108 protein-coding genes, 13 tRNA genes, 9 rRNA genes, 1 pseudogene and 1 riboswitch (2 of these 132 cut by a window edge) are annotated in these 115343 nt (G+C 45.9%); of the genes and pseudogenes, 85 read left to right on the forward strand and 46 right to left on the reverse strand.

Annotated features, from left to right (window positions below; genetic code table 11):
• The 26 genes from rplD to rplQ all read left to right on the forward strand — a co-directional run.
• A protein-coding gene (rplD, locus tag GZK95_RS01325) for a 50S ribosomal protein L4 (RefSeq protein ID WP_075711280.1) crosses the window boundary here: on the forward strand, positions 1 to 543 show its 3' portion. The gene continues 60 nt to the left of window position 1, outside the view; 543 of the gene's 603 nt are visible here — the last part of the coding sequence; its start codon lies beyond the left edge, outside the window; the stop codon is at positions 541 to 543.
• Positions 540 to 842, forward strand: a complete 303-nt coding sequence (gene rplW, locus GZK95_RS01330; RefSeq protein WP_005597130.1) for a 50S ribosomal protein L23 — start codon at positions 540 to 542, stop codon at positions 840 to 842. Before rplD ends, rplW begins: the two co-directional genes overlap by 4 nt.
• 16 nt (positions 843 to 858) lie before the next feature.
• Positions 859 to 1683, forward strand: a complete 825-nt coding sequence (gene rplB / locus GZK95_RS01335) for a 50S ribosomal protein L2 (RefSeq protein ID WP_075711282.1) — start codon at positions 859 to 861, stop codon at positions 1681 to 1683.
• Between the two features lie 20 nt (positions 1684 to 1703).
• On the forward strand, positions 1704 to 1982 hold the full coding sequence (gene rpsS / locus GZK95_RS01340) for a 30S ribosomal protein S19 (RefSeq protein ID WP_011078827.1): 279 nt from the start codon (positions 1704 to 1706) through the stop codon (positions 1980 to 1982).
• A 10-nt stretch (positions 1983 to 1992) separates the two neighbouring features.
• Positions 1993 to 2325: a 50S ribosomal protein L22 gene (gene rplV / locus GZK95_RS01345; protein WP_075651046.1), complete on the forward strand. Its 333-nt coding sequence runs from the start codon at positions 1993 to 1995 to the stop codon at positions 2323 to 2325.
• 19 nt (positions 2326 to 2344) lie between these two features.
• Entirely contained in the window at positions 2345 to 3043 is a 699-nt protein-coding gene (gene rpsC / locus GZK95_RS01350; protein WP_075711284.1) for a 30S ribosomal protein S3, read from the forward strand.
• An 11-nt stretch (positions 3044 to 3054) separates the two neighbouring features.
• Positions 3055 to 3465, forward strand: coding sequence for a 50S ribosomal protein L16 (gene rplP / locus GZK95_RS01355; protein ID WP_005379577.1), 411 nt, complete (start codon positions 3055 to 3057; stop codon positions 3463 to 3465).
• Positions 3465 to 3656, forward strand: a complete 192-nt coding sequence (rpmC, locus tag GZK95_RS01360) for a 50S ribosomal protein L29 (protein ID WP_004410456.1) — start codon at positions 3465 to 3467, stop codon at positions 3654 to 3656. Before rplP ends, rpmC begins: the two co-directional genes overlap by 1 nt.
• Positions 3656 to 3910, forward strand: a complete 255-nt coding sequence (rpsQ, locus tag GZK95_RS01365; RefSeq protein ID WP_075651042.1) for a 30S ribosomal protein S17 — start codon at positions 3656 to 3658, stop codon at positions 3908 to 3910. Before rpmC ends, rpsQ begins: the two co-directional genes overlap by 1 nt.
• Positions 3911 to 4074: 164 nt before the next feature.
• On the forward strand, positions 4075 to 4446 hold the full coding sequence (gene rplN, locus GZK95_RS01370; RefSeq protein ID WP_004745883.1) for a 50S ribosomal protein L14: 372 nt from the start codon (positions 4075 to 4077) through the stop codon (positions 4444 to 4446).
• Positions 4447 to 4459: 13 nt separating this feature from the next.
• Complete coding sequence (gene rplX / locus GZK95_RS01375) at positions 4460 to 4777, forward strand: 50S ribosomal protein L24 (protein WP_075711286.1); 318 nt, start codon at positions 4460 to 4462, stop codon at positions 4775 to 4777.
• A gap of 24 nt (positions 4778 to 4801) precedes the next feature.
• Entirely contained in the window at positions 4802 to 5341 is a 540-nt protein-coding gene (rplE, locus tag GZK95_RS01380) for a 50S ribosomal protein L5 (protein ID WP_075711288.1), read from the forward strand.
• A 17-nt stretch (positions 5342 to 5358) separates the two neighbouring features.
• Positions 5359 to 5664, forward strand: coding sequence for a 30S ribosomal protein S14 (gene rpsN, locus GZK95_RS01385; protein ID WP_075651036.1), 306 nt, complete (start codon positions 5359 to 5361; stop codon positions 5662 to 5664).
• A 29-nt stretch (positions 5665 to 5693) separates the two neighbouring features.
• The gene (gene rpsH, locus GZK95_RS01390) at positions 5694 to 6086 is read left to right on the forward strand and encodes a 30S ribosomal protein S8 (RefSeq protein WP_075651034.1); all 393 of its coding nucleotides are present in this window, start codon (positions 5694 to 5696) and stop codon (positions 6084 to 6086) included.
• 10 nt (positions 6087 to 6096) lie between these two features.
• Positions 6097 to 6630, forward strand: a complete 534-nt coding sequence (rplF, locus tag GZK95_RS01395; protein ID WP_075711290.1) for a 50S ribosomal protein L6 — start codon at positions 6097 to 6099, stop codon at positions 6628 to 6630.
• A 9-nt stretch (positions 6631 to 6639) separates the two neighbouring features.
• Entirely contained in the window at positions 6640 to 6993 is a 354-nt protein-coding gene (gene rplR, locus GZK95_RS01400) for a 50S ribosomal protein L18 (protein WP_075651030.1), read from the forward strand.
• A gap of 14 nt (positions 6994 to 7007) precedes the next feature.
• Entirely contained in the window at positions 7008 to 7511 is a 504-nt protein-coding gene (gene rpsE, locus GZK95_RS01405; protein ID WP_075711292.1) for a 30S ribosomal protein S5, read from the forward strand.
• A 7-nt stretch (positions 7512 to 7518) separates the two neighbouring features.
• Positions 7519 to 7695, forward strand: a complete 177-nt coding sequence (rpmD, locus tag GZK95_RS01410) for a 50S ribosomal protein L30 (protein ID WP_000201159.1) — start codon at positions 7519 to 7521, stop codon at positions 7693 to 7695.
• A gap of 5 nt (positions 7696 to 7700) precedes the next feature.
• Entirely contained in the window at positions 7701 to 8135 is a 435-nt protein-coding gene (gene rplO, locus GZK95_RS01415) for a 50S ribosomal protein L15 (protein ID WP_075711294.1), read from the forward strand.
• Between the two features lie 20 nt (positions 8136 to 8155).
• Positions 8156 to 9490 carry a preprotein translocase subunit SecY gene (gene secY / locus GZK95_RS01420; RefSeq protein ID WP_075711296.1) on the forward strand — a complete coding sequence of 445 codons (1335 nt, stop codon included), beginning with the start codon at positions 8156 to 8158 and terminating at the stop codon, positions 9488 to 9490.
• Positions 9491 to 9529: 39 nt separating this feature from the next.
• Complete coding sequence (rpmJ, locus tag GZK95_RS01425; protein WP_000868186.1) at positions 9530 to 9643, forward strand: 50S ribosomal protein L36; 114 nt, start codon at positions 9530 to 9532, stop codon at positions 9641 to 9643.
• Positions 9644 to 9791: 148 nt separating this feature from the next.
• Positions 9792 to 10148: a 30S ribosomal protein S13 gene (gene rpsM, locus GZK95_RS01430; RefSeq protein ID WP_005597097.1), complete on the forward strand. Its 357-nt coding sequence runs from the start codon at positions 9792 to 9794 to the stop codon at positions 10146 to 10148.
• 18 nt (positions 10149 to 10166) lie between these two features.
• Positions 10167 to 10556, forward strand: coding sequence for a 30S ribosomal protein S11 (rpsK, locus tag GZK95_RS01435; protein ID WP_001118870.1), 390 nt, complete (start codon positions 10167 to 10169; stop codon positions 10554 to 10556).
• Between the two features lie 27 nt (positions 10557 to 10583).
• Complete coding sequence (rpsD, locus tag GZK95_RS01440) at positions 10584 to 11204, forward strand: 30S ribosomal protein S4 (protein ID WP_021708922.1); 621 nt, start codon at positions 10584 to 10586, stop codon at positions 11202 to 11204.
• Between the two features lie 24 nt (positions 11205 to 11228).
• A complete protein-coding gene (locus GZK95_RS01445; protein ID WP_075651020.1) occupies positions 11229 to 12221 on the forward strand; it encodes a DNA-directed RNA polymerase subunit alpha in 993 nt (330 codons plus the stop codon).
• A gap of 26 nt (positions 12222 to 12247) precedes the next feature.
• Positions 12248 to 12631 carry a 50S ribosomal protein L17 gene (gene rplQ / locus GZK95_RS01450; RefSeq protein ID WP_039430775.1) on the forward strand — a complete coding sequence of 128 codons (384 nt, stop codon included), beginning with the start codon at positions 12248 to 12250 and terminating at the stop codon, positions 12629 to 12631.
• 79 nt (positions 12632 to 12710) lie between these two features.
• Here the strand turns inward: rplQ and GZK95_RS01455 are convergent, their stop codons facing one another.
• Together GZK95_RS01455 and GZK95_RS01460 are read right to left on the reverse strand one after the other, a co-directional pair.
• Positions 12711 to 13193, reverse strand: coding sequence for a DUF2780 domain-containing protein (locus GZK95_RS01455; RefSeq protein WP_075716321.1), 483 nt, complete (start codon positions 13191 to 13193; stop codon positions 12711 to 12713).
• 95 nt (positions 13194 to 13288) lie between these two features.
• Complete coding sequence (locus GZK95_RS01460; protein ID WP_075716322.1) at positions 13289 to 13909, reverse strand: FKBP-type peptidyl-prolyl cis-trans isomerase; 621 nt, start codon at positions 13907 to 13909, stop codon at positions 13289 to 13291.
• Between the two features lie 310 nt (positions 13910 to 14219).
• Between GZK95_RS01460 and GZK95_RS01465 the strand changes: the two genes are divergently transcribed.
• Positions 14220 to 14780 (forward strand): LysM-like peptidoglycan-binding domain-containing protein, encoded by a 561-nt coding sequence (locus GZK95_RS01465; RefSeq protein ID WP_075711302.1) that lies wholly within the window; start codon positions 14220 to 14222, stop codon positions 14778 to 14780.
• 4 nt (positions 14781 to 14784) lie between these two features.
• Here GZK95_RS01465 and GZK95_RS01470 read toward each other — a convergent pair whose 3' ends face one another.
• From GZK95_RS01470 to cpdB, 4 genes are all read right to left on the reverse strand, one after another.
• On the reverse strand, positions 14785 to 15645 hold the full coding sequence (locus GZK95_RS01470; protein ID WP_075716337.1) for a DMT family transporter: 861 nt from the start codon (positions 15643 to 15645) through the stop codon (positions 14785 to 14787).
• The gene (locus tag GZK95_RS01475) at positions 15642 to 16100 is read right to left on the reverse strand and encodes a GNAT family N-acetyltransferase (protein ID WP_075716323.1); all 459 of its coding nucleotides are present in this window, start codon (positions 16098 to 16100) and stop codon (positions 15642 to 15644) included. The genes GZK95_RS01470 and GZK95_RS01475 overlap by 4 nt, the downstream gene beginning before the upstream one ends.
• A 78-nt stretch (positions 16101 to 16178) precedes the next feature.
• On the reverse strand, positions 16179 to 16742 hold the full coding sequence (locus tag GZK95_RS01480) for a Crp/Fnr family transcriptional regulator (protein ID WP_075716324.1): 564 nt from the start codon (positions 16740 to 16742) through the stop codon (positions 16179 to 16181).
• A gap of 127 nt (positions 16743 to 16869) precedes the next feature.
• The gene (gene cpdB / locus GZK95_RS01485; RefSeq protein WP_075716325.1) at positions 16870 to 18831 is read right to left on the reverse strand and encodes a 2',3'-cyclic-nucleotide 2'-phosphodiesterase; all 1962 of its coding nucleotides are present in this window, start codon (positions 18829 to 18831) and stop codon (positions 16870 to 16872) included.
• Between the two features lie 261 nt (positions 18832 to 19092).
• On the opposite strand from cpdB, the gene cobA reads away from it, so the two are divergent.
• From cobA to cysC, 5 genes and pseudogenes are all read left to right on the forward strand, one after another.
• On the forward strand, positions 19093 to 19974 hold the full coding sequence (cobA, locus tag GZK95_RS01490) for a uroporphyrinogen-III C-methyltransferase (RefSeq protein ID WP_075716326.1): 882 nt from the start codon (positions 19093 to 19095) through the stop codon (positions 19972 to 19974).
• Between the two features lie 48 nt (positions 19975 to 20022).
• Positions 20023 to 20934 (forward strand): annotated as a pseudogene (cysD, locus tag GZK95_RS01495) (sulfate adenylyltransferase subunit CysD); the annotation flags it as partial.
• Positions 20935 to 20952: 18 nt separating this feature from the next.
• Entirely contained in the window at positions 20953 to 22380 is a 1428-nt protein-coding gene (cysN, locus tag GZK95_RS01500) for a sulfate adenylyltransferase subunit CysN (RefSeq protein WP_075716327.1), read from the forward strand.
• A gap of 66 nt (positions 22381 to 22446) precedes the next feature.
• On the forward strand, positions 22447 to 24171 hold the full coding sequence (locus GZK95_RS01505) for an SLC13 family permease (protein WP_075716328.1): 1725 nt from the start codon (positions 22447 to 22449) through the stop codon (positions 24169 to 24171).
• An 11-nt stretch (positions 24172 to 24182) separates the two neighbouring features.
• Positions 24183 to 24800, forward strand: coding sequence for an adenylyl-sulfate kinase (cysC, locus tag GZK95_RS01510; protein WP_075716329.1), 618 nt, complete (start codon positions 24183 to 24185; stop codon positions 24798 to 24800).
• A gap of 341 nt (positions 24801 to 25141) precedes the next feature.
• Here the strand turns inward: cysC and GZK95_RS01515 are convergent, their stop codons facing one another.
• Positions 25142 to 25603 carry a chemotaxis protein CheX gene (locus tag GZK95_RS01515; protein ID WP_075651917.1) on the reverse strand — a complete coding sequence of 154 codons (462 nt, stop codon included), beginning with the start codon at positions 25601 to 25603 and terminating at the stop codon, positions 25142 to 25144.
• Positions 25604 to 25620: 17 nt separating this feature from the next.
• Positions 25621 to 26079 (reverse strand): zinc uptake transcriptional repressor Zur, encoded by a 459-nt coding sequence (gene zur / locus GZK95_RS01520; protein ID WP_075711320.1) that lies wholly within the window; start codon positions 26077 to 26079, stop codon positions 25621 to 25623.
• Between the two features lie 255 nt (positions 26080 to 26334).
• On the opposite strand from zur, the gene dusA reads away from it, so the two are divergent.
• The 20 genes from dusA (at position 26335) to GZK95_RS01620 (ending at position 50990) form a co-directional block, all read left to right on the forward strand.
• Positions 26335 to 27315: a tRNA dihydrouridine(20/20a) synthase DusA gene (gene dusA / locus GZK95_RS01525; RefSeq protein ID WP_075716330.1), complete on the forward strand. Its 981-nt coding sequence runs from the start codon at positions 26335 to 26337 to the stop codon at positions 27313 to 27315.
• A 159-nt stretch (positions 27316 to 27474) separates the two neighbouring features.
• Positions 27475 to 27684, forward strand: coding sequence for an envelope stress response protein PspG (gene pspG, locus GZK95_RS01530; protein ID WP_075716331.1), 210 nt, complete (start codon positions 27475 to 27477; stop codon positions 27682 to 27684).
• Positions 27685 to 27911: 227 nt separating this feature from the next.
• The gene (locus tag GZK95_RS01535) at positions 27912 to 28151 is read left to right on the forward strand and encodes a hypothetical protein (protein WP_075711326.1); all 240 of its coding nucleotides are present in this window, start codon (positions 27912 to 27914) and stop codon (positions 28149 to 28151) included.
• Positions 28152 to 28326: 175 nt separating this feature from the next.
• On the forward strand, positions 28327 to 30216 hold the full coding sequence (locus tag GZK95_RS01540; protein WP_404817637.1) for an assimilatory sulfite reductase (NADPH) flavoprotein subunit: 1890 nt from the start codon (positions 28327 to 28329) through the stop codon (positions 30214 to 30216).
• Complete coding sequence (gene cysI / locus GZK95_RS01545) at positions 30216 to 31940, forward strand: assimilatory sulfite reductase (NADPH) hemoprotein subunit (protein WP_075716333.1); 1725 nt, start codon at positions 30216 to 30218, stop codon at positions 31938 to 31940. Before GZK95_RS01540 ends, cysI begins: the two co-directional genes overlap by 1 nt.
• Positions 31933 to 32709 carry a phosphoadenylyl-sulfate reductase gene (locus tag GZK95_RS01550; RefSeq protein ID WP_075711332.1) on the forward strand — a complete coding sequence of 259 codons (777 nt, stop codon included), beginning with the start codon at positions 31933 to 31935 and terminating at the stop codon, positions 32707 to 32709. The genes cysI and GZK95_RS01550 overlap by 8 nt, the downstream gene beginning before the upstream one ends.
• Before the next feature lie 542 nt (positions 32710 to 33251).
• A 16S ribosomal RNA gene (locus tag GZK95_RS01555) occupies positions 33252 to 34803 on the forward strand.
• Positions 34804 to 35127: 324 nt separating this feature from the next.
• A 23S ribosomal RNA gene (locus GZK95_RS01560) occupies positions 35128 to 38016 on the forward strand.
• Positions 38017 to 38108: 92 nt separating this feature from the next.
• A 5S ribosomal RNA gene (rrf, locus tag GZK95_RS01565) occupies positions 38109 to 38224 on the forward strand.
• Positions 38225 to 38539: 315 nt separating this feature from the next.
• Positions 38540 to 40092: ribosomal RNA gene (locus GZK95_RS01570) — 16S ribosomal RNA — on the forward strand.
• Positions 40093 to 40153: 61 nt separating this feature from the next.
• A tRNA-Glu gene (locus GZK95_RS01575) sits at positions 40154 to 40229 on the forward strand.
• Between the two features lie 322 nt (positions 40230 to 40551).
• A 23S ribosomal RNA gene (locus GZK95_RS01580) occupies positions 40552 to 43440 on the forward strand.
• A gap of 93 nt (positions 43441 to 43533) precedes the next feature.
• Positions 43534 to 43649: ribosomal RNA gene (gene rrf, locus GZK95_RS01585) — 5S ribosomal RNA — on the forward strand.
• Between the two features lie 357 nt (positions 43650 to 44006).
• Positions 44007 to 45557: ribosomal RNA gene (locus GZK95_RS01590) — 16S ribosomal RNA — on the forward strand.
• Positions 45558 to 45621: 64 nt separating this feature from the next.
• Positions 45622 to 45698 (forward strand) — tRNA-Ile (locus GZK95_RS01595).
• A gap of 42 nt (positions 45699 to 45740) precedes the next feature.
• Positions 45741 to 45816 (forward strand) — tRNA-Ala (locus GZK95_RS01600).
• Between the two features lie 272 nt (positions 45817 to 46088).
• Positions 46089 to 48979: ribosomal RNA gene (locus GZK95_RS01605) — 23S ribosomal RNA — on the forward strand.
• 91 nt (positions 48980 to 49070) lie between these two features.
• Positions 49071 to 49187, forward strand: a 5S ribosomal RNA gene (gene rrf / locus GZK95_RS01610).
• The 16S, 23S and 5S rRNA genes sit together here with 4 tRNA genes alongside, the layout of an rRNA operon.
• Before the next feature lie 78 nt (positions 49188 to 49265).
• Positions 49266 to 49342, forward strand: a tRNA-Asp gene (locus GZK95_RS01615).
• A 952-nt stretch (positions 49343 to 50294) separates the two neighbouring features.
• Positions 50295 to 50990, forward strand: a complete 696-nt coding sequence (locus GZK95_RS01620; protein WP_075716216.1) for a DedA family protein — start codon at positions 50295 to 50297, stop codon at positions 50988 to 50990.
• A 98-nt stretch (positions 50991 to 51088) separates the two neighbouring features.
• On the opposite strand, the gene GZK95_RS01625 is transcribed toward GZK95_RS01620, so the two are convergent.
• Complete coding sequence (locus GZK95_RS01625) at positions 51089 to 52378, reverse strand: cation:proton antiporter (protein ID WP_075716215.1); 1290 nt, start codon at positions 52376 to 52378, stop codon at positions 51089 to 51091.
• A gap of 168 nt (positions 52379 to 52546) precedes the next feature.
• Between GZK95_RS01625 and metH the strand changes: the two genes are divergently transcribed.
• A complete protein-coding gene (metH, locus tag GZK95_RS01630) occupies positions 52547 to 56227 on the forward strand; it encodes a methionine synthase (protein ID WP_075716214.1) in 3681 nt (1226 codons plus the stop codon).
• A 57-nt stretch (positions 56228 to 56284) separates the two neighbouring features.
• Here metH and mgtE read toward each other — a convergent pair whose 3' ends face one another.
• From mgtE to GZK95_RS01690, 12 genes are all read right to left on the reverse strand, one after another.
• Positions 56285 to 57640: a magnesium transporter gene (mgtE, locus tag GZK95_RS01635; protein WP_075709728.1), complete on the reverse strand. Its 1356-nt coding sequence runs from the start codon at positions 57638 to 57640 to the stop codon at positions 56285 to 56287.
• A gap of 197 nt (positions 57641 to 57837) precedes the next feature.
• Entirely contained in the window at positions 57838 to 58116 is a 279-nt protein-coding gene (locus tag GZK95_RS01640) for an HPr family phosphocarrier protein (protein ID WP_075709729.1), read from the reverse strand.
• A 3-nt stretch (positions 58117 to 58119) separates the two neighbouring features.
• Positions 58120 to 58983 (reverse strand): RNase adapter RapZ, encoded by an 864-nt coding sequence (gene rapZ, locus GZK95_RS01645; protein ID WP_075709730.1) that lies wholly within the window; start codon positions 58981 to 58983, stop codon positions 58120 to 58122.
• Between the two features lie 8 nt (positions 58984 to 58991).
• Positions 58992 to 59438 carry a PTS IIA-like nitrogen regulatory protein PtsN gene (gene ptsN / locus GZK95_RS01650; RefSeq protein WP_075709731.1) on the reverse strand — a complete coding sequence of 149 codons (447 nt, stop codon included), beginning with the start codon at positions 59436 to 59438 and terminating at the stop codon, positions 58992 to 58994.
• A 3-nt stretch (positions 59439 to 59441) separates the two neighbouring features.
• Positions 59442 to 59729, reverse strand: a complete 288-nt coding sequence (gene hpf / locus GZK95_RS01655; RefSeq protein WP_075709732.1) for a ribosome hibernation promoting factor — start codon at positions 59727 to 59729, stop codon at positions 59442 to 59444.
• A gap of 23 nt (positions 59730 to 59752) precedes the next feature.
• On the reverse strand, positions 59753 to 61213 hold the full coding sequence (locus tag GZK95_RS01660) for an RNA polymerase factor sigma-54 (protein WP_075716213.1): 1461 nt from the start codon (positions 61211 to 61213) through the stop codon (positions 59753 to 59755).
• A 43-nt stretch (positions 61214 to 61256) separates the two neighbouring features.
• Complete coding sequence (gene lptB, locus GZK95_RS01665) at positions 61257 to 61982, reverse strand: LPS export ABC transporter ATP-binding protein (RefSeq protein WP_075709734.1); 726 nt, start codon at positions 61980 to 61982, stop codon at positions 61257 to 61259.
• A 2-nt stretch (positions 61983 to 61984) separates the two neighbouring features.
• The gene (lptA, locus tag GZK95_RS01670) at positions 61985 to 62482 is read right to left on the reverse strand and encodes a lipopolysaccharide transport periplasmic protein LptA (protein WP_075716212.1); all 498 of its coding nucleotides are present in this window, start codon (positions 62480 to 62482) and stop codon (positions 61985 to 61987) included.
• On the reverse strand, positions 62463 to 63026 hold the full coding sequence (gene lptC / locus GZK95_RS01675) for an LPS export ABC transporter periplasmic protein LptC (RefSeq protein ID WP_075709736.1): 564 nt from the start codon (positions 63024 to 63026) through the stop codon (positions 62463 to 62465). Before lptC ends, lptA begins: the two co-directional genes overlap by 20 nt.
• Positions 63023 to 63580 (reverse strand): 3-deoxy-manno-octulosonate-8-phosphatase KdsC, encoded by a 558-nt coding sequence (gene kdsC, locus GZK95_RS01680; protein WP_075709737.1) that lies wholly within the window; start codon positions 63578 to 63580, stop codon positions 63023 to 63025. The genes lptC and kdsC overlap by 4 nt, the downstream gene beginning before the upstream one ends.
• Positions 63580 to 64545, reverse strand: coding sequence for a KpsF/GutQ family sugar-phosphate isomerase (locus GZK95_RS01685; protein ID WP_075716211.1), 966 nt, complete (start codon positions 64543 to 64545; stop codon positions 63580 to 63582). The genes kdsC and GZK95_RS01685 overlap by 1 nt, the downstream gene beginning before the upstream one ends.
• A 19-nt stretch (positions 64546 to 64564) precedes the next feature.
• On the reverse strand, positions 64565 to 65530 hold the full coding sequence (locus tag GZK95_RS01690) for a calcium/sodium antiporter (RefSeq protein ID WP_075709739.1): 966 nt from the start codon (positions 65528 to 65530) through the stop codon (positions 64565 to 64567).
• A 234-nt stretch (positions 65531 to 65764) separates the two neighbouring features.
• Between GZK95_RS01690 and mlaF the strand changes: the two genes are divergently transcribed.
• From mlaF to GZK95_RS01735, 9 genes are all read left to right on the forward strand, one after another.
• Positions 65765 to 66562, forward strand: a complete 798-nt coding sequence (mlaF, locus tag GZK95_RS01695; protein WP_075716210.1) for a phospholipid ABC transporter ATP-binding protein MlaF — start codon at positions 65765 to 65767, stop codon at positions 66560 to 66562.
• Positions 66559 to 67350 (forward strand): lipid asymmetry maintenance ABC transporter permease subunit MlaE, encoded by a 792-nt coding sequence (gene mlaE, locus GZK95_RS01700; RefSeq protein WP_171972121.1) that lies wholly within the window; start codon positions 66559 to 66561, stop codon positions 67348 to 67350. The genes mlaF and mlaE overlap by 4 nt, the downstream gene beginning before the upstream one ends.
• 2 nt (positions 67351 to 67352) lie before the next feature.
• On the forward strand, positions 67353 to 67838 hold the full coding sequence (mlaD, locus tag GZK95_RS01705) for an outer membrane lipid asymmetry maintenance protein MlaD (RefSeq protein WP_075716209.1): 486 nt from the start codon (positions 67353 to 67355) through the stop codon (positions 67836 to 67838).
• A gap of 2 nt (positions 67839 to 67840) precedes the next feature.
• Positions 67841 to 68479, forward strand: a complete 639-nt coding sequence (gene mlaC / locus GZK95_RS01710; RefSeq protein ID WP_075716208.1) for a phospholipid-binding protein MlaC — start codon at positions 67841 to 67843, stop codon at positions 68477 to 68479.
• Positions 68476 to 68787 carry an STAS domain-containing protein gene (locus GZK95_RS01715; RefSeq protein ID WP_075716207.1) on the forward strand — a complete coding sequence of 104 codons (312 nt, stop codon included), beginning with the start codon at positions 68476 to 68478 and terminating at the stop codon, positions 68785 to 68787. Before mlaC ends, GZK95_RS01715 begins: the two co-directional genes overlap by 4 nt.
• A gap of 14 nt (positions 68788 to 68801) precedes the next feature.
• Complete coding sequence (gene ibaG, locus GZK95_RS01720) at positions 68802 to 69056, forward strand: BolA family iron metabolism protein IbaG (RefSeq protein ID WP_075709744.1); 255 nt, start codon at positions 68802 to 68804, stop codon at positions 69054 to 69056.
• A 9-nt stretch (positions 69057 to 69065) separates the two neighbouring features.
• Positions 69066 to 70325, forward strand: coding sequence for a UDP-N-acetylglucosamine 1-carboxyvinyltransferase (murA, locus tag GZK95_RS01725; protein ID WP_075709745.1), 1260 nt, complete (start codon positions 69066 to 69068; stop codon positions 70323 to 70325).
• A gap of 117 nt (positions 70326 to 70442) precedes the next feature.
• On the forward strand, positions 70443 to 71186 hold the full coding sequence (locus GZK95_RS01730) for a 1-acylglycerol-3-phosphate O-acyltransferase (RefSeq protein ID WP_075709746.1): 744 nt from the start codon (positions 70443 to 70445) through the stop codon (positions 71184 to 71186).
• Between the two features lie 131 nt (positions 71187 to 71317).
• On the forward strand, positions 71318 to 72370 hold the full coding sequence (locus GZK95_RS01735) for a serine hydrolase domain-containing protein (RefSeq protein WP_075716206.1): 1053 nt from the start codon (positions 71318 to 71320) through the stop codon (positions 72368 to 72370).
• A 52-nt stretch (positions 72371 to 72422) separates the two neighbouring features.
• On the opposite strand, the gene GZK95_RS01740 is transcribed toward GZK95_RS01735, so the two are convergent.
• The 13 genes from GZK95_RS01740 to mutY form a co-directional block, all read right to left on the reverse strand.
• Positions 72423 to 72498, reverse strand: a tRNA-Asn gene (locus GZK95_RS01740).
• 14 nt (positions 72499 to 72512) lie between these two features.
• Positions 72513 to 72588, reverse strand: a tRNA-Thr gene (locus tag GZK95_RS01745).
• 37 nt (positions 72589 to 72625) lie between these two features.
• Positions 72626 to 72701 (reverse strand) — tRNA-Asn (locus GZK95_RS01750).
• 15 nt (positions 72702 to 72716) lie between these two features.
• Positions 72717 to 72792: transfer RNA gene (locus tag GZK95_RS01755), tRNA-Thr, on the reverse strand.
• 53 nt (positions 72793 to 72845) lie between these two features.
• Positions 72846 to 72921 (reverse strand) — tRNA-Phe (locus GZK95_RS01760).
• Positions 72922 to 73142: 221 nt separating this feature from the next.
• Complete coding sequence (locus GZK95_RS01765; RefSeq protein ID WP_075716407.1) at positions 73143 to 74768, reverse strand: methyl-accepting chemotaxis protein; 1626 nt, start codon at positions 74766 to 74768, stop codon at positions 73143 to 73145.
• Positions 74769 to 75168: 400 nt separating this feature from the next.
• Positions 75169 to 75244: transfer RNA gene (locus GZK95_RS01770), tRNA-Asn, on the reverse strand.
• 42 nt (positions 75245 to 75286) lie between these two features.
• A tRNA-Phe gene (locus GZK95_RS01775) sits at positions 75287 to 75362 on the reverse strand.
• Positions 75363 to 75369: 7 nt separating this feature from the next.
• A tRNA-Thr gene (locus GZK95_RS01780) sits at positions 75370 to 75445 on the reverse strand.
• Between the two features lie 55 nt (positions 75446 to 75500).
• Positions 75501 to 75576, reverse strand: a tRNA-Phe gene (locus GZK95_RS01785).
• Positions 75577 to 75680: 104 nt separating this feature from the next.
• Positions 75681 to 76817 carry a membrane-bound lytic murein transglycosylase MltC gene (gene mltC, locus GZK95_RS01790; RefSeq protein ID WP_075709749.1) on the reverse strand — a complete coding sequence of 379 codons (1137 nt, stop codon included), beginning with the start codon at positions 76815 to 76817 and terminating at the stop codon, positions 75681 to 75683.
• Between the two features lie 77 nt (positions 76818 to 76894).
• Complete coding sequence (locus tag GZK95_RS01795) at positions 76895 to 77167, reverse strand: oxidative damage protection protein (RefSeq protein ID WP_075650903.1); 273 nt, start codon at positions 77165 to 77167, stop codon at positions 76895 to 76897.
• A gap of 17 nt (positions 77168 to 77184) precedes the next feature.
• Positions 77185 to 78237, reverse strand: coding sequence for an A/G-specific adenine glycosylase (mutY, locus tag GZK95_RS01800; RefSeq protein WP_075716406.1), 1053 nt, complete (start codon positions 78235 to 78237; stop codon positions 77185 to 77187).
• A gap of 225 nt (positions 78238 to 78462) precedes the next feature.
• On the opposite strand from mutY, the gene trmB reads away from it, so the two are divergent.
• A complete protein-coding gene (trmB, locus tag GZK95_RS01805) occupies positions 78463 to 79182 on the forward strand; it encodes a tRNA (guanosine(46)-N7)-methyltransferase TrmB (RefSeq protein WP_075709751.1) in 720 nt (239 codons plus the stop codon).
• A 200-nt stretch (positions 79183 to 79382) separates the two neighbouring features.
• The gene (gene glsB / locus GZK95_RS01810) at positions 79383 to 80303 is read left to right on the forward strand and encodes a glutaminase B (protein WP_075709752.1); all 921 of its coding nucleotides are present in this window, start codon (positions 79383 to 79385) and stop codon (positions 80301 to 80303) included.
• A 149-nt stretch (positions 80304 to 80452) separates the two neighbouring features.
• Here the strand turns inward: glsB and hemW are convergent, their stop codons facing one another.
• Genes hemW through GZK95_RS01845 form a run of 7 tightly spaced genes read right to left on the reverse strand, consistent with a single transcriptional unit; the run spans position 80453 to position 85149 of the window.
• Positions 80453 to 81628 (reverse strand): radical SAM family heme chaperone HemW, encoded by a 1176-nt coding sequence (gene hemW / locus GZK95_RS01815; protein WP_075716404.1) that lies wholly within the window; start codon positions 81626 to 81628, stop codon positions 80453 to 80455.
• 3 nt (positions 81629 to 81631) lie between these two features.
• Entirely contained in the window at positions 81632 to 82228 is a 597-nt protein-coding gene (locus GZK95_RS01820; RefSeq protein WP_075716403.1) for an XTP/dITP diphosphatase, read from the reverse strand.
• Positions 82229 to 82240: 12 nt separating this feature from the next.
• Positions 82241 to 82672, reverse strand: coding sequence for a DUF4426 domain-containing protein (locus GZK95_RS01825; RefSeq protein WP_075709755.1), 432 nt, complete (start codon positions 82670 to 82672; stop codon positions 82241 to 82243).
• Between the two features lie 33 nt (positions 82673 to 82705).
• Positions 82706 to 82996, reverse strand: a complete 291-nt coding sequence (gene yggU / locus GZK95_RS01830) for a DUF167 family protein YggU (protein WP_075709756.1) — start codon at positions 82994 to 82996, stop codon at positions 82706 to 82708.
• Positions 82996 to 83553: a YggT family protein gene (locus GZK95_RS01835; protein WP_075709757.1), complete on the reverse strand. Its 558-nt coding sequence runs from the start codon at positions 83551 to 83553 to the stop codon at positions 82996 to 82998. The genes yggU and GZK95_RS01835 overlap by 1 nt, the downstream gene beginning before the upstream one ends.
• Positions 83554 to 83594: 41 nt before the next feature.
• A complete protein-coding gene (gene proC, locus GZK95_RS01840) occupies positions 83595 to 84413 on the reverse strand; it encodes a pyrroline-5-carboxylate reductase (protein ID WP_075716402.1) in 819 nt (272 codons plus the stop codon).
• 22 nt (positions 84414 to 84435) lie between these two features.
• Entirely contained in the window at positions 84436 to 85149 is a 714-nt protein-coding gene (locus tag GZK95_RS01845; RefSeq protein WP_075716401.1) for a YggS family pyridoxal phosphate-dependent enzyme, read from the reverse strand.
• A gap of 24 nt (positions 85150 to 85173) precedes the next feature.
• Between GZK95_RS01845 and GZK95_RS01850 the strand changes: the two genes are divergently transcribed.
• Complete coding sequence (locus tag GZK95_RS01850) at positions 85174 to 86205, forward strand: type IV pilus twitching motility protein PilT (RefSeq protein ID WP_075709760.1); 1032 nt, start codon at positions 85174 to 85176, stop codon at positions 86203 to 86205.
• Positions 86206 to 86214: 9 nt separating this feature from the next.
• Entirely contained in the window at positions 86215 to 87321 is a 1107-nt protein-coding gene (locus GZK95_RS01855) for a PilT/PilU family type 4a pilus ATPase (RefSeq protein WP_075716400.1), read from the forward strand.
• An 87-nt stretch (positions 87322 to 87408) separates the two neighbouring features.
• On the opposite strand, the gene lysC is transcribed toward GZK95_RS01855, so the two are convergent.
• Positions 87409 to 88761 (reverse strand): lysine-sensitive aspartokinase 3, encoded by a 1353-nt coding sequence (gene lysC, locus GZK95_RS01860; RefSeq protein ID WP_075716399.1) that lies wholly within the window; start codon positions 88759 to 88761, stop codon positions 87409 to 87411.
• A gap of 127 nt (positions 88762 to 88888) precedes the next feature.
• Positions 88889 to 89067: riboswitch (Lysine riboswitch) on the reverse strand.
• A gap of 195 nt (positions 89068 to 89262) precedes the next feature.
• On the opposite strand from lysC, the gene GZK95_RS01865 reads away from it, so the two are divergent.
• On the forward strand, positions 89263 to 90384 hold the full coding sequence (locus GZK95_RS01865) for a pyridoxal-phosphate-dependent aminotransferase family protein (protein WP_075716398.1): 1122 nt from the start codon (positions 89263 to 89265) through the stop codon (positions 90382 to 90384).
• Between the two features lie 56 nt (positions 90385 to 90440).
• On the opposite strand, the gene GZK95_RS01870 is transcribed toward GZK95_RS01865, so the two are convergent.
• From GZK95_RS01870 to GZK95_RS01885, 4 genes are all read right to left on the reverse strand, one after another.
• Entirely contained in the window at positions 90441 to 92237 is a 1797-nt protein-coding gene (locus tag GZK95_RS01870; protein ID WP_075713987.1) for a PglL family O-oligosaccharyltransferase, read from the reverse strand.
• Between the two features lie 123 nt (positions 92238 to 92360).
• The gene (gene uvrA / locus GZK95_RS01875; protein WP_075713985.1) at positions 92361 to 95183 is read right to left on the reverse strand and encodes an excinuclease ABC subunit UvrA; all 2823 of its coding nucleotides are present in this window, start codon (positions 95181 to 95183) and stop codon (positions 92361 to 92363) included.
• A gap of 116 nt (positions 95184 to 95299) precedes the next feature.
• Positions 95300 to 96172 carry a UTP--glucose-1-phosphate uridylyltransferase GalU gene (gene galU / locus GZK95_RS01880; RefSeq protein ID WP_075713983.1) on the reverse strand — a complete coding sequence of 291 codons (873 nt, stop codon included), beginning with the start codon at positions 96170 to 96172 and terminating at the stop codon, positions 95300 to 95302.
• 118 nt (positions 96173 to 96290) lie between these two features.
• On the reverse strand, positions 96291 to 96938 hold the full coding sequence (locus tag GZK95_RS01885; protein ID WP_075709767.1) for a LuxR C-terminal-related transcriptional regulator: 648 nt from the start codon (positions 96936 to 96938) through the stop codon (positions 96291 to 96293).
• 291 nt (positions 96939 to 97229) lie between these two features.
• Here GZK95_RS01885 and GZK95_RS01890 point away from each other — a divergent pair, with 291 nt between their 5' ends.
• The 18 genes from GZK95_RS01890 to GZK95_RS01975 form a co-directional block, all read left to right on the forward strand.
• Complete coding sequence (locus GZK95_RS01890; protein ID WP_075709768.1) at positions 97230 to 97763, forward strand: single-stranded DNA-binding protein; 534 nt, start codon at positions 97230 to 97232, stop codon at positions 97761 to 97763.
• A gap of 190 nt (positions 97764 to 97953) precedes the next feature.
• Positions 97954 to 99957, forward strand: a complete 2004-nt coding sequence (csrD, locus tag GZK95_RS01895; protein WP_075713981.1) for an RNase E specificity factor CsrD — start codon at positions 97954 to 97956, stop codon at positions 99955 to 99957.
• Positions 99958 to 99963: 6 nt separating this feature from the next.
• Positions 99964 to 101406, forward strand: a complete 1443-nt coding sequence (locus tag GZK95_RS01900; RefSeq protein WP_075713979.1) for a type IV pilus biogenesis protein PilM — start codon at positions 99964 to 99966, stop codon at positions 101404 to 101406.
• Complete coding sequence (gspM, locus tag GZK95_RS01905; protein ID WP_075713977.1) at positions 101406 to 102056, forward strand: type II secretion system protein GspM; 651 nt, start codon at positions 101406 to 101408, stop codon at positions 102054 to 102056. The genes GZK95_RS01900 and gspM overlap by 1 nt, the downstream gene beginning before the upstream one ends.
• Positions 102049 to 102372: an MSHA biogenesis protein MshK gene (locus GZK95_RS01910; RefSeq protein WP_404817695.1), complete on the forward strand. Its 324-nt coding sequence runs from the start codon at positions 102049 to 102051 to the stop codon at positions 102370 to 102372. Before gspM ends, GZK95_RS01910 begins: the two co-directional genes overlap by 8 nt.
• Before the next feature lie 15 nt (positions 102373 to 102387).
• Positions 102388 to 104049 carry a pilus (MSHA type) biogenesis protein MshL gene (gene mshL / locus GZK95_RS01915; RefSeq protein WP_075713975.1) on the forward strand — a complete coding sequence of 554 codons (1662 nt, stop codon included), beginning with the start codon at positions 102388 to 102390 and terminating at the stop codon, positions 104047 to 104049.
• A 6-nt stretch (positions 104050 to 104055) separates the two neighbouring features.
• Positions 104056 to 104901, forward strand: a complete 846-nt coding sequence (locus GZK95_RS01920; RefSeq protein WP_075713973.1) for an ExeA family protein — start codon at positions 104056 to 104058, stop codon at positions 104899 to 104901.
• Positions 104898 to 106022, forward strand: a complete 1125-nt coding sequence (locus GZK95_RS01925) for a tetratricopeptide repeat protein (RefSeq protein WP_075713971.1) — start codon at positions 104898 to 104900, stop codon at positions 106020 to 106022. Before GZK95_RS01920 ends, GZK95_RS01925 begins: the two co-directional genes overlap by 4 nt.
• A complete protein-coding gene (locus tag GZK95_RS01930) occupies positions 106012 to 107736 on the forward strand; it encodes a GspE/PulE family protein (RefSeq protein ID WP_075709775.1) in 1725 nt (574 codons plus the stop codon). Before GZK95_RS01925 ends, GZK95_RS01930 begins: the two co-directional genes overlap by 11 nt.
• 8 nt (positions 107737 to 107744) lie before the next feature.
• Positions 107745 to 108965, forward strand: coding sequence for a type II secretion system F family protein (locus GZK95_RS01935; RefSeq protein WP_075709776.1), 1221 nt, complete (start codon positions 107745 to 107747; stop codon positions 108963 to 108965).
• 1 nt (position 108966) lies between these two features.
• Positions 108967 to 109428 (forward strand): MSHA biogenesis protein MshF, encoded by a 462-nt coding sequence (locus GZK95_RS01940; RefSeq protein ID WP_075713969.1) that lies wholly within the window; start codon positions 108967 to 108969, stop codon positions 109426 to 109428.
• A 74-nt stretch (positions 109429 to 109502) separates the two neighbouring features.
• A complete protein-coding gene (locus GZK95_RS01945) occupies positions 109503 to 110081 on the forward strand; it encodes a prepilin-type N-terminal cleavage/methylation domain-containing protein (RefSeq protein WP_075709778.1) in 579 nt (192 codons plus the stop codon).
• Between the two features lie 33 nt (positions 110082 to 110114).
• Positions 110115 to 110585, forward strand: coding sequence for a type II secretion system protein (locus tag GZK95_RS01950; RefSeq protein ID WP_075713967.1), 471 nt, complete (start codon positions 110115 to 110117; stop codon positions 110583 to 110585).
• Between the two features lie 123 nt (positions 110586 to 110708).
• Complete coding sequence (locus GZK95_RS01955) at positions 110709 to 111167, forward strand: prepilin-type N-terminal cleavage/methylation domain-containing protein (RefSeq protein WP_075713965.1); 459 nt, start codon at positions 110709 to 110711, stop codon at positions 111165 to 111167.
• Positions 111167 to 111694 carry a type IV pilus modification PilV family protein gene (locus GZK95_RS01960; protein WP_075713963.1) on the forward strand — a complete coding sequence of 176 codons (528 nt, stop codon included), beginning with the start codon at positions 111167 to 111169 and terminating at the stop codon, positions 111692 to 111694. The genes GZK95_RS01955 and GZK95_RS01960 overlap by 1 nt, the downstream gene beginning before the upstream one ends.
• Positions 111694 to 112443, forward strand: coding sequence for a PilW family protein (locus tag GZK95_RS01965; protein WP_075713961.1), 750 nt, complete (start codon positions 111694 to 111696; stop codon positions 112441 to 112443). Before GZK95_RS01960 ends, GZK95_RS01965 begins: the two co-directional genes overlap by 1 nt.
• Complete coding sequence (locus GZK95_RS01970; RefSeq protein ID WP_075713959.1) at positions 112433 to 112882, forward strand: MSHA biogenesis protein MshP; 450 nt, start codon at positions 112433 to 112435, stop codon at positions 112880 to 112882. Before GZK95_RS01965 ends, GZK95_RS01970 begins: the two co-directional genes overlap by 11 nt.
• Positions 112882 to 115343, forward strand: the 5' portion of a protein-coding gene (locus GZK95_RS01975) for a DUF6701 domain-containing protein (protein WP_075713957.1). Its footprint extends 1027 nt past the window's final position; 2462 of the gene's 3489 nt are visible here — the first part of the coding sequence; its start codon is at positions 112882 to 112884; its stop codon lies beyond the right edge, outside the window. The genes GZK95_RS01970 and GZK95_RS01975 overlap by 1 nt, the downstream gene beginning before the upstream one ends.

The following is a 115343-nucleotide window of genomic DNA, read 5'->3' on the forward strand; positions in this document are numbered from 1 at the left end:
GAGTTTAACGAAGCTCTTGTACACCAAGTAGTTGTTGCGTTTGCAGCAGGTGCTCGTCAAGGTACACGCGCTCAAAAAACACGTTCAGAAGTTTCTGGCGGTGGCGCTAAGCCATGGCGTCAAAAAGGTACTGGCCGTGCACGTGCTGGTACAATCCGTAGCCCAATCTGGCGTACAGGTGGTGTTACTTTTGCTGCGAAACCACAAGATCACAGCCAAAAAGTAAACAAAAAAATGTACCGTGGTGCTATGAAGAGCATTCTTTCTGAGCTAGTTCGTCAAGAGCGTCTAATCGTTGTTGATAACTTCTCTGTAGAAGCGCCAAAAACTAAAGAGCTAGTTGCTAAGCTTAAAGAGCTTGAGCTAAACGATGTACTAATCGTAACTGGCGAAGTAGACGAGAACCTATTCTTAGCTGCTCGTAACCTATACAAAGTTGATGCACGTGATGCAGCTGGTATCGATCCAGTTTCTCTAATCGCATTCGACAAGGTTCTGATGACTGCTGAGGCAGTTAAGCAAGTTGAGGAGATGCTAGCATGATCACTGAAGAGCGTATCCTAAAAGTTCTACGTGCACCGCACATCTCTGAAAAAGCAACTATGGCTGCAGAGAAAGCGAACACTATCGTTTTCAAAGTAGCTAAAGATGCAACTAAGAAAGAGATCAAAGCAGCTGTAGAAAAGCTATTTGAAGTTGAAGTTAAGTCTGTAAATACTCTTATCACTAAGGGTAAGACCAAACGTCAAGGTCTACGCCAAGGTCGCCGCAGCGACGTTAAGAAAGCGTACGTTACTTTGAACGAAGGTCAAGATCTTGACTTTGTTGGCGGCGCGGAATAACAGGAGTAGTTGAGAAATGGCTATTGTTAAATGTAAGCCGACTTCCCCTGGTCGTCGTCACGTTGTTAAAGTTGTTAACGCTGACCTACACAAGGGTAAGCCTTACGCACCACTTCTAGAGAAAAACTCTAAGAATGGCGGTCGTAACAACAACGGTCGTATTACAGTACGTCACATCGGTGGTGGTCACAAGCAGCACTACCGTCTGATTGACTTTAAACGTACTAAAGACGGTATCCCAGCGAAAGTTGAGCGTCTAGAATACGATCCAAACCGTAGCGCTAACATCGCTCTAGTTCTGTACGCAGACGGTGAGCGTCGTTACATCCTAGCACCTAAAGGTCTAAAAGCTGGTGATGCAATCCAGTCTGGTGTTGATGCACCAATCAAAGCTGGTAACGCACTTCCAATGCGTAACATCCCAGTAGGTTCAACTGTACACAACGTTGAACTTAAACCTGGTAAAGGTGGTCAGCTAGCTCGTTCGGCTGGTGCATATGCTCAAATCGTTGCTCGCGACGGTTCATATGTAACTATCCGTCTACGTTCTGGCGAAATGCGCAAAGTATTGTCTGAAGGCCGTGCAACAATCGGTGAAGTAGGCAACTCTGAGCACATGCTACGTGAATTAGGCAAAGCTGGTGCTAAGCGCTGGCGTGGTGTTCGTCCAACCGTTCGCGGTGTGGTAATGAACCCAGTTGATCACCCACACGGTGGTGGTGAAGGTCGTACATCAGGCGGTCGTCACCCAGTATCACCATGGGGTATGCCAACTAAAGGCTTTAAGACTCGTAAGAACAAACGCACTGACAAGTACATTGTACGTCGTCGTAACAAGTAATCTATAAAAGAGGAATCGCCATGCCACGTTCTCTCAAGAAAGGTCCATTTATCGACCTACACTTGCTGAAGAAGGTAGAGAAAGCGGTGGAAAGCGGAGACAAAAAGCCACTTAAGACTTGGTCCCGTCGCTCAATGATCATCCCTACGATGATCGGTTTGACCATCGCTGTCCATAATGGTCGTCAGCACGTACCAGTATTCGTAACCGAAGAAATGATCGGTCACAAACTGGGTGAATTCGCACCAACTCGTACTTACCGCGGTCACGCTGCGGATAAGAAAGCTAAGAAGCGTTAAGGAGTAAATGATGGAAGCTATTGCTAAACATAACTTTGCTCGCATTTCGCCTCAGAAAGCTCGCTTAGTTGCAGATCAAATTCGTGGTAAAAACGTTGACCAAGCACTAGAAATCTTGACTTTCAGCAACAAAAAAGCTGCTGAACTAATCAAGAAAGTTCTTGAATCAGCTATCGCGAATGCGGAGCACAACGAAGGTGCAGATATCGACGATCTAAATGTCGCTAAAATCTTCGTAGATGAAGGCCCTATCATGAAGCGTATTATGCCTCGTGCTAAAGGTCGTGCGGATCGTATCTTGAAGCGTTCAAGCCACATCACTGTTGTTGTAGCAGATCGCTAAGAGACTAGGAGAGTAAGCAATGGGTCAAAAAGTACATCCAAATGGTATTCGTCTTGGCATCGTTAAGCCTTGGAATGCTACATGGTTTGCTAATACCAAAGATTTCGCTGACAACCTAGACGGCGACTTCAAGGTACGTCAGTTCCTTACAAGTGAACTGAAAAAAGCATCACTTTCACGTATCGTTATCGAGCGTCCTGCTAAGAGCATCCGTGTGACTATTCACACTGCTCGCCCAGGTGTAGTTATCGGTAAGAAAGGTGAAGACGTAGAAAAACTACGTGCAGCTGTAGCGAAAATCGCAGGTGTACCAGCGCAAATTAACATCGCTGAAGTACGTAAGCCTGAGCTTGACGCTCAACTTGTTGGTGATAGCATCGCGTCTCAGCTAGAGCGTCGTGTTATGTTCCGTCGTGCTATGAAGCGCGCGGTACAAAACGCTATGCGTCTAGGCGCTAAAGGCATCAAAGTGGAAGTAAGCGGTCGTCTAGGCGGCGCTGAAATTGCACGTTCTGAGTGGTACCGTGAAGGTCGTGTGCCTCTACACACTCTACGTGCTGACATTGATTACGCAACTTCTTCGGCTCACACTCAATACGGTGTGATCGGCATTAAAGTTTGGATCTTCAAAGGTGAGATTCTAGGCGGTATGCCAGCAGCTAACGCTGTAGAGCCTAAGGCTGACAAGCCTAAGAAGCAGCGCAAAGGCCGTAAGTAAGGAGTCGACAGATGCTACAACCTAAACGTACTAAGTTCCGTAAGGTTCAGACTGGTCGTAACCGTGGTCTAGCTAAAGGTACTGATGTAAGCTTCGGCGAATTCGGTCTTAAAGCTGTTGGCCGTGGTCGTCTAACTGCTCGTCAAATCGAAGCGGCACGTCGTGCAATGACACGTCACGTTAAGCGTCAAGGTAAAATCTGGATCCGTGTGTTCCCAGACAAACCAATCACAGAAAAACCACTTGAAGTTCGTCAAGGTAAGGGTAAAGGTAACGTTGAGTACTGGGTAGCCCAAATCCAACCTGGTAAGGTTATGTACGAAATGGGTGGTGTACCTGAAGAATTGGCGCGTGAAGCGTTCCGCCTAGCGGCTCGTAAACTGCCATTCAAAACTACATTTGTAACTAAGCAGGTGATGTGATGAAAGCACAAGATCTACGCGAAAAGAGCGTTGAAGAGCTTAACGCTGAGCTATTGAATTTGCTACGCGAACAGTTCAACCTGCGCATGCAGGCTGCTACTGGTCAACTACAGCAAACTCATACTCTGAAAGCTGTACGCCGTGATATCGCACGTGTGAAAACTGTTTTGACTGAGAAGGCAGGCGCATAATGAGCGAAGTAAAACGTACTCAACAAGGTCGTGTAGTTAGCGACAAGATGGACAAGTCTATCGTAGTTGCTATCGAACGTTTCGTGAAACACCCGATCTACGGTAAATTCGTAAAACGTACGACTAAAGTTCACGCACATGACGAGAACAACGAGTGTGGCCTAGGCGACACAGTTGAAATCGCTGAGTGTCGTCCACTGTCTAAGACTAAGTCTTGGACTTTGGTAAAAGTTCTAGAAAAAGCGAAAGGCTAATCCTTAGCTAATTCTATGAAATTAAACGGCTCCAAAATTATTTTGGGGCCGTTTATTTTTTGACTACCCAATCACAAAAAAGGGTGGTACAATTCGCGTCCCTTTTAAAGAGGCAGCCCGACCCGTGATGGGTCTAGTTATTAATATTTAGCGGAGCACTAACAATGATCCAAATGCAAAGTACACTTGACGCAGCTGATAACTCAGGCGCGCGCAAGGTAATGTGTATTAAGGTCCTGGGTGGCTCACACCGCCGTTATGCACATATCGGTGACGTCATCAAAGTTACTGTTAAGGAAGCAATTCCTCGCGGTAAAGTTAAGAAAGGTGATGTTCTGAAGGCGGTTGTCGTGCGCACTCGCAAAGGCGTTCGTCGTCCAGACGGTTCTGTCATTCGCTTCGACCGTAATGCTTGCGTATTGTTGAACGACAACACTGAGCAACCAATCGGTACACGTATCTTTGGCCCTGTGACACGTGAGCTTCGTGGCGATAAGTTCATGAAGATCGTTTCACTGGCTCCAGAAGTTCTGTAAGGAGCGCTAAGAGATGGCAGCTAAAATCCGTCGTAACGACGAAGTAATCGTTCTTGCTGGTAAAGACCAAGGCAAGAAAGGTAAAGTAACTAAGGTTCTGGCAACTGGTAAAGTTATCGTAGAAGGTATCAATCTAGTTAAGAAACACCAAAAACCTGTTCCTGCACTAGGTATCCAAGGCGGTATCGTAGAGCAAGAAGCAGCTATTGATGTATCTAACGTTGCAATCTTCAACGCAGCTACTGGTAAGGCAGACCGCATCGGTTTCCGTATCGAAGACGGTAAGAAAGTTCGTTTCTTTAAGTCTAACGGCGAAACTGTTTCTAACTAATAGAAAGTAATTTGGAGTTCTACTATGGCGAAACTGCATGATTACTACAAGTCGTCTGTAGTCGCTGAACTGACCAAAGAGTTCAGCTACACAAGCGTCATGCAAGTCCCTAGAATCGAAAAGATCACCCTTAACATGGGTGTGGGTGAAGCAATCAACGATAAGAAACTGCTAGAAAACGCAGCTGCTGATATGGCAACGATCTCTGGTCAAAAGCCACTTATCACTAAAGCTCGTAAATCTGTTGCAGGTTTCAAAATCCGTGAAGGCTACCCAATCGGTTGTAAAGTAACCTTGCGTGGCGAACGTATGTGGGATTTTCTTGAGCGTTTGATTAACATCGCTCTACCACGTGTACGTGACTTCCGTGGTGTTAGCGCTAAGTCTTTTGACGGACGCGGTAACTACAGCATGGGCGTTCGCGAGCAAATCATCTTCCCGGAAATCGACTTTGATAAAGTTGATCGTGTCCGCGGTCTTGATATCACTATCACGACGTCTGCTGGTTCCGATGAGGAAGGCCGTGCTCTGCTGGCTGCCTTTAACTTCCCATTCCGTAAGTAAGGTGAAGGGTTACTGTTATGGCTAAAAATTCAATGAAAGCACGTGAAGCAAAACGTGCGAAGCTAGTAGCTAAGTTCGCTGAAAAGCGTGCTGCGCTTAAAGCTATCATTAGCGATGTAAACGCATCTGAAGAAGATCGTTGGAACGCAGTTCTTAAACTGCAAGCTCTTCCACGCGATTCAAGTGCATCACGTCAGCGCAACCGTTGCAACCAAACTGGTCGCCCACACGGTTACCTACGTAAGTTCGGTCTAAGCCGTATCAAAGTTCGCGAAGCTTGCATGAAAGGCGAGATTCCTGGACTTCGTAAGGCTAGCTGGTAATTGCCACTTAATCATTTGGAGTAAATCATATGAGCATGCAAGATCCGATTTCGGATATGCTGACCCGCGTTCGTAACGGTCAGGCAGCAAACAAAGTTGCTGTAAAAATGCCTTCTTCAAAGCTTAAAGTTGCAATTGCTGCACTACTAAAAGCTGAAGGTTACATCGTTGACTTCGCTGTTGAAGGCGAAGCAAAACCTGAGCTAGAAGTTACTCTTAAGTACTTCCAAGCGAAACCAGTAATCGAGCAACTTAAGCGTGTTTCTCGTCCAGGTCTACGTGTTTACAAGAAGAAAGATCAACTTCCTTCTGTAATGGGTGGCCTAGGTGTTGCTATCGTTTCTACTTCCAAGGGTCTTATGTCAGACCGCGCTGCTCGTAAAGCAGGTCTTGGTGGTGAAATCATCTGTTACGTTGCGTAAGGAGTAGACTATGTCTCGTGTTGCTAAAGCACCTGTCGCTATTCCAGCTGGCGTAGAGGTGAAACTAAACGGCCAAGAAATCACTATCAAAGGCGCTAAGGGCGAGCTATCTCGTGTACTTAACGACGCAGTAGTGATCGCTCAGGAAGAAAACAACCTTACATTCGGTCCTAAAGAAGGTGTTGTAAACGCATGGGCTCAAGCAGGTACTGCTCGCGCTCTAGTTAACAACATGGTTATCGGTGTGACTGAAGGCTTTACGAAGAAGCTAGTTCTTAAAGGTGTTGGTTACCGTGCTGCTATCAAAGGCAACGCTGTAGGTCTAACACTAGGCTTCTCTCACCCAGTTGAGCACGAGTTGCCAGCGGGTGTAACAGCTGAGTGTCCAAGCCAAACTGAAATCGTACTAACTGGTTGCGACAAGCAAGTAGTTGGTCAAGTTGCGGCTGACATTCGTTCTTACCGTCAACCTGAGCCTTACAAAGGTAAAGGTGTTCGTTACGCAGATGAAAATGTGCGTACTAAAGAAGCTAAGAAGAAGTAAGGTAACACTATGGATAAGAAAGCATCTCGCATCCGTCGTGCTACACGTGCACGTCGTAAGATTGCAGAACTGGGTGCAACTCGCCTAGTAGTACACCGTACTCCTCGTCACGTGTACGCACAGGTGATTGCGGCTAACGGCTCTGAAGTTATCGCTGCAGCATCTACTGTAGAAAAAGCGATCCGTGAGCAAGTGAAATACACTGGTAACATCGATGCAGCTAAAGCAGTAGGTAAAGCTGTTGCTGAGCGCGCTCTTGAAAAAGGCGTATCTGCAGTTGCATTCGATCGTTCTGGTTTCCAATACCACGGTCGAGTAGCGGCGCTAGCAGAATCTGCTCGCGAAGCTGGTCTGAAATTCTAAGGTAGGGTTGGAAGATGGCTAAAGAACAACAAGTTCAAGCGAATGATTTGCAAGAAAAGCTAATCGCAGTTAACCGCGTTTCTAAAACGGTTAAAGGCGGTCGAATCATGAGCTTTACTGCACTAACTGTAGTTGGTGACGGTAACGGTCGTGTAGGTTTCGGTTACGGCAAAGCTCGTGAAGTACCTGCAGCGATCCAAAAAGCAATGGAAAAAGCGCGTCGTAACATGATTACTGTTGCGCTAAACGAAGGCACTCTTCACCACCCAGTGAAAGGTCGCCACTCGGGCTCTAAAGTTTACATGCAGCCTGCTGCAGAAGGTACTGGTGTTATCGCAGGTGGTGCGATGCGTGCAGTACTAGAAGTTGCTGGCGTACATAACGTACTATCTAAAGCATACGGTTCTACGAACCCTATCAACATCGTTCGTGCTACGATCGATGCACTAGGTAGCGTTAAGTCACCAGAAATGGTTGCTGCTAAACGTGGTCTAACTGTTGAATCTATTTCGGAGTAAGAACACCATGGCAACTATTAAAGTAACTCAAACTAAAAGCTCAATTGGTCGCCTGCCAAAGCACAAAGCTACTTTGCGCGGTCTAGGCCTTCGTAAAATCAACCACACAGTAGAACTTGAAGATACTCCGTGCGTGCGCGGCATGATCAACAAGGTTTACTACATGGTTAAAGTTGAGGAGTAATCAGAATGCGTTTGAATACTCTTGCACCAGCTACTGGTTCTAAGCACGCTCCTAAGCGTGTGGGCCGTGGTATTGGTTCTGGCCTAGGTAAAACTGGTGGCCGTGGCCATAAAGGTCAAAAGTCACGCTCTGGCGGTAAAGTACGTCCAGGTTTTGAAGGCGGTCAGATGCCTCTAAAACAACGTCTACCTAAATTCGGTTTCACTTCTCGTAAGAGCCTAGTGTCTGCTGAAGTTCGTCTAGCTGAGCTAGCGAAAGTTGAAGGTGACGTAGTAGATCTAAACAGCCTGAAAGCTGCTAACGTAATCACTAAGAACATCGAATTTGTTAAAGTTGTTCTTTCTGGTGAAATCAGCAAGTCAGTGACTGTTAAAGGTCTACGTGTGACTAAAGGCGCTAAAGCTGCTATCGAAGCTGCAGGCGGTAAAGTAGAAGAATAATCTTCGAAGGAAAGGTACAGATGGCTAAAAAACCAGGACAAGATTTTAGTAGTGCGAAGAATGGATTGGCGGAGTTAAAATCGCGCCTATTGTTTGTATTAGGTGCACTTTTAGTATTCCGTGCAGGTTCTTTCGTGCCAATCCCTGGTATTGACGCAGCTGTACTTGCCGATTTGTTCGATCAGCAAAAAGGTACCATCGTTGAAATGTTTAACATGTTCTCCGGTGGTGCTCTTGAGCGTGCATCTATATTAGCGTTGGGCATCATGCCGTATATTTCGGCGTCAATTGTTGTCCAACTGCTAACTGTAGTTCATCCAGCGTTAGCTGAACTCAAAAAAGAGGGTGAAGCAGGCCGTCGTAAGATCAGCCAATATACACGCTACGGCACGCTTGTACTTGCAACATTCCAAGCTATTGGTATTGCAACTGGCCTACCAAACATGGTCGACAATCTGGTTGTTATCAACCAAACCATGTTTACGCTAATTGCTACCGTAAGTTTAGTAACCGGCACCATGTTCCTAATGTGGTTAGGTGAACAAATTACAGAGCGTGGAATCGGTAACGGTATTTCGCTACTGATTTTTGCAGGTATTGTTGCTGGATTGCCTTCAGCAATCGGTCAAACAATCGAGCAAGCGCGTCAAGGTGAACTGCATGTACTTCTTCTGCTGTTGATTGGTGTACTTGCTTTTGCAGTTATCTACTTTGTTGTTTTCATGGAGCGTGGTCAACGTCGTATCGTTGTTAACTACGCGAAGCGTCAACAAGGTCGTAAAGTATTTGCTGCGCAAAGCACTCACTTGCCACTTAAAATTAATATGGCAGGTGTTATTCCAGCAATCTTCGCATCGAGCATTATCCTGTTCCCAGGAACACTGGCACAGTGGTTTGGTCAGAACGGTGAGAGCAGCGCGTTCGGTTGGTTAACTGACGTGTCTTTGGCTCTTAGCCCAGGTCAACCTCTGTATGTAATGCTTTATGCAGCAGCTATTATCTTCTTCTGTTTCTTCTATACCGCGTTGGTGTTTAACCCGCGTGAAACAGCAGATAACTTGAAGAAGTCTGGTGCATTCGTACCCGGTATCCGCCCAGGCGAGCAGACTGCCAAATACATTGATAAAGTAATGACCCGTTTAACCTTAGCTGGTGCGATGTACATTACCTTTATCTGTCTGATCCCAGAGTTCATGATGGTCGCGTGGAACGTACGTTTCTACTTCGGCGGTACTTCACTACTCATCGTAGTGGTAGTAATTATGGACTTTATGGCACAGGTACAGACTCATCTGATGTCTCAACAGTATGATTCTGTGTTGAAGAAAGCGAATCTGAAAGGCTATGGCCGTTAATACGGCGGTAGTGTCAGATTTCATTTACGGAGTTTAGCAATGAAAGTTCGTGCTTCCGTTAAAAAAATCTGCCGTAACTGTAAAGTTATCAAGCGTAACGGTGTCGTTCGCGTGATTTGCAGTGAGCCAAAGCACAAGCAGCGCCAAGGCTAATCAGCAGAAATTTTTACTTGAAATGTAAGGTAGTGTCGAGTATATTCCTCGGCCTACCTTTTGCGTGCAAAAGAAGTAGTACTCCGCAGCGTATCCGAGACGGGCTTTGCTGCGGCTAATTCTTTTAAGAAACACTATGGAGTGAATAATGGCCCGTATAGCAGGCATTAACATTCCTGATCAAAAACACGCTGTGATTGCACTTACGTCAATCTACGGCATCGGTAAGACTCGCTCAAAAGCTATCCTAGCTGAAGTGGGTATTGCTGAAGATGTTAAGATCAGTGAACTATCTGATGAACAGATCGATCAACTGCGTGATGGTGTAGCTAAGTACACTGTAGAAGGTGATCTACGTCGTGAAGTATCTATGAACATCAAGCGTCTTATGGACCTTGGCTGTTACCGTGGTCTTCGTCATCGTCGCAGTCTACCACTACGTGGACAGCGTACTAAAACCAACGCTCGCACCCGTAAGGGTCCGCGTAAGCCGATCAAGAAATAATCGGGAAGGTAGAGTACAATGGCTAAACAACCAACTCGCGCGCGTAAACGCGTTCGCAAACAAGTTGCAGACGGTGTTGCGCACATCCATGCTTCTTTCAACAACACAATCGTTACCATTACTGACCGTCAAGGCAACGCTCTAGCTTGGGCTACTGCAGGTGGTTCAGGTTTCCGTGGTTCTCGTAAGTCTACTCCGTTCGCTGCACAGGTTGCTGCTGAACGTTGTGCTGAAATGGCTAAAGAGTACGGTCTTAAGAACTTGGAAGTTATGGTTAAGGGTCCTGGTCCAGGTCGTGAATCTACTGTTCGCGCACTGAACGCAGCTGGTTTCCGCATCACAAACATCGTTGATGCTACACCAATCCCTCATAACGGTTGTCGTCCACCTAAGAAACGTCGCGTATAACGTTTCTAGGACTATTGGAGAAGAATCATGGCAAGATATTTGGGTCCTAAGCTGAAGCTTAGCCGTCGTGAAGGCACTGACTTATTCCTTAAGTCTGGTGTTCGCGCGATCGATACCAAGTGTAAAATTGATAACGCACCAGGTGTACACGGCGCTCGTCGCGGTCGTCTATCTGAGTATGGCGTTCAGCTTCGTGAGAAGCAAAAAGTTCGTCGTATGTACGGCGTTCTAGAAAAACAATTCCGTAACTACTACAAAGAAGCTGCGCGCCTTAAAGGCAACACAGGTGAAAACCTGCTTCAACTTCTTGAAGGTCGTCTTGATAACGTAGTTTACCGTATGGGCTTTGGTGCAACTCGCGCTGAATCTCGTCAGCTAGTAAGCCACAAAGCTATCCTAGTTAACGGTAAAGTTGTAAACGTTCCTTCTTTCAAAGTAGCGGCAAACGACGTTGTTTCTATCCGTGAGAAAGCTAAACAGCAATCTCGCATTAAAGCGGCTCTAGAAGTTGCTGAACAACGCGAAAAACCAACTTGGATTGAAGTAGATGGCGGTAAGATGGAAGGTACATTCAAGCGTATGCCTGAGCGTTCTGATCTATCAGCTGACATCAACGAACAATTGATCGTCGAGCTTTACTCTAAGTAAGGTTTAAATTAAAGAGAGGACACAATGCAGGGTTCTGTAACAGAATTTCTTAAGCCACGTCTTGTTGACATCGAACAAATCAGCACGACACACGCAAAAGTAACTCTTGAGCCGTTAGAGCGTGGTTTTGGCCATACTCTGGGTAATGCACTTCGCCGTATTCTACTATCTTCTATGCCAGGTTGTGCTGTAACAGAAGTAGAGATTGAAGGCGTTCTACACGAATACAGCACGAAAGAAGGCGTTCAAGAAGATATTCTTGAAATCCTGCTTAACCTTAAGGGTCTTGCTGTACGCGTTGCCGAAGGCAAAGATGAAGTGTTTATTACGCTTAACAAATCAGGCTCGGGCCCTGTGGTTGCAGGTGACATCACCCATGATGGTGATGTAGAGATCGTTAACCCAGAACACGTTATTTGTCACCTAACGGATGACAACGCTGAAATCGCTATGCGTATTAAAGTTGAACGTGGTCGCGGTTATGTTCCTGCTTCTGCTCGTATCCATACTGAAGAAGATGAGCGCCCAATTGGTCGCCTACTGGTTGATGCAACATACAGTCCAGTAGACAAGATTGCTTACTCTGTTGACGCGGCTCGTGTAGAGCAACGTACTGACCTAGACAAGCTTGTAATCGATATGGAAACGAACGGTACTCTTGATCCTGAGGAAGCAATCCGTCGCGCAGCTACTATCCTAGCTGAGCAACTAGATGCGTTCGTAGATCTACGTGATGTACGTGTACCTGAGGAGAAGGAAGAGAAGCCTGAATTCGATCCGATCCTACTGCGTCCTGTAGACGATCTTGAACTAACAGTTCGCTCTGCTAACTGTCTGAAAGCAGAAGCGATTCACTACATCGGTGATCTTGTACAGCGCACTGAGGTTGAGCTACTTAAAACGCCTAACCTTGGTAAAAAATCTCTTACTGAGATTAAAGACGTACTTGCATCACGTGGTCTGTCTCTGGGCATGCGCCTAGAAAACTGGCCACCAGCGTCTATCGCTGAAGATTAATCGATACTAGTTAGAAGGATTAGGTCATGCGCCATCGTAAGAGTGGTCGTCAACTCAACCGCAACAGCTCACATCGTAAAGCGATGTTTAGCAACATGGCTAGCTCTCTAGTACGTCATGAAGTTATCAAGACTACATTGCCAAAAGCAAAAGAGCTACGTCGCGTAGTTGAGCCTTTGATTACACTAGCTAAGACTGACAGCGTTGCTAACCGTCGTCTTGCATTTGCACGTACTCGTGATAACGAAGTAGTTGCAAAACTATTCAACGAACTAGGTCCACGTTTTGCTGCTCGTCAGGGCGGTTACACTCGTATCCTAAAAGCTGGCTTCCGTGCTGGTGATAAAGCTCCAATGGCTTACATTGAGCTTGTAGATCGCCCAGCTGCTGAAGAAACTGCTGCTGAGTAATCAGGTTCGAAAGAACGGAAAAGCCGAGCATTAGCTCGGCTTTTTTGCGTCTGGAGTATATCGATTTGACTGTTAGTTGCTAACTATTTGGCAGCCAAATATTACTCAACGAACTCAGCAATCCCTCACTCGCTCCTCCGTCCCCTAAATATTGCAATATTAGCGGTGCAAACTGGCTGATCATCGATGGGTCAAGACCCACTTGGTTAAAGGCACTTTTCACAGCATCGAGGTTTTCAATGCCACCCAACAAATCTTGTGCGCCACTAAGTTGAGACATGCCTGGAATCATCGAGGTTAATTCATTGCTGTACTCGGTCGGTAGTTGATTTCCAGCGAGGGAAAGCAGTGCGCCCGCACCTGCTGTCGCTTGCTCCCCTGATATCGGTAGTTGATCACTGAGTAAGGCGGTTAGTGGTGAACTGCTTGCCGTAGAGCTCATGCTGTCACTGACCATATCGGTTAAGCCTTTAGTGAGTTGGCTATCTTTGCCTAGATCACCAAATGCTAAGGCAGAACTACTAGTGAGCATAATGAGTGAGCAAATAAGTGTTTTTTTCAAGACACGTTTCCTTCTGTATTTTTGTTGTTCTTATAGAATAGCGAAAAAAAAGCGGCGCATCTGCGCCGCTTTGTAATAATTCACTAGAGAATCAATTATAGGATGTCTAGTAGCTCAACTTCGAATACAAGAGCCGCGAATGGAGGGATCGCTGCGCCTGCGCCGCGCTCACCGTATGCTAGGTCTTGTGGGATGTATAGTTTCCACTTAGAACCAACAGGCATTAGTTGAAGAGCTTCAACCCAACCTTTAATTACGCCAGTTACTGGGAACTCAGCTGGTTGACCGCGAGATACAGAGCTGTCGAAAACAGTACCGTCAGTGAGTTCACCGTGGTAGTGAACACGTACTTGCTTGTCTGAAGTTGGGATTTCACCGTTACCTTCAGTGATGATTTCATATTGAAGACCAGACTCAAGAACAGTCACTTCTGGGCGAAGTGCATTGTCTTTTAGGAATGCTTCACCGTCAGCTGCCGCTGCTTTTGCAGCTTCTTGACGTGCTTCTTCAGCGCGACGTTGCATTTCTTGCAGCGCGTTGTTGATTTCATCGATTTCGATTGCTGGCATGTCACCAGTTAGTGCTGTTGCGATACCCGCAGCGATTGCGTCAACATTTAGACCTTCAAGACCAGCACCAGCAAGTTGCTGACCCATCTGTAGACCAATACCGTAGCTTGCTTTTTGCTCTACAGTTTCAAATTTAACTTCAGACATGGTGTCTCTCTTTTATGGGTGTATAAAGGGTTAAAGGATACCAGCATTAGCTAGAGGATGAAACGCTCGCCCATAGGCGAAGTGGTGACAATATGCAGGAGTAAGAGTCTAATCACTTTTGTTAATGATTTGAGCAATAAATCTTGCTTAGAGTTCGAGCGGTTCTTTGATTGACCAGCATCGTTTAAACGATTTTTCTGTCTAAAGTGTGAGATTTGACAGGAGCATTACTTTCAGAGACGGAATTTCCTATACTCGGTGACGCTAGGTTTTTATACTTACTACCAGAGAATTTTGGAGACGGGTTGCAATGAATCGCCGTAAGAAAAAAACACAACAAGTCGATTACATTCAATTGGCCAAGGATAAGGTTTCTGCCATTGATTGGATGAAAGCAAAGCAAGGGTTACAAAGCCGATGGGCGCAACTCCCTAAATTGCATCAACGTGCACTGATGGTTTTAGTGCCAGTTGTTTTGCTGTTGATGTTGATCCCGTTGCCGCAAAGCGAGCCAAACACTGAACAGGTTGAACCTCAGCGAGTGGCGATTTCTGTCAACACGCAGAGCTTAAGCGAACAAGGTGAGCCGAAGACACAGCCACTGCAATCAGACCAATGGCAAGAGTACACGGTCAAATCTGGCGATACACTTGCTCAAGTTTTCCGTGCTAATGATTTACCGATGGCGGATTTAAATGCGCTGGTTAAGGTAGAAGGGAGCGACAAGCCACTGAGCCATATTAAAGCGGGACAGTTAGTTAGGTTTAAAATTAAGACTGACGGGACTCTTGATATGCTGCAATTGGAGAAGTCATCGAAGTCGGTGATGTTCTTCCGTTTGTCTGATGGTGGGTTTGCTCAAAGTAAGTAGTCGCTTACGATGAGGTTGTTCGTCGCTGCTTGAGCTCTTTATAAGGAAGCAGCGGCAAGATAATCAGTAAGATCCCTAGCGTCGTGAATCGGTCAGGTATTTCGTTAAATCCCCATACTCCTATCAACACCACAAACACCAGTCCAGAGTATTCCGCTAGAGCGATTTGTCCTGCTGGTGCTTTTCTATAGGCGAGCACTGCTAAGCCGTTATAACTCAATATTAATGCCGCACTCACGGCAACTAATAATATTTGCGCGCTGTTAATCGGTTGCCAATATAGCGCTGCCAATAAGCCAGCTAAAGGTACTGTCATCACCGATGTCCAAAACAGTGTGGTGACAACAGTTTGCTCCGCGGGTAATTTGCGCGCCAGAATATTAAAGGTAGCCAAGGTGGTTGCCGTACCAAGTGCAAACCAAGCTGCCCAATGGAACTGTGATGGGCGCAGAACCATTAAAACACCAATAAATCCAATTGAAGTTGCCAGTACCTTGCTCATTGGCGGCGCTTCTCGCAATATCCATACCGAGAGTGGCAACATGATCAGCGGCGCGGCATAGAAAACCGCATTCGCAGTGGCTAAAGGTAAGTGAGTGATTGCTACCATCATGCAACCACTGCCTATCATGATCAGTAATGCGCGTATGCCAATCAATCCAGGAGCCGTAAGTGTCCGTTTATCGCTAGGCTGGCGCAGCCAAAAAGGCAGGATAATCAGAACCGAAAGTAGTTGGCGTAGAAATACGTATTGGAAAGAATGGATCTCCCCATTGAGGAGCTTAACTGCCACATCTGACAATGAGGCGGCTAGATTACCAATAACAAGCAGCAGAACCGCTAAACTCGCCGCCGACCATCTCACTGCTTGCACTCACGTTGCATGTCTATATGAGGAATACCGTCTTCTAGGTACATGGTTGAAGTTTGTTTAAAGCCATGTTGTTGGTAAAAGGCGAGTAGGTGTTGTTGCGCGCCAATTTCAATTTTCTCATCTGGCCAAAGTCGTTCGCACTCCGTGATGGCTTGGTCGAGCAGTTGATGACCCAATCCGTTTCCCCGTGCCGTTGCTAATGTCGCAACTCGCCCAATACTGACCGAGGGATAGCTAACGCCCTTGGGGAGCAAACGCGAACAAGCAACCAGTTGGTCATTTTGATACCCAAGTAAGTGATATACGCCATCAAGCGTATCTTTGTCATCTAGCTCGGGATAAGGGCAAGTTTGCTCAACGACAAAAACGTCGACGCGCAGTTTCAATAGTTGGTATAGCTCGTGATTAGTCAACTGAGCAAAAGGGACTAACATCCAATTTATCATGGTGGAGTATCATTATTAGTAAATCAAACCGCTGACAATTAACTTAGCAATTTTCGTATAAGTCAGCATTAACATTTGTTATTCAGCTGCGCGATTTTTAATTCTGCTTAAGCTTACTGGAGTAATACCTAAGTAGGCGGCAATTTGGTAGTCACTTAGCCTTTGTTCCAGATCGGCAAAGTTTTCACAGAACAGTTGGTAACGTTGCTCGGCACTGTAGAGCAGCATAAAGCGTTCCTTGTTTTCTTTATGCATGAGTTGGGTCTCAACCAGTTTTAGGTAGATAGGATGATTGTCACTTCGCCATTGCTTAAGCGTGTCAATTGGTAAACACATCAGCTCACATGGTGTTAAAGTTTCAAGTAGGAATGCAGAGGGTTGTTGCTTAATTAGGCTTTCAAAGCCAATGATCCAATCGAGCTCCCAGTAGAATTCTTTGCTGAACTCTTTGCCTTGCGCAGTTAAGTAACTGGCGTGGCATAGCCCATTGAGAACAAAATAGAAACTCTCCGCTTGCACACCTTGTTGGATAAGAATGTGGCGAGTCGGCAGCTCTAGTGGCTTGGCAAGTGAAGTGAGTTGAGTTACTTCAACATCGGAAAAGCCCTGTTCGATAAGATGGTGACGAAACTTAGCCTGCATGTGTTCTCCAAAAATAAAAAAGCCGCTATACATTGATAGCGGCTTGATATTAACACCTATGTCCTCGCAACTTGAAATTTGCTCACTGAAACGTCACGTCACTCAGGCATAGAATCAGGGCAAGATATTATTTTTGCAGTTCGATTTGGTAAATCGCAAAGCCGATATCATCAGTCGCCACTTGTTTCATTGGGTACTGACCTTTCTCTTTAACGAACTTCGCTGCTTTGTCACTTGGTGACGTTTCAAAACGAACATCCAAAGCTTTGTCTGCTTTAATTGGAGCAAACGTCCAGTTGTTGTCTGCACTTGGTGTTACTTCACCTTTCTCTTTACTTACGCGAGAGATGTAAGAAGCCACGACCGAGCGGTTTTCATCTGGAGAATCGAATGCCACATGGTCGCTACCCGTACCAGGGAACTTGTTGCTGTATGCACGGTAGTTATTGGTTGCCACGATAAACTCTTGTTTCATATCGATAGGCTTACCTTGGTAAGTCAGATTTTGAATACGAGTAGAGTCAGGGTTAACCAGCTTACAGTCACCGTCATACTTCGCTGGTTGAGTAATATCAACTTGGTAGTTTACGCCATCGATAACGTCAAAGTTGTAAGTACGGAAACCATCCCAGTTAATCAGTGATTGTGGTGCAGTGCTAGTCACGTCGATTTGGTTAAATTGACCAGCGGCACATTCAAGCCACTCTTTCACTTCGTTACCTGTCATTTTCAGTGCAACAAGTGTGTTCGGGTACAAGTAAAGGTCCGCTGCGTTACGGAAAGTTAGCTGACCAGATTCCACTTCAGTAAAGCCAGAAGGGTCATCTTTACGACCACCCGCTTTAAACGGCGCTGCTGCAGATAGCACAGGGATATCTGCTAGGTCTGGGTCACCTTGAATAAAGCGCTCAACGTAATCTTTTTGCGCAAGGTTAACGATCTGTACCGTTGGGTCATCTTGCACTAGAGCGAGGAAGCTGTACATCACATCGTTTGATTGACCGATAGGTTGGTTTACAAACTCGCGAGTACCTTTGTGATCGGCTTCTAGCGCTTTGACAATCCCTTTATCTGCTTCAACCAACGCTTTTTTGTTTACTTTGTCGTAAATTGGGCGTGCTTCAGTCTTACCTGATGTCACTTCCCACTTACCATCGTTTTGCTCAAGGACAAGGTCGATAACCCCAACGTGATCGCCCCAGCGACCAGGCATCACAGCAGCAACACCATTGATAGTGCCGTTTTGGTTGTCTACACCAGGTAGGTTATCAAACCCTTTTCCTGGGAATACTGCGTGTGAGTGACCAAATGCAATTGCATCGATTCCTTCAACTTCTGATAGGTAGTAAGTTGAGTTTTCTGCGCCAACTTTGTGTGGATCCATTGATACACCAGAGTGTGGGATCGCCACAATCACGTCAGCACCTTCCGCTTTCATTTGCGGAACAAGTTTTTCTGCCGTCTCTTTGATGTCTTTTGCGAACACTTTACCTTCTAGGTTTTTCTTATCCCAAACCATGATTTGTGGTGGTACAAAACCGATGTAACCCACTTTGATCTGGTGTTCTGCGCCATCAGCGTCAGTAAAGGTATGTGTTTTGATAATGTATGGTTTGAAGTAATGTTCGCCAGTTTTTTGATCGAACACGTTCGCACTGATGTATGGGAAATCAGCGTCGTTCAACGTTTCGGCGAGAAACTCTAAACCGTAGTTGAATTCGTGGTTACCAATGTTACCCACATCATAGTTCAGTTGGTTCATTGCTTTGTAAACCGGGTGAACTTCGCCCACTTCAATGCCTTTATCCGCCATGTAGTCACCCATTGGGCTACCTTGGATTAAGTCACCGTTATCAACTAATACGCTGTTCTCGACTTCAGCACGAGCTTGTTTCACGAGAGTAGCGGTGCGAGTTAAACCAATCTTTTGCGACGGACTGTCTTTGTAGTAGTCGTAATCCATCACGTTAGTGTGGATATCGGTGGTTTCGATGATACGTAGTTTAATCGTATCAGCCATTGCAGGGCCTGCCATGGTAAGCATGCCGCCTAGTACAGCGAGGGTTAAGGGTTTCACTGCCACTTTCATGTTATTTAGCTCCGATAGCGTTAATTTTAACGAGCGTAATGTAGCAAAATGCTATGCAACAATAATTTGGACGCATGTCAAATTGTGATATTGCTCTGTTACTAATTACTGTATTGCTTATGTATTCGCATATTTGCTGAATCTTTGTGCAACATTTGCTAGTGCCCTTAGCAGTTATTGGTATAAAAAATGAAATTTTAGAATTTCAGGTAATATGCCTAGAAGGCCATAATGGATTCATTCACATGGAAGGAATCCCAAATGGCGAGCAAGGACACGGTTTCTCAGTTTCCACTGAAACACCTACACAACAAACATCATGATACACATCGCCCTAGTTTAATGACCAAAAGTCAACTGCACGCAGGTGAGGTTGCTTTAGTTGGTGCAGGACCAGGAGACGCAGAGCTGCTCACGGTTAAAGCGTTAAGTTTTATCCAGCAAGCGGATGTCGTGCTCTATGACTATCTTGTCTCTGATGACATTTTAGCTCTTATTCCTAATCACACCATTCTGGTTTGTGTTGGCAAGCGCGCCGGACATCACAGTGTGCCGCAAGAAAAAACCAATCAATTGCTGGTCGATTTTGCCAAGCAAGGTCACAAAGTCGTGCGGATTAAGGGCGGCGATCCGTTTGTCTTTGGTCGCGGAGGTGAGGAGTTAGAAGTGTTGGCAGAGGCAGGTGTGCGCTTTCAAGTGATTCCTGGCATTACTGCTGCTGCAGGCGCGACAGCTTATGCGGGGATTCCATTGACTCACCGAGATTACGCCCAAACGGCGATGTTTATTACCGGCCATTTAAAAGCGGAAAGCGACGATATGGACTGGTCTACGCTGGCGCGTGGTAATCAAACCCTAGTTATCTATATGGGGTTGATGAAGTCAGATTATATCCAGCAGCAATTGGTTAGCCATGGGCGTAATGCCTCAACACCGATCGCGATTATTGAACGCGGTACTCAAAGTTGTCAGAAAGTATTTAAAGGCCAGCTCTCGGAGCTGGCGACGTTAGCGCAAGATGCCCAATCACCATCACTTATTGTGATCGGTGAAGTGGTGGCGCTGGCGGAGAAATTACAGTGGTTTAATCAAGATGATGTCACCACGTTAGAGAAAAAAGTCACGCAACGTCACTACGCATAAAGATTAAAGACTAGCTGAAATGCTCGTTAGAGCCGCAAAGGAAGCACCAACATGGACCAAGAACGTTTAACTCACCTTAAACAGTTAGAAGCCGAGAGCATTCACATTATTCGTGAAGTCGCGGCAGAGTTTGATAACCCGGTGATGATGTACTCAATCGGGAAAGACTCGTCGGTAATGTTGCATTTAGCAAGGAAAGCATTTTACCCAGGCAAAATCCCTTTCCCACTGTTACATGTTGATACCGACTGGAAATTTAAACAGATGATCGAGTTCCGCGATAAGACTGCGGAAAAATACGGATTTGAGCTTTTGGTTCATAAGAACCCAGAAGGTCTCGCAATGGGATGTAGTCCATTTGTCCATGGTTCGTCTAAGCACACCGATATCATGAAGACTCAGGGGCTAAAACAGGCGCTGGATAAATACGGTTTTGATGCTGCATTTGGTGGTGCGCGTCGAGATGAAGAAAAATCGAGAGCCAAAGAGCGCGTTTACTCATTCCGTGACAAAAACCATACGTGGGATCCGAAAAACCAGCGTCCTGAGTTATGGAAAACCTATAACGGTCAGATCAACAAAGGGGAAAGTATTCGTGTCTTCCCGCTATCAAACTGGACTGAGCTCGATATCTGGCAATACATCTACCTAGAAAACATCGAAATTGTACCGCTTTACCTTGCTGCTAAGCGTCCGGTGGTTGAGCGTGATGGCATGCTGATCATGGTCGATGATGATCGAATGGAGCTTCAGGCAGGTGAAGTGATTGAAGAGAAAAGCGTTCGGTTTAGAACCTTGGGTTGTTATCCATTGACTGGAGCAATTGAGTCAGAGGCGAATACGCTCACAGGGATTATCGAAGAGATGTTGGTGGCGACCTCAAGTGAGCGTCAAGGTAGAGCGATCGATCACGATCAGTCTGGATCGATGGAGCTGAAAAAGCGCCAAGGCTACTTCTAAGGATTGAGGACAAACAAGATGAACAGTGCAGTAGAAGCTCAACTCGCGGAGTTAGGGATCGAAGGATACCTAAAACAACACCAATACAAGTCATTACTTAGATTTCTGACATGTGGCTCAGTCGATGATGGCAAGAGTACGTTGATCGGCCGTTTGCTCCATGACTCAAAACAGATTTATGAAGATCAATTGGCCGCGGTGCATTCAGATAGCCAACGTGTTGGTACGACCGGAGAGCGCCCAGATTTAGCGTTGCTAGTGGATGGCCTGCAGGCTGAACGAGAGCAGGGGATCACCATTGATGTGGCGTATCGTTACTTCTCAACGCAGAAGCGTAAATTTATTATTGCCGATACACCAGGGCATGAGCAGTACACGCGCAATATGGCGACAGGGGCATCAACTTGTGATCTCGCAGTGATCTTAATTGATGCGCGCAAAGGCGTGTTGGATCAAACTCGTCGCCATTCATTTATCTCTAACTTGCTTGGTCTTAAGCATTTTGTGGTTGCGGTAAATAAGATGGATCTGGTGGACTATTCACAAGATCGTTTTGAACAAATCCGCGATGAGTACCTAGAGTTCTCAAAAAATCTTCATGGTGAAATTGATATCCAAATTATTCCCTTGTCCGCTCTTGAAGGCGATAACGTGGTTGAATCAAGTTCGAAAATGAGTTGGTTTGAAGGCAAACCGTTATTGGACATTCTTGAAAGCATCGATGTGGATCAAGAGAAAGAGGTCGGTGAGTTCCGTTTTCCTATTCAATACGTGAGTCGTCCTAATCTCGATTTTCGTGGTTTTGCTGGCACCATCGCCTCTGGCAGCGTGAATGTGGGTGATGAAGTATTGGTACTGCCTTCAGGTAAGGTTTCGAGAGTTGCACGTATCGTAACTTTTGATGGCGACCTAAACACGGCTCATTCGGGGCAAGCTGTCACACTGACCCTAGAAGATGAAATCGATATCAGTCGTGGTGATCTATTAGTACTTAAACAAGCAGACGTAGTTTCGAGTAACCATTTGCTGGCTGATGTGGTGTGGATGACGGAGCAGCCGCTGCAACCGGGTCGTGAATACGACATCAAGCTCGCCGGTAAAAAGACAGTAGGGCGCGTTGAGGCGATTCGTCATCAATACGACATCAACAATCTCTCTACCCATAGTGCAGCAGAGTTGCCATTGAACGGCATTGGTCTGTGTGAGTGGAGTCTAACCGAGTCGGTGGCTTTGGATAGCTATACCGAGTGCCAAGATACGGGGGGCTTTGTGGTGATTGACCGTCTGACTAATGTGACGGTTGGGGCTGGCCTAGTGCGTGAAAGCTTGAGCCAAATTGAGCAAAAAGCGGGTGACTTTTCTGCCTTTGAAGTGGAACTCAATGCGTTGGTTCGCAAGCATTTCCCACATTGGGGAGCCAAGGATCTTTCACAATTGTTAAAGTAGTTTGAATGCTACATGTTAGCGCTGCACTAAGAGTGGCGCTTGAGTTGGATAAAGTAAGGACGCGGTATGTGGCAACAAGGATTTGTGTTGGCTATCTTGCTTGGCATTGTGACATGCCTTGTCGCCACCCGTATTAAGCCGAGTTATATTTTTGCGGGGGCTGCGTTGATCGCGTTTCTCGCTGGGATGATCGAACTTAATGAAGTCGCGACCAACTTTACCAACTCTTCATTATTGACTTTAGTGCTGCTTATTCTCGCCTCGTGCGCACTGGAGAAGACATTACTGATTAGTTGGGTTAGTCGCAGCCTATCAACGGGACGTTTAGGTTCAGTAGTGGCGAAAATGGGCGTATCAACAGCGTTTCTATCTTCATTTACCAATAATACCGCCGTGGTCGTCTCTTTGATTGGTGCGATAAAACGCAATCAACAACATGCTCCATCTAAGCTTTTGATTCCATTGTCTTATGCTGCGATTTTAGGTGGCACTCTAACCTTGATCGGCACCTCAACCAACTTGATCATTAATAGTTTTGTTGAAGATGCAGGCCTTCCCAGTTTAGGTTTTTTTACTCCGACAATGATCGGTCTATCTGTGCTATTTGGCGGCTTATTGATCTTGATACCACTGAGCTACCTGTTACCTAACTACGATGATCAATCTCAAGATGAGTTGCCCTATTTTCTCGAAGCTCGCGTTGAGCCAGGATCGCCATTGGTTGGGCGAAGTGTAACGCAAAACAAACTAAGGGCATTGCGCAAATTGTTTTTGGCAGAAGTGATCCGTGAAGGGAAAACCATGCCATCGGTTGATCCACACTTCGTTCTTAAAGCGAATGACCGTTTGCTTTTTTGTGGCGATATCGAAAGTGTTGCGACGCTGCAAGAAATTCAAGGCTTAACGCTATTTGGTCAACATCATCTTAATGGACAAAGCTTTGTTGAAGTGGTGGTGAGTTCTTCAGCAAGCTTTTGCAATAAAACCCTTAAAACTAGCCACTTTCGTGACCGATTTGATGCGGTAGTAGTGGCGATTCGCCGAGGTCATGAGCGCTTAGAAGGTGGGCTCGGTAATATCACATTGAATGCTGGTGATACCTTAGTACTTGTCCCCGGAAAACGGTTTGAAGCAGAGCGTCGTGCGCATCGAAAAGAGTTTGTCTTGGTTAATGACCTCGATTCCAGTGCGCGTCTCGACTTGCAAAAATCCACCACGGTATTACTCGGTTTTAGTGCTGTTATTGCATTGGCATTGCTGGAGTGGGTACCGTTAATTAAAGGCTTAGCTGTTTTTCTTTTGGCTGCTCTATTTCTTGGCATTGTGCAGTTAGGTGAACTGCGTCGTCGTTTTCCGATTGATATTGTCGTGATAGTAGGCTCTGCGCTCTCTATTGCGCAGTTAATGCTCTCATCGGGTTTATCGGTCAAGCTTGGCCAGATGTTTATCGAAACCTTTAATGGTTGGGGAGTGTTTGGGGCAATAGTGGCGACTTACTTACTTACACTGATTTTGACCGAGTTAGTGACTAACAATGCCGCTGCAGCACTGGCGTTTCCGATTGGCTACAGTATGGCAATTGGCTATGGCGTCGATCCCATGCCTTTTGTTATGGCAGTACTTTTTGGTGCTAGCGCTAGTTTTATCTCTCCTTATGGCTACCAAACGAACTTATTGGTTTATAGCGTAGGCAATTACAAATTAACTGATTACGTGAGGGTTGGGATTCCAATTTCTATTGTGTACTCAGTGCTGGTATTGGCATTGATCCCAATCTTTTTCCCGTATTAAAGGACTAACCTATGACAACAGAAACTAACGTTAAAGATGAAAATATAGTTTGGCATCAGCATACGGTAGACAAAAATTTCCGCGCCAATCTAAAGCATCAGAAACCAGTTGTGCTTTGGTTTACCGGTTTGTCTGGAGCTGGGAAGTCGACGGTTGCTGGTGCACTTGAGAACCAACTCGCGGAGTTGGGCTATCATACCTACCTCCTAGACGGTGATAATGTTCGTCATGGTTTATGCAGTGATTTGGGGTTCTCGGAGCAAGATCGCCGTGAAAATATTCGTCGTATTGGTGAGTTAGCTAAGTTGATGGCAGATGCTGGCTTAATTGTGCTTTCTGCTTTTATTTCTCCTCATCGGGTTGAGCGACAACTTGTGCGCGAACTCCTTCCAGATGGTGAGTTTCTGGAAGTGTTCGTAAATACTTCACTGGATGTGTGCGAGCAGCGCGACCCCAAAGGCTTATATAAGAAAGCGCGTGCGGGAGAAATTGCCAATTTCACCGGCATTGATTCTGAATATGAAGCGCCCTTGGCGGCAGAAATTGATTTGCCTGCTGGCGAGTTGCCGATCGAAGCGTTGGTCGAGCTATGTGTGCAAGAGCTAAAGCAGCGCGCAATTATTCGCTAGTGAACTTAGCCTGAGATTAAGTCGCGGATAACAGCATGAGTTGCTTTTGAGCTACCATGATCTCAAAGCTTATGTATCTGCAGAATACGCGCATTTGGTTACCCATGATCCAATTGCTTGTAACCGTGATGTGCCTTAGCTAGTCAACTGTAAGAGTTATTGGGTTATGATGATCTTAGAGCTTGTTGAGGTTGTGTTTAGTGAAAGGTTACCGATAGGTCAAGAGCTCGTTTAACTATCTTTTACAGGTTTTGGTTACCCATGTGCTAAAAGCTCTCACCAGGGGTAAAAATGGAAAAAGCTTCCCGAGGGAAGCTTTTTGAATATGGGTAGGTCAACGGCTACTCGAAGCAAATTTCGATAAAAGCGTTACCCCATTGAGAGGTAAATGGCATGATGATGATTGCACCTTCACACTTATGACGTATGGTATGACCTTTACCAGACACAACGACAGGCGTCGCCATATCAAAGTCGAAGCCACTTTCCGCTAAAATGCGTTTAGCACCACCAGTCACCATATTGGTAATCTCACCAACCATATCGGTCACTTCGTCATTTAAGCCGTTAGGGCGCTCGCCTAGCATATTTTGCATAATTTCTAGTGCTAAGCTTTCATCAAAAGTAATCGACATAGAACCGCGAGTTTGCGGACCAACCATCCCGATTAGACCTGACACATCACCACGTGCGATTTCATCTTTCTTTACACGAGGCTTTTGCGGCTTCAGTTCTAGTGAAGCCATCGTTTTCAGGACGTTCATCAATGAAGCCAAAAACGGGTTTACAAATTCAGCGCGCATATTCTTCTTCTATATCTTTATTCTTTAATATCAGCGAGGCATGACTGACAAACACCATGTGACTCAATCACGTGATTGGTGATCTTAAAGCCATGCTTTTCTGCATTACTAGCCAATAAGGCTACCAAACTATCATCCTGCAGTTCAATAACGTTACTACATTTGTCGCAGATTAGAAGATGCGAGTAATGTTTATGTGCGTTACACGAGCAACATTGAATAAAACTGTTCGTTGACTCGACTCGATGGATAAAACCTTGTTCCAATAAAAAGTCTAGAGCACGATAGACTGTTGGTGGCTTTGCCTGAGGTTCACTGAGCTTAAGTTGCTCTAGCAATTCGTAAGCGCTAGATGCCTTTGGGCTAGCACAGATTAATTGAAAAACCTGCTTTCGTTGCGGCGTTAACCTAACGCCTCTTGCCGCACAAATGTCTTCGATTTGTTTGAGTAGCTTGTGGTCCAAATTTTCCACCATAACGATTGGACTTTTCAATAATATACCACTCAATTATGAGCAGTGGGCATTATTCGAGTCATTATGATAAGACCTACGAGACTTTACTCAAGTATCGAGGTGAATCAGTTTGCCGTACTTTAGATCTATCTAACTTATCAAAATATCTAAGAAAACGATACTATTGAAGATAAATTGGCACCTAACTTGGGAAGAGATTACAATATTCGCCCTATTTTTGGCTTTAACCTACTTCATTAGACTGGAATCAGACTTATGACTCACTCGTGCAAGTTCTCTATCGCTCCAATGTTGGATTGGACCGACCGTCACTGTCGATACTTTCATCGCTTACTTTCTAGCGAGACTCAACTGTATACAGAAATGGTGACTACCGGCGCCATTATCCATGGTAAAGGCGATTTCCTTGCATACAACGAGGAAGAGCATCCATTGGTACTGCAATTGGGTGGTTCTAATCCTGCGGACCTTGCGACTTGCGCCAAGTTAGCGGCAGAGCGCGGTTATGATGAAATTAACCTAAACGTTGGCTGCCCATCAGATCGTGTGCAAAACGGTCGTTTCGGTGCTTGCCTGATGGCAGAACCATTGCTGGTGGCTGAATGTGTTGCGGCGATGAAAGAAGTGGTGGATATTCCAGTTAACGTAAAGACGCGCATTGGTATTGATGATCAAGACTCGTATGAGTTTTTGACCGACTTTGTTTCAACGGTTTCTGAAAAAGGCGGCTGTGAGCAGTTTACTATTCACGCGCGTAAAGCTTGGTTGTCTGGTTTGAGCCCGAAAGAGAACCGTGAAATTCCACCATTGGATTACCCTCGAGCTTATCAACTCAAGAAAGATTTCTCTCATTTGGTGATTGCCGTAAACGGTGGAGTAAAAACCCTTGAAGAGACCAAAGAACACCTATTGCATTTAGATGGTGTAATGGTGGGGCGTGAAGCGTATCAAAACCCTTACATTCTAGCGGAAGTCGATCAGCAGATTTTTGGTTTAGATAAACCCGTGAAGAAGCGTACTCAGGTTGTCGAGGAAATGTACCCGTACATTGAAGCGCAATTATCGAAAGGGGTTTACTTAGGTCACATCACTCGTCATATGTTGGGATTGTTCCAAAATATGCCGGGAGCACGTCAATGGCGCCGCCATATTAGTGAAAACGCACATAAGCCAGGCTCTGGTATTGAAGTTGTTGAAGCGGCGCTGGCAAAAATCCCTAAAGAGCTAAATGTGTAAAATTTACCAACCATAGTGGTAAAAAATACCTACTTAGTGATGATTAAAAGCTCTCATTTTGAGGGCTTTTTTGTTAATTCAATAAAATCAATAAGATGGATCGTGTCGCAAACTTGGCATACTTCCTGCGATATCTCAGAGAAAGAAAGGAGAAACGTTATGTTTGAGATTATCTTTGTTCTGATTTTTATTGCGACGTTATTGGTGACGGGTGTCACTATGTTAACAGTATTTGCCGCGGCGGGTTTTGCATTAGCGATTATGGTACTGCTTGGTATGGTCGGCGCAGTGATTAAAATATTGCCATGGTTGATTGTCATCGCGATTGGTATTTGGTTCTTCAAAAACCATGTGCATACATCGAGATAATCATTGTGCAAATCTAAAAGCCTAATGGACTGCAGTGCTGAGCGATAGCGTGGCTGGGTCGTAACTTGATAACGATATGAAGTTGCTGAGCACGATCATTTTTTAAACGTCATTATGTAATGGCGTTTTTTTATACCTTTTTACGATAAAGCTTAAGTTTTTATTAGCAGTTTTCTCCTGATGAACCATGCTTAAAGAGACAAGGATCGTTATGTAGAGAAATAATTATGACCATCAACGAACTGCGCGCGCTATACAGAGAAAATCAGTTAGTCGAGGCCATCATTGAACCCTCTGCCGAGGAAGGGTTATGGGTTGTTGAGTTTCGTCACGCTCAAGGTGGTTTCCTTCTCCTGACTGATGCTCATGGCGAAGAGTGTCATTATGGCAATCTCGATGTGGCTTCCAAATCCGCCATGGCAGTCGGATTTAATCAAGTGCGCATTGAAGATCAGCGGCCTCTTTAACGTACATATTGGTAACGCACTACGTTGCCAAAAACGTCCGATCTATTGATAAACCGATGGCGGTAAAGTGCGATTATCTTGCTGCCTTCAGCCCCGCGTTACTCCCAAAAGTTATAAAACATTCACTTCTATTCTTTCTTGTTATTAAAAAGAGTGGTTAATCTATCACCACGCAATGAACAGGGATGTCGAGACCATGTCTTTAAATAAGAAAGAGTCTTCAGCCAATGGAGAGCTCTCGCAAGCAAATACACCAGAACTACCATCAATCGCTAGCCCTCTTAATGATCAACAATTAGGTCAGTTACAGCAAACGGTATCAAGTTTGTCTTCTCAGCAACTGGCATGGGTGAGTGGTTACTTCTGGGGTTTAGCCCAAAATCAACCTGCAGCCGCCGCAGCGCCGATTAGTCAAGCCGCGGCTTCAGTCGCAGCCAAACCGGCGGGTAAGTTAACCATTATCTTTGCTTCGCAAACAGGTAACGCCAAAGGTGTCGCCGAAGAGCTAGAGCAAGAAGCGAAAGCTCAAGGTATTGCCGTTGAGCTATTTGATGCTAGTGACTACAAAGGTAAGAACCTAGCCAAAGAGACTCACGTTATCGTAGTTGCTTCTACCAATGGTGAAGGTGAGGCGCCGGATAATGCCATCGAACTGCATGAGTTTTTGCAATCAAAGAAAGCGCCAAAGCTACCAAACTTAAAATACGGTGTTATTGGTCTGGGTGATTCTAGTTACGAGTTTTTCTGTCAAACCGGTAAAGATTTTGATGCTTACTTAGCAAAGTTGGGTGCGACATCTTTTATTGATCGTATTGATTGTGATGTCGATTACGAAGCGCCAGCTAAAGAGTGGCGCGAGAAAGCACTCGATACTGTCAAAGATGATCTCTCATCAGGCGCTGAAGCGGAAGTCGTACAATTGCCTGTAGGGCAAGCTGCGGCTGGCCACTCGCAATACAACAAGCAAAATCCCTATACCGCGACACTATTAACCAGTCAGAAAATTACTGGGCGAGATTCAGGTAAGGATGTCCGCCATATTGAAATTGATCTCGATGGCTCAGGCATTACTTATCAACCAGGTGATGCTTTGGGTGTCTGGTACCAAAATAGCTCTGAGCTTGCTAATGCTATTTTGGCCAAAGCCGGTCTGTCTGGAGTAGAAAGCGTTGATGTAGACGGAGAAAGCCTTTCGATTCACAGCGCTCTGGTGGCGAAATATGAAATCACTGCAGCCAATCCACAGTTAGTCACCAAATTTGCTGAATTGTCAGGCAGTAAAAAACTGCAAAAGCTGGTGGAAGATAAAGACAAACTGCGCGAGTACGCGGGCAATACTCAAGTTATCGACGTACTGGCTGAGAAGAAAACCAAATTGAGTGCACAAGAACTGGTTGGCTTGCTCCGCCGGTTGACGCCTCGTCTTTACTCTATAGCCTCAGCCCAATCTGAAGTGGAAGACGAAGTTCATCTTACTGTTGGGGTGGTTGAGTACCAACAAGGTGAAGATACCCGCTTTGGTGGCGCATCAAGTTACCTCTCTCACCGTTTAGAAGAGGGAGGAGAAGTTAAGGTGTTTATTGAAAACAACAATAACTTCAAACTTCCTCAAGATGACAACACGCCAGTGATCATGATTGGTCCAGGTACGGGGATTGCGCCATTCCGCAGTTTTATTCAAGAGCGTGATAATCGAGATGCTGAAGGAAAGAACTGGTTATTCTTTGGCGATCGTACCTTTACTCAAGATTTCCTCTACCAGGTGGAGTGGCAAAAATACCTTAAGTCAGGTTTGCTGACGCAACTCGATGTTGCCTTTAGTCGAGACCAGCAAGAGAAAGTGTATGTTCAACATCGCCTGTTAGAAAACGGTGCCCAAGTGTGGCAGTGGATTGAAGACGGTGCCTATCTATATGTCTGTGGTGATGCAACTCGCATGGCGAAAGATGTCCACGAGGCATTGGTTTCTATCGCGCAAGAGCACGGCAAACTAAGTAAAGAACAAGCAGAAGAGTTTATTAATAATCTGCGTAAGGAAAAACGTTACCAAAGGGATGTGTACTAATGAGCAAAGAACAACAACAAGTACTTGGTGAAGTATTAGGTCCTTATGCTGACAATGAACGCTTAAAGCGCGAAAGTAATTTTCTTCGCGGCACCATAGAGCAAGACCTGCAAGATCGTATTACGGGTGGCTTTACCGCGGATAATTTCCAACTGATCCGTTTTCACGGTATGTATCAGCAAGATGACCGCGACATTCGTAATGAGCGTGCAAAACAGAAACTCGAACCTTTGCACAATGTGATGCTACGTGCACGTATGCCGGGTGGCATCATTACGCCAAAGCAGTGGTTAGCCATCGATAAGTTTGCCAGTGAACATTCACTGTATGGCAGTATTCGTTTAACCACTCGTCAGACGTTTCAGTTCCATGGTGTCTTAAAGCCCAATATTAAGCTGATGCACCAAACGCTAAATAGTATTGGTATTGATTCCATCGCTACCGCAGGTGATGTGAATCGTAATGTGCTTTGTACCACCAACCCTGTGGAATCTGAACTTCATCAAGAAGCGTACGAATGGGCGAAAAAGATCAGTGAACATCTGCTACCTAAAACCAAAGCTTATGCTGAGATTTGGTTAGATGGTGAGAAAGTAGAAACGACCGAAGATGATGAGCCTATTCTTGGTAAGCACTATTTACCACGTAAGTTCAAAACCACAGTAGTCATTCCCCCACAAAATGATGTGGATGTGCATGCCAATGACCTGAACTTTGTTGCCATTGCTGAAAACGGCAAGCTAGTTGGCTTTAATGTGCTGGTGGGTGGTGGTCTTGCAATGACGCATGGTGATACGTCGACGTATGCACGTCGTGCAGATGACTTTGGTTATGTCCCACTAGATAAGACATTAGATGTTGCCGCCGCTGTTGTCACGACGCAGCGAGATTGGGGGAACCGCTCAAATCGTAAAAACGCCAAAACCAAATATACGCTTGACCGCGTCGGTATTGATGTATTCAAAGCCGAAGTAGAGAAGCGCGCTGACGTCAAGTTTGCGTCCAGCCGACCTTATGAGTTTACCGAGCGAGGAGATCGCATCGGTTGGGTAGAAGGCATCGATGGTAAGCATCACCTTGCTCTGTTCATCGAAAATGGTCGTTTGCTAGATTTTCCGGGTAAGCCACTTAAAACGGGGATGGCTGAAATTGCCAAGATCCACAAAGGTGACTTCCGAATGACAGCAAACCAAAACTTAATCGTCGCAGGCGTTTCTAAATCCAATAAAGCTAAGATAGAGAAAATTGCGCGAGAGCATGGGCTGATGGATGATTCGGTGAGTGAGCAGCGCAAAAACTCAATGGCGTGTGTGGCGTTCCCAACTTGCCCGTTGGCGATGGCGGAAGCAGAACGTTTCCTCCCACAGTTCGTAACCGACGTAGAAGGCATTCTTGATAAACATGGTTTAGAGAAAGAAGACAATATCATCTTACGTGTTACCGGCTGCCCTAATGGGTGCGGTCGAGCAATGTTGGCTGAAATTGGTCTAGTGGGTAAAGCTCCAGGACGTTACAACCTGCATCTTGGTGGTAATAAAGGCGGGACTCGTATTCCTAAGATGTATAAAGAGAACATTACCGATAAACAGATCCTAGAAGAAATCGATCTGCTGGTGGGGCGTTGGGCGAAAGAGCGTAATAAAGATGAGTGCTTTGGTGATTTCGTCATTCGCGCCGGGATAGTTGCGGAAGTCATCGTATCAAAGAGGGATTTGCATGCTTGATTCAATCACTACACCGCTTAATTTAAAGCAACTACTTGCCCTAACCAAAACCGAGCAGATACTTCAGCTGGGGGTTATCAATGCGGAACTAGAGAAAATGACGGCTCAGCAGCGAGTGAGTTGGGCGGTGGAAAATCTCGCTGGTGAGTTTGCGGTCTCTTCAAGCTTTGGTGTTCAAGCTGCAGTGATGTTGCACTTAGTCACGCAAGCTAAACCTGATATTCCAGTGATATTGACGGATACTGGTTACCTGTTTCCTGAGACTTACCAGTTTATTGAACAACTGACTCAGCAACTTGGTTTGAACCTGAAAGTTTATCGCGCACAGCAAAGTCCAGTATGGCAAGAAGCGGTGCACGGTAAATTGTGGGAACTGGGTGTTGAAGGTATCGAGAAATACAACAAGCTAAATAAAGTAGAGCCAATGCGTCGTGCTTTAGATGAACTTCAGGTGGGAACCTGGTTCTCTGGTTTGCGTCGTGAACAATCTCAGTCACGAGCTAACTTACCGATTCTTTCGATTCAAAATGGTGTATTTAAGTTTTTACCGGTTATCGACTGGAGTAATAAAGATGTGCACTACTACTTAGAAGAGCATGGTCTGCCTTATCATCCTTTAAGAGAAGAGGGATACCTTTCTGTCGGTGATACGCATACAACAAGAAAGTGGGAACCAGGGATGAAAGAAGAAGATACTCGATTCTTTGGTTTGAAACGTGAATGTGGGCTTCATGAGGATGATGGAGAAGAGCACGGTTCAGGAATTTAGTTTGATGAGTAACGAAAAGGCTGCGTAATGCAGCCTTTTTTATGCTTAAAAAATCACAGTATGTGGATAACTTTGTGGATGAGTTGTTGGCTTGTTTGGGGTAAAAATGAATAAATAAAGCTTTGAATAAAAAAACGGCATGTAAGCGTTATTTTTGTAATTTTTGCAAAATAACGCTTGCCAATGTGATGGCGATCTCTATAATGCCCCCCTGTCGACGAGGCAAGGCTCCATAAGGGTTTAGCGCTAATCGGCAAGGTCAAAAAGAAAGACGAAATAAATTGAAAAAGTGTTTGACACAACAAATTATCTCGTTAGAATGGCCGCCTCTTCCAAGTGATGTGAGTCACAAAGAAGAGTTGCTCTTTAAAAATAAGAACCTATCAATCTGTGTGGGCACTCGTTGATGATAATCCAAATTAGAAGCTTAGGCTTCAAATTAGATTTCAATGAAACGAAGTGACCATTGCTAGAAATAGCAGCACAGTCAATTCAAACATTACTATGTAATGTTCAGTATTCATTGAGTCGAACAAAATCTTAAATTGAAGAGTTTGATCATGGCTCAGATTGAACGCTGGCGGCAGGCCTAACACATGCAAGTCGAGCGGCAGCGACATAAACAATCCTTCGGGTGCGTCTATGGGCGGCGAGCGGCGGACGGGTGAGTAATGCCTAGGAAATTGCCCTGATGTGGGGGATAACCATTGGAAACGATGGCTAATACCGCATAATGCCTACGGGCCAAAGAGGGGGACCTTCGGGCCTCTCGCGTCAGGATATGCCTAGGTGGGATTAGCTAGTTGGTGAGGTAAGGGCTCACCAAGGCGACGATCCCTAGCTGGTCTGAGAGGATGATCAGCCACACTGGAACTGAGACACGGTCCAGACTCCTACGGGAGGCAGCAGTGGGGAATATTGCACAATGGGCGCAAGCCTGATGCAGCCATGCCGCGTGTATGAAGAAGGCCTTCGGGTTGTAAAGTACTTTCAGTCGTGAGGAAGGTTCATACGTTAATAGCGTATGGATTTGACGTTAGCGACAGAAGAAGCACCGGCTAACTCCGTGCCAGCAGCCGCGGTAATACGGAGGGTGCGAGCGTTAATCGGAATTACTGGGCGTAAAGCGCATGCAGGTGGTTAGTTAAGTCAGATGTGAAAGCCCGGGGCTCAACCTCGGAATTGCATTTGAAACTGGCTGACTAGAGTACTGTAGAGGGGGGTAGAATTTCAGGTGTAGCGGTGAAATGCGTAGAGATCTGAAGGAATACCGGTGGCGAAGGCGGCCCCCGGACAGATACTGACACTCAGATGCGAAAGCGTGGGGAGCAAACAGGATTAGATACCCCGGTAGTCCACGCCGTAAACGATGTCTACTTGGAGGTTGTGGCCTTGAGCCGTGGCTTTCGGAGCTAACGCGTTAAGTAGACCGCCCGGGGAGTACGGTCGCAAGATTAAAACTCAAATGAATTGACGGGGGCCCGCACAAGCGGTGGAGCATGTGGTTTAATTCGATGCAACGCGAAGAACCTTACCTACTCTTGACATCCATAGAACTTAGCAGAGATGCTTTGGTGCCTTCGGGAACTATGAGACAGGTGCTGCATGGCTGTCGTCAGCTCGTGTTGTGAAATGTTGGGTTAAGTCCCGCAACGAGCGCAACCCTTATCCTTGTTTGCCAGCGAGTAATGTCGGGAACTCCAGGGAGACTGCCGGTGATAAACCGGAGGAAGGTGGGGACGACGTCAAGTCATCATGGCCCTTACGAGTAGGGCTACACACGTGCTACAATGGCGTATACAGAGGGCAGCCAACTTGCGAAAGTGAGCGAATCCCAAAAAGTACGTCGTAGTCCGGATTGGAGTCTGCAACTCGACTCCATGAAGTCGGAATCGCTAGTAATCGTGGATCAGAATGCCACGGTGAATACGTTCCCGGGCCTTGTACACACCGCCCGTCACACCATGGGAGTGGGCTGCAAAAGAAGTGGGTAGTTTAACCTTCGGGAGGACGCTCACCACTTTGTGGTTCATGACTGGGGTGAAGTCGTAACAAGGTAGCGCTAGGGGAACCTGGCGCTGGATCACCTCCTTATACGATGATTATCGTGATGAGTGTCCACACAGATTGATAGTTCACAAGCGTAAGCTTGTAGCTAACATAGCTCTTTAACAATTTGGAAAGCTGACAAAACAACAATTTATTGTTGTTTGTAAAGTTCTCAAAGTATTCATTTATGAATACACAAAAACACATTCAAGTGTTCTTGGGTTTTGCGAAAGCAAAACATATTTGAGTCCGGCAAAATCGAGTCTGCATCATGTATAAAAATTGCAGACAACTTTGGTGATTTGACCGTTTGTTTTCACTTTTTAAAGTGAAAGTAAATTGGCAACTCGAAACTCCTTCGGGTTGTATGGTTAAGTGACTAAGCGTACACGGTGGATGCCTTGGCAGTCAGAGGCGATGAAGGACGTATTAACTTGCGATAAGCCCAGATTAGGCAGTAAAAGCCACTTGAGTCTGGGATTTCCGAATGGGGAAACCCACTTACATAAGTAAGTATCGTTATGTGAATACATAGCATAACGAGGCGAACCGGGGAACTGAAACATCTAAGTACCCCGAGGAAAAGAAATCAACCGAGATTCCGAAAGTAGCGGCGAGCGAAATTGGACTAGCCCTTAAGCTTTACACGCGTTAGACGAACCGGTCTGGAAAGTCCGACGATACAGGGTGATAGTCCCGTAGTTGACGATGTGTGTTCAGTGAAATCGAGTAGGGCGGGACACGTGTTATCCTGTCTGAATATGGGGGACCATCCTCCAAGGCTAAATACTACTGACTGACCGATAGTGAACCAGTACCGTGAGGGAAAGGCGAAAAGAACCCCTGTGAGGGGAGTGAAATAGAACCTGAAACCGTGTACGTACAAGCAGTAGGAGCAGGCTTTGTCCTGTGACTGCGTACCTTTTGTATAATGGGTCAGCGACTTATATTCAGTGGCAAGGTTAACCATCTAGGGGAGCCGTAGGGAAACCGAGTCTTAACTGGGCGTTCAGTCTCTGGATATAGACCCGAAACCAGGTGATCTAGCCATGGGCAGGTTGAAGGTTGAGTAACATCAACTGGAGGACCGAACCGACTAATGTTGAAAAATTAGCGGATGACTTGTGGCTAGGGGTGAAAGGCCAATCAAACCCGGAGATAGCTGGTTCTCCCCGAAAGCTATTTAGGTAGCGCCTCGGACGAATACTACTGGGGGTAGAGCACTGTTAAGGCTAGGGGTCATCCCGACTTACCAACCCTTTGCAAACTCCGAATACCAGTAAGTACTATCCGGGAGACACACGGCGGGTGCTAACGTCCGTCGTGGAGAGGGAAACAACCCAGACCGCCAGCTAAGGTCCCAAATTATAGCTAAGTGGGAAACGATGTGGGAAGGCTTAGACAGCTAGGATGTTGGCTTAGAAGCAGCCATCATTTAAAGAAAGCGTAATAGCTCACTAGTCGAGTCGGCCTGCGCGGAAGATGTAACGGGGCTAAGCTATAAACCGAAGCTGCGGCAATAACTTTTAGTTATTGGGTAGGGGAGCGTTCTGTAAGCCGTTGAAGGTGTGTTGTAAAGCATGCTGGAGGTATCAGAAGTGCGAATGCTGACATGAGTAACGATAAAGGGGGTGAAAAACCTCCTCGCCGGAAGACCAAGGGTTCCTGTCCAACGTTAATCGGGGCAGGGTAAGTCGACCCCTAAGGCGAGGCCGAAAGGCGTAGTCGATGGGAAACGGGTTAATATTCCCGTACTTCTTACAATTGCGATGGGGGGACGGAGAAGGCTAGGTGGGCCCGGCGACGGTTGTCCGGTTCAAGTGCGTAGGCTTAAGAGTTAGGTAAATCCGGCTCTTTTTTAAGGCTGAGACACGATGTCGAGCTACTACGGTAGTGAAGTCATTGATGCCATGCTTCCGGGAAAAGCCTCTAAGCTTCAGATTGTAAGGAATCGTACCCCAAACCGACACAGGTGGTCGGGTAGAGAATACCAAGGCGCTTGAGAGAACTCGGGTGAAGGAACTAGGCAAAATGGTACCGTAACTTCGGGAGAAGGTACGCTCTTGACGGTGAAGTCCCTTGCGGATGGAGCTATTGAGAGTCGCAGATACCAGGTGGCTGCAACTGTTTATTAAAAACACAGCACTGTGCAAAATCGTAAGATGACGTATACGGTGTGACGCCTGCCCGGTGCCGGAAGGTTAATTGATGGGGTTAGACTTAGGTCGAAGCTCTTGATCGAAGCCCCGGTAAACGGCGGCCGTAACTATAACGGTCCTAAGGTAGCGAAATTCCTTGTCGGGTAAGTTCCGACCTGCACGAATGGCGTAATGATGGCCACGCTGTCTCCACCCGAGACTCAGTGAAATTGAAATCGCTGTGAAGATGCAGTGTACCCGCGGCTAGACGGAAAGACCCCGTGAACCTTTACTACAGCTTGGCACTGAACATTGACCCTACATGTGTAGGATAGGTGGGAGGCTTTGAAGCACGTACGCCAGTATGTGTGGAGCCGTCCTTGAAATACCACCCTTGTAGTGTTGATGTTCTAACGTCGACCCCTAATCGGGGTTACGGACAGTGCCCGGTGGGTAGTTTGACTGGGGCGGTCTCCTCCCAAAGAGTAACGGAGGAGCACGAAGGTGGGCTAAACACGGTTGGACATCGTGTGGTTAGTGCAATGGCATAAGCCCGCTTAACTGCGAGAATGACAATTCGAGCAGGTACGAAAGTAGGTCATAGTGATCCGGTGGTTCTGTATGGAAGGGCCATCGCTCAACGGATAAAAGGTACTCCGGGGATAACAGGCTGATACCGCCCAAGAGTTCATATCGACGGCGGTGTTTGGCACCTCGATGTCGGCTCATCACATCCTCGGGGCTGAAGTCGGTCCCAAGGGTATGGCTGTTCGCCATTTAAAGTGGTACGCGAGCTGGGTTTAGAACGTCGTGAGACAGTTCGGTCCCTATCTGCCGTGGGCGTTGGAGAATTGAAAGGGGCTGCTCCTAGTACGAGAGGACCGGAGTGGACGAACCTCTGGTGTTCGGGTTGTGTCGCCAGACGCATTGCCCGGTAGCTAAGTTCGGAATCGATAACCGCTGAAAGCATCTAAGCGGGAAGCGAGCCTTGAGATGAGTTCTCCCTGATACTTTAAGTATCCTAAAGGGTTGTCGGAGACTACGACGTTGATAGGTCAGGTGTGTAAGTGCTGTGAGGCATTGAGCTAACTGATACTAATTGCCCGTGAGGCTTAACCATACAACACCCAAGGGGTTTTGATGGACTCAAAGAAAGAACAAAACTTGATTGTGTAGAGAACACAAAACAGCTTTCCGAATTAAAGAATTTTGCTTGGCGACCATAGCGATTTGGACCCACCTGATTCCATGCCGAACTCAGAAGTGAAACGAATTAGCGCCGATGGTAGTGTGGGGCTTCCCCATGTGAGAGTAGGACATCGTCAGGCTTTAATTTCGACTTTGTTTACTTAGTAAACAAGTCACCATAGAATTTTAAGTTTTCTTAGAATTTTATGTTGACTTTCAAAGTAGGAAGCGTATTATACGCACCTCGCTGAGACGCTAACGCGTTGAAAGACAAAGCTCTTTAACAATATAAACCTATCAATCTGTGTGGGCACTCGTTGATGATAATCCAAATTAGAAGCTTAGGCTTCAAATTAGATTTCAATGAAACGAAGTGACCATTGCTAGAAATAGCAGCACAGTCAATTCAAACATTACTATGTAATGTTCAGTATTCATTGAGTCGACAAAATCTTAAATTGAAGAGTTTGATCATGGCTCAGATTGAACGCTGGCGGCAGGCCTAACACATGCAAGTCGAGCGGCAGCGACATAAACAATCCTTCGGGTGCGTCTATGGGCGGCGAGCGGCGGACGGGTGAGTAATGCCTAGGAAATTGCCCTGATGTGGGGGATAACCATTGGAAACGATGGCTAATACCGCATAATGCCTACGGGCCAAAGAGGGGGACCTTCGGGCCTCTCGCGTCAGGATATGCCTAGGTGGGATTAGCTAGTTGGTGAGGTAAGGGCTCACCAAGGCGACGATCCCTAGCTGGTCTGAGAGGATGATCAGCCACACTGGAACTGAGACACGGTCCAGACTCCTACGGGAGGCAGCAGTGGGGAATATTGCACAATGGGCGCAAGCCTGATGCAGCCATGCCGCGTGTATGAAGAAGGCCTTCGGGTTGTAAAGTACTTTCAGTCGTGAGGAAGGTTCATGCGTTAATAGCGTATGGATTTGACGTTAGCGACAGAAGAAGCACCGGCTAACTCCGTGCCAGCAGCCGCGGTAATACGGAGGGTGCGAGCGTTAATCGGAATTACTGGGCGTAAAGCGCATGCAGGTGGTTAGTTAAGTCAGATGTGAAAGCCCGGGGCTCAACCTCGGAATTGCATTTGAAACTGGCTGACTAGAGTACTGTAGAGGGGGGGGTAGAATTTCAGGTGTAGCGGTGAAATGCGTAGAGATCTGAAGGAATACCGGTGGCGAAGGCGGCCCCCCGACAGATACTGACACTCAGATGCGAAAGCGTGGGGAGCAAACAGGATTAGATACCCCGGTAGTCCACGCCGTAAACGATGTCTACTTGGAGGTTGTGGCCTTGAGCCGTGGCTTTCGGAGCTAACGCGTTAAGTAGACCGCCCGGGGAGTACGGTCGCAAGATTAAAACTCAAATGAATTGACGGGGGCCCGCACAAGCGGTGGAGCATGTGGTTTAATTCGATGCAACGCGAAGAACCTTACCTACTCTTGACATCCATAGAACTTAGCAGAGATGCTTTGGTGCCTTCGGGAACTATGAGACAGGTGCTGCATGGCTGTCGTCAGCTCGTGTTGTGAAATGTTGGGTTAAGTCCCGCAACGAGCGCAACCCTTATCCTTGTTTGCCAGCGAGTAATGTCGGGAACTCGGGGAGACTGCCGGTGATAAACCGGAGGAAGGTGGGGACGACGTCAAGTCATCATGGCCCTTACGAGTAGGGCTACACACGTGCTACAATGGCGTATACAGAGGGCAGCCAACTTGCGAAAGTGAGCGAATCCCAAAAAGTACGTCGTAGTCCGGATTGGAGTCTGCAACTCGACTCCATGAAGTCGGAATCGCTAGTAATCGTGGATCAGAATGCCACGGTGAATACGTTCCCGGGCCTTGTACACACCGCCCGTCACACCATGGGAGTGGGCTGCAAAAGAAGTGGGTAGTTTAACCTTCGGGAGGACGCTCACCACTTTGTGGTTCATGACTGGGGTGAAGTCGTAACAAGGTAGCGCTAGGGGAACCTGGCGCTGGATCACCTCCTTATACGATGATTATTGCGATGAGTGTTCACACAGATTGATATGTTTATTTAGAGTTTCTTAGTGTCCCGTTCGTCTAGAGGCCTAGGACACCGCCCTTTCACGGCGGTAACAGGGGTTCGACTCCCCTACGGGATACCATCTTTAAGGGTTTTTCCTTAAGAATCTTTAAAAATGGTTTCTTTCTTTAAGTAGAAAGTAAAATCTAGCTCTTTAACAATTTGGAAAGCTGACAAAACAACAATTTATTGTTGTTTGTAAAGTTCTCAAAGTATTCATTTATGAATACACAAAAACACATTCAAGTGTTCTTGGGTTTTGCGAAAGCAAAACATATTTGAGTCCGGCAAAATCGAGTCTGCATCATGTATAAAAATTGCAGACAACTTTGGTGATTTGACCGTTTGTTTTCACTTTTTAAAGTGAAAGTAAATTGGCAACTCGAAACTCCTTCGGGTTGTATGGTTAAGTGACTAAGCGTACACGGTGGATGCCTTGGCAGTCAGAGGCGATGAAGGACGTATTAACTTGCGATAAGCCCAGATTAGGCAGTAAAAGCCACTTGAGTCTGGGATTTCCGAATGGGGAAACCCACTTACATAAGTAAGTATCGCTACGTGAATACATAGCGTAGCGAGGCGAACCGGGGGAACTGAAACATCTAAGTACCCCGAGGAAAAGAAATCAACCGAGATTCCGAAAGTAGCGGCGAGCGAAATTGGACTAGCCCTTAAGCTTTACACGCGTTAGACGAACGGTCTGGAAAGTCCGACGATACAGGGTGATAGTCCCGTAGTTGACGATGTGTGTTCAGTGAAATCGAGTAGGGCGGGACACGTGTTATCCTGTCTGAATATGGGGGGACCATCCTCCAAGGCTAAATACTACTGACTGACCGATAGTGAACCAGTACCGTGAGGGAAAGGCGAAAAGAACCCCTGTGAGGGGAGTGAAATAGAACCTGAAACCGTGTACGTACAAGCAGTAGGAGCAGGCTTTGTCCTGTGACTGCGTACCTTTTGTATAATGGGTCAGCGACTTATATTCAGTGGCAAGGTTAACCATCTAGGGGAGCCGTAGGGAAACCGAGTCTTAACTGGGCGTTCAGTCTCTGGATATAGACCCGAAACCAGGTGATCTAGCCATGGGCAGGTTGAAGGTTGAGTAACATCAACTGGAGGACCGAACCGACTAATGTTGAAAAATTAGCGGATGACTTGTGGCTAGGGGTGAAAGGCCAATCAAACCTGGAGATAGCTGGTTCTCCCCGAAAGCTATTTAGGTAGCGCCTCGGACGAATACTACTGGGGGTAGAGCACTGTTAAGGCTAGGGGTCATCCCGACTTACCAACCCTTTGCAAACTCCGAATACCAGTAAGTACTATCCGGGAGACACACGGCGGGTGCTAACGTCCGTCGTGGAGAGGGAAACAACCCAGACCGCCAGCTAAGGTCCCAAATTATAGCTAAGTGGGAAACGATGTGGGAAGGCTTAGACAGCTAGGATGTTGGCTTAGAAGCAGCCATCATTTAAAGAAAGCGTAATAGCTCACTAGTCGAGTCGGCCTGCGCGGAAGATGTAACGGGGCTAAGCTATAAACCGAAGCTGCGGCAATAACTTTTAGTTATTGGGTAGGGGAGCGTTCTGTAAGCCGTTGAAGGTGTGTTGTAAAGCATGCTGGAGGTATCAGAAGTGCGAATGCTGACATGAGTAACGATAAAGGGGGTGAAAAACCTCCTCGCCGGAAGACCAAGGGTTCCTGTCCAACGTTAATCGGGGCAGGGTAAGTCGACCCCTAAGGCGAGGCCGAAAGGCGTAGTCGATGGGAAACGGGTTAATATTCCCGTACTTCTTACAATTGCGATGGGGGGACGGAGAAGGCTAGGTGGGCCTGGCGACGGTTGTCCGGTTCAAGTGCGTAGGCTTAAGAGTTAGGTAAATCCGGCTCTTTTTAAGGCTGAGACACGATGTCGAGCTACTACGGTAGTGAAGTCATTGATGCCATGCTTCCAGGAAAAGCCTCTAAGCTTCAGATTGTAAGGAATCGTACCCCAAACCGACACAGGTGGTCGGGTAGAGAATACCAAGGCGCTTGAGAGAACTCGGGTGAAGGAACTAGGCAAAATGGTACCGTAACTTCGGGAGAAGGTACGCTCTTGACGGTGAAGTCCCTTGCGGATGGAGCTATTGAGAGTCGCAGATACCAGGTGGCTGCAACTGTTTATTAAAAACACAGCACTGTGCAAAATCGTAAGATGACGTATACGGTGTGACGCCTGCCCGGTGCCGGAAGGTTAATTGATGGGGTTAGACTTAGGTCGAAGCTCTTGATCGAAGCCCCGGTAAACGGCGGCCGTAACTATAACGGTCCTAAGGTAGCGAAATTCCTTGTCGGGTAAGTTCCGACCTGCACGAATGGCGTAATGATGGCCACGCTGTCTCCACCCGAGACTCAGTGAAATTGAAATCGCTGTGAAGATGCAGTGTACCCGCGGCTAGACGGAAAGACCCCGTGAACCTTTACTACAGCTTGGCACTGAACATTGACCCTACATGTGTAGGATAGGTGGGAGGCTTTGAAGCACGTACGCCAGTATGTGTGGAGCCGTCCTTGAAATACCACCCTTGTAGTGTTGATGTTCTAACGTCGACCCCTAATCGGGGTTACGGACAGTGCCCGGTGGGTAGTTTGACTGGGGCGGTCTCCTCCCAAAGAGTAACGGAGGAGCACGAAGGTGGGCTAAACACGGTTGGACATCGTGTGGTTAGTGCAATGGCATAAGCCCGCTTAACTGCGAGAATGACAATTCGAGCAGGTACGAAAGTAGGTCATAGTGATCCGGTGGTTCTGTATGGAAGGGCCATCGCTCAACGGATAAAAGGTACTCCGGGGATAACAGGCTGATACCGCCCAAGAGTTCATATCGACGGCGGTGTTTGGCACCTCGATGTCGGCTCATCACATCCTGGGGGCTGAAGTCGGTCCCAAGGGTATGGCTGTTCGCCATTTAAAGTGGTACGCGAGCTGGGTTTAGAACGTCGTGAGACAGTTCGGTCCCTATCTGCCGTGGGCGTTGGAGAATTGAAAGGGGCTGCTCCTAGTACGAGAGGACCGGAGTGGACGAACCTCTGGTGTTCGGGTTGTGTCGCCAGACGCATTGCCCGGTAGCTAAGTTCGGAATCGATAACCGCTGAAAGCATCTAAGCGGGAAGCGAGCCTTGAGATGAGTTCTCCCTGATACTTTAAGTATCCTAAAGGGTTGTCGGAGACTACGACGTTGATAGGTCAGGTGTGTAAGTGCTGTGAGGCATTGAGCTAACTGATACTAATTGCCCGTGAGGCTTAACCATACAACACCCAAGGGGTTTTGATGGACTCAAAGAAAGAACAAAACTTGATTGTGTAGAGAACACAAAAACAGCTTTCCGAATTAAAGAATTTTGCTTGGCGACCATAGCAATTTGGACCCACCTGATTCCATGCCGAACTCAGAAGTGAAACGAATTAGCGCCGATGGTAGTGTGGGGCTTCCCCATGTGAGAGTAGGACATCGCCAGGCTTTAATTTCGACTTTGTTTACTTAGTAAACAAGTCACCATAAAGTTTTAAGCCTTTTTGCTTTTAGATTTTTTTAAAATCTGAAAATGAAGAAAAAGTTTAGAATTTTATGTTGACTTTCAAAGTGGGAAGCGTATTATACGCACCTCGCTGAGACGCTAACGCGTTGAAAGCAAAGCTCTTTAACAATATAAACCTATCAATCTGTGTGAGGCACTCGTTGATGATAATCCAAATTAGAAGCTTAGGCTTCAAATTAGATTTCAATGAAACGAAGTGACCATTGCTAGAAATAGCAGCACAGTCAATTCAAACATTACTATGTAATGTTCAGTATTCATTGAGTCAACAAAATCTTAAATTGAAGAGTTTGATCATGGCTCAGATTGAACGCTGGCGGCAGGCCTAACACATGCAAGTCGAGCGGCAGCGACATAAACAATCCTTCGGGTGCGTTTATGGGCGGCGAGCGGCGGACGGGTGAGTAATGCCTAGGAAATTGCCCTGATGTGGGGGATAACCATTGGAAACGATGGCTAATACCGCATGATGCCTACGGGCCAAAGAGGGGGACCTTCGGGCCTCTCGCGTCAGGATATGCCTAGGTGGGATTAGCTAGTTGGTGAGGTAAGGGCTCACCAAGGCGACGATCCCTAGCTGGTCTGAGAGGATGATCAGCCACACTGGAACTGAGACACGGTCCAGACTCCTACGGGAGGCAGCAGTGGGGAATATTGCACAATGGGCGCAAGCCTGATGCAGCCATGCCGCGTGTATGAAGAAGGCCTTCGGGTTGTAAAGTACTTTCAGTCGTGAGGAAGGTTCATGCGTTAATAGCGTATGGATTTGACGTTAGCGACAGAAGAAGCACCGGCTAACTCCGTGCCAGCAGCCGCGGTAATACGGAGGGTGCGAGCGTTAATCGGAATTACTGGGCGTAAAGCGCATGCAGGTGGTTAGTTAAGTCAGATGTGAAAGCCCGGGGCTCAACCTCGGAATTGCATTTGAAACTGGCTGACTAGAGTACTGTAGAGGGGGGTAGAATTTCAGGTGTAGCGGTGAAATGCGTAGAGATCTGAAGGAATACCGGTGGCGAAGGCGGCCCCCGGACAGATACTGACACTCAGATGCGAAAGCGTGGGGAGCAAACAGGATTAGATACCCCGGTAGTCCACGCCGTAAACGATGTCTACTTGGAGGTTGTGGCCTTGAGCCGTGGCTTTCGGAGCTAACGCGTTAAGTAGACCGCCCGGGGAGTACGGTCGCAAGATTAAAACTCAAATGAATTGACGGGGGCCCGCACAAGCGGTGGAGCATGTGGTTTAATTCGATGCAACGCGAAGAACCTTACCTACTCTTGACATCCATAGAACTTAGCAGAGATGCTTTGGTGCCTTCGGGAACTATGAGACAGGTGCTGCATGGCTGTCGTCAGCTCGTGTTGTGAAATGTTGGGTTAAGTCCCGCAACGAGCGCAACCCTTATCCTTGTTTGCCAGCGAGTAATGTCGGGAACTCCAGGGAGACTGCCGGTGATAAACCGGAGGAAGGTGGGGACGACGTCAAGTCATCATGGCCCTTACGAGTAGGGCTACACACGTGCTACAATGGCGTATACAGAGGGCAGCCAACTTGCGAAAGTGAGCGAATCCCAAAAAGTACGTCGTAGTCCGGATTGAGTCTGCAACTCGACTCCATGAAGTCGGAATCGCTAGTAATCGTGGATCAGAATGCCACGGTGAATACGTTCCCGGGCCTTGTACACACCGCCCGTCACACCATGGGAGTGGGCTGCAAAAGAAGTGGGTAGTTTAACCTTCGGGAGGACGCTCACCACTTTGTGGTTCATGACTGGGGTGAAGTCGTAACAAGGTAGCGCTAGGGGAACCTGGCGCTGGATCACCTCCTTATACGATGATTATTGCGATGAGTGTTCACACAGATTGATACGGTTTGTAATTAAGAGACGATACTGGGTCTGTAGCTCAGGTGGTTAGAGCGTTCGCCTGATAAGCGAGAGGTCGGTGGTTCGAGTCCACTCAGACCCACCAATTCCCATCCCAAGGAATTGGCACACAGTATCAACACCTGATGGGGCTATAGCTCAGCTGGGAGAGCGCCTGCCTTGCACGCAGGAGGTCTGCGGTTCGATCCCGCATAGCTCCACCATCTCTAAGCGCATTTGATTAAGTGTTCTTAAAAATGGTTTCTTTCTTTAAGTAGAAAGTGAAATCTAGCTCTTTAACAATTTGGAAAGCTGACAAAACAACAATTTATTGTTGTTTGTAAAGTTCTCAAAGTATTCATTTATGAATACAACTAAAAACACATTCAAGTGTTCTTGGAATTTGAGTCCGGCAAAATCGAGTCTGCATCATGTATAAAAATTGCAGACAACTTTGGTGATTTGAACATCAACTCGAAACTCCTTCGGGTTGTATGGTTAAGTGACTAAGCGTACACGGTGGATGCCTTGGCAGTCAGAGGCGATGAAGGACGTATTAACTTGCGATAAGCCCAGATTAGGCAGTAAAAGCCACTTGAGTCTGGGATTTCCGAATGGGGAAACCCACTTACATAAGTAAGTATCGTTATGTGAATACATAGCATAACGAGGCGAACCGGGGGAACTGAAACATCTAAGTACCCCGAGGAAAAGAAATCAACCGAGATTCCGAAAGTAGCGGCGAGCGAAATTGGACTAGCCCTTAAGCTTTACACACGTTAGACGAACGGTCTGGAAAGTCCGACGATACAGGGTGATAGTCCCGTAGTTGACGATGTGTGTTCAGTGAAATCGAGTAGGGCGGGACACGTGTTATCCTGTCTGAATATGGGGGGACCATCCTCCAAGGCTAAATACTACTGACTGACCGATAGTGAACCAGTACCGTGAGGGAAAGGCGAAAAGAACCCCTGTGAGGGGAGTGAAATAGAACCTGAAACCGTGTACGTACAAGCAGTAGGAGCAGGCATTGTCCTGTGACTGCGTACCTTTTGTATAATGGGTCAGCGACTTATATTCAGTGGCAAGGTTAACCATCTAGGGGAGCCGTAGGGAAACCGAGTCTTAACTGGGCGTTCAGTCTCTGGATATAGACCCGAAACCAGGTGATCTAGCCATGGGCAGGTTGAAGGTTGAGTAACATCAACTGGAGGACCGAACCGACTAATGTTGAAAAATTAGCGGATGACTTGTGGCTAGGGGTGAAAGGCCAATCAAACCTGGAGATAGCTGGTTCTCCCCGAAAGCTATTTAGGTAGCGCCTCGGACGAATACTACTGGGGGTAGAGCACTGTTAAGGCTAGGGGGTCATCCCGACTTACCAACCCTTTGCAAACTCCGAATACCAGTAAGTACTATCCGGGAGACACACGGCGGGTGCTAACGTCCGTCGTGGAGAGGGAAACAACCCAGACCGCCAGCTAAGGTCCCAAATTATAGCTAAGTGGGAAACGATGTGGGAAGGCTTAGACAGCTAGGATGTTGGCTTAGAAGCAGCCATCATTTAAAGAAAGCGTAATAGCTCACTAGTCGAGTCGGCCTGCGCGGAAGATGTAACGGGGCTAAGCTATAAACCGAAGCTGCGGCAATAACTTTTAGTTATTGGGTAGGGGAGCGTTCTGTAAGCCGTTGAAGGTGTGTTGTAAAGCATGCTGGAGGTATCAGAAGTGCGAATGCTGACATGAGTAACGATAAAGGGGGTGAAAAACCTCCTCGCCGGAAGACCAAGGGTTCCTGTCCAACGTTAATCGGGGCAGGGTAAGTCGACCCCTAAGGCGAGGCCGAAAGGCGTAGTCGATGGGAAACGGGTTAATATTCCCGTACTTCTTACAATTGCGATGGGGGACGGAGAAGGCTAGGTGGGCCTGGCGACGGTTGTCCGTGTTCAAGTGCGTAGGCTTAAGAGTTAGGTAAATCCGGCTCTTTTTAAGGCTGAGACACGACGTCGAGCTACTACGGTAGTGAAGTCATTGATGCCATGCTTCCGTGAAAAGCCTCTAAGCTTCAGATTGTAAGGAATCGTACCCCAAACCGACACAGGTGGTCGGGTAGAGAATACCAAGGCGCTTGAGAGAACTCGGGTGAAGGAACTAGGCAAAATGGTACCGTAACTTCGGGAGAAGGTACGCTCTTGACGGTGAAGTCCCTCGCGGATGGAGCTATTGAGAGTCGCAGATACCAGGTGGCTGCAACTGTTTATTCAAAAACACAGCACTGTGCAAAATCGTAAGATGACGTATACGGTGTGACGCCTGCCCGGTGCCGGAAGGTTAATTGATGGGGTTAGACTTAGGTCGAAGCTCTTGATCGAAGCCCCGGTAAACGGCGGCCGTAACTATAACGGTCCTAAGGTAGCGAAATTCCTTGTCGGGTAAGTTCCGACCTGCACGAATGGCGTAATGATGGCCACGCTGTCTCCACCCGAGACTCAGTGAAATTGAAATCGCTGTGAAGATGCAGTGTACCCGCGGCTAGACGGAAAGACCCCGTGAACCTTTACTACAGCTTGGCACTGAACATTGACCCTACATGTGTAGGATAGGTGGGAGGCTTTGAAGCACGTACGCCAGTATGTGTGGAGCCGTCCTTGAAATACCACCCTTGTAGTGTTGATGTTCTAACGTCGACCCCTGATCGGGGTTACGGACAGTGCCTGGTGGGTAGTTTGACTGGGGCGGTCTCCTCCCAAAGAGTAACGGAGGAGCACGAAGGTGGGCTAAACACGGTTGGACATCGTGTGGTTAGTGCAATGGCATAAGCCCGCTTAACTGCGAGAATGACAATTCGAGCAGGTACGAAAGTAGGTCATAGTGATCCGGTGGTTCTGTATGGAAGGGCCATCGCTCAACGGATAAAAGGTACTCCGGGGATAACAGGCTGATACCGCCCAAGAGTTCATATCGACGGCGGTGTTTGGCACCTCGATGTCGGCTCATCACATCCTCGGGGCTGAAGTCGGTCCCAAGGGTATGGCTGTTCGCCATTTAAAGTGGTACGCGAGCTGGGTTTAGAACGTCGTGAGACAGTTCGGTCCCTATCTGCCGTGGGCGTTGGAGAATTGAAAGGGGCTGCTCCTAGTACGAGAGGACCGGAGTGGACGAACCTCTGGTGTTCGGGTTGTGTCGCCAGACGCATTGCCCGGTAGCTAAGTTCGGAATCGATAACCGCTGAAAGCATCTAAGCGGGAAGCGAGCCTTGAGATGAGTTCTCCCTGATACTTTAAGTATCCTAAAGGGTTGTCGGAGACTACGACGTTGATAGGTCAGGTGTGTAAGTGCTGTGAGGCATTGAGCTAACTGATACTAATTGCCCGTGAGGCTTAACCATACAACACCCAAGGGGTTTTGATGGACTCAAAGAAAGAACAAAACTTGATTGTGTAGAGAACACAAACCAGCTTTCCGAATTAAAGAATTTGCTTGGCGACCATAGCGATTTGGACCCACCTGATTTCCATGCCGAACTCAGAAGTGAAACGAATTAGCGCCGATGGTAGTGTGGGGCTTCCCCATGTGAGAGTAGGACATCGCCAGGCTTTTAATTTTCTTTTCACTTTTTAAAAAAGTGAAGACAAAAAGTATGGACACTTGCTTGATAGCGAGTAAGCCACTGCGGAGTGGTAGTTCAGTTGGTTAGAATACCGGCCTGTCACGCCGGGGGTCGCGGGTTCGAGTCCCGTCCACTCCGCCACTTATTTAACCCGATGCGAAAGCGTCGGGTTTTTTAATATCTAAAGAAAAGTTCCTTTTGTAAAGGAATCGAGTCCCGCTCGTGTGCGAGTCCAATTGACCGCAAGCCCGGACTAGGCGTCCCCGCCACTCCGCCACTTATTAGAAAGCCTAGTCTTACGACTAGGCTTTTGTCGTTTCTGACGAAATAAAAAATCAATGAGGTATCTCACTTCGAGAATACGCTGTATTTGAAATGCGGCACCTTTTTACATCTTTGCTGCTTCACTTTAGAGAAGACAAAGTGAGTGGTTATTGGCACTTTAGTCTACCCCCAATGTATTTTCTCTCTTCCATTTTCCAATTGTTTTCGACACGCCCAATTTAAACAGAGGCTTGATATTTCTCTCTATTTATTCGAACCTTTCTGATGTAATCGTTTCGATTAATTATGTCTATTGAACTTATTTGCTCGCAGCGCTAAAACCCCCTTAGGAATTTATGTTTAGCTCTAATAGTGTTAAACGACTTGGAGTGGAGAATCGCTTTGCGATTTATAGGAATGCTATCGACAATATCTTTTGTTCTGTTACTTACAATGGTAACGGATGAGGGGCTATTGGCGCCAAATCTGGCATCCTACAATCAACCACTTCAACTCAAAGATGCTACAAGCATCCATACACTGGATTTAGTTATTGAGCGGCATAATAGTCCACTACATACCCTGATGAGTCGTTACTTATCAAAACCATCAGAACGACAAAGTCAGAGCAACACTTACCTTCCAGTCAATGACTCCATTTATGCCTTCAAACATGTCTTTCTCTCTACTTATCACCGCTATCTTGACGGTGAAAGTGCTTTAAGAGTGAAGAGACATCATGAGTCTAATCTGATTTATCGGTTTATCCATACACGACATACAGCCTCAGAATTTTCACCTAATTCTATTTTTTAATGAGGTTTATAAGATGTTGGATTCAATTATTGATGTTTTGATGGCGCTTTGGCATCAAGACTTTACTACGTTAATGACCCCCGGCAGTGCCGCTATGGTCTACTTTGTTGTTGGTGCACTGATTTTCTTGGAAAGCGGCTTTATTCCCGCAGCCCCTTTTCCTTGTGATAGTGTCGTCGTTCTTTCTGGTACTTTAGCGGCGGTTGGTGTACTTGACCCTATATTGGTACTTATATTGATTGCGAGTTGTGCTGCGATTGGCAGTTGGGCGGCATATGTTCAGGGGCGTTGGTTAAATCGACTACCTAAAGTACAAGGCTGGGTGAACGCTGTTCCACAGAAGCGCTTACAACAGGTTGACGTCCTATTGGGCAAGCATGGGTTAGTCGCGTTGTTTTGTGCTCGTTTTGTCCCTGTCGTACGTTCTCTTCTACCCTTAATGATGGGAATGAGAGCGAACAAAGTGAACAAGTTTCATTACTTTGCTTGGTTGAGCGCGATTCTTTGGACTTTGCTGCTGTGCTCGTTAGGTATGTTATTGCCGATGCTACCAGAAAACATCAGTAAGGTTGTGACAATGGGCTTGATGGCTGCGCCAGTGATCACCTTGGCGACCGCAATCCTTGGTTTTATCACTGTCCGTGTGAGAAAGGCAATACAGGAGCAGAATGCTGCCAAAGTAAAAGCAGCTGGCAAGATAAAACACTAATGAGCAAACACAGCTTTGGGTTTACCATGTTCTAATTGCTTATATACCTCGATACTAAGTAAAAGGCAGCCGTTGGCTGCCTTTATTGATTACATTCGCTAATCTACGGGAGGGGTTTCTTTTTCTACTTGTTTCGCTTTCTCAATCATGGGTGTAATCGTCGAACCTTGAACTAAGATTGAAAATACAACGACTGAATAGGTCATAACCAGAATGATCTCTTTCACATCAATAAGCTTGTCGGGAATCACCCAAATCCCTGTGGGAATTGACAATGCCATTGCAAGCGCCAAGCCACCACGTAATCCTCCCCAAGTCAGGATCCTTACAGACCAAGGGTTGTAAGCTCGGTAACGTTTAAAGCCGATGTATGATATGAAGACACTGAGGTAGCGTCCAGAGAGAACCAGTGGAATAGCAAATGCCATCAGAATAAAGTCTTCTTTGTGGAACTCAAACAGCAGCATCGACATACCGATTAATAAAAACAGTAAGCCATTGAGAAACTCATCAACCAATTCCCAAAAATGGTCTAAGTGATCTTCACTCTCTTTCGAAAAGCCGATATAGCGTGTCCAGTTGCCAATCATGATACCTGAGACCACCATCGCAAGCGGGCCTGAGACATGAAGTACTTCAGCAAACGCATAGCCAGCAGTTGGAATACCGATCGTTAACAGTAGCTCCATTGAGTGGTCATCAGTGGCACTGATTAAATAATGGAAAATCAGACCTAGCGCGAAACCATAAACAATCCCACCTACAGCTTCTTGTAAGAATAGCATGCTCACACTGCCTACGGTTGGCGCTTCACTACCAAACGCAATGGTGTAAATAGTGACAAAGATAACGAGGCCAAAACCATCATTGAATAGCGACTCACCTTCAATTTGCGTTGAGATGCGTTTGGGGGCATTGAGTTTTTTTACGATAGCCAAAACGGCGATTGGGTCGGTGGGAGAGATAAGTGCACCGAAAAGAAGGCAGTATACGAGTTCGAAGTGAATGCCCACAATTTGGCAGAAACCATAAAGAACGAAACCAATAAAGAAGGTTGAAAAGAGCGTTGCACCAAGAGCAAGAATGGTGATTTCCCACTTTTGATCTTCTAAGTTGGATAGCTTAATACCTAGTCCACCGGCGAAGAGTAGAAATCCGAGGATACCTTTAAGTAAGAAATCTTCAAAATTTATACTAGCGATGGTACTGGATGCAATTTCAGTAAGTTCAAACCAATCATTTTGACCCGCGACTAAGATGAGCAACGACAGCATCATCGAGCCGGCTGTAATTGCGATAGTAGTCTGCATCTTACCTATTTTGCTGTTTATAAAGGCAATAAGCATTGCCGCTGCAGATAAAAAGCAAAGAGTATAGTAAACCGACATAATGGGACTCTTATGTAACAATTTGTAAATGGGGATTCTGTGCTCAAGTCTGACAAATGGCAAACACTATTTAGTCTAGTCAATGTTAAGAATTTGTCTTTTAGACGTCTAGACTCCTGTTCTCTCTGTGATAGGATGGGAAGATAATAAAAGGAATGAGGTTGTATTGTGGGAAGCAAGTTAAGACAACGGATCGTCGCTCAACTGAAGCAACGTATTATGCTGATCGATGGTGGCATGGGCACCATGATTCAAGATTACAAACTGGAAGAGCAAGATTACCGAGGTGAGCGTTTTGCCGATTGGCACTGCGATCTCAAGGGCAATAATGATCTGTTAGTTTTAACCCAGCCCAAACTGATCAAAGATATTCATACTGCGTATCTTGAAGCGGGCGCAGATATTCTGGAAACCAACACCTTTAACGCGACCACTATCGCGATGGCTGACTACGAAATGGAAAGCTTAAGTGAAGAAATTAACTTCGCTGCGGCTAAGTTGGCACGTGAAGCTGCGGATGAGTGGACGGTGAAGACCCCAGAAAAGCCTCGTTATGTAGCTGGGGTATTAGGTCCAACGAACCGAACGTGTTCTATCTCGCCTGATGTTAACGATCCGAGTTATCGTAATGTCTCCTTTGATGAGTTGGTAGAAGCTTACTCAGAGTCCACTCGAGCGCTTATTAAAGGTGGATCCGACCTTATTTTGATTGAAACTATCTTTGATACTCTAAATGCCAAAGCGTGTGCTTTTGCGGTTGATAGCGTATTTGAAGAACTGGGCGTTGAGCTTCCAGTCATGATTTCGGGGACGATAACAGATGCATCAGGTCGTACTCTATCAGGACAAACGACAGAAGCGTTCTACAACTCCCTACGTCACGTTAAACCTATTTCTTTTGGTCTTAACTGTGCCCTTGGCCCTGATGAGCTGCGTCCATATGTTGATGAGCTCTCACGTATCTCTGAAACGTTTGTTTCGACTCACCCTAACGCCGGCCTACCCAATGCATTTGGTGAATATGATCTCTCTCCTGAAGATATGGCTGAGCATGTTAAAGAATGGGCACAAAGTGGCTTCTTAAACTTAATTGGTGGTTGTTGTGGCACCACACCTGAGCATATTCGCCATATGGCAATGGCAGTAGAAGGTGTTACACCACGCGCTTTGCCGGATCTTCCTGTCGCTTGTCGTTTGTCGGGGCTTGAGCCACTCACCATTGAGAAAGAGACATTGTTTATCAACGTTGGTGAGCGTACAAACGTAACGGGTTCTGCTCGCTTTAAACGCCTGATCAAAGAAGAACTTTATGACGAAGCGTTAGATGTTGCTCGTCAGCAAGTAGAAAACGGCGCGCAGATCATCGATATCAATATGGATGAAGGCATGTTAGATGCTGAAGCCTGTATGATTCGTTTCCTTAATTTGTGTGCGTCAGAACCTGAAATTTCCAAAGTGCCAATCATGGTCGACTCTTCCAAATGGGAAGTGATTGTTGCAGGCCTGAAGTGTATTCAAGGAAAAGGGGTTGTGAACTCGATTTCTCTTAAAGAAGGCAAAGAGAAATTTGTTGAGCAGGCAAAAATCATTCGTCGTTTTGGTGCCGCTGTGGTTGTTATGGCATTCGATGAAGTTGGGCAGGCTGAAACACGCGCGCGTAAGTTAGAAATTTGTACTAATGCTTATCGTATTTTGGTTGATGAAGTGGGCTTCCCTCCTGAAGACATTATTTTTGACCCGAATATTTTTGCTGTCGCGACAGGGATTGAAGAACACAACAACTACGCGGTCGACTTTATTGAAGCCGTCGCTGACATTAAACGGGATCTTCCATATGCAATGATTTCGGGTGGTGTGTCTAACGTTTCGTTCTCTTTCCGTGGCAACAACTATGTGCGTGAAGCCATTCATGCCGTATTTCTATATCACTGTTTTAAAAACGGTATGGATATGGGGATTGTTAATGCAGGTCAGCTTGAAATCTACGATAACGTACCAGACAAACTTCGTGAAGCCGTCGAAGATGTTGTCCTTAACCGTCGTGATGATGGTACTGAGCGTTTGCTTGATATTGCTGCTGAATATGCAGGTAAAGGTGTCGGCAAAGAAGAGGATGCGTCTGCGCTTGAGTGGCGTACGTGGCCTGTAGAGAAGCGTTTAGAACATGCTCTGGTTAAAGGTATTACAGAGTATATCGTCGCGGATACCGAAGAAGCACGAGTTAACGCCAGCAAACCGCTAGAAGTGATTGAAGGCCCTCTAATGGATGGCATGAACGTAGTTGGTGACTTGTTTGGTGAAGGTAAGATGTTCTTGCCGCAGGTGGTCAAGTCTGCGCGAGTCATGAAACAGGCCGTTGCGCATTTAGAACCATATATCAATGCATCAAAACAAGCAGGCTCTTCAAACGGTAAAATCCTACTCGCTACTGTTAAGGGTGACGTTCATGATATCGGCAAGAATATTGTTGGTGTTGTTCTACAGTGTAATAACTATGAGATCATCGATCTTGGTGTGATGGTGCCGTGCGAGCAGATCCTTAAGGTCGCCAAAGAAGAGAATGTCGATATCATTGGTTTGTCGGGGCTGATTACCCCTTCACTTGATGAAATGGTGCATGTCGCCAAAGAGATGGAGCGTTTGGATTTTGATTTGCCACTGCTGATTGGCGGGGCAACTACCTCAAAAGCGCATACCGCTGTGAAGATTGAGCAAAACTACAAACACCCAGTAGTCTATGTAAATAACGCCTCTCGCGCAGTTGGTGTGTGTACATCACTACTCTCTGATGAGTTGCGCCCACCGTTTGTCGAGAAGTTGAATGAAGATTATGTGCGAGTGCGCGATCAACATAATCGTAAGAAGCCACGCACAAAGCCGATTACACTAGAACAAGCAAGAGCCAATAAAGTTGCTATTGATTGGGAAAATTACACCCCTCCAGTGCCTTTGCTGTCGGGAATACACGTTTTCACTTACTTTGATGTAGCTACATTACGTAACTATATCGATTGGACACCATTCTTTATGACATGGTCTTTGGTGGGTAAGTATCCGACTATTTTACAGCATGAGGAAGTCGGAGAAGAGGCTCAGCGCTTGTTCAAAGATGCCAATGACTGGTTGGATAAAATCGAGCGAGAAGGCTTGTTAGAAGCTCGTGGAATGTGTGGATTGTTCCCTGCCGCTAGTGTTGGTGATGATATTGAAGTTTACACCGACGAGTCACGAACAGAAGTGGCGAAAGTGCTGCATAACTTGCGTCAGCAAACTGAAAAGCCTAAAGGTTTTAACTACTGCCTTTCTGACTACATTGCGCCCAAAGAGTCCGGAAAACTTGATTGGATTGGTGGGTTTGCTGTGACTGGTGGTGTCGGTGAGCGTGAGCTTGCAGATCAGTTTAAAGCACAAGGTGATGATTATAATGCAATCATGATCCAGGCTGTTGCAGATCGACTCGCGGAAGCCTTTGCAGAATATCTTCATGAGAGAGTGCGCAAAGAGATTTGGGGTTACAGTCCTGATGAGGATCTGTCCAATGATGGGCTGATCCGCGAAAAGTACCAAGGAATCCGTCCAGCTCCAGGGTATCCAGCTTGTCCAGAACATACGGAAAAAGGCTCGTTATGGGAGCTGCTTCAAGTTGAAGAGGCTATTGGTATGTCGCTGACAACCAGTTATGCAATGTGGCCTGGTGCATCCGTTTCGGGCTGGTATTTCTCGCACCCTGATTCGCGTTATTTTGCCATTGCTCAGATCCAGCAAGATCAAGCTCAGAGTTACGCTGACCGAAAAGGTTGGGACATGTTAGAAGCAGAGAAGTGGCTTGGTCCAAATCTTAATGCCTAGTCGGCAGTAAAACAAAAAAGCGCTGTAAACACAGCGCTTTTTTGACCTGTTGCAGGGCTAGATAAGTATTGTCGCTAAGCCCAAGAACACGGAGAGACCGACGACATCTGTCACGGTTGTTAGCGCCATCCCGCCAGCAAGCGCTGGGTCAATATTCATCTTCTTCAAGATGATTGGAATGGTTACCCCTGCAATACCCGCGACTAATAAGTTAGTCATCATTGCCGCAGAAATAATACCACCGAGCATCCAGTTGCCTTTCCAAGCGACGACAATACCACCGATGATTAATGCCCACATAACGCCATTGAGAAAGCCGATAGCGGCTTCTTTCATTAATAGTTCTCGTTTGTTTGAATCACCGATATGACCGAGTGCAAGGCCACGAATAACCAGCGCAACGGTTTGGTTGCCAGCAACCCCACCCATTGACGGAACGATGGTCATTAGTACTGCAATGGCGGCCATTTGGTCTAAAGTGGCTTCGAACATGTTTGAGACCGAGGCTGCTGCTAGTGCTGCAAGTACATTGGCACCAAGCCAAACACTACGTTTCCGTGCTGATTTTACGACCGGAGCAAAGGTATCTTCGTCATCATTTAGACCTGCCATACTCATCATTGAGTGCTCAGCATCTTCACGGATAACATCTACCACGTCATCGATGGTGATACGACCAACCAGTTGCTGGTTTTCATCAATAACCGGCGCCGAAACCCAGTTACGACGTTCAAACAGGCTAGCTACATCTGAATCACTCATGGTGACTTCAATCGCGTCGTCTGCATCTTCCATGACTTCCGCTACTCTCACATCTGGTTGAGTGGTGAGAACCGCAGTCAGAGAAAGTTCACCGATAAGACGGTTTTCTTCATCGATAACGTAAAGGGCATCCGTTGCTTCAGGTAGTTCGCCGCGCATGCGCAAATAACGCAAGACAACGTCAATATCAACGTCACCACGAATCGTGATAACGTCGGTATTCATTAAGCCGCCGGCAGTATCTTCTGGATAAGAAAGCGCGGTTTCAACCCGTTGACGCTCCTCTTCATCCATTTGTGAAAGGACTTCACGCGAGACATCGTCGGGTAGGCTTCGCAGGACGTAGGCGACATCGTCGGTGTCCATGCCTTCAGTCGCTTCCGCCAGCATTTCAGGTGCCATACGAGACACCAGATCATCTTTTACATCCTCGCTAAGTTCGTCGAGGATTTCACCGTAATCTTCCGGATCGGTAAGTTGCCAAAGGACTTCACGGCTTTTACGCGGTGATGCTTCTAATAAATGAGCGATGTCTTCAGGTTCCATGTCCTGCAGTTGGCGGCGGACATGGACAAAACGACCATTTTCAAGAGCTTCAGTAACTTCTTGGAGGGCTTGGTGAGCTTGATCGAATTCTATTTGCTCTGCCATTCGTTCCCCCTGACTCTATATGCTTACAATGTTCTGAATAGTAACTTAATTTTATAACTTGTTTAATAAGATCGTGTTAATAAAAACAATTCTAGTGGTGAATTATTGCATTATAGCTTGATGGTCAGTGCAATCTTGTCTTTTGCGGGGAAAATGAGCCGTGCTTGCCGGCTTCATCTTAGCTCAATTGAAAGAGATTATTCTTCTTCATCGAACTTGTGTTCGATCAGTTGACACACCGCTTCGAGCGCGCGGCTAGCATCATCACCCTCAGCTAAGATAGTGATGTGCTCTCCTTGAGCTGACTCGAGCATTAACAGCCCCATCACACTATCTGCTGTTGCCGTTTTTCCTTCATGGCTTTGAACAGTGACGATGGCATCAAATGATTGGGCTAGCTCAACCAATTTGATTGCGGCACGGGCATGCAGCCCCAAACGGTTTTGGATTAAGACAGTTTTGCTCTCTAGGGGCATTGGCTAACCTTTTGAATTTTTCTCAAGTGAAGTATGACGTATCTGTACTTGATGCCCTAAGTCGGCAAAGTACTGACCAATTTGCTGGGTAAGATAGACTGAGCGGTGTTTGCCACCAGTACAACCGATCGCCACGGTGAGGTAGCTGCGGTTGTTTTTCTCTAATAATGGCAACCAGTGCTCAATAAATTTTTGTACTTGCAGCTTAAGCTCAATAACCTCTTGGTGGCTCTCTAAAAAGGCTCGAATAGGTGCATCTAAACCAGTGAGTGGGCGCAAATCCGGTTCCCAGTGTGGGTTAGGTAAGAAGCGCACATCAAAGACATAATCTGCATCACTAGGAATGCCGTATTTAAAGCCAAATGATTGAAAAACCATCACGAGGTCTTTTCGTTCACGGCCTTCAACTCGCTGACGAACGCTTTCACTTAACTCGTGTAAGGATTGGTTGCTGCTATCAATAATAAGATCGGCATGTTCTTTGAGCGGAGAGAGGATCTCCTTCTCTTTTTCGATCGCTTGCTCAAGAGAGGTATTTTCTAGACTTAAAGATAGCGGGTGGATACGGCGAGTTTCGCTATAGCGTTTTAGTAGAGTCTCTTTATTTGCGTCGAGGAAAAGTACACTCACGTCGCTCTCTTGCTTGAGCTTGGTTAATACATCTTCAACCAAAGAGGGCTCTTCTGGTAGGTTGCGAATATCAATGCTTACCGCAACGTTTTGTTTGCTATGTTGGATGGATTGGATAAAAACATCCAACATATTGACGGGAAGGTTGTCGACACAATAGTAGCCCAAATCTTCCAGCACACGTAGCGCAACACTTTTGCCAGCTCCAGACTGACCACTCACAACAATTAAGCGCATACCGATGTTTACCTGTTGATCATGATATCGTACAGCTCTTGATCCGATTGTGCTTTACGTAGCTGCTTTAGGATCTGTTTGTCATTCAGACGTTCAGCCATACAAGACAAGGTTTTGAGGTGCTCTTTACATTGTGCGTCTGGCACCAGTAGAGCGAAGAGGAGGTCAACCGGACGGTTATCGATAGCGTCAAACTCAATCGGGCTTTCACATTGCATGAGTACTGCGACCGCTTTGTCACTGGATTGCATACGAGCATGGGGAATGGCTATTCCATTTCCTATGCCAGTACTGCCCATTTTCTCGCGGCTGAGCATGCACTCAAAAAGTTCGGTAGGGTTTTGGCCTGTTTGCTCCGCGACGATTTCACTGATCATCTCTAGAGCACGTTTCTTACTTGTGCATTGGACTGCACTTTTGGTGCAGTCCAATGTTAGGATTTCGCTAAGTTGCATAAGTTAATGACTATTTAATTTTTCTTTGTGCTTATTCAGCTGTCTAACCAGTTTATCGGTTAGAGAGTCGATAGCGGCGTACATGTTTTCATCGTCCGCAGATGCATGTATTTCAGCTTGGTTTACGTGAAGGGTGGCTTCTGCGATTTGACGAAGTTTTTCAACTTTTAGCACCACATGGACACTGTTGATGTGCTCAAAAAAACGCTCAAGCTTTTGAAACTTTTCGTTTACGTAGTCTTGCATTGAATCGGTAAGATCAACGTGGTGGCCATTAATATTGATTTGCATAGACTTTCCTTCTCGGTTGCTGCCTACAATAGGCGTTTACGCTGACTTGAAGGGGCAATGCCCAATGATTCGCGGTACTTTGCTATTGTTCGTCTAGCTACCTGAATCCCTTGGTCAGCGAGTAAGGCTGCAATTTTGCTGTCACTAAGTGGTTTAGCGGTATTCTCCGCAGCCACTAGTTTTTTTATCAATGCGCGAATTGCAGTCGATGAACATTCTCCGCCATTATCCGTACTTACATGGCTAGAGAAGAAGTACTTCAATTCAAATATGCCACGCGGGGTGTGCATATATTTTTGTGTCGTAACCCTCGAAATAGTTGATTCATGCATATCTACGTCAAGAGCAACATCATTGAGTACCATCGGCTTCATAGCTTCTTCGCCATACTCAAAGAAATCTCTCTGATGTTCAACAATACACTTGGCAACTTTGAGCAGGGTCTCGTTTCTGCTCTCTAAGCTTTTTATTAACCACTTTGCCTCTTGCAAATTGGTTCGAATGTATTGGCTATCTGCACTGTTGCCTTTCCCCATCGCGGCGTAGTGTTGGTTTACTTTCAAACGCGGTATGGAGTCAGGGTTGATTGTAACAACCCACTTACCGTGATCTTTGAAGACAGACACATCAGGAACAACGTATTCGGCATGTTCGGTCGAGATCCGGCTACCCGGGCGAGGGTCCAGTTGCTGAATGAGTTTTAGAACTTCACGTAACTCCGCTTCTTTAAGCTTAGTTTCTTTAATGATCAGTTTGTAATCTCGATTGCCTAATTGATCGATATGTTCAGTAAGGATCAACTTGGCCTCATTAAGCCAAGGTGTATCTTCAGGGTAGGTAGCAAGTTGCAACAATAAACAGTCTTGCAAGTTGATTGATGCCATCCCTAAAGGGTCAAACTGCTGAATACGCTTACGAACCGCTTCGATCTCATCCAGCTCAATCTCTTCGTCATTAAAACTATCCAAGATATCCTGAAGGGAGATGGTCAGGTAGCCGTAGTCATCAATAGCGTCAATCAGTGCTAAGGCGATGGTTCTATCAACCTCACTAAATGGGGTGAGGTCGAGTTGCCAAATTAAATAGTCATGCAGGGATTCAGTGGTTTCCCCCTGATAGACTGGCATATCGTCATCAAGAGCAATACCAGTACTGCCAGTATTCGCGCTGTAGACATCGTCCCAAGTCGTGTCGATTTCGAGTTCTGAACTGATTTCTGATTTTTCAATGAGTTCGGAACTATCAGGAAGCTCAATCTCTGTCGCTTCCTGTGCGGTCTCTTTTTCCTCAGTTACATTTTTCTCTTCGCTGGTGGCCAGTTCGTCGTTCCCTTCTTCAACTTCCAGTAATGGGTTGGAATCCAACGCATCTTGGATCTCTTGTTGAAGGTCGAGTGTAGACAGCTGCAGTAAGCGAATCGCTTGCTGCAGTTGTGGCGTCATCGCCAACTGTTGTCCTAGCTTGAGTTGTAATGAGGGTTTCATGCAGTAATTAATGCCTTATAAAGTTCTACAGACTTTTTATTAATCATAGTCGGAATTGTTCACCGAGATAAACTTGCTTAACTTGTTCGTTGTTAAGTACGTCTTCTGGTGTACCTTCTGCAATTAGATGTCCTTGGCTTACGATGTAGGCTTTTTCACATACATCAAGAGTCTCTCGAACGTTATGGTCGGTAATCAATACACCTAAGCCACGATCACGGAGATGTTCAATGATCTTTTTAATATCGATAACCGAAATAGGGTCAACACCAGCGAATGGCTCATCCAGCAAGATAAACTGTGGATTGGCAGCCAAGGCGCGTGCGATCTCAACGCGCCGACGCTCGCCCCCTGATAGTGCCATACCTGCGCTTTCGCGTATGTGCTGAATGTGGAATTCCTCTAATAAATCTTCCAATTTATCTTGGCGCTCTTCACGAGTGAGCTCTTCACGAGTTTCGAGCACGGCCATAATATTGTCTTGCACAGAGAGTTTACGGAAGATGGAGGCTTCTTGCGGTAGGTAACCGATACCCATACGCGAGCGGCTATGCATTGGCAGAATACTAATATCTTGCCCGTCAATGCTGATACTGCCTTCATCGCGAGCCACTAGACCAACGATCATGTAAAACGAGGTTGTTTTACCTGCGCCGTTTGGCCCTAGAAGGCCCACAATTTGCCCAGACTCAACCGCTAAGCTAACGTCCGAGACCACTTTTCTGTTTTTGTAGCTCTTGGCTAAGTGCTCTGCTTTTAAAATCGCCATAATTATTCTTGTACTGCTTGAGGCTGAAGTACGGTTTGTACGCGGTCGCCTTTTTGCTTACCGTCAGCAATGAGCTTCTGTGATGAAATGTGGTAACGAATGTGGTTACCACGAATTTCACTGTCATCTTGTGCCAGCATTGCTTGGTCAATCATCGTTAACTGATCTTGGTTCACATCGTAGTAAAGCTCTTTAGCTTCACCATGCAATGTCTTACCGTCATCGGTTAACTGTGAAAAGGTGGCGAGTTTGCCATAGCCTTCAATTTTCTTAATTGAGCCGTCTGCTTTGTCACGAGTTACAACGATCTTGTCAGCATTGATGTTAATACTGCCTTGCTTAAGTTTTACGTCGCCAAGGAAGGTGACTTGGTTGCTCTGCATATCAAGCTGCTGACTGTCTGAATCAATGTACACAGGTTGCTCGCGGTCTGTCGACAGCGCTAGAGCCTGTGTTGAAGCAAACAAGCAGGCGATTAAACTAAGGTGTGAGAGTTTCATATCTGCCTTGTACATGTTTGTAGAGTGTTGCGGTATTCTCAGCGAAATTACCTTTCATCGCTTGACCGACGGTTTCAAACTGCGGGCCGACCAATGTGACTTGGTTGTCTGCCCAAAAATCTCGATTATCTAACTGAATGCTTATTGTGTCAGTTGATAAAGTGTCAAAGCCGGAGTCGGGTAGTAAATTTTTAGCGAGAACATTGCTTTTCAGTACCAAAACATGATCTTTACTAAGTGTTCCGTGATCCGCTGTGATCTCCCATTCTTGAGTGCTGCCCTGTTGATAAACTTTCAAAACAGGGTATTCAAAAATGGTGTCGCCATTACTGGCATAATTGTTTAAACGCGCCGATGTTATCACATAGCTACGAACACCCTGTGCATTGAATGAGGTGTTGACCAAGCCTTGTCCCGTAAAAATGGGTAGTTCGACATCCGGTTCTACCTGTATATCGTAATCAGCTTGATCGCGCATCAAGTAGTAACCTGAGGCGGCAATAATAGCGATCAAAACCAAATATCCGATACGAGTGAGACTCATATACTTAAACCTTTATGCACGTCTAGTTCGTTTCGAGCTTGCAAAATTAAGTCACAAACTTCTCGTACGGCACCATGACCGCCACGAATGTTAGTCACATAGTTTGCTCGCTGTGCCAGTAGGGGATGCCCATCTGCGACGCAAACTTTTAGTGCGACTTTTTCCATCACTGGCCAGTCAATTAAGTCATCACCAATATAGCCAGTTTGTTCTGGTGCGATATTGAGTTTTTGGCAAATGTCTTGATAAGCTTTCACTTTGTCATCTTGTCCCTGATAAATCAGGGAGATACCCAATGCTGTCATTCGGTTCTCGACAATTTGCGAACGACGACCAGTGATGATGGCAATCTCGATGCCTGCATTCATCAGTGACTTGACGCCGTAGCCGTCACGAGTGTGGAAGGTTTTTAACTCTTCACCGTTGTTGCCCATATAGATTAGACCATCAGAAAACACCCCATCGACATCGCAGATCAACAATTTGATCTGTTTAGCGATTTCAAGAATTTCTGTGTCTACCTGTCCGTAAAGTGTGGCGACTTTTGTCGTCATTACATTACTCCAGCTTTAAGTAAATCGTGCATGTTCAATGCACCGACTACTTGGTTATCTTGGCAAAGCAGTAATCCGTTAATGCTTTTCTCTTGCATTAAGTTTACTCCTTCTGCAGCCAGCATGTTAGGGCTGGCAACAGTTGGATTTTTCGTCATTACATCACCGATGCAGGTAGAATGAATGTCGATGCGTTTGTCTAAAATTCGACGTAGGTCGCCATCGGTAAAAATACCTTGTAGCTGTAGTGCGTTATCAACCACAGCAGTCATACCAAGCCCTTTCTCGCTGATCATCAGTAGCGCATCTCGAATCAAGGTCTCTGGCGAAACTAACGGTAGTTTGTCGCCGGTATGCATAATGTCTTCGAGTTTGAGGAGTAGCTTGCGACCTAGTGCTCCACCTGGATGTGACAAGGCAAAATCTTCTGCTGTAAAACCACGGGCTTGCATTAGCGCCATTGCCAAGGCATCACCCATCACCAGAGTTGCAGTGGTACTTGAGGTCGGAGCCAATTGAATTGGACAAGCCTCTTTAGGAACCGTGATTTGCAGGTGGATATCTGCCAACTTCGCCATGGTCGAGTTTGGCTTACCTGTCATGCTGATGATAGTAATTTTTAAGCGTTTAAGCACAGGAAAAAGTGAGAGGATTTCGTGCGCTTCACCTGAGTTTGATATCGCAAGAACAATATCACCCGGTTCAATCATGCCTAAATCACCATGGGCGGCTTCACCTGGGTGAACAAAAAATGATGAGGTACCAGTACTGGCGAGTGTTGCCGCTATTTTATTTCCAATATGACCGGATTTACCCATCCCCATTACAACAACTTTTCCCTCTTTGTTGTTCAAGATGGTGTCACATGTGGCGACAAAGTTTTCATCAAAATACTGGTCAAGTTGCTGCAGCGCTTCCACTTCAGTGTTGAGCACATCTAGCGCAGCTTTGCGGTAGTCAAACATTTGAAATTCCTGCAATCAGTTAAGCGGTCATATTGGCAATGAGATAGCCTTGGTAGGCAATGAAAATAACAAACAGCACCGCACCTTCAAATCGATTGATGCTGCGAGACTTACCAAGTGCCATCACGACAAGTAATAGGGAAACACCAAGCATGACCCAAAAATCACGTCCCATGACAAACTCGCTGAGTATGGATGGGTTGAGAATGCCCGGGATACCCATTACCGCGAGTATATTAAATACGTTAGAGCCGATGATGTTACCCACGGCCATATCATCTTCACCTTTCATCACCCCCGCAACAGAGGCGGCTAACTCAGGTAAACTGGTTCCGACGGCAATGATAGTTAAGCCAATCACCAGATCACTCATACCGAAGTATTTGGCGATAACAACCGAACTGTCGACCAGTGTATCGGCGGATAATGGTAATACGATAAGACCCACTACTACCCAGAGTATCGCCTTCCAGTTGTTGACGCCTTCCGGTACTTCAGACTCTTGTTCGTCTAACATAATATCGCCATTTTTCTTTTCTTTACGGCTAATGTGCAGCATCGCCAGAATGAAAGCGATAAATAGGATGAAAAGCAGCACACCTTCCATAAAACCAAGGTGGTTGTCCCAAAGAATGACACCGGAAACACCCGTAACGGCGATCATGAGTGGTAACTCGCGACGTAATACAGCAGAGCTAATTGAAAGCGGCTTGATTAGTGCAGTAATACCTAAGATTAAAGCGATGTTCGCGATGTTTGAGCCGAGAACATTACCCACCGCAGTGTCTGTTTTTCCATCTAATGCGGCGGTGGCAGAGACCATCATTTCTGGTGCAGATGAGCCCATGGCTAAGATCGTCATACCAATGACAAGTGGCGAGATACCAAAGTTTCTTGCAAGTGCTGCAGAACCGTAAACCAATCGATCTGCACTCCAAACTAAGAAAATGAGACCAACTATAAGGAACGCAACCGCTTCAAACATGATATTTCCCAACTTATCGACAAACTGAACAATTTAACCGCCAATTTTGACTTGTTGCCGTATAAAAGGGAAGCTGAAGATTGAATTATTTGTTGCACATTATGTAATTACATTTGTGGTTAAAGAGATAACTGGTGTTCTAGAAGCGTCACATTTAATTGAACAGTGCTTTTAATTATTAGGTAATCTGCTTATGATTGCCTATTCAACAAGGATTCTGACGACGAGTACCTAATGTCATCAAGTGATTTGGTTACGCTCAAAGATGTCACTTTCTCAAGAGGAGATAGGACGATTTTTGATCACGTAAACCTACATGTTCCCAAAGGCAAAGTGACTGCCATTATGGGGCCATCTGGGATCGGAAAAACAACCCTACTGCGACTGATCGGTGGGCAATTGGCACCTGACAGCGGTTCGGTGTTGTTTGATGCTCTCGACATTCCTAAATTAAGTCGCCGCAAGCTCTATCAAGTGAGAAAAAAGATGAGCATGCTTTTCCAGTCTGGCGCACTTTTTACCGACCTGAACGTCTTTGATAACGTTGCCTTTCCATTGCGAGAGCATACTGAGCTGGATGAAACGCTGATCCATACCTTGGTATTGCTGAAGCTTGAAGCGGTTGGCTTACGTGGCGCGGCGCAGTTAATGCCGAGCGAGCTATCAGGGGGGATGGCGCGCCGAGCTGCACTTGCCCGGGCGATTGCTCTCGACCCTGAATTGATCATGTATGACGAACCATTTGTTGGGCAAGACCCGATTACGATGGGGGTACTTGTAGAGTTGATCCGCAATTTAAATCAAGCGTTAGGCGTGACATCGATTGTTGTGTCGCATGATGTACCCGAAGTAATGAGCATTGCAGACTGGGTTTATATCCTTGCGAATGGCAAGGTAATCGCTTGTGGCACTCCGCAAGAGTTGCGAGATAACCCTGATCCTCAAGTTCAGCAGTTTCTATTGGGTGATGCGGATGGTCCTGTGCCATTTCGTTTCCCTGCCAAACCTATTGCCGAGGATCTATTTCGATGATGCATCATCTGATTGAATTTGTTGCCGCGACGGGGCGTCGAACGATGTCGACTTGTCGCGTTTTTGGTCGCGCAACTCTGATGCTCTTCGGTGCGTTAGCGAGTCGTCCTCAGCCGATCAAAAATGCCCCTTTGTTAATCAAGCAGCTTTACAGTGTAGGCGTTCAGTCACTTCTGATCATTCTGCTGTCAGGCTTGTTTATTGGTATGGTGTTGAGCCTGCAAGGCTATGTCATTTTGATCGATTTTGGTGCAGAGGGAGCGCTTGGTCAGATGGTCGCACTGTCTTTGTTACGTGAGCTAGGTCCTGTGGTTACCGCCCTTTTATTTGCCGGTCGTGCAGGTTCCGCTTTGACGGCTGAGATTGGCTTAATGAAAGCAACAGAGCAGTTATCATCGATGGAAATGATGGCGGTGGACCCTCTCAAGCGCGTGATTGCACCACGTTTTTGGGCTGGGGTAATTTCAATGCCGCTGCTCACGATGATTTTTATGGCTGTCGGGATTTGGGGCGGACAGTTAGTCGGGGTTGATTGGAAAGGGATCGACCATGGTAGCTTCTGGTCAACCATGCAAGCCTCTGTCGATCTTGGCCAAGATATCGGTAATAGCTTTATCAAGAGCTTAGTATTCGCTATCACTGTAACTTGGATAGCGCTCTTTAATGGATACGATGCGATTCCGACTTCGGAAGGCATCAGCCGTGCGACAACTCGCACAGTAGTACACTCTTCTCTGGCAGTACTTGGACTAGACTTTGTACTGACCGCATTGATGTTCGGGAATTAATCATGCAACAGACACGTAAAACAGAATTATGGGTTGGTAGCTTTGTATTGGCAGGAATTTGCGCAGTTTTGATTATGATTTTTCAAGTTGCTGACGTAAAAAGCTTGGGTTCAAACGATACTTACACGGTGAGTGCCGAGTTTGACAATATAGGCAGTTTGAAAGTGCGTTCACCAGTCAAAGTGGGCGGTGTAGTGGTTGGTCGTGTGACGGCGATTAGTCTCAACCCTGAATCATTGTTGCCAGTAGTAAAAATGGCTATCAACAGTCAGTTTGATCAGTTCCCTGAAACATCTAGTGTGCAGATCTTAACGTCTGGTCTAATTGGCGAGCAGTATATTGGCCTCGTGCCAGGGTTTGTGTTTGAAGATGAACAAATGCTGGTGGATGGCGACTATATTGAAGATACCAAGTCTGCCTTGGTGCTTGAGGATCTTATTGGTCAAGTGCTGTATAGCGTTGGTGGCGGATCTAAGGCAGGAGAGTAAAAATGTTAAAGAAGTTTCTAGTTTTAATTTGTGCACTTTGGCTGCCAGTGGCTGCTAATGCGGTTGAAATTGATAAAACCCAACCCTATCAAATGATGACGGGTGTGGCTGAAATTGCCTTTGATCGCCTTAAAGCCGAGCAGGCAATGGTTAAGCAAGATCCTAATCACCTAAAAGTGATCGTTGAACAAGAGCTAATGCCTTACGTTAACTACAAGTATGCGGCACTTAAAGTTCTGGGTCCAAATGTGAAAAAAGCCAAGAAAGCGGATGTGCTGGAATTTATGCAAGCATTTCGTGAGTACTTAATTGCTTCATACGCGCAAGTGCTGACTCAATATACGGATCAGCAGTTAGAGTTTGAACCAGAGAAAAAGGTTGAGGCTGGAAAGTCGATAACCACGGTAAAAGTGGATATTGTTGATACTCCGCGTCCAAACATTAAACTTGAGTTTAAGCTCCGCAAAGATAAGCGTAGTGGTGAGTGGCAGGTTTTCGATATGGTGGCGGAAGGCATCAGCTTACTCTCAAGCAAGCAATCAGAGTGGAGTAGTAAGTTGCGCCAAGAAGGGGTGTTAGCCGTGGCTAAAGACCTTGAAAGCCTTGCAGCTCAACCGATTCGCTTTGAGGCTAAGCAATGATTGAGCACCCTCAATGGCAGCAAACGGATGAACATCTTAGTATGCTTACTGGTCCTGTTAATCGTGATAGCGTGCCTGCACTGTGGAATGCGATTAAGCAATGGCAACCCAATCAATCAGAGTTGGAGTTGAATCTTGCTGGAATTGAACGGGTAGACTCTGCTGGTATGGTGATGTTGATTCATCTTTTAGAGCATGCAAAAAAACAAAACTGTCATATAATGTTCAGCTTCGTGCCAGCGCAACTTAGCACTTTGCTGGCGTTAAGTAATGTAGATAAATACATTGCTGAGCACATAAAGAACTAATTTAGAGGTAAATTGTGGATAGCGCAAAAGTACAACAGATATTAAACGAAGCACTAAAGCTAGAAGAACTACACGTTAAGGGCGAGGGTAGCCACTACGAAGTGATCGCTGTTGATGCTTGTTTCGATGGAATGAGTCGCGTTAAGAAACAACAAACTATTTATGCTCCGCTGATGGAGTATATTCAAAGAAATGACATCCACGCTCTTTCTATTAAGGCATATACGCCAGAAGAGTGGGCTCGTGATAAGAAGTTGATGTCACTATAAGGTTTAGTAATGGAAAAATTTCGAGTAACTGGTTCTAAGCAGCCATTAGTGGGTGAAGTCACTATTTCGGGTGCGAAGAATGCCGCCCTTCCAATTCTTTTTGCATCAATTTTGGCGGAAGAACCTGTGGAGGTAACTAACGTTCCTCACCTGCGTGACATCGACACGACAATGGAATTGCTAAAACGTTTAGGCGCGAAGGTTGAACGTAACGGCTCCGTGCACGTTGATCCAAGCAGTATTAATGAGTTTTGCGCACCATACGACCTTGTAAAGACGATGCGTGCTTCTATTTGGGCACTAGGCCCACTCGTTGCGCGTTTTGGGCAAGGCCAAGTTTCTCTACCAGGTGGGTGTGCGATTGGCGCACGACCTGTAGACCTACACATTCACGGTTTAGAGCAACTAGGTGCGACCATTACGTTAGAAGATGGTTATGTAAAGGCATCGGTTGATGGTCGCCTTAAAGGGGCTCACATCGTGATGGACAAAGTGAGCGTTGGTGCCACGATTACCATTATGTGTGCTGCGACTTTAGCCGAAGGTACAACGGTATTAGACAATGCCGCACGTGAACCTGAAATAGTCGATACTGCTGACTTTCTTAACAAGCTAGGTGCCAAAATTTCTGGTGCAGGTACTGACACCATCACTATCGAGGGTGTTGAGCGTCTGGCTGGTGGTAAGCACGCAGTTGTGGCTGACCGTATCGAAACGGGAACTTTTCTTGTTGCAGCGGCAGTCTCTGGCGGTAAAGTAGTGTGTCGTAATACGCATGCGCATTTGCTTGAAGCGGTATTGGCCAAGCTGGAAGAGGCTGGAGCGAAAGTTGAAACTGGTGAAGACTGGATTTCAGTAGACATGACAGGACGCGAGCTAAAAGCCGTGACAGTTCGTACCGCTCCTCACCCAGGTTTTCCTACCGATATGCAAGCGCAGTTTACACTGTTGAACATGATGGCTAAAGGTGGTGGTGTGATCACCGAAAACATCTTTGAAAACCGCTTTATGCATGTGCCTGAACTTATGCGTATGGGAGCCAAAGCTGAGATTGAGGGTAATACTGTAATCTGTGGCGATGTAGAGACTCTCAGCGCCGCGCAAGTAATGGCGACGGATTTACGTGCATCAGCGAGCTTGGTTATCGCTGGCTGTATTGCTCAAGGTGAAACCATTGTTGACCGCATTTACCACATCGATCGTGGCTACGATAAGATTGAAGATAAATTGTCGGCACTGGGTGCGAAGATTGAACGTTTTCGTGACTAACGAACTCGCCTTTAGCTAACAAATGTAAGCCGAAACTCAGGTTTCGGCTTTTTTATGGCCGTAAGATCCGTTAAATTATGGCCACTGTCCTTTCTCATCCGTATTTGGAGAGCGTTAATGATTGCACTGTTACGTGTTTTCGCCGTCGCGATTTTCGCGATAGTCATGTTTGTATTTGGTTGTGGTTATTGCTTATTAAGCCCTCGCAACCCAAAACACGTATTCACCTTTGGGCGCTTGTTCGGCAAGATGTCGCGCGTTTTTGGTATTAAACTAGAACTGCGCATTCCTGAGGATGCGTACACACGAGGTCAGCATATCTATATTGCTAACCATCAAAATAACTGGGATCTATTTACAGTCTCTTCTGCGGTGACACCAAAAGTGGTGACGGTCGGTAAGAAGAGCTTGGCATGGCTCCCTTTGTTTGGTCAGCTCTACTGGTTGACGGGGAATATCTTGATTGACCGTGCTAATCGCAGTAAAGCGGTAGGGACGATAGATCAGGTTGTCGACAATATGAAAAGCAGTGATGTCTCGGTGTGGATGTTCCCAGAAGGGACTCGCTCACGCGGTCGTGGCTTACTGCCATTTAAAACCGGTGCATTTCACGCCGCAATTGGTGCACAGGTTGGTGTCATTCCTATTGTGTGCAGTTCGACAGATGGCATTAAGTTTAACCGCTGGGACAACGGTCATGTAATTGTGGAAATGCTTCCTCCAGTGAGTACCGAAGGTTACCGTAAAGAGCAAGTTCGTGAACTTGCCAACCTCTGTCGCGAGCAAATGGTCGCGAAGTTGGCTGAACTTGATGAAGAGGTTAAACAGCGCAATCAAGCCAGTCAAAAAGCCATCAACTAGTTATTGATAGGTAATTAACATCGATAAAAAAGCGTGTGGTTGGTCGCACGCTTTTTTTATGTCTTTAGCAGCACGCTGTAATCTATGGCGGTTTTTGCTTTAGTAACCCCCAGAGTAACCGTGGGGGTGATATGCGATATCAAAGACTATTTTTTGCATTACTGCTAATGGCAATCAGTGGATGTGGGCCAGCTGATATTGACGTGGTCCAAAGTCAAAGTAAGTTTGACCCCGTCGTTGAGCGGGTCATGAGTGGTAAGTCCAATAACATACACTCCTTAATTGCTTGGCAAAATGGCGAGAAGGTATTTGAACTGCACCGGCAGGGTGGAGGTACCTTTGGCAACCAAAAAACCTCTAACGTGCCTGTTGGGGCGCATCAGCTACACAACCTACATTCGGTGACCAAATCATTTGTCGCGACATTGGTATTTATCGCGATTGACGAAGGTAAGCTCGCCAACTTAGATGTCCCGGTTTTCTCACTTTTCCCTGAATATCAGCAAGCTGATCGAGTCAGCAAAATGTCGATAACTGTTCGTGATGTGATGAACATGTCGACAGGGTATGCGCTAGATGAACTAGCGACTCCTTATCGTCAAGGGTCAGGTAATGTATTTAATCGCCACTATATGGCTAAAGATCTCCAAGCTATGTTCTTAGAAACCAAGCTTGCTTTTGAACCGGGCAGTCGCTTTGCCTACAGTGGGTTGTCGACGGTAGGGTTGTCTAAAATAATTGAGCGTCTATATCACCAGCCTTTTGCGGAGGTAATGCGTGAGAAACTATTTAAACCATTAGGGATTAGCAACTATCGTTGGTTAACTCAGCATGGTAGCAATGAACCTGGAGCGGATTGGGGATTGATGCTATCTCCGCTTGATATGGGGAAGTTTGGTTTGATGTGGCTTAATCGCGGTCATTATCAGGGGAGTCAAATCGTTGCTTCACATTGGTTTGATATGCTGCGCTCGAGCTCGTTTTATAGCTATAGTATGGGTTATCGTCTTCATTTCTGGCAGATATCACGTGTGGGTGGTGCGGTTGCCGCAGTGGGAATTGGTGAGCAGTACATAGTGATGTTGCCGAACGAGCAAGCTGTGATTGTTGCAACTGGAGGCAATTATGACATGCCGAATGCACCTTCACTTGAAGCGGTGAGGTTGTTAGCAAGTTTGTTGTGATAAGATGCGAAGAAATAAAAAAAGCCAAGTCGTGAGACTTGGCTTTTGAAATTGGCTCCTCCTGCTGGGCTCGAACCAGCGACCTGCGGATTAACAGTCCGTCGCTCTACCAACTGAGCTAAGGAGGAACTATTTTTATAAGTGGTGCCGACTACCGGAGTCGAACTGGTGACCTACTGATTACAAGTCAGTTGCTCTACCTACTGAGCTAAGTCGGCGCCTAATCAACAAGACTAATATCTCATCGATTGAAATTGGCTCCTCCTGCTGGGCTCGAACCAGCGACCTGCGGATTAACAGTCCGTCGCTCTACCAACTGAGCTAAGGAGGAACTATATTTAATAAGTGGTGCCGACTACCGGAATCGAACTGGTGACCTACTGATTACAAGTCAGTTGCTCTACCTACTGAGCTAAGTCGGCGCACTGTATTCTTTTTTTTGTCGTTCGTGCTAAGCACCAACAACGAGAAATTGTGGTGCCCGGAGGCGGAATCGAACCACCGACACGAGGATTTTCAATCCTCTGCTCTACCGACTGAGCTATCCGGGCGACGAGGTGTATTAAACGGCTTTTCGCTTTTCAGGTCAACATTAAATTGCAAAAAAAATATCGTTTGTTGCTTTTCTATACTTAATGGGCTGTTTTTGTTCGTTTACCCTCAATTTCGCTTTGCGCAAAGCGGACTTTAGCACCTAAAAGCATAGAAATAATGTTGCTTAGAAGATAAAAAAGCACGCCAATATGCGTGCTTTTGTCGGTTTAGGTTCTGATTAGTGCTTAACGGTGAACTTGCTCATCCAGTTTTCAAGCTCATTAGCCAGTTGCGCAAGGCTTTGCGTGCTATTGTGACTTTCGATCACGACATTACCTAATTGGCTGCCACTCTCTTCAATCATATTAATCCGCATTGAAATGTCGTCACTCACTTCGGTTTGCTCTGCGGCAGCAGTGGCGATCTGATGACTCATTTGTGAAATAGACTCCAGTGCTACTACGATTTGCTGAAGTGCTTCAGAAGCGTGTTGCGATTCTTCTACCGTGCTTTGGCTGGTGGCAGCACATACATCCATTGTTTGGATAGCGTTACGAGAGCCTTCTTGCAGGTTGGTAATCATCTGCTGAATCTCTTTGGTGCTAGATTGAGTGCGACCAGCAAGATTACGAACTTCGTCTGCTACAACCGCGAATCCTCGACCTTGTTCGCCTGCTCGCGCAGCTTCAATCGCCGCATTGAGAGCAAGTAGGTTAGTTTGCTCAGCAATATCACCAATGACATCGAGAACTTTAACGATATTGTTTACATCATTATCTAGGTCGGACACCGCTTGGCTCGCAGTGCCAAGTTGTGCGGCCAAACCTTGGATGTTATCGACAGTATTATGAATCAACTGCTGAGTATGCTGGCTCTGCTTGTCTGCTTCATCCGTGTTGCGTGCTGTGTCGCTGGCAGAGTCGGCCACATTGTTGGCTGATGATGCCATTTCAGTCATTGCAGTGGCGATCATCGCGGTAGATTGCTGCTGAGAGTCGGTCAGTTGTGTAATGGATGACGCTCGGTCTTCCAGACTGACAAGCTCTTGACGTAAGGCAACCATTGATGAATCGAGGTTATTGACCAGTTGCGCTAAGGAAAGACTCATTTGTTGTACAGCGTGGTAAATACTGCCTTGAGGTGCGTCGTTAGTAAACGAAGTTTGGATTTCGCCATTTGCAACTGCTCGAACAGCACTGTGTACTTCATGAGGTTCGCCGCCAAGGAGCGCCAGTATTCTGCGAATAGCGACAATTAGAATGGTTAAGATGCTAGCTGCGATCACTAGGCACATTGCTAACTGCCACTGTGCCGTCGACCAAAAGCGAGCATTGACTTCATTAAAGCCAATACCCGTACCTACCACCCAGCCCCAGTGTGGGGTTTTTTCTGCAATCGAATGTTTTTCTTCAATCGAGCCGTCAGGCAGTTTTTGTGTCCAGGTGTACTCCACCATTTGACCTTTTGACTTGCCTAATACATCAAGAATCAATTGACCGACACTATCGCCGTTGCCATCTTTGAAGTCGTGGAAGCTGGTGCCATGTAATTGGGGATCTAACGGGGCGGCAACAAAGTCCATATTGTCGTCAGCGACATAAACATACTCGTTATCTTTGTAAATGTTATTGCGCAGTAGGCGAGTGGCTAAAGCTTTCGCTTGATCTTCAGGCATGCTGCCTTCGGCAGCCATTTTCTCGACTTCGGTTAAAATGCTGTAGGCACTTCTGAACAGCTCGGTAACTCGAGCTTGATTGTCTAAGCTGCTGGCAACTCGCAATGTCCATAAGCCGGTGGCAGTTAAAGCTAGAAGCGCAGTTAAAATAATGGCCGACAGTATGTAGGCTTGGGTTTTGAGTTTCATACTTCCTCACGATATCAAAGGTGACACGACGCTTAACTTTTAGGTGTGCTGGGAAAACAAGCACGCTGGTAAGGTGGTTATTGTATTGTGACGAAAATATTACATTATACTTTCTGTCTGCATCTTTAGTTGAGTTAGGAAATATGATGGAGATTAAATTTTTAGCGCGAAATAAATGTGTTGCAGTCAAAAGTATTGAGCTAGTGTGCAATCTTGAGTTTTAAATTAATAGCCGTCTTTTTTTAGACTACCAGAGTGGGGCAGGGCTTTGGTATCAACTTGTTTCTATGCTGATGATTGTGTTCGGGCTAAAGGGCGTGATTAAGCTTGGTGAGATAGTAAGGATGTTTGTTAGCGCAGATAAGAAAAAAGCCACGTCTTTCGACATGGCTTCTTAAAGTGGCTCCTCCTGCTGGGCTCGAACCAGCGACCTGCGGATTAACAGTCCGTCGCTCTACCAACTGAGCTAAGGAGGAACTATTCTGTTTGTGTCTTACGTGAGTAAGCGCACCAAATAATGGTGCCTCGAGGCGGAATCGAACCACCGACACGAGGATTTTCAATCCTCTGCTCTACCGACTGAGCTATCGAGGCAAAAGAATGGTGCCGACTACCGGAGTCGAACTGGTGACCTACTGATTACAAGTCAGTTGCTCTACCTACTGAGCTAAGTCGGCACACTATATTCTTTTACTAATTGTTGGCATCTAAACACCAGCAATTAAGAAATTGTGGTGCCCGGAGGCGGAATCGAACCACCGACACGAGGATTTTCAATCCTCTGCTCTACCGACTGAGCTATCCGGGCTAACGGAGCGCTATTAAACGGATTTTCGCTCCTGTCGTCAACATGTTTTTTCAAATAAATTCAAAAAACTGTTTGTTCGCTTGGTTTTTGTTCGAAAGTCATGCTTAAGTTTTACCTCGGTTAAATTCCTTTTTGTAATTTGTAACTTTTTGTAGGTAACGACGCGCTTCTGCTTTGGGGTGTTTATTGGTTAGCGCCCAATAAACTTGGTTCGGTTGTAGCGAGTTGATATCTCGCATCGCACGTTTTCGGTCACTACGATTAAAGGTGTTCAAAACGCCACCTGTTCCGCCGTTGTAGGCTGAAATCATGGTGTACTCGAGAGTGAGTGGGTGATTGACGTCTTTTAAGTAGCGATTTTTTAGGATGTAAAAATACGCGGTACCTGTATCAATGTTGTTTTCTGGGTTAAATAAATACTCAGGACTTGGCTCTCCTGAACGGTTTTTGACCAGTTTAAATACGTCACGCCCGGCTGTTTTGGGCACCACTTGCATCAATCCATAGGCATTGGCCCAACTGACCGCGTAAGGGTTAAAGCTACTCTCTGTTTTGATAATGGCGTAGATCAAGTCTTCAGGAATATCGTATTTGCGTGAGGCGCGGCGGACGATATCAGCGTATTGATAGCTGCGGATCTCAACTTGATCTTCGACTAATGGGATCTCAACGTAATACGCTTTCTTAAAGTCGACATCTTTGACTTTGAGCTTGTTCGCGATGAGGTAGTCAGCAAAGCGATTAGCACGCCATGACCATTGAATCGGTTTGTTGTCTTGGTCGACAACCTGTTGGTAAAGAAACGGGCGACCTTCTAGTTTAATACTTTTTGATGAGAAAAGATCGACACTCATTGGATCATCAGGGGTTAATAAGGTCGTGATGATTGCGTTTTTAAGGTGCTGTTTGGGATCGGTAGGTGATACCGTTTCAACAATGATTGTTCCCTTGGCAAAGTCCACTTCTGAACGGCTGAGGTAGTTATCGATGTACTTTACGTAATTACTCTTACCCGCCACTTTTATCTCACGACTTCCCCAACGTTTTTCAATATTGCCGGAAAAGCTACTGATCAGTGCGTCTAAGGCCGCGGTGTCTTTTTCAAATTGCCCAGGAAGTTGCGCGAGGTTTTTGGCAAAACGGTTGGTGGGTTCGTAGTTGACATCATAGATGCTCTCGACGAACTCGCGGCTACAGCCAACTAACAGCATCGCTGCAAAAAAGTAGACAAGTTTTTTCATCTTTGCCCTAGGAAAGTCAGTGTAAAAAAAAGACACCGCAGTGAACTACGATGCCATTTCATATTGAATATTAGGTATTACTCACTCGGTGGCGTATAGCCTTCGATGTGAACGTCTTTACCTTCAAACAAGAAGTTGACCATTTCTGTTTCCAGTAGCTTGCGATGCTCTGGATCCATCATATTTAGCTTTTTCTCATTGATTAGCATTGTCTGCTTGTGTTGCCACTCTGCCCATGCTTGTTTTGAGATGTTGTCGAAGATTTTTTTACCTAGCTCGCCTGGGTAAAGTTGAAAATCAAGACCTTCTGCGTCTTGCTTTAGACGAGCACAAAATACCGTGCGGCTCATAACAGGTTCCTTATTAACTATTGAAGTTCAAATGGCAAACTTTCCAGCAATTGCTTGACCGGTGCTGCTAAGCCAACTTCTTTTGGTTGAGATAAGTTATACCAAAGACCTTTGCTTGCTTCCATTACCGCATCAGGCTGATTTGATAGATCCAACAAAATCGGCGTGATATCGAGGTGATAGTGGCTAAAGGTATGGCGAAATGCAATTAGTTGTTGAGTTCGTTTGATACTGTTGGTGTTAATATGGCGCGATGCTAATTGCTCATCTATGTCTGCGGTACTGTTTTCAGGAAAGCAATATAAACCACCCCAAATGCCCGCAGGTGGGCGTTGTTCCAACCACACTTGTCCGTTGTAGTGCAGCATGACAAACCATGTTTGCTTGATGGGTTTGTCTTTCTTAGGCTTTTTGCCTGGATAATCAAGAGGGTTCCCTTGAGCTTTCGCAGCACATAAGTTTTCGACAGGACATAGGCCGCATTTGGGTCTGCTGCGTGTACAGACCATCGCTCCCATATCCATCATCGCTTGGTTGTACTTATCAGTATCGTTTTTCGGGGTATGTTGCTGCGCATATTCCCAAAGCTGGTTTTCCACTTTTTTCTGCCCCGGCCAGCCATCAACAGCGAAACTGCGCGCCAATGTCCTTTTAACGTTGCCGTCTAAAATCGCATGAGGCTGCTTATAAACCGATGAGAGGATAGCCGCTGCGGTGGAGCGTCCGATTCCCGGCAATGCGTTTAGCTGCTCAATATCTGTTGGAAACTCACCATGATATTCGTTAGCGACAATCTTTGCTGCTTTATGTAAGTTTCGAGCTCGGGCGTAATAACCAAGCCCAGTCCAAAGATGGAGAACTTCATCTTGCTCTGCGTTTGCAAGTTCAATCACAGTGGGAAAACGTTCAAGGAAGCGTTGATAATAAGGGATCACCGTCGCAACTTGAGTTTGCTGCAACATAATTTCCGATAGCCAAACACTATAGGCTGTTTTGTTTTGTTGCCATGGTAGGTTTTTCCTTCCATAGGCGTCATACCAAGTAATTATGGCTTGGGCGAAAGGCGTCACGACTTGCTCGATTATAATTTGTAAGAGTAATGGGCTAAAATTGCATCACAGAATGCAGGGTAAATACAACCGATAAAGTCTAAGGTTTTTTTGCAGCCATTGATTAGCACTCAAATTTGTTGCGTAAGAGAAACCATCCAGAGTAAGAAATACTTGCACCAATGGTAATTCTTTGGATAATCACAATCCCCTTAAATCGAGACCAATTTTTAAACAGGCGAAACCATGAGTGAAGTGACCACGAACGAATACAATGAAGACGGCAAGTTGATCCGCAAAATACGCAGTTTTGTACGTCGTGAAGGCCGTCTTACCAAAGGTCAAGAAAATGCGATGAAAGAGTGTTGGCCAACGATGGGTATCGACTACCAGCCTCAACTTCTTGATTGGAAAGAAGTGTTTGGTAACGACAACCCAGTGGTACTAGAAATTGGTTTCGGTATGGGTGCCTCTCTTGTTGAAATGGCGAAAAACGCACCAGAGAAGAACTTTATTGGTATTGAAGTACATAGTCCTGGTGTCGGTGCATGCTTATCAGATGCGCGAGAAGCTGGCGTGACCAATCTACGTGTTATGTGCCACGATGCTGTGGAAGTATTTGAGCATATGATTCCTAACGGTAGCTTGAGCACCCTTCAACTGTTCTTCCCTGACCCATGGCATAAAAAGCGTCACCACAAACGCCGCATCGTTCAGCTTGAGTTCGCTGAAATGGTACGTCAAAAGCTTAAGCTGGAAGACGGTATTTTCCATATGGCGACTGACTGGGAAAACTATGCAGAGCATATGATTGAAATCATGAACCAAGCGCCTGGTTTCGCTAATATCGCGACTGATGGAGATTACATTCCTCGTCCTGAAGAACGCCCGCTTACTAAATTTGAAGCCCGTGGTCATCGTTTAGGTCATGGTGTTTGGGATATCAAATACAAACGTACAGCGTAATCCTTTACGATACCCAATTCCGTTTGGTATAAACTAGAACATGATAAGCCAACATTGCGATGTTGGCTTTTTTGACTCTATGCTCATCCTATTTGCTACCGCTGTAGTAACCAGGTTTTGCGAGCATGATTCAAGCTACCTAGACTAGGTAAATAGACTCGTTTTGGCGAGTTTTAACGATAACCATAAGCAGGTCATAGATGAAACCGACACGCGAGATTTTAGCGGACATCTTGGAAGAAGTTCGTCCATTAATTGGACAAGGAAAAGTCGCTGATTACATCCCAGCATTGGCCAAAGTGCCAAACACAAAGCTTGGGATTGCGGTATTTACTAACCAAGGTGAAGTGATTAAAGCAGGGGATGCGGATGAAGGTTTTTCGATTCAATCGATCTCCAAAGCACTTGGTTTAACGCTCGCAATGTCTCTGTATAAGCCTGAAGAAATTTGGGCTCGTGTTGGTAAAGAGCCGTCAGGTCAGGCATTTAACTCTATGATTCAATTGGAAATGGAGCAGGGTATCCCACGTAATCCATTTATCAATGCGGGGGCTATTGTTGTGGCGGATCTTTTGCACAGTCGCCTTTCGGCACCACGCCACCGTTTACTCGAGTTTGTTCGCCAACTTTCAGGTGAAGATCATATCGTCTACGACAAAGTGGTCGCAGCATCAGAGATGATGCACAGTGATCGCAATGCGGCTATCGCTTATTTAATGCGTTCATTTGGAAACTTTGAGAATGACGTTATCCCTGTGCTTGCCAACTACTTTCATGCTTGTGCGTTGAAAATGAACTGTGTGGATTTGGCGAAAACCTTTAGTTACTTAGCGAATAAAGGTGTCTCGGTGCAAACGGGTAAGCAGATTATTACGCCAATGCAAACTAAGCAACTCAACGCGTTGTTGGCTACCTGTGGCCTTTATGACGGTGCGGGAGAATTTGCTTACCGTGTTGGGATGCCGGGTAAATCCGGTGTCGGTGGTGGCATTATTGCGATTGTACCTGGTGAAATGAGTATCGCAGTATGGTCACCTGAGTTAGATGCATCAGGAAACTCTCTTGCAGGAACCAAAGCGTTAGAACTGCTATCAGAGCGGATTGGACGCTCGATTTTCTAGTAGTTAAGAAGTGAGAATTTAGAGGCGAGAATCGAGAAACCTCACTTATCAGAATGAATAACAAAAGGGTCAGCATCTGCTGACCCTTGTTATTTTTAATCTCACATCTCAAGCCCGGTTTATAAGGCGCTCTCACTTCTCGAATCTTATTACTCTTCATCCGCCATAAATGCTTCGAGGAGATCGTTCAAAAACAATTTACCCTTTTCGGTTATCTGCCAATGGGTTTCGTTTTCAGATAGATATTGCTGCTCAATAGCCCAATCGATGGTGTCTTGAATTGCAGTGAGCTCAAGTCCCGTTGTATCGACAAAGTCCTGTTTTGGGCAGGCTTCGAGTAAACGGAAGCGGTTCATAAAGAATTCAAATGGCCGATCGGCTGCTGCTACTTCAAATTCATCACTTAAATAGGGTTTGACCATATTCTGGTAGGCAGCAAGATAGCCTCGTGGGTGCTTAGTTTTGGTGGTGCGAATAATACGCCCATCACTAAAACTCAGTTTACCGTGTGAGCCACAACCAATGCCAAGATAGTCACCGAAGCGCCAGTAGTTCAGGTTGTGCTGACATTGGTAACCAGGTTTGCTGTAGCCAGAAATTTCGTATTGTACGTAGCCAGCATCTGCAAGCTTTTTATGCCCAAGTTCAAAAATGTCCCATAGCTCATCATCATCGGGCAATGTTGGTGGCTTGTAGTAGAACATAGTGTTGGGTTCGATAGTCAACTGATACCAAGATAAGTGCGGAGGATCGAGCATAATAGCTTGCTCAAGATCTGCCAGCGCCTGTTCGATACTTTGATCCGGCAAACCATGCATAAGGTCTAGATTAAAGCTTTTTAACCCGATCTGATGAGCCAGTTGGGCTGCATTGACCGCTTCTTGTTGACCGTGAATACGACCAAGTTTTTCGAGCTTATCTGCAGCAAAACTCTGAACGCCGATTGAAATTCGTGTCACTCCAGCAGCCTGATAACCAATAAAGCGCTCAGTTTCGACTGTGCCGGGGTTAGCCTCCATGGTCACTTCAATATCTGGCTTAAACGGGATACGTTGCTCGATTCCGTTGAGCAGATGCTTTATGCCTTCAGCAGAAATTAGGCTGGGCGTACCACCGCCGATAAAGATTGAATGCAGTGGGCGCGGTGCCAGTTTTAACTGGTACTTTTCAATATCACGATCTAAATCCTCCAGTAGAGCGTTGATGTACTGCTCTTCTGGGATCTCTGCCTTTAGAGCGTGGGAGTTAAAATCACAATAAGGGCATTTTTGTACACACCATGGAATGTGTACATACAAGCTAAGTGCAGGTGGTACTAATTGCATCGATTAACGCTGCTCCGCAAGTGCTGAAAACAGTGCTTTTAAGGCTTTGCCGCGATGAGATAATTGCTTTTTACGTGCCGGTTCTAATTGCGCCGATGAGCAGTTATCCTCAGGTACGTAGAAGATCGGGTCGTAACCAAATCCATTTTCACCTTGCGCTTCTGTGAGGATACGGCCTTCCCATTTACCATGACACACGATAGGGGTTGGATCATCGGCATGACGCATTAGTACCAATACACAGTGAAAACGCGCACTACGTTGTTCTTCAGGCACGTCTTGCATCGCGTTGAGGAGTTTGTTTAGGTTGTCTTCATCACTTGCGCCCTGACCTGCATAACGCGCAGAGTAGATGCCAGGCGCGCCTTTAAGGTAGTCAACTTCAAGACCTGAGTCATCAGCAATTGCAGGTAACCCTGTTTCTTGGGCAGCGTGACGTGCTTTGATAATCGCATTTTCGATAAACGTAGTACCTGTTTCATCGGCGTCGGACACGTTAAACTCACTTTGTGCCAGCACTTCGAAACCGAAGTCTGACAATAGGTCTGCCATTTCGCGCACTTTACCTTGGTTGCCCGTCGCTAATACAATCTTGCTCATGATTGATCCTGTTTAATCTTCAACATAAAACTTCTGCGTGAACTTTAAAGCCCCTTTGCCTTTATTGCCAGCGTCGATATCGATATTAAAGCGAATATTTTCCTCTTCGCTAATCGCAAACTCAGCGAGGTAATAGATGGCGTCGCCTTCTTTCACTTCACGAAACTCAAGTTGACGAGTTTGACCGATAAGATTTTTGGCGGTTCCGCTAATTTTCCCGCTGACAGCAGGCTTACCGACCTGAGATGTATCAAGCAAGCTGATATTGAGAATTGCAGAATAACCACTGCGTTTTAATTGATAGGTTCGGGCGACCTGAGGGGTTAAAAAAGTGGAGTTGAATGCGGAGTAGTGGGCTTCCACATCTTTAATTGTTTTAAACTGCCCGGCATATGAGGGCAGAGCAAAGCAAGCGATAAAAGCTATCATTAGCCAATTTTTCATATCATTACGTCCATATAGATAAACAAAAAGCCATCATAGGATGGCTTCGATTTCGTCAGGGATTTGATTGGCGGATACGATACGGACTTGTTTGTGTCTTCCAAGTTCGCCTTTTTCTATATTGACCAATCCTTTCGCCACTTTAAATTGCTTCGCCAAGTATTTGCTCAAGTGAGCATTGGCTTTGCCATCCACTGGTGGAGCCGTGATGGCAATTTTGACCTCTTCACCGTGTAAGCCGACGATTTTGTCTCGGCTTGCTTTGGGTTGGATATAAAGGCGAAGAATAATATCCTCGCCTTCTCGCCATACCGCTACAGACATTATAGCTGGAACCAAATTGGACCGATTAAATCACCAATTAGGAAGTTGGCAAATTGGAGACCAATAAATAGCACCAATACGCTAAGGTCAAAGCCACCCATCGCCGGAATAATTCGGCGAATTGGTGCAAGCATTGGCTCAGTCAATTGATGGAACACATATTCAATTGGGCTACGGCCTTGGCTTACCCAACTTAAAATGGCGCGAATCAGCAGTACCCAAAATAGTAAGCCGCCAGCTGCTTTGATTAGTGATAACAAGCCAAGGAAAAGGAAGTCGGCACTAAAGGCAAAAGCGCCACCAGAGGCAATCAACATTAGACTCACAAACTTCAATACACACAGTAAGAAAGCGAATAGTACGGTGGCTAAGTCAATATTACCGACTGATGGAATCACGCGGCGCAATGGACCAATCACAGGCTGAGTTGCTTTAACAATAAACTGTGAGAATGGGTTATAGAAATCTGCGCGAGCCGCTTGTAGCCAGATACGCAATAAAACCACCATGATATAGAGATCAAACAAGGTGGAGATTAGAAAACTCATTGAATTCATAAGTTGCCCTTGTGTTTAAACAGCATTGAGTGAGCTGATTATTAAAATAGTTTTTCCATTTCTTCTGCACGAATTACCGCAGCCTGCATGGCTTTTGCCACGATATCGGCCAACTGGTGTTCATTAAAGGTGCGAATCGCTTCAGCGGTGGTGCCTCCTTTCGAGGTCACTTGCTCACGTAAAGTTGAAAGCTCAGTTTCTGGGTTTGCGATAACCATTTCCGCAGCACCTAAAGCCGATTGTTGCACCAATAAACGTGCGGTTTTTGCATCAAATCCTTGTTGGATTGCTTCAGCCTGCATGGCTTCCATAAACAGGAAGAAATATGCAGGTGCGCTGCCAGCAGCTGCAATCACGTTGTTGATCCCAGACTCCTGCTCAACCCAGCATACTTTCCCTACCGCACTCATTAAGTCAGCGGCAAATTGCTTATCTGTTGAGCCAATGCTGTCTGGTGCGTAAAGACCACTCATTCCCTTGCTTACTAGGGCTGGAGTATTTGGCATTACGCGAACGAGGTTTAACTTAGCGGCAAACATCTGATTTAGACGTTCTGCACTGATTCCTGCAGCGATAGAGATTACTAGTTTATTCTGGTAATCAATAGCCTGCATACCTTCAGCCACTAACGACATCAGTTGGGGTTTCACCGCTAATACGATGACGTCTGCACCATCTGCTGCCGCTTTGTTATCCGCATTGGTATTAATACCATATTGATCAGAGAGAAAATCACGTTGATCTTGATTCGGGTCAGTTGCGGTAATCAGCTCGGCTGGGTAGCCGCTAGCGAGCAGCCCTGCAATGATTGAACGCGCCATGTTACCAGCGCCGATAAATGTGATTTTCTTATGATCCATGATGGCTTCCTACTGAATAATGTTATTTTTTGCTGTAGTCACGAGCACCGAAAATAGCGGTTCCGATTCGAACCATGGTGCTACCAGCTTCGATGGCGGCTTCCATATCGCCACTCATCCCCATTGAGAGGGTGTCTAATTGTTGCTCTGGGAGGCGTTCGCTCAGGCGCTGCTTTAAGTCAGCCAACTGGTTAAACGCATTTAGTTGTGATGCATAGTCTGGCACATTGGCAGGAATTGACATCAACCCTCTTAACGTGAGGTTAGGTAGGGACGAAATCAACTCTGCTAGTGCAAAAACTTGTTCTTCATCAATGCCAGATTTTGACTCTTCGCCACTGGTGTTGACTTGAATCAACACTTGTAGAGGTGGCATCTCAACTGGTCGTTGATCGCTAAGGCGCTGGGCGATCTTAGCGCGATCAATGGTATGAACCCAAGCAAAATTCTCTGCAACCGGGCGAGTTTTATTGGATTGAATTGGGCCAATAAAGTGCCACTCAATCTCAAGCTCAGGATGATGAGCTGCAAAGTGTGCTATTTTGTCTACGCCTTCTTGGACGTAGTTTTCACCGAATGCAACTTGACCCGCTTGCGCCGCTTCGAGCACTGCTTGGTTTGGTTTGGTTTTACTTACAGCAAGAAGTTGTACTGACTCTTGAGCACGACCACATTTTTGCTGTGCGCTTAAGATCTCCGAGGTGATCTGTTCAATATTTTGTTGAATACTACTCATATCTAACTTTACTAAGGAATTTAAATGGATATCGCTGAGTTACTGGACTTTAGTGTAAAACATAATGCGTCAGATCTACATCTTTCTGCAGGTGTTTCTCCAATGGTGCGTATTGACGGTGAGGTCAGAAAGCTGAGCGTACCTGAGTTTAGCCATGCTGACGTCCACCGTTTGGTGTTTGAGATTATGAACGATGCGCAGCGCAGTGAATTTGAGGAGCGTCTCGAAGTCGACTTTTCATTTGAATTACCTGATGTCGGTCGTTTTCGCGTCAATGCGTTTAATCAGGCGCGGGGGTGTGCAGCGGTATTTCGTACCATTCCTACGACGATTCCTACCTTAGAGCAACTTGAAGCACCGCAGATATTTGAAAAAATCGCCAATATTGAAAAAGGTTTAGTACTGGTGACGGGACCGACAGGTTCCGGTAAGTCAACCACACTTGCGGCGATGGTGGATTACATCAATCGTAATCACAACAAACACATTTTAACTATTGAAGACCCGATTGAGTTTGTGCACCAAAATCAGAAGTGTCTCGTCAACCAGCGAGAAGTACACCGTGATACGCACAGTTTCAAAGCGGCGTTACGCAGTGCACTACGTGAAGACCCTGATGTCATTTTGGTGGGTGAGTTACGTGACCAAGAGACGATTAGTTTGGCGTTGACGGCGGCAGAGACCGGTCATTTAGTGTTTGGGACACTGCATACCAGTTCAGCGGCAAAAACGATTGACCGTATTATTGATGTATTTCCAGGAAGTGATAAAGACATGGTGCGCTCAATGTTGTCTGAATCGCTGCGTGCGGTTATTGCACAAAAACTTCTCAAGCGCATCGGTGGTGGGCGTGTCGCATGCCATGAAATCATGATGGCGACCCCAGCGATTCGTAACCTGATCCGTGAAGATAAAGTGGCTCAAATGTACTCAGTTATTCAGACGGGCGCTTCGCAGGGGATGCAAACTATCGAGCAAAATGCTAAGCAATTGATCGCAAAAGGATTGGTAGAACCACAAGAGGTTGAGCAAAAAATCGGATCGTTGGATTACTAGGAAATAAGCATGGCAATGGATACCTTTCTTCAAGGAATGAAACAGCAAAAGGCCTCGGATCTATACATTACCGTGGGGGCTCCGATTCTGTACCGTATTGATGGTGACTTGCAGCCCGTGGGAGAGCCCCTGACTGAGCAGCAAGTTTTTGCTTTGTTGGATTCGGTGATGGAGCAAGTGCGTCAAGATGAATTTCGTGCGTCTCGTGAAGCGAATTTTGCTGTTGTGCGTGAGTTTGGCCGTTTTCGTGTATCGGCTTTTTTCCAACGCGAACTACCAGGTGCGGTGATTAGACGTATTGAAACGGAAATTCCTACCTTTGAGTCTTTGCATTTACCGGAGGTTTTAAAAGATCTCGCCACGGCAAAACGAGGGTTAGTGCTAGTGGTAGGTGCGACGGGCTCGGGAAAATCAACCACGATGGCGGCAATGACGGGGTATCGGAATTCGCATCGTTCTGGGCATATTTTGACGGTGGAAGATCCCATCGAGTTTGTTCATCAACATCAAAAGTGCATTGTGACTCAGCGTGAAGTAGGGTTAGACACAGAAAGTTATGAGATAGCGCTTAAGAATTCATTACGGCAAGCGCCTGATATGATTCTGATTGGTGAGATTCGTAGCCGTGAAACGATGGAATATGCGATGGCGTTTGCGGAGACCGGGCACTTATGTATGGCAACCCTGCATGCCAATAATGCCAACCAAGCTCTAGAGCGGATTCTTCATTTGGTTCCGAAGGAAAAGAAAGAGCAATTTTTATTCGATCTCTCGATGAACTTAAAAGGGGTTGTTGGTCAGCAGTTGCTGCGCGATAAAGATGGTCAAGGTCGCCATGGTGCATTTGAGATATTACTCAATACTCCTAGAATCGCTGATCTGATCCGTCGTGGAGATTTGCATGAACTTAAGTCTACGATGGCGAAGTCGCAGCAAACGGGTATGCAGACATTTGATCAAGCGCTGTATCAGTTGGTTATTGATGACAAGGTGGGCGAAGATGATGCTTTGCATAGCGCTGATTCCGCCAATGATCTGCGAATTATGCTTAAAACGCAACGTGGGGATGGTTTCTCTTCGGGGCTATTAAATGATGTAAAGATCGATATGGACTGATTAGCCACTGAACAGATGGTAAGCGCAGATACACAGAAGAAAGTAAAAACCGAGCACTGCTCGGTTTTTATCTTTTCGTTCGCCTATTTAGGCTTCAAATAACTCTTTGTGCAGTTTTTGAATTGCCTGACGAGAGACGGATTCATGGACGAGGAAGCATAAGTTGTGTGGACTTGCGCCAAAGCAGATCATACGTAAGTTCATATCTTCTAGCGTGCCAAAGACTTGTTTGGCATAGCCTCTGCTTTCACTCATATTGTTACCAATCAGTGCTACTAGACATAGATTCTGCTCAATCTCAACGGTGCACAACTGTTCTAACTCTTCGCGTGCTGCTATCGGCAGTTGTGGTGCTCCACCCGATGTATCGGTTTGATCTAAGGTGAGAGATACACTGATCTCTGATGTTGTGATCAAATCAACCGACACTTTGTGCTTGGCGAGGATCTCAAAAACTTTGGCAAGGAATCCGTACGCATGGAACATTTTATCGCTGCGTAGTGTCACCATTGTTTGATTGCAGCGCAGTGCTAAAGCGCGGAATAATGGTGAGCTTTGCACCTGATGACGAATCCATGTTCCCCCTTTTTCAGGCTCTTTCGATGAGCCAACAAAGACTGGAATATCATGTCGAAGTGCAGGTACTAGCGTTGATGGGTGAAGGATTTTAGCGCCGAAATTTGCCATTTCAGAGGCTTCGCTAAAGCTAATTTCTGCAATTGGAGCCGCTTTTTCTGCGATACGAGGATCGGTGGTGTAAATGCCGGGTACATCAGTCCAAATCTCTAACCCTTCAGCCTTAACAGCTTCAGCAATCAGTGCGGCACTGTAGTCGCTACCTCCACGACCAAGTGTGGTCGTATTACCATGCTCATCTGAGCCAATAAATCCTTGTGTCACAACAACATGATCTCGGCAAAGTGGCAGTAAGAGCGCTTCTGCTAGTTGCGCCGTTTGGGGTACGTCAGGCTCTGCTTTGCCGAAATTATCGTCAGTACGCAGAACTTGGCGAATATCAAAGCGAACAGCATTGATGCCTCTTTCTCGCAGTAATTGCGCCAAAATGTGTGTAGAGATCAACTCGCCACAAGCGACAAGGTGATCAGTCAATTTGTGGCTTGATTGAATTGAAGCGGCTTCCGCCAAGCTTGTGACGGTATCGAGGATCTTGTACACCTCATTGGCCGTTTCTGTGGCGTCTTTAAGCTCTGCCAGAATGGCGTCGTGAATATTAGCCAGTTTCTGCAGCAGCTCTGTTCTCATTTGCTCATCACTGACACCATTGGCTAATTCAACCAATAGATTGGTGACGCCAGAGCAAGCGCTACTGACAACCAGTTTGGTATTGGGGTTGTTTTCGATAATGACCGCACAGCGGCTCATGGCTTCAAAATTTGCGACACTAGTTCCGCCAAATTTGGCGACATTAAAAGAACTCACAGCGATTCTCCACGGCTTCCTAAATGTTATTGCTGGTTTCCCAACGTCCTTTGTTTTGGTCCGATTAGAACGGACGAGAAGAGAGTGTTGTGCGATATATAGAGGTAAGTTATTTGGTAATAATAATCACCTCAGAAGCGCATCATCAGGCGGCGCTGATGACAGTTGATGAGAGTCAACTCAAGTCAACCGACGACACTAAACCGACAATTTAGCGACGTCTCGGCACTGCTCTCCCTCAATGAATCGTGCTGGAGTTGCGGCTCCACGATGCATCTACCTAGGCAGTGCTCCTCTTCTGTGTTTAATTATTGAACGGTTTTATGTGATCAAAGTCAATCGCTATTTTTACTTAATTTCGATAAAAATTAACAACTATCTCGCAAGTAAATGTATCGCAGTTACATCACTATATAGACTTATGAACAATTGTTCATTGTGAGAACTTGATTTAATGTGGCCTTACCTGAGTTGAACTAAAGTATGCTGCAAGGAGCAATTATGACCATTCAAAGTTTTATTCCACCGCGTCGAATCTTAATGGGGCCGGGACCCTCTGATATTTCTCCTCAAGTATTGCAGGCATTAAGTCGTCCAACGGTTGGTCATTTGGACCCGCTATTTATCGCAATGATGGATGAGTTAAAGCAACTACTAAAGTATGCATTTCAAACCGAAAATGAGTTTACGATTGCAGTATCAGCCCCGGGAAGTGCGGGAATGGAAGCCTGTTTTGTTAACTTAATTGAGGCCGGCGATAAAGTGATTGTGTGCCGTAACGGGGTCTTTGGCGAACGAATGCGTGAAAACGTGATTCGTGCTGGTGGTGAAGCTGTGGTGGTGGATGACGAGTGGGGTGCACCAGTCACGGTTGATAAAGTAGCTCAAGCACTGAAAGACAACCCTGATGCCAAGATGGTCGCATTTGTTCATGCTGAAACGTCAACGGGAGCAGTGTCTGATGCGCAGGCTATTGGTGCATTGGCAAAACAGTATGGTGCTCTTACCATTGTTGATACCGTGACGTCACTTGGTGGCGTACCACTGAAGGTGGATGAATGGCAGTTAGACGCCGTTTACTCGGGCAGTCAGAAATGTCTATCGTGTGTGCCGGGGCTTGCTCCTTTAACGTTTTCAGCACAAGCGATTGAGAAAATTCAGCGCCGCTCAACACCAGTACAGAGTTGGTTTTTAGATCAGAGCTTAGTTTTGGGCTATTGGAGTGGGGAAGGCAAGCGTAGCTATCATCATACAGCGCCAGTAAATAGCCTCTATGCCTTACATGAGGCACTGTTGATACTGAAAAATGAAGGTTTAGAAAATGCATGGCAACGCCATCAAGCGATGCATGAAAAGTTAAAGATTGGGTTAGAAAAGCTCGGTTTTCGTTTTGTGGTTGAACAAGCGTATCGTTTACCTCAATTGAATGCGGTTTATCTGCCTCAAGGAATTGATGAGGCGAAAGTGCGTAACCACTTACTGCAAACTTACAACCTCGAGGTTGGAGCGGGTTTGGGGGCGCTGGCTGGCAAAGCTTGGCGAATCGGTTTGATGGGGTATGGCGCTCGAGAGGAGAATGTCGCGTTGTGTTTAAGAGCGCTCGAAGAGTCGTTAACTCTATAATGAATTGATTTTTATCTAACAGAAAAGCGGCGAAATTTTTCGCCGCTTTTCTGTTGTTACTCATCATTGCTGGTCTGTGCTGATGATGGTTTTAGTGCATTGATGTCTGGAGCGATGTACTGCACTTTATCAAAATCTCGTTCGGGGAAGAGAAACTTCGCTTCCGTCCGGATTTGCTCTGCTTTCTGTGTGTCGCCAAGTCCCTGATAAGCCATAATTAAGTTATTGTAGAACGCGGGTCTTGGTTTATTTCTGATGATCTGTAATGACCAGTCGATATATGGCTGAATAAAGTCTGGGTTTTGGGAAATTAATCCGATATTCAGATAAGTACTGTAAACATCCCAATCATAGCGATCTTTCCAAACCACAGGGTTACTCACTTGCTCCAACAATTCTGGTTGCTTAGGATTAGAACGTTCAAACTGCGTTAGTACATAATTGGTATGCAAAGCACTGGTCATGTACAAAGTCGTCACTATCGGAATGACTAAACTCAATGCGCGCAGAGCGATTTGCGAGACCTTGCTAAACGACGCGACACGGTAGCTGTTAGAGCGTTGATCGACCCAGTAGAGCAAAACGATAAATGTAATCCAATGAACAAATGAATGATAAAAAGGATACTCAAGTTGGCTATGTAGGACGATAGGGACAAACAAGCCAAACATGGCTAATCGCGTCCCTTTCTTCGCTTGATACATTCTCAGTAGTAAAAATACCGCCGCCAATACGATACCGAGTACCGGCAGTAACCCACCTTCAACTCCCCAGTAGAGTAATTCATTGTGCGGATGATCCATTGCAGGTAACCCTGCGTGGTAATGAGTGTTTAGTTGATGCTGACGGGCTGTGTAGAGAATGTACTCCGATTCAAACTTACCGTAGCCATAACCAGAGAAAGGTTTCTCGATAAACATATCGAGCGCCTGTGGAAATGTGTAAGTTCGCGGGCTTTCAAGGTTAATTTTACTCTCAATAAAATCACTTGAGTTATCAGCACTGCCAGAAGAAGCGATAATTGGCAGTATTAAGCCAAGCACGACACCAACAAGGGCAGACAAACTCCAGCCTGCAATGCGTTTGTGTGTGGCAAACCGATAAAGGTAGGGCAACACTAGAGCAACGGCAATGCCGGCGCCCAGCCAACCAGTTCGTGATGCCAGCACAATAATCAGCGGGATGGTCAGCAAAGGCATCAAGTACAGCAGTGAGACATCACTAAGTTTGCGTTGATACTTTATTGGTTGACGAGAGAGCAAATAGGCTGAGATGACAAGCCCTGTGGCAAGAAAACTCGCCATCACATTGGGCTGTTGGAAAATGCCATAAGGTCTGTTGTATAAGGTGTTGTAGCCAAAAATATTACCTGGTTCGAGCAATAAATATTGCACCCAACCAAAGATGGCTTGAATTGCCACGGCAATAACAATAAACCACAGTAGTCGCTGTTTTTGACGATTACTAAAGCGAAACTGTTGCAAAATCACCAACAGCAGAAAACCCATCCACAGTCCGACTAGACGATTGAATGAGAGTTCAACGGAACTCTCTGGATAGAGAACCGGAGCTGTCATCATCAGGCTGGCGATAAACAGCACTATGGTGAGTTTGTTAAAGCGCAGTTTCCCTTCACTACCAATTTGATAAAGACCGATCGCGATGGATAGGCCAAATGCGATCCAAGTTGTTGCGTTAAATGATAAAGCAAGACCGGATCCACCTGGGTTTGGCATGAAAAAGTGCATAGCCAATATGTAAATGGCCCCAAGTGACACCAAAAAAGGTCGAATGAGTGGGAGTCTTGGCGCTTGAGGCTCAAGCTGTGTTCCAGTTAGATGTATGGTTGCCATAGGGTCACTTTTACAAAACAAAACCAGCGTATGATACGCTGGTTTGAGGGTTGTGTTGACCTTTAGCGTTGATTTTTGCAGCGCTGTTAGGGGAATTTAAAGGTCAACCATCTCTAGACTTTGCTATTTTAACATAGGTTCAAGGAAGCGTGCGGTGTGGGATCCTTTGATTTGCGCCACTTCTTCAGGCGTACCTTGAGCGATGATTTCACCACCGCCTTGACCACCTTCGGGGCCAAGGTCAACGATCCAATCCGCCGTTTTAATTACATCTAGGTTGTGCTCGATGACCACGACTGTGTTGCCGTGATCTCTTAGGCGATGCAGTACAGTAAGCAATTGTTGAATATCATGGAAATGCAAACCTGTCGTTGGCTCATCCAAGATGTAAAGCGTTTTGCCCGTATCTCGTTTCGAAAGCTCTCGTGCTAATTTGACTCGTTGCGCTTCGCCTCCAGATAACGTGGTTGCCGCTTGCCCTAGTCGGATGTAAGAGAGGCCAACATCGATTAAGGTTTGTAGTTTACGGGCAATGACTGGTACTGGTTCAAAGAATTGACGCGCATCTTCGACGGTCATTTCTAGAACTTCGTCGATGGTCTTCCCTTTATAGCGGACTTCGAGAGTTTCACGATTGTAGCGTTTCCCTTTACACACATCACAAGGCACATAGACGTCCGGTAGGAAGTGCATTTCAACTTTAATCACGCCATCACCTTGGCATGCTTCGCATCGCCCTCCGCGCACGTTAAAGCTAAAACGGCCTGGCTTATAACCACGAGAACGCGCTTCCTGAGTACCAGAGAATAATTCACGGATCGGGGTGAAAATACCAGTATAAGTGGCTGGATTTGAGCGTGGTGTGCGACCAATTGGGCTCTGATCAATGTCGATGACTTTATCAAAGTGTTCAAGACCTTTAATTTTTTTGTATGGCGCAGGCATTGCAGTGGTCGCGCCATTTAATTGGGTATGAGCAATTTTAAAGAAAGTGTCATTGATCAGTGTCGATTTACCAGATCCCGACACACCAGTAATACAACTAAACAGACCGACAGGAATAGTCAGGTCAACCGTTTTTAGGTTGTTACCAGTGGCGCCGATAAGCTCAACAACTTTGCTTTTATTAAATGGCGTGCGTTTTTCAGGTACAGCAATCTGCTTGGTTCCTGAAAGGTATTGACCCGTCAATGACTCTGGTACTTGCAGGATCTCCTGCATCGTACCTTGAGCCACTACTTGGCCTCCATGCACACCAGCCCCAGGGCCAATATCGATGACGTGATCGGCGCAGCGGATTGCATCTTCATCATGTTCTACGACGAGTACGGTATTACCTAAGTCTCGCAAATGAGTGAGGGTTTTTAGTAGCCGCTCGTTGTCACGCTGATGCAAGCCAATTGAAGGTTCGTCCAGAACATACATTACCCCAACCAGTCCCGCACCAATTTGACTTGCTAGACGGATGCGCTGAGCCTCACCACCAGAGAGCGTTTCAGCACTGCGCGACAGATTAAGGTAGTTAAGACCGACGTTAACCAAAAACTCAAGTCGGTCATTGATTTCTTTCATCACTTTCTCGGCAATCTTAGCGCGCTGACCTTCTAATTGGAGATTTGCGAAGAAGCTAAGAGCGTCGGCAATGCTCAGCTCGACAATCTCTGGTAGCGTGGTGTCGCCGATAAACACATTGCGAGCTTCCAAGCGTAGGCGGCTGCCATCGCAGCTGGCACAACATTTGGTTGAAATATATTTGGCCAAATCTTCTCGCACTGAGTTTGATTCGGTATCGCGATAGCGGCGTTCAAGGGTATTGAGAATCCCTTCAAATGGATGGCGTTTTACCCGAATATCACCACGGTCATTAATGTAGTTAAACTCAACTTCCGTGCGCCCTGAGCCTTTTAAAATCACATCTTGGATTTTTTTTGGTAACTGATTGAATGGCTGATTGAGGTCAAAATCATAATGCTTTGCCAGTGACGTTAGCATTTGGAAGTAGTAGTAGTTCTTTTGATCCCAGCCGCGAATTGCCCCTTGAGCGAGACTGAGTGACTCATCTTGGATCACCCGTGCAGGGTCAAAATATTGCTGAACACCCAAGCCATCACAAGTCCCACAGGCGCCCGCTGGATTGTTGAAAGAGAACAGACGAGGTTCCAGTTCTTGCATACTGTAGCCACAGTGCGGGCAAGCAAAGTTAGCAGAAAACACCACTTCGTCATCGTCCCCATCCATTGGGGCGACAACGGCAATTCCGCCTGACAGTTCAAGGGTTGTCTCAAATGATTCTGCCAATCGTTGTTGGAGATCGGCACGGACTTTAAAGCGATCGACAACGACTTCAATGGTGTGCTTTTTGTGTAGCTCTAGTGTCGGTGGATCGGATAAATCACAGGTTTCTCCATCAATACGGGCGCGAATGAAACCTTGAGCCGCCAAGTTCTCTAGCGTTTTGACATGTTCCCCTTTGCGCTCTTTGACAATCGGCGCCAGCAGCATCAATTTAGAGCCTTCAGGCATCTCAAGAACTTTGTCGACCATTTGTGACACAGTCTGGGCGGCAAGAGCGACTTTATGTGTAGGGCAGCGAGGCTCCCCTACACGTGCATAGAGCAAACGCAAGTAGTCATATACTTCAGTTATTGTACCGACAGTGGAGCGCGGGTTATGTGACGTCGATTTTTGTTCAATAGAAATGGCCGGTGACAACCCTTCAATATGGTCAACATCCGGTTTTTCCATCAATGACAAAAACTGGCGGGCGTAGGCTGAAAGGGATTCTACGTAACGACGCTGCCCTTCTGCATACAGAGTATCGAAAGCTAAAGACGATTTTCCGGAGCCGGATAAACCAGTGATAACAATCAGCTTATCGCGTGGAATGGTGAGATTGATGTTTTTTAGGTTATGGGTGCGGGCTCCGCGTACTTCTATCTTGTCCATGGTTATCGCTCTGTATGGGAAGAACTTCTAGTATTACACAGTGCGAGAAATGTTCAAAGAAAATACTGGACATAAAAACAGTAAGAGCAGCGCGAAGGCTGCTCTTTATACGTGAGTTAGCTTTGTTTAGCGGTTGAGTGTTTGTCGAGCTCGGTCTTTTTGCTGTCTTTAAGGTAAAGGTTTTCAAAACAGTAGTTTGTTGCTTCGATATAACCTTCAACACTACCGCAGTCAAAACGTTGTCCTTTAAACTTATACGCCAGAACACAGCCCGCCTTGGCTTGCTTGAGCAGTGCATCCGTGATTTGAATTTCTCCACCTTTGCCTGGCTCGGTTTGCTCAATTAGCTCAAAGATATCTGGGGTCAGAATATAACGACCGATGATTGCGAGGTTACTTGGTGCTGTGCCTGGTTCAGGTTTTTCAACCATGTCATCAACACGGAAAATATCGTCTTTGATCATTTCACCGGAAATAACACCGTATTTGTGTGTTTCATTTTCTGGGACTTCTTGAACAGCAACAATTGAACAGCGGAACTGTTTAAACAACGCAACCATTTGTGCCAATACGCCTTCTTGTTCATTGACACATAAATCGTCAGCTAACACGACAGCGAAAGGTTCATCACCAATTAACTCGCGACCAGTCAAAATCGCATGACCTAGACCTTTCATTTCACGTTGACGAATATAAGTAAAGTTAGCTGAATCAATGATGTCACGGATATCAACAAGCAATTCTTCTTTATTGGTACCGCTAATCTGGTGTTCAAGCTCATAGTTTTTATCAAAGTGATCCATGATGGAATGTTTGCCACGACCTGTGACGATACACATACCATTCATGCCTGCTTGAATTGCTTCTTCAACACCGTACTCAATCAATGGCTTGTTGACGACTGGCATCATCTCTTTTGGCATCGACTTGGTGGCTGGCAGGAAACGTGTGCCGTAACCTGCCGCCGGAAATAGGCACTTTTTAATCATGATAAAACCCTTTATCTCTCTGACGTATTTGAAATTGTCAAACAAGATAGCACGGTTTAGATGAATAGATAATTAACCAAGTAGTGCAAAAGTTGATTTTCTATCTAATGAGTTATTTTTAAGACATTAAGTGCTGTTTTGCCCATGAAATCGCTTGTACTCGATTTTTAACTGAGAGTTTTTTAAATATTTGGTAAAGGTGCGATTTGACGGTGAACTCGCTGATAAACAAATCTTCGGCAATTTGATTATTTGATGCCCCTGTTTGCAAGCTACGTAAAATTTGGATTTCTCTGGTTGTTAAATCCACGGTCGCGGGAGAGGTTTGGCTATCGATGACATGGCGATAGTAATGCAGAAGTTGTGCGGCTACTTTGCGAGGTAACCAATTCTGGCTGTTAATCACTTCACCACATCCTTGGGCTATTCGAGTGATACTATCATCTTTGTAAAACAGTGCTTTCAAGTTACCAAAACTCAACAGTTCATCCGTGGTCAGCCGTCTTTCAACATTAAAGATCACGGTTTCAAAGATCTTGTTCGAGAGGGGGAGATTGCGGATTGCGCTTTGCAGTTGCTGATAGTTGTTATGATCAATTAACAAAATTTTGTGTTTATGCTGTTGCATGGCGAGCATAAAATCTTCAGGTTCCATGCGAGGAATCGGCACACAGAGTTTTTTTTCGATTAGGTCTACAATAGGGTAATGGGCATTTTTGTTTTCACATAGGAAATATAAGGTTCGTGCGTAGATGTTTTTAGCCATAGCTCACTCTTATCTATTTTTGCCAATTTCTACTCGTTATCCTGTCTGATTTGTTAGCAAAGCGCGATTCATCGTCAGTATGAATTACTAGGTAGTTGCAAATTTGATAGTAAATTTTCGTTATCTCATTGAGTTTTGGTACATGGAAAGCGGTGAAAGTATTGGAATCTGAGAGCAGCGACAAGAAAGTTACGTACCAGATGAACAGGAACAGTTGTTCGATTTACAACTCGAGTGTTATCCTTATGCGCTATTGAAATTGAACATAAACGAATCTAGACGGAGCGAAACATGGCTAGCCGTGGAGTAAACAAAGTTATTTTAGTGGGTAACTTAGGTCAGGACCCAGAAGTGCGCTACATGCCTAGCGGTGGCGCAGTTGCAAATATTACTATTGCAACTTCAGAAACTTGGCGCGATAAGGCGACAGGTGAACAACGTGAGAAAACTGAGTGGCATCGTGTTGCCCTGTTTGGCAAACTGGCAGAAGTTGCTGGCGAATATCTACGTAAAGGTTCACAAGTATATATTGAAGGTCAACTTCAAACTCGCAAATGGCAGAACCAACAAGGCCAAGACCAATACACCACCGAAGTGGTTGTTCAAGGCTATAACGGTGTGATGCAAATGCTAGGTGGTCGCCAAGGTGGACAAGGTGCGCCTATGGGTGGTCATCAGCCACAACAGCAGCAACAGCAAGGTTGGGGACAGCCGCAGCAGCCTGCAATGCAGCAAAAACCTGCGCCTCAACAGCAACATGCACCTCAGCAACAGCCTCAGTACAATGAGCCGCCAATGGATTTTGACGACGACATCCCGTTTTAATCCTTTTAAAGTCGAAAAAAGCCGCGATTATCGCGGCTTTTTTATATAGTGAGCTTGGTATTTCTGCGATGTTTGATAATCGAGCTCGCTGACTTTAAGCACCTCTATGGAAAGAGGTAATCGGTGCTAGAAATATTGCGCTAGCGTATAATACTAACTGACTAAATTCATCGAGAGGGAACTCCATTTTATGAGGTATACGCCTACCTTAAAATTGAGTACGCGCTTGGTTGCTTTTGTAACTGTGATCGTGATAAGTGCGATGTTTATTTTGTTCTTGGGTGGTACGTTATCGTTTCGTAGCCTCGGACACGTTTACCTCAATCAGTCCCTCAATGGAATTGTCGAAGTCGTCGACAAAGAGATGGAAGATCCTGACGCTGCGTATTCTATGCAACGTTGGATGCCAAAGATGCTACAAGCATCGAACATCGTTGAGATGGAGCTTTCTTCGCAAGCGGGAGTCATTTACCGTTATCGCGACACCTCCTCTAAAATAGACCCGTCTTTGTTTTATCACGCTGAATATCCTCTTGAGCGGAACAGCGGTTTTAAAATCAAATTTACTGCCGTTCCACCGTATGTTGGCTATGGCTACTCTCTTGAGGCGCTCTGGTCAATTACCTTGGCAGTGGCTTTAGTTATTTTCTGCCTTATACGTGGCTTGAAATGGCTGGAAGAACAGCTACTTGGCTCAGAGTTACTCGAAGAGCGAGGGCGGATGATTTTGGCGGGTCGTGTCGAGGAGTTTGCCAAAGGTGATCTTCGAGAATGGCCCTATACTGCGAGTGAAGCCCTTGATCGTCTTATTGATGAACTGCAAGACGCACGTCAAGAGCGCAGTCGTTTTGATACTTTTATTCGTACCCAAACTTTTCTTGATCAGCTAACAGGAACAGCAAATCGAGTTCTGTTTGATAGCAAATTGGAAGCGGCACTTTCCGAAAGCGGCTCTCATGGTGGTGCGATGCTGATCCGTATTGATGATTGGGATCGAGTGAAAGAAGAGGTCGATAAGCAGGCGGCTAATCAGTTCATCATTGCGATGGGTGAAGCGATTAATAAGGTGATTTTGCGTTATCCCGATATTATTTTATCCCGCTATTATGAAGCGGACTTTGCCGTATTTGCCCCACATTTAGGCACTAAAGAAATGGCAAGCATTGCAAATAACTGTCTGAAAAGATTTGAAAACTTGCAGTTACCTGAACCATTGGATAAAGAGAATTGGTGTCATATTGGTATTACCATGTTCCGAGAAGGGGAACGACAAGGAAAAATACTGGATGAAACAGAAACTGCGCTGAAGAGTGCTCGTCTACAGCAAATGAATACTTGGACGCGCTTTAACAAACTCTCTCCACAAGAAGAAGAGCGGGGAAGTGTTCGTTGGCGAACGTTGTTTGATCAAGTATTAACGCCAGATAGTGTCTATATTTTTTCGCAACCATGCTATTTGCTCGAAGATCAACAGCCTCAATTGATCCACCATGAGTTGTTCGTACGGATTCTCGATCCCCAGAAAGGATTGATTAAAGCGTCACGTTTTAACACTGCAATCGAGTCTGTTGGCTATGAAAGTGTTTTAGATCGTTCTGTTTTTTTGGCGGTCGCCAGATTTTTGAAAGCGTCAAAAAATAGTTTATGTTACTCTATCAACCTTCATGTGACTCCTTTTGCTAGCAAGAAGTACTTTCGTTGGTTCAGGGATGAGTTACTACAACTACCAACTGAAAAACGTCAGCGATTGTTATTTGAGTTTGCAGAAGCTCGACTCGTGCAGCATCTCGACTATATGAGACCTGTAATAAAGATGCTAAATGGGTTAGGTTGTCGAGTTGTCGTAGGGCAAGCGGGGCGATCGATTGTCAGTACTTACTACCTAAAAGAACTATCAATTGATTATCTTAAGCTTCACCGTAGCTTGATAAAGCAAATTGATCATCGGCATGAAAATCAATTGTTTGTACGCAGTTTACTGGGCGCATGTGAAGGTTTACATACTCAAGTTATCGCGGTTGGTGTCGATCAAAAGCAAGAGTACAATACGCTGCTGACACTTGGTGTACAGGGCGTTCAAGGGCGCTACTTTGCCCCTGAAGAACAAATGATACCAGAACTGCAAGCAGACAAACCTAGTCAGTCCAAGTCAAACATTCAAATTGGGCGGCGTAACCGTTGGCGAAGAAGTTAGTTGTAAATGAACATTCAATCTCTAATAGGAAAGTTTAGTGCTAGCAACAGCACTGAAAATAGTTTGCAAGTGGTTGTTCAGCCGAATGCACTCTACTTCTCTAAATGGAATGGTGGCACTCTACCTCAGAAAATTTCTTTCGAATCCGGTGATTGGCAGGATCATTTGCTGGATGCGTTGGCACAGGCTGGGGTAAGTGACAGCGCGATAGACCTAGTTATAAACTCCAACCTTTATCAAAACTATCAGATAGATAAGCCAAATGTTCCCCAAGAGGAACTGAGCCTCACTCTGCCATTCCTACTTAAAGATTTGATCAGTGAAAAAGTTACTGAGATCGTAGCAGATGCCATTCCGCTACCGACCAGTAATAAGCTGCATGTTTATGTTATCGCTAAGTCTGCGCTTTTAGGGTTTGTCAGCAAATTAAGCAAGCTTAAATTGACGCTTGGTCGAGTGCTTGTTGAAGATGATATTTGGCCTTTGGTTTGTGCTGATACTGAACGTTTTGTTTTATTGCAGCAGAGTAAAGGCGCGGCTTATAAGGTCAGTGCATTTGTCGACTCACGCTGTGTATTTCAGCGAACTATTCGTGGTATCACTCCTCCACTGACTGGCGTTGCTACGAGCGGACTGCAACTTGATGGTATCGCACTCGAACTGCAGCGCTCGATAGATTATTTGTCTTCTCAATTACGTGGTGCAACCTTGCATCATATGAAAGTCTGTTGTGATGAAGACAATGATGAGGAACTCGCACAAGCCCTTGATGAGCGCCTCAGCGTTAAAGTTGCTCCATTATCTAATGTGAAAGTTGATTCGGGTGAGTTGTTGGCGCAGTTTGCCAATCAAGACAACAGCGCCGCGATTAATCTTTACCCAAAACACCTTAAACCAAAAGTTGAACGATTCACGCTAAATAATGTGATGATCGGTTGCGGTGGGTTAGCTCTATTAATTGGCATCATATCGGCTTACTCGACTTGGCAAAACAGTCAATTGGAAAATGAGCTACAGGTCGCTCAGTCGCAAGAAACAGAATTCAATCAACAGCTTGCTAGTTTGAATCAGCGTATAGTTAAGCATCGCCCCTCACCGGAAAAAGTACATGCCGTAGAGAGGCTTAAAGAAGAGATTCAATCTAAGCAAGACTCTTTGGCTGCAGTATCAAAATACGATGGTCAACAGCAAGTTGGGTATTCCGGCGTAATGCAGTCGTTAGCGCAGTTAGGTCGCAACGACATTTCGTTAAGCTCAATCCGTATGGACGCGGATAATCTTGATATTAAAGGTTTAGCTCGAGATCCTCAGGCAATACCAAACTGGGTTAATCAGTTTAAGAGTGAAATCAATCTCGTTGGACGCTCATTTGAGAAACTAAAAATTGCTCGTAATGAGCAAGATATCCTTACTTTTGAGTTGCGCACCAAAGAAGAGGTAAAAGAGTGATGAGAGCACATTGGCAGAAGTGGGGAGACGGTTTTGCAAAGTTAAGTCAGCGAGAAAAGTGGTTGCTGACGCTGTGTCTTGTCGTCGTGATGGTGATAGGTATGTTTACCTTGTTGCTGGAGCCCGCACTGAATACAAATCAGTCTCTTAAACAACAAATTGCGACGACTAAACAGAATAATCAGCGCCTTGATAAGCAAATTTCTGCGCTGACCGCAAAACTCAAAAAAGATCCAGATCAGGACATTAATATCGAGTACAAGAGATTACTAACGGAAAGCCAGTCACTGTCTGAATTGTTGGCCAAAGTAATCGAAGATCTTATTTCACCTAGTCAAATGGCTAAGTTACTTGAAGATGTGCTTGCGGGTACGAAAGGTTTGCACTTGGTTTCGTTAGAATCGATGAGAGCAGAACCGATTGTGAGCGGTCACGCCTCGGAAAATTATGCGGGTTATTACCTTCACCCTGTGCGCTTAGAGCTGACGGGGAATTATTTTGCCATTCTTCAGTATTTAGAAACGTTGGAGTCATTGCCAGTCAACTACTATTGGCGCAGTTTTTATTACCAAGTGGATGCTTACCCTAAAGCGCGATTGGTGTTAGAGGTTTACACGCTTGGTACTAGACAGGAGTTTATCGGTGGTTAATAAAGCCCTACTCATCGTCTTTGGATTCTCTTTTGCTGCGATGGCATCTCAAGATCCCACCGCACCACTGAATTGGCAGCAAGCCCCTAAAGCGGTTGCTAAGAAAAAAGTGGTGCAGCCGCGTGTGCCTAACTTGCAAAGTATTGTGTGCGGCGAAAGTCGTGATTGTTATGCCATTTTAGATGGGCATACCAAAGCTACAGGCGAAAATATTGCTGGATTTAGAGTTAAGCAAATCAGTGCTGACTACGTCACAGTGACCCGCGGCAGTAAACAGTGGAAACTGGAACTGTTCCCCCTAGAAGTAAAACAATAAGGTTATTGGAATCGTATGCGTAAAGTTGTTTTAGCCATCTCTCTTGCATCATTGGCAGGGTGTTCTATGGGGCACCGCGATCCTGTAGAAGCGAAAGGTGCTTTGAATGAAGCGATTAATCAGTCAAATAGTCATGCTTTAGAGCAATTGCCTGCCTCGGTGGAAGCGGATTTGATGCCTGACTTGGATGGTATGGCGATCGAGCAAAATAAAACCGTGAAACGTTTTCGCGTCAAGGCGAATGGTGTTGATGCGCGCGCCTTCTTTGCCAGCCTAGTCAAAGGCACAGAGTACAGTGCCGCTATTCACCCGGAGGTGAGTGGCAAGATCACGGTGAACCTTTCTGATGTCACACTCGATGAAGTGCTGGCGGTAGTAAGTGATATGTACGGCTACGATGTGCAGATGGTCGGCAAGGTCATTCAGGTTTATCCTGCGGGGCTACGCACCGTAACCATTCCAGTAGACTATTTGCAATTTAAGCGTGCTGGTCGCTCGTTGACCTCAATTACTACTGGCACCATCACGAACAATGATAACTCCTCGAATAATAATTCGAGTAACTCATCATCATCTTCATCGTCAAGTTCTTCTAACTCATCAAGTAACTCTCGCTCTTCAACGGCAAGTGGCGGCACTGAAATTGAAACCACAAGTGAAAGTGATTTTTGGCCGCAATTACAAATGGCGGTTGCGCAGTTAATTGGTAGTGGTAGCGGACAATCAGTGGTAGTGACGCCTCAAGCGAGTGTGATCACTATACGCGCGTACCCAGATGAGATTCGTCAAGTGCGCGAATTTCTCGGGGTTTCACAACAACGCATGCACCGACAAGTTATTTTGGAAGCCAAGATCCTCGAAGTTACTCTGAGTGATGGCTATCAACAAGGTATTAACTGGAGCAAAGCCTTTACCTCGAATGGTACTAAGTACACTATCGGGCAGGGTTCTACCGCACTTGATAATGGCAGTGCTCCAGCTCTACCAGGGCTAGATACAATCGGGACCTTACTGGGCGGACAGACCAACTTAGTTATCTCCAGTGGCAGCTTTGATGCAGTAATTAGCTTTATGGCTACCCAAGGTGATTTAAATGTGCTTTCAAGCCCACGAGTGACGGCTTCAAATAACCAAAAAGCGGTCATCAAAGTGGGTACCGATGAGTATTTTGTAACCGATCTTTCGAGCGTTGTCGGTTCTGGTGACAACTCTGAACCATCACCGGAAGTTGAACTCACGCCATTTTTCTCTGGTATTTCTCTTGATGTGACTCCGCAAATCGATGACCAAGGAAACGTGCTATTGCATGTGCATCCGGCAGTCATTGAAGTGAATGAGCAAGTAAAAGAGATCGGTTTTGGTGGTAACAAAATTACGTTACCTCTCGCAAGTAGCTCTATTCGAGAGTCTGACTCGGTCATTCGTGCTCAAGATGGCGATGTCGTCGTCATCGGTGGATTAATGAAGTCCAATACGATAGATCAAGTATCTAAAGTGCCATTTTTAGGGGATGTACCTGGGTTAGGGCATCTATTTAGGAATACTTCGAAGTTGCAGCAAAAAACGGAATTGGTGATTTTGCTTAAGCCAACTGTCGTTGGCGTGAACACTTGGCAAAAAGAACTCGAACGTTCACGAGATCTGTTACAAGAATGGTTCCCTGAACAACAACAGTAGTCGTCTATGTATCTAGAGCGCTTTGGTTTTAGTCAGCTGCCTTTCCACCTCACGCCCAATACCGAACTGTTTCTTGGGCTTGAGCCTCATTATGAAGCGATTCAAGTGGTTAACTCGGCTCTTTCGATGGGGGAAGGGCTGATAAAAGTGACAGGTGAAGTCGGCACTGGCAAAACAATGGTATGTCGCATGCTCGTCAACCATTTTGAGCCTCATATCCAGTTGGTTTATTTACCTAATCCTGCTCTTTCTGGGGATGAACTGAGACAAGCCGTTGCCAGCGAACTTGCCGTAGAGTGTCTTGATAAAACCAAGCTTGTAGAACAAATTCAAATGCGCTTAGTGGCTCTAGCCAAGCAAGGTAAGCAAGTTGTTGTACTGGTGGATGAGGCGCAAGCTCTGAGTGATGAAGCGCTGGAAGTGTTGCGCCTATTTGGCAATTTGGAAACAGAGCAGAACAAACTACTGCAGATTGTGTTATTTGGACAACCAGAGCTGGATATTCGTTTGGAGCAATATCACCTGCGCCAGTTTCGCCAACGGATCACCTTCAGTGCAAAGTTGAGAGCCTTGTCTCTCGATGAAACGGTTGCTTATATCGATAGTCGGCTTGCCAAGGCAGGGGCGAAGATGGCGGTATTTTCTGTGCCACAACAGAAAGCAATTTGGCGAGCGAGTTATGGAGTTCCAAGGCTTATCAATCAGATTTGCCATAAAAGTTTAGTGTTGGCTAGCAGTCAAAGCCTCAATACGGTAACGAATGGTGATTTGTATCATGCCATTCACGACACATTTGATGCTTGCAAACCAAAGTTTAAAAGCCCGGTTTTATGGGGATGGAGTAAAGCATGAGTGCGATTAACAACGCGCTGTCTGAGTTATCTAAATCACAGACGGTTACTAAAGCGCAGATAGAGAAAGCACAAGTACAAGTGGTAAAAAAAACCAACGCTCTGCCGTGGGTTATCGGCGGCTTTAGTTTAAGTCTTGCTGTTGGTGGTTGGGCGATTTCTCAGCAATCAATGCCACCAAGTCAGATTACCAGCGAGGTTACCCAGCAACCCGTGCGTGCCGCTGCTTCGTCGATCTCCTCTCCAACGGTAAAACCATCTCAATCTAGTGAAGTCATTTATTCGGCTCCTCGTAAGGTGCAAGCGGTGGCGAAACAGAACATCGCCAAAGAAACCTCGTCAGTGCCTCAAGTCTCGACAGTAGAAAAGCCTCTAGCGCAGGTTGAAGAAACGGATTTGACCACTCAATCATCTATACATCTTGCTCAGGTTGCGCTTTCGCGTGATGAAAGTGTGCAGGATAATCAAGCAACACAAGCGGATGCAGCAGTCTCTTCGGGGGAAGTGGTTGTTGAACAAGTTGAGTTAACGCCAACTCAGCTCGCAGCCAAAGCACAAAGCCGAGCTAAAAAAGCGCTGGATGCCAATGATCTTGCCAGCGCAATAAGCCACTTTAACGATGCATTGCGTTACACCCCACGTGATAGCGAGGTACGTCAAACCTTGGCGGCGCTATTTTATGGTAAAGGTGAAGTCCGGAAATCTGTGGATCTATTGCAGCAAGGGATCGCGCTTGCTCAGGATGATCAGAGTTTACGAATCGCGATGGCCAAATTGCTGATTAAAGAGCAGCAAACTAGCGCGGCATTGACGCCATTAGTTTATTTGCCTAGTCACCCAAACAGCGAATATTTATCACTACGTGCAGCGTTAGCACAAAAAAGTGGCCAAGATGATGTGGCTCTAGAGAGCTATCAGTTATTGGTGCAGTTAGAGCCGCAAAATGGGCGCTGGTGGTTGGGACTCGGTATTCAACAAGAGCGAGCATTCGAGCTTGATAAGGCGCAGAAATCGTATCAACAGGCGCTAAACAAGGTGGGTTTGTCTAGCCAGTCTCAGCAATTTATCCGTGACCGTTTGGCTTTGCTAGGTCGTTTACAGGAGCAGCCAAATGAAAATTAAGTTAAGAAAGCGCCTTGGCGATTTGTTGGTTGAAGAAGGGATCATTACCGAACAACAAGTTGAACAAGCACTGCAAGCTCAGAAAGCGTCGGGGCGTAAGCTTGGCGCGACGTTAATCGACCTCGGCTTTTTGACTGAAAAGCAAATGTTGAGCTTCCTCGCGCAACAATTGGATGTACCGCTTATCGATCTTAGCCGCATGAATGTAGATATTGATGCGGTGCAACTGCTGCCAGAAGTGCATGCTCGTCGTCTTCGAGCGTTAGTGATTGGACGTAACCAAGATACGCTGCGCGTCGCGATGAGTGACCCGGCCGACTTGTTTGCTCAAGAATCCCTGTTATCTCAACTTCCACAATACGCAATTGACTTTGTTATCGCGCCAGAAAAGCAATTGGTGGATGGTTTTGACCGATACTATCGTCGTACCAAAGAGATCGCGTCATTTGCCGAGCAATTACAAGCAGAGCATCAAGTTAATGAAGCATTTGATTTTAATATTGAAGATGCGGATAGCGATGAAGTTACCGTTGTAAAGCTAATCAACTCTTTGTTTGAAGATGCCATCCAAGTTGGCGCTTCGGATATCCATATTGAGCCCGATGCGAATATCTTGCGCTTGCGCCAACGTATCGATGGAGTACTGCATGAAACTCTACTCAATGAAGTGAATATCGCTCCAGCTCTGGTTTTACGTCTAAAACTGATGGCGAACTTGGACATTTCTGAGAAGCGCTTACCTCAAGATGGTCGCTTTAACATTAAAGCGAAGGGACAGTCGGTAGATATACGTATGTCGACGATGCCCGTGCAGTATGGTGAGTCTGTGGTAATGCGTTTGCTCAACCAATCATCAGGGGTCCGTAAGCTAGAAGAATCAGGGTTGCCAGCAGATTTGCTTGCTCGACTTCGAGCTCAATTGCGACGTCCTCACGGTATGATTTTGGTTACAGGACCGACGGGGTCGGGTAAAACCACCACCTTGTATGGCGCGCTAAGCGAACTTAATGAGCCTAGTAAGAAAATTATTACCGTTGAAGATCCGGTCGAGTATCGCTTGCCACGAGTGAACCAAGTGCAGGTTAATTCGAAGATCAATTTAGATTTCTCTACCATCTTGCGCAGCTTTTTACGTCAAGACCCAGATATTATTCTTGTTGGTGAGATGCGCGACCAAGAAACAGTAGAAATTGGTTTGCGAGCCGCTTTAACCGGTCACCTTGTGTTGAGTACTCTGCATACCAACGATGCAGTTGATAGTGCATTGCGCATGATGGATATGGGGGCTCCAGGCTATTTGGTTGCCAGTGCTGTGAGAGCTGTTGTCGCACAGCGACTCGTGCGCAAGGTATGCCCTGACTGTAAGACTGAGCACCATTTGGAAGAGAGCCATCGCCAATGGTTGATGGAGCGATTCCCAAACCAAGTCGAGGCGAGCTTTGTCAGAGGGCGTGGGTGTCAAAACTGCAACTTAACCGGCTACCGAGGACGTATCGGTGTATTTGAAATCCTCGAGCTTGAGCAGAACATGATGGATGCTCTGCGTGCAAATGACGCAGTTGGCTTCACTCAAATCGCGCGCAGCTCTGAAAACTACAAACCATTACTCGCGTCGGCTATGGAATTGGCGATGCAAGGAGTCGTGAGCTTTGAAGAAGTCATGAACCTTGGCGAAGGTGATACCTCTGGCAGCGTTCAAGCGATCTACTTGTAGGAAGAGCTATGTCCGTATTTCATTACCGAGGTAGAAATTTAGATGGCAGTAAGGTCTCTGGTCATGTTGAGGCTGCCACAGTTGAACTGGCCACCGAAGCGTTGATGGCTAAAGGGGTGATCCCGACAGAGATTAATGCGGGTAAGCAGCGTGGCGGATTGAACCTCGACCTTTCGGCACTATTTACTCCAGCGATTCCATTAGAGGTGCTGGTTATTTTCTGTCGTCAAATGTACAGCTTAACCAAAGCCGGTGTGCCTCTATTACGTTCAATGCGTGGGTTAACGCAAAACTGTAGCAACAAGCAACTAAAAGAAGCTTTAGAAGACGTCACCAATGAGTTAACCAATGGTCGTAGTTTATCAAGTGCGATGCAGCTTCACCCTAAGGTATTTAGTCCGTTGTTTGTCTCTATGCTCAGCGTTGGTGAGAATACGGGTCGCTTAGATGATGCATTGCTGCAACTTGCTAACTACTACGAGCAAGAGTTGGAAACCCGCAAGCGAATAAAAACAGCGATGCGTTATCCGACTTTCGTGATCATTTTTATCACCTTGGCGATGTTTGTTTTAAACGTCAAAGTGATCCCCCAGTTTTCCAGTATGTTTGCCCGTTTTGGGGTTGATTTGCCTTTACCAACACGGATTTTGATCGCAACATCTGACTTTTTTGTTAACTATTGGCCATTTATGTTGGCGGCTATTTTTGGTCTCCTTTTTGCTTTTCGAGCTTGGGTTCAAACGGCAAAAGGACGCGAGAAGTGGGATAAATTTCGCTTACGAATGCCCGTTATTGGCAGTGTCGTCAATCGTGCTCAGTTAGCTCGTTTTTCCCGCACTTTCTCATTGATGTTAAAAGCGGGCGTGCCGTTAAACCAGTCGTTGGCACTCTCAGCTGAGGCGCTAGATAACCGATTTTTAGAGAATCGATTGTTAGAAATGAAAGCCTCGATAGAAGCTGGTAGTTCGATTTCCAATACCGCTATCGCCAGCGGAGTGTTTACCCCTTTGGTGATTCAGATGATCTCGGTTGGGGAAGAGACCGGTCGAATTGATGAGCTCTTGATTGAAGTTGCGGACTTTTATGACCGAGAAGTGGATTACGATCTCAAAACATTAACCGCTAGAATCGAGCCATTCTTATTGGTGGTTGTGGCTGGCATGGTGTTGGTTCTTGCATTGGGTATTTTCCTACCAATGTGGGGCATGATGGATGCACTAAAAGGTTAATATGCCGAAACAGATTAGACGTTCCCGCTTTGCCGTTTGGTTACTGCTTATCATGGTTTTAGTGATGGCCTTTTTGCTTGCTTGGCATAAAGTAGAACAAGAGGCGAGTAGTACGGCATTGGTCGTGGCTGGTAAACGTATTCTTGACCGAGCAAACTTTTACAAACAAGAGTGGCTGCTGGCTGGGCAGCCAGCGCAATTGAACGTACATCAAAAGTTTATTCACTATTCTGCTAAAGGGTGGCCATTACCACTGCACCAGACAAATAAAGTCGATTGTGGTTACTGGATGGATCTTTTATATCAAGAGCAGCGAGTTTTAGGCACTTTACCAAAAAAAATCAACGATAATTCAACATCGTCAGATTTTCAGTGTCAGTACTTTTATGGTAATCATGAGGCGATTTTGATTGGACTTGTCGATGATAAATTCAGCGTCAGTGTCAGCTTTTCGTCAGAATAGGAAAATTGACGCTCTCCAGTAGTAATATTGTACAAGGAGCGTATAATGCCTAGCACAAACGGGTGAGGAAGAAGATGAAAAACAATAAGCAAGCTGGATTTTCCTTAGTTGAACTAGTGGTTGTAATCGTTGTTGTCGGTTTACTGGCGGTTGCGGCATTACCCCGTTTTCTCGATGTCACCGATGAAGCAAAAAAAGCGAGTATTGAAGGGGTTGCTGGCGGTTTTGCGACGGGCGTGCTTTCTGCTCGTGCTCAATGGGAAGCTGAGGCTCGCCCATCAAAAATCGTTGGCGCAGAGAAACAGAACTACGTGAATTATGATGGTGTTGACTTTTGGTTGACGCGCTCGAAAACATCAAACGGTGCCAGTACAGTGTATCGCGATGGTTACCCGCTTGATATTGTGCCGGATAATGGTGAATTTCCGACGGGCTTAACAGATCAAGCTTGTATTAACCTGATGGAGAACTTGCTTCAGAATCCTCCGAAAGTTGATACTGTTGACAATGCGGTGAAAAACCGCGATGTAAAATATTCCGCTCAAGCGAATAAAGCCTCCAATATTTGCGTCTATGTACAGCGCGAAGGTGGGACTGAGCACAAGTTTGAGTATGAAATTGAAACTGGTCGTGTGACCGTAACCTTGCAGTAATGCTGCGAAACTTAAAATAAGAGAGATTTTACTATGAAAAGACAAGGCGGTTTCACCCTAATCGAACTAGTGGTGGTAATTGTTATTCTAGGTATTCTTGCAGTGACGGCAGCGCCACGTTTCCTTAACCTACAAGATGATGCGCGCAATGCATCACTAGAAGGCTTAAAAGGTGCAATGGCTGGAGCAACGGGTATTGTATATGGTCGTGCTGCGGTTAGCGGTGTCGAAAAGAGCAATCCAGGTGCAGTATCTGGCGGCACAAATGGTCAAGATATTACGACTATTCTGGGATATCCAAAAGCATCAGAAGATGGTATCGGACGAGCAGTAGTTGGTTTGTCTGGTTCAGACAGTGATTGGAAGGTTGTAAGTTCAGGTACTAATACGATCTCTTACTCTTTTGAAAGCTCAAAAGAAGATGCTAAGTGTCTTGTTAAATACACGATGAACACCACAGATGGTTCTGAGCCAGTGATTACCGTACAAAAATGCGATAATTAATTCATAAAAAAGGCCAGCTTAGCTGGCCTTTTTTATGTTCTTCTCAAAACCCCCAATAATCCAACAATTTCTTAACTCTTTTCGGTATAATACAAAAGTTTACTTAAAGTTGACGCAGGTAGGATGAATATTCGCAAGCGGTTAGGCTTTACACTGGTCGAACTGATCATTGTGATCATATTACTGGCCATACTCTCTTTATATGCTGCTAGTCGATATATCGGCGTAGGCAGTTTTTCTGTACTTGTTATTCAAGACTCTGTGATTTCAATCGCTCGCCAAGTGCAACTTAATCGCATGCACTCCAATGTAACTGATGCCAATGATAGCCTGAGATTGTCAATCAGCAGTCACTGTTTTGGCTCGGTAGAAGGTTGTGCGCACCCTGATGGGCGCAGCGACTGGGTGGCAGAAGATGGCGTTACCTTTTCCGCTCCCGTGAGTGAGATCTCATTTGATCTACTGGGTAACCCACTAAATGTGGCTAGCGGTGGGGTTGAGGTTACCATCCACGGGCAAGGCAGTCAGGCTATTGTCTCCGTTTGTGCTAATGGGCTTATCTCGAAATCGGGGTGCGATTAATGCAAAGATGGCGCGGTTTTACTCTTATTGAAAGCGTCGTGGCAATGGTGATGATGGCCATCGCCATGGTGACTTTGACCAGCTTTTTAGTTCCGCAATTGGCGAGTTCAGCTGACCCGCATTATCAATCTCGCTCGGCTGCGCTTGCACAAAGCGTGATGACCAATATTTTGTCACGTAAGTTTGATCAAAATACCCAAGGTCTCGGCAATGAAATACGTTGTTCCTCGGTTGATCCTGCTGCTTTGCCATGTACTACCAACTGGGACGATAGTGAAGCAGTAAAGGATTTGAATGATATCGATGACTATGAAGGGTGCTGGGTGCCCAATGGAACGGCAAGCTGTCGTGACTTGTATGATTTAATTTCTAATGAAAAAGAGAGTGGTTATCACAATTTCCGTTTAGACATCAAGGTGAGTTATGCGCCTGATAGTAGTTCTCGTCGCATGAAGCGCATCGACCTTATTGTGACTGCAGGTAAGCAAACACCGATTGAGTATGTTGCTTATCGGGGGAACTACTAATGAAAACGCGCGGTTTCACTTTGATTGAGATGGTCGTCACTATGATTGTGGGGACGATATTAGTGATGGGGATTGCTGGTTTTGTCGAGCTAGGAACCAAAGGTTATGCGCAAAGCGTTGATCGGCAAAGGCTACAAACTCAAGCGCAGTTTGTGCTGGAAAAAATGACGCGAGAAGTTCGTCATGCGCTACCTAATGTGTTTGTTTCCGATGGCTTATGTTTGTCTTTTTATCCGATCATTGAGTCTGGGTTCTATGCGGTCTCTGGCAGTGATATTCACTTTATTGTCGGTGATGAGAATGCCACCGTGGGCGATTTGAGCGATAAACAGCTAGTGATCAATCCCACCCAACAACTTCTGGCTGGGCAAACGTTAAGTGACTTACCCAATAGTTTTTCTTTGAGTGGTGTGAAAGAGATATCTGATCCTACGATTTCAGGTGCAACGTTTACCCTCGAGGGCAAAGCCAATCAGTTAATCGGAGGATCTGTGGTCAATCGGCAGTATATCTCTGCCAATGATCGACAGATCGCTTATTGCCTTGGAGACGAAAAAATCACTCGTAAAGTTGGCAGTGGACAGGCAATGCCGTTAATTGATACATCAGAGGTTAAAGTGAGTGGGGCGATTGAGTATCAACCCGCAGGAGTGCAGCACAGTGGCGTTGTGCATATTGAGTTGCACTTTAGTCAAAACAACGAAACCACTCGGTTTGAACAAGACGTGCAGGTGTTAAATGTCCCGTAGTAAGTATCAGCAAGGTAGCTTGCTTATCGTGGTGATCTTTGTCTTGGTGGTGATGGGATTTCTTGCCACTCACCTTAGTCGTATTCAGTGGTCTAATACCGACTCTCATGCGAAAGAACTGCTGGGAACTCAAGCTTGGCTGTTGGCTCAGTCAGTTAACGAGGACGTGCTAACACGCTTTTATCCGTTGGACTCAGCCAGCTCAGCGGTCAAAGCAAACTGTAAACCAAAAGATAAGATGGCGTTGCCGGATTTTACTGATGGCGACGGTAAGTTCACCGAGGTCACAATGAACTGCCAACTCAAGGAAACCAGTTGTGGTGGGGTTGGAAAGCTGGATGGCATTTTCTATTACAAGCTCACTGCTCGGGTGGTTTGTGGCTCAGGAAAAAGCGCAGTTGAGCGCAGTGAAGAAATTTGGGTAAGGGAGTCAGAATAATGAAACATATCGTGCTGTCACTGCTTGTTTCTCTCGTTTCTCTTGGCGTTTATGCTGATGATGACTTAGTTGAATATTGTCGGGTCAACTTTAAGCAAGATTTTACCGTCTATGCGGATTATGGTGAGCAATCATCTTCATTCTACAGCCAGCATAAAGGTCGCATTTCAAAAAATAAATGGGACTTTGATGACGAAGTGCTGTTTTTTGCCAGCAATAAAAAAAACGATAGATACAAAGATATTGCGGTATGGACCAGTGATGACGATGATGATTATCCAAATGTGCTCTTTTATGACCCGAGTGTCGACAAAGAGCCGGGAGCAACGATACGAATCGACTACGACTACCAAGGTCACCGTGGCAATGCCTATTATGGTGACATTACCTATTACGTCTATAAATCAGGTCAATGGTCAGAAAGCATAACTAAGACTCTTTGGACTCACTATACCTCTCACAAAGCTTATGCAGTATTCGAGCATGAAGATGACGACGATGAGTTACATAACTTGCGTTGTGGCCCGCTGGATGAGAAACCCGTCGTACCAGATTTTAAGCTCGATATCTGCCCCTATGTCCCTAATACGGTACAAACTAACTATATCTTGCCGAGTGGCAATCCATTTGGTGCGCTGCAAGTGGGGGCGAGCAACTATGTTCAGCTAGGCAAGAATGAAACAGAGCTCTTTCTCTCTTCAAGTACGGGTTACAAAGATTGTATCGATGGAGATGGTAATCTCGTTAGTTGTAAGACGATGCTTAGCAATACCAAGCCAGCCGTCGATGGCTTTCCTAAGTCGTTGGGGACGTTCCCTTATACGGGCAATAAACCAGATAAAGATTGTAAAAAGGATAATCTCAGAGATTGTTACTTAACTCCCGGTGTATATAAAGACGTTAAGGTAGCGGAAGATGCAACGCTGGTGCTCGCTGGAGGGCGCTACTACTTCAGCATTCTTAAGTTTGAGGCAGAAGGGGCGAGTCTGCAGGTTAATGGTCCGACCGAGATTAACTACAAAGAAATACTGTTTGAAAAATCAGACATCAAAATTAATGTTGGCAACAATGCCAAAAGTGAAAATTTGCTGTTTCTCGGTCATGGAGATAAGGCGAATTTCTATCTTAAATCCGATGTTCACAACGTTGAGATCAATGCTTATATTTACGTAGATAAGCGAGCTGATGACAAAGACAATGGTTTTGGTGTCAGTGGTTGGCGTAACACTATTAATGGTGGCGTTACTTCGCATTCGATTGCGATAAGTGGTGGTAGTAACTCCATTAACGCGACAAACCAACTTAATTGTACCGGAACAGTTGAGCCCGATATCAGCGCAATAGAGATTGTTCCAACCAATATGTATCTTCAGTGCGCTGACAACAACAAAGTGTATGTCAAAGTCTTTGATAAAGATGGTAAGCCCATTCAAAACATCGGCAACAGTTTGGTGAATCTATACAGCACCTCACCAAATGCTCTTAGCTTTACGCGTGTGAAATATGATGCCGCGAAGAGTTGGTTTGAATTTACAGTCGATTCCAAAGCGAACAATGACTATGGTCCAATCGAAGTAAAAGCCAATGTGGTTGGTCACGATGCGATTAGCGACACTAGCCACCTTGTCTTTGCGCCAGTTGTGTTTGATATCAACGACGGTCAAGAGAAAGAATTGATTGCTGGTTATCCGGATAAGGTCTCGATTAAAGCGCTAGCATGTAGCACTGATGGAAATACTATCGTTGGTAACTATGAAAAAACGATCAGCGAGAAAAACTTACACAATACCTCTTTCATACCAGGAAGTTGGCAAAACAATTCAAACAAACTCACTCTGACGGCGGCGTTCAAAGCTGGGCAAGTGGCTGCTGATATCCAATTTAATGATGCAGGGCGATATAAAGGGCAACTTATCGATACCGTAAAATGCCAAGATTTTTATCGTCAGGGTGTTGAGGTGGTCGATTGTCCGATAACGGAAAGCAAGCAGATTATCGGCGAACTTAAGTTTAAAGCACGACCTTGGACTTTTGCCTTATGCCGCCCAACCCTCAAACCGCTGCCAAATGGCGATATCGATGATCCAACTAGCGAGCACTTTGTGGCGGCGGGAGAGTCTTTTGCCTTCGCTGCCTTGCCGATTCGTTGGCAAGGTGGAAACATAACGGGTGAGGTCGCGACACTCGATAGTTATTGCGATAAAGGCAACATTACAGAGAACTTTTCTTTAGGGCAAGCTGGTGAAATTACGCTCAAAGTGACGCATGATATCAGTTTGCCGAGCGGTGGTGAGCTAGGGGAGCTGAGTGGCAATGTCAGTAAAACCTATACTGCCAGTGAACAGGATGGCTATTATCTTTTTGACTCACTAAGTTGGAATGAAGTAGGGCAACTGAAGTTGATGGTCGATAGCGATGATTATTGGGATATGGATATTCAACAGGGCTATCGCAATGTGGG

Origin of the sequence: Vibrio panuliri, from assembly GCF_009938205.1 — a bacterium.
In the GTDB taxonomy this organism is placed as follows: Bacteria; Pseudomonadota; Gammaproteobacteria; order Enterobacterales; family Vibrionaceae; genus Vibrio; species Vibrio panuliri.

Bases quoted from the DNA above. Each gene is read 5' to 3' on its own strand.
- GZK95_RS01955 (WP_075713965.1), top strand. From the start codon at position 110,709: ATGAATATTCGCAAGCGGTTAGGCTTTACACTGGTCGAACTGATCATT.
- secY (WP_075711296.1), top strand. From the start codon at position 8,156: ATGGCTAAAAAACCAGGACAAGATTTTAGTAGTGCGAAGAATGGATTG.
- rpsQ (WP_075651042.1), top strand. From the start codon at position 3,656: ATGAGCGAAGTAAAACGTACTCAACAAGGTCGTGTAGTTAGCGACAAG.
- rpsC (WP_075711284.1), top strand. From the start codon at position 2,345: ATGGGTCAAAAAGTACATCCAAATGGTATTCGTCTTGGCATCGTTAAG.
- GZK95_RS01965 (WP_075713961.1), top strand. From the start codon at position 111,694: ATGAAAACGCGCGGTTTCACTTTGATTGAGATGGTCGTCACTATGATT.
- mshL (WP_075713975.1), top strand. From the start codon at position 102,388: ATGCGTAAAGTTGTTTTAGCCATCTCTCTTGCATCATTGGCAGGGTGT.
- cysN (WP_075716327.1), top strand. From the start codon at position 20,953: ATGAACAGTGCAGTAGAAGCTCAACTCGCGGAGTTAGGGATCGAAGGA.
- GZK95_RS01730 (WP_075709746.1), top strand. From the start codon at position 70,443: ATGATTGCACTGTTACGTGTTTTCGCCGTCGCGATTTTCGCGATAGTC.
- lptB (WP_075709734.1), bottom strand. From the start codon at position 61,982: ATGGCGATTTTAAAAGCAGAGCACTTAGCCAAGAGCTACAAAAACAGA.
- GZK95_RS01855 (WP_075716400.1), top strand. From the start codon at position 86,215: ATGGCAATGGATACCTTTCTTCAAGGAATGAAACAGCAAAAGGCCTCG.
- GZK95_RS01445 (WP_075651020.1), top strand. From the start codon at position 11,229: ATGCAGGGTTCTGTAACAGAATTTCTTAAGCCACGTCTTGTTGACATC.
- cpdB (WP_075716325.1), bottom strand. From the start codon at position 18,831: ATGAAAGTGGCAGTGAAACCCTTAACCCTCGCTGTACTAGGCGGCATG.
- GZK95_RS01715 (WP_075716207.1), top strand. From the start codon at position 68,476: ATGATTGAGCACCCTCAATGGCAGCAAACGGATGAACATCTTAGTATG.
- GZK95_RS01640 (WP_075709729.1), bottom strand. From the start codon at position 58,116: ATGCCCCTAGAGAGCAAAACTGTCTTAATCCAAAACCGTTTGGGGCTG.
- rpsD (WP_021708922.1), top strand. From the start codon at position 10,584: ATGGCAAGATATTTGGGTCCTAAGCTGAAGCTTAGCCGTCGTGAAGGC.
- dusA (WP_075716330.1), top strand. From the start codon at position 26,335: ATGACTCACTCGTGCAAGTTCTCTATCGCTCCAATGTTGGATTGGACC.
- rplX (WP_075711286.1), top strand. From the start codon at position 4,460: ATGGCAGCTAAAATCCGTCGTAACGACGAAGTAATCGTTCTTGCTGGT.
- GZK95_RS01465 (WP_075711302.1), top strand. From the start codon at position 14,220: ATGAATCGCCGTAAGAAAAAAACACAACAAGTCGATTACATTCAATTG.
- GZK95_RS01735 (WP_075716206.1), top strand. From the start codon at position 71,318: ATGCGATATCAAAGACTATTTTTTGCATTACTGCTAATGGCAATCAGT.
- GZK95_RS01480 (WP_075716324.1), bottom strand. From the start codon at position 16,742: ATGCAGGCTAAGTTTCGTCACCATCTTATCGAACAGGGCTTTTCCGAT.
- hemW (WP_075716404.1), bottom strand. From the start codon at position 81,628: ATGCAATTAGTACCACCTGCACTTAGCTTGTATGTACACATTCCATGG.
- lptA (WP_075716212.1), bottom strand. From the start codon at position 62,482: ATGAAACTCTCACACCTTAGTTTAATCGCCTGCTTGTTTGCTTCAACA.
- mlaE (WP_171972121.1), top strand. From the start codon at position 66,559: ATGATGCATCATCTGATTGAATTTGTTGCCGCGACGGGGCGTCGAACG.
- GZK95_RS01540 (WP_404817637.1), top strand. From the start codon at position 28,327: ATGAACAGGGATGTCGAGACCATGTCTTTAAATAAGAAAGAGTCTTCA.
- GZK95_RS01885 (WP_075709767.1), bottom strand. From the start codon at position 96,938: ATGGCTAAAAACATCTACGCACGAACCTTATATTTCCTATGTGAAAAC.
- GZK95_RS01920 (WP_075713973.1), top strand. From the start codon at position 104,056: ATGTATCTAGAGCGCTTTGGTTTTAGTCAGCTGCCTTTCCACCTCACG.
- proC (WP_075716402.1), bottom strand. From the start codon at position 84,413: ATGGATCATAAGAAAATCACATTTATCGGCGCTGGTAACATGGCGCGT.
- GZK95_RS01850 (WP_075709760.1), top strand. From the start codon at position 85,174: ATGGATATCGCTGAGTTACTGGACTTTAGTGTAAAACATAATGCGTCA.
- csrD (WP_075713981.1), top strand. From the start codon at position 97,954: ATGAGGTATACGCCTACCTTAAAATTGAGTACGCGCTTGGTTGCTTTT.
- mlaD (WP_075716209.1), top strand. From the start codon at position 67,353: ATGCAACAGACACGTAAAACAGAATTATGGGTTGGTAGCTTTGTATTG.
- GZK95_RS01925 (WP_075713971.1), top strand. From the start codon at position 104,898: ATGAGTGCGATTAACAACGCGCTGTCTGAGTTATCTAAATCACAGACG.
- rpsK (WP_001118870.1), top strand. From the start codon at position 10,167: ATGGCTAAACAACCAACTCGCGCGCGTAAACGCGTTCGCAAACAAGTT.
- GZK95_RS01825 (WP_075709755.1), bottom strand. From the start codon at position 82,672: ATGAAAAATTGGCTAATGATAGCTTTTATCGCTTGCTTTGCTCTGCCC.
- GZK95_RS01685 (WP_075716211.1), bottom strand. From the start codon at position 64,545: ATGTTTGACTACCGCAAAGCTGCGCTAGATGTGCTCAACACTGAAGTG.
- kdsC (WP_075709737.1), bottom strand. From the start codon at position 63,580: ATGACGACAAAAGTCGCCACACTTTACGGACAGGTAGACACAGAAATT.
- rpsE (WP_075711292.1), top strand. From the start codon at position 7,008: ATGGCTAAAGAACAACAAGTTCAAGCGAATGATTTGCAAGAAAAGCTA.
- GZK95_RS01475 (WP_075716323.1), bottom strand. From the start codon at position 16,100: ATGATAAATTGGATGTTAGTCCCTTTTGCTCAGTTGACTAATCACGAG.
- GZK95_RS01950 (WP_075713967.1), top strand. From the start codon at position 110,115: ATGAAAAGACAAGGCGGTTTCACCCTAATCGAACTAGTGGTGGTAATT.
- mlaC (WP_075716208.1), top strand. From the start codon at position 67,841: ATGTTAAAGAAGTTTCTAGTTTTAATTTGTGCACTTTGGCTGCCAGTG.
- GZK95_RS01515 (WP_075651917.1), bottom strand. From the start codon at position 25,603: ATGCGCGCTGAATTTGTAAACCCGTTTTTGGCTTCATTGATGAACGTC.
- galU (WP_075713983.1), bottom strand. From the start codon at position 96,172: ATGATTAAAAAGTGCCTATTTCCGGCGGCAGGTTACGGCACACGTTTC.
- GZK95_RS01845 (WP_075716401.1), bottom strand. From the start codon at position 85,149: ATGAGTAGTATTCAACAAAATATTGAACAGATCACCTCGGAGATCTTA.
- GZK95_RS01620 (WP_075716216.1), top strand. From the start codon at position 50,295: ATGTTGGATTCAATTATTGATGTTTTGATGGCGCTTTGGCATCAAGAC.
- GZK95_RS01550 (WP_075711332.1), top strand. From the start codon at position 31,933: ATGCTTGATTCAATCACTACACCGCTTAATTTAAAGCAACTACTTGCC.
- rplB (WP_075711282.1), top strand. From the start codon at position 859: ATGGCTATTGTTAAATGTAAGCCGACTTCCCCTGGTCGTCGTCACGTT.
- rpmJ (WP_000868186.1), top strand. From the start codon at position 9,530: ATGAAAGTTCGTGCTTCCGTTAAAAAAATCTGCCGTAACTGTAAAGTT.
- rpsS (WP_011078827.1), top strand. From the start codon at position 1,704: ATGCCACGTTCTCTCAAGAAAGGTCCATTTATCGACCTACACTTGCTG.
- GZK95_RS01835 (WP_075709757.1), bottom strand. From the start codon at position 83,553: ATGAATTCAATGAGTTTTCTAATCTCCACCTTGTTTGATCTCTATATC.
- GZK95_RS01505 (WP_075716328.1), top strand. From the start codon at position 22,447: ATGTGGCAACAAGGATTTGTGTTGGCTATCTTGCTTGGCATTGTGACA.
- trmB (WP_075709751.1), top strand. From the start codon at position 78,463: ATGAGTGAAGTGACCACGAACGAATACAATGAAGACGGCAAGTTGATC.
- GZK95_RS01865 (WP_075716398.1), top strand. From the start codon at position 89,263: ATGACCATTCAAAGTTTTATTCCACCGCGTCGAATCTTAATGGGGCCG.
- cysI (WP_075716333.1), top strand. From the start codon at position 30,216: ATGAGCAAAGAACAACAACAAGTACTTGGTGAAGTATTAGGTCCTTAT.
- mlaF (WP_075716210.1), top strand. From the start codon at position 65,765: ATGTCATCAAGTGATTTGGTTACGCTCAAAGATGTCACTTTCTCAAGA.
- rpsH (WP_075651034.1), top strand. From the start codon at position 5,694: ATGAGCATGCAAGATCCGATTTCGGATATGCTGACCCGCGTTCGTAAC.
- GZK95_RS01820 (WP_075716403.1), bottom strand. From the start codon at position 82,228: ATGAGCAAGATTGTATTAGCGACGGGCAACCAAGGTAAAGTGCGCGAA.
- GZK95_RS01945 (WP_075709778.1), top strand. From the start codon at position 109,503: ATGAAAAACAATAAGCAAGCTGGATTTTCCTTAGTTGAACTAGTGGTT.
- rpsM (WP_005597097.1), top strand. From the start codon at position 9,792: ATGGCCCGTATAGCAGGCATTAACATTCCTGATCAAAAACACGCTGTG.
- glsB (WP_075709752.1), top strand. From the start codon at position 79,383: ATGAAACCGACACGCGAGATTTTAGCGGACATCTTGGAAGAAGTTCGT.
- mgtE (WP_075709728.1), bottom strand. From the start codon at position 57,640: ATGGCAGAGCAAATAGAATTCGATCAAGCTCACCAAGCCCTCCAAGAA.
- GZK95_RS01890 (WP_075709768.1), top strand. From the start codon at position 97,230: ATGGCTAGCCGTGGAGTAAACAAAGTTATTTTAGTGGGTAACTTAGGT.
- hpf (WP_075709732.1), bottom strand. From the start codon at position 59,729: ATGCAAATCAATATTAATGGCCACCACGTTGATCTTACCGATTCAATG.
- GZK95_RS01795 (WP_075650903.1), bottom strand. From the start codon at position 77,167: ATGAGCCGCACGGTATTTTGTGCTCGTCTAAAGCAAGACGCAGAAGGT.
- pspG (WP_075716331.1), top strand. From the start codon at position 27,475: ATGTTTGAGATTATCTTTGTTCTGATTTTTATTGCGACGTTATTGGTG.
- cysC (WP_075716329.1), top strand. From the start codon at position 24,183: ATGACAACAGAAACTAACGTTAAAGATGAAAATATAGTTTGGCATCAG.
- GZK95_RS01900 (WP_075713979.1), top strand. From the start codon at position 99,964: ATGAACATTCAATCTCTAATAGGAAAGTTTAGTGCTAGCAACAGCACT.
- rpsN (WP_075651036.1), top strand. From the start codon at position 5,359: ATGGCTAAAAATTCAATGAAAGCACGTGAAGCAAAACGTGCGAAGCTA.
- rpmD (WP_000201159.1), top strand. From the start codon at position 7,519: ATGGCAACTATTAAAGTAACTCAAACTAAAAGCTCAATTGGTCGCCTG.
- GZK95_RS01535 (WP_075711326.1), top strand. From the start codon at position 27,912: ATGACCATCAACGAACTGCGCGCGCTATACAGAGAAAATCAGTTAGTC.
- GZK95_RS01970 (WP_075713959.1), top strand. From the start codon at position 112,433: ATGTCCCGTAGTAAGTATCAGCAAGGTAGCTTGCTTATCGTGGTGATC.
- rplW (WP_005597130.1), top strand. From the start codon at position 540: ATGATCACTGAAGAGCGTATCCTAAAAGTTCTACGTGCACCGCACATC.
- cobA (WP_075716326.1), top strand. From the start codon at position 19,093: ATGGCGAGCAAGGACACGGTTTCTCAGTTTCCACTGAAACACCTACAC.
- GZK95_RS01690 (WP_075709739.1), bottom strand. From the start codon at position 65,530: ATGTTTGAAGCGGTTGCGTTCCTTATAGTTGGTCTCATTTTCTTAGTT.
- rpmC (WP_004410456.1), top strand. From the start codon at position 3,465: ATGAAAGCACAAGATCTACGCGAAAAGAGCGTTGAAGAGCTTAACGCT.
- ptsN (WP_075709731.1), bottom strand. From the start codon at position 59,438: ATGCAACTTAGCGAAATCCTAACATTGGACTGCACCAAAAGTGCAGTC.
- GZK95_RS01870 (WP_075713987.1), bottom strand. From the start codon at position 92,237: ATGGCAACCATACATCTAACTGGAACACAGCTTGAGCCTCAAGCGCCA.
- yggU (WP_075709756.1), bottom strand. From the start codon at position 82,996: ATGTCTGTAGCGGTATGGCGAGAAGGCGAGGATATTATTCTTCGCCTT.
- lptC (WP_075709736.1), bottom strand. From the start codon at position 63,026: ATGAGTCTCACTCGTATCGGATATTTGGTTTTGATCGCTATTATTGCC.
- mltC (WP_075709749.1), bottom strand. From the start codon at position 76,817: ATGAAAAAACTTGTCTACTTTTTTGCAGCGATGCTGTTAGTTGGCTGT.
- GZK95_RS01460 (WP_075716322.1), bottom strand. From the start codon at position 13,909: ATGTCTGAAGTTAAATTTGAAACTGTAGAGCAAAAAGCAAGCTACGGT.
- GZK95_RS01765 (WP_075716407.1), bottom strand. From the start codon at position 74,768: ATGAAACTCAAAACCCAAGCCTACATACTGTCGGCCATTATTTTAACT.
- murA (WP_075709745.1), top strand. From the start codon at position 69,066: ATGGAAAAATTTCGAGTAACTGGTTCTAAGCAGCCATTAGTGGGTGAA.
- rplR (WP_075651030.1), top strand. From the start codon at position 6,640: ATGGATAAGAAAGCATCTCGCATCCGTCGTGCTACACGTGCACGTCGT.
- gspM (WP_075713977.1), top strand. From the start codon at position 101,406: ATGAGAGCACATTGGCAGAAGTGGGGAGACGGTTTTGCAAAGTTAAGT.
- GZK95_RS01930 (WP_075709775.1), top strand. From the start codon at position 106,012: ATGAAAATTAAGTTAAGAAAGCGCCTTGGCGATTTGTTGGTTGAAGAA.
- zur (WP_075711320.1), bottom strand. From the start codon at position 26,079: ATGGTGGAAAATTTGGACCACAAGCTACTCAAACAAATCGAAGACATT.
- rplO (WP_075711294.1), top strand. From the start codon at position 7,701: ATGCGTTTGAATACTCTTGCACCAGCTACTGGTTCTAAGCACGCTCCT.
- GZK95_RS01960 (WP_075713963.1), top strand. From the start codon at position 111,167: ATGCAAAGATGGCGCGGTTTTACTCTTATTGAAAGCGTCGTGGCAATG.
- GZK95_RS01935 (WP_075709776.1), top strand. From the start codon at position 107,745: ATGTCCGTATTTCATTACCGAGGTAGAAATTTAGATGGCAGTAAGGTC.
- rplP (WP_005379577.1), top strand. From the start codon at position 3,055: ATGCTACAACCTAAACGTACTAAGTTCCGTAAGGTTCAGACTGGTCGT.
- rapZ (WP_075709730.1), bottom strand. From the start codon at position 58,983: ATGCGCTTAATTGTTGTGAGTGGTCAGTCTGGAGCTGGCAAAAGTGTT.
- rplQ (WP_039430775.1), top strand. From the start codon at position 12,248: ATGCGCCATCGTAAGAGTGGTCGTCAACTCAACCGCAACAGCTCACAT.
- GZK95_RS01625 (WP_075716215.1), bottom strand. From the start codon at position 52,378: ATGTCGGTTTACTATACTCTTTGCTTTTTATCTGCAGCGGCAATGCTT.
- rplE (WP_075711288.1), top strand. From the start codon at position 4,802: ATGGCGAAACTGCATGATTACTACAAGTCGTCTGTAGTCGCTGAACTG.
- GZK95_RS01660 (WP_075716213.1), bottom strand. From the start codon at position 61,213: ATGAAACCCTCATTACAACTCAAGCTAGGACAACAGTTGGCGATGACG.
- rplN (WP_004745883.1), top strand. From the start codon at position 4,075: ATGATCCAAATGCAAAGTACACTTGACGCAGCTGATAACTCAGGCGCG.
- rplV (WP_075651046.1), top strand. From the start codon at position 1,993: ATGGAAGCTATTGCTAAACATAACTTTGCTCGCATTTCGCCTCAGAAA.
- uvrA (WP_075713985.1), bottom strand. From the start codon at position 95,183: ATGGACAAGATAGAAGTACGCGGAGCCCGCACCCATAACCTAAAAAAC.
- rplF (WP_075711290.1), top strand. From the start codon at position 6,097: ATGTCTCGTGTTGCTAAAGCACCTGTCGCTATTCCAGCTGGCGTAGAG.
- GZK95_RS01940 (WP_075713969.1), top strand. From the start codon at position 108,967: ATGCCGAAACAGATTAGACGTTCCCGCTTTGCCGTTTGGTTACTGCTT.